A 112,579-nucleotide genomic window follows, 5' to 3' on the forward strand; every position below is an offset into this window, starting at 1 on the left:
GAACCCCGGCCGGGCGACATTGGTAAAGCGGCCGAAATGTTCGATCGTATATTCATAACCCTGCCGCACGATCTTGATACTGGCGAACAGGTAAACGATCACCAGAAAGACCAGCGCGAACACGCCCGAAATCACACCGTCCATCAGCCTGCTGCCTCCCTCTGGTCACGCTGCGCATTGGCTAGCATAACGCCGGCATGAACACAGCCGAAACCGCACCGCGATCCGTTCTTTTCCTGCCCGCCAGCAATGCGCGGGCAATGGCAAAGGCACGCGAGCTGCCAGTGGACATGGTCGTGCTCGACCTTGAGGATGCGGTCAGGCCGGAAGACAAGGATGCGGCGCGCCAGGCGGCGCAGGACTGCCCGGCCTTTCCCGGCAAGTTGTTCGCCATCCGGGTGAATGCCGAGGAAAGCGAGGCGTTCAAGGACGACCTGAAAGCCGTGCGCAAGTCCGCCGCCACCCATGTCGTGGTGCCAAAGGTCGAAAAGCCCGAAACGGTCGTGATCGCCAGCAGCTATGCCAAGCGGCCTGCGCTGGCGATGATCGAAACGGCGGCGGGTGCGATGAATGTCGGCCCGATCGCGTCGGTTTCCGGCTGGGGCTATTCGATCGCGGGGCTGATTGCCGGGACGAACGACCTGGCCGCATCCCTGCGCCTGCCGCCGCAGTCCGGACGGGAATCGATGACGACGGCGCTGCAGCTGATCGTGCTGGCGGCGCGGGGGCGCGACATCTGGGCGATCGACGGGGTGTTCAACCGGTTGGCCGATGCCGATGGGCTGGCGGCGGAATGTGCCGAGGGACGGTCGCTCGGCTTTGACGGCAAATCCCTGATCCATCCGGGGCAGATCGATGCATGCCACGCCGCGTTCGATCCGACCCCGGCTGAACTGGACGAGGCGCGGGCGCTGGTCGCGGCGTTTACCGGTGGCGCGGAGCGGTACAAGGACGAGATGATCGAAGAGATGCACGTCGACCGCGCCAAGGCGCTGCTGGCGCGGGCGGGGTAAGCCGTTGAGGAACTATCTGTTCATTTGCAGTCAGAATAAGCTGCGGAGCCCGACTGCTGAGCAGATTTTTTCAAGCCGTCAAGGAATCGAGGTCAGCTCAGCCGGCACGAACCACGATGCTGAAAATCCGGTGACGCCGGAGTTGCTTGAATGGGCCGACACGATCTTCGTCATGGAGCGCCAGCATCGCAACAAGTTGCAGAAGCGCTTCCGCTCCTCGCTGAACGGTAAACGGATCGTATGTCTCGATATTCCGGATGAGTATGAGTTCATGGATCCGGAACTAATTCGCCTGCTCGAAGCGCGGCTTGCGCGCTATCTTCCTTCCGCTCCCCCCACCCCCTAGCGCGCGTCCCATAGCGCGGTTACATGGGCCGCCAATTCTCGACTCAGGACATTGGCGCACTCCATGGACATTCCGCTCGGCCTCACCTTTGACGATGTTCTGCTGGTTCCGGCGGAATCGGAGGTTTTGCCGAGCGGTGCGGACCCGCGCACCCGGGTGTCCAAGGGATTGGCGCTGAACATCCCGTTCCTGTCGTCGGCGATGGATACGGTGACCGAGGGCGACATGGCGATCGTTATGGCGCAGCTGGGCGGGATCGGCGTCCTTCACCGCAACCTGACGATCGAGGAGCAGGTTGCGGCGGTGCGGGCGGTGAAGCGCTTTGAAAGCGGCATGGTCGTCAATCCGATCACGATCACGCCCGATGCCCCGCTGGCCGAGGCGCAAGCGCTGATGGCACGGCACCGCATTTCGGGGATTCCGGTGGTCGAGGCGTCGGGTCGGCTGGTCGGTATCCTGACGCACCGCGATACCCGCTTTGCCGAAAACACCGCGCAGCCGGTCAGCGAACTGATGACGCGCGACAATCTGGCCACCGTGTCGCCCGGCGTCAGCCAGGAAGAGGCACGACGGCTGTTGCATCAGCGTCGGATCGAAAAGCTCTTGGTGGTGGACGATGCCTATCGCTGCATCGGCCTGATCACCGTCAAGGACATCGAAAAGGCGGTGACCTATCCCGATGCGACCAAGGATGCCGCCGGTCGGCTGTGCGTGGCGGCGGCGACGACAGTGGGCGACAAGGGGTTTGAGCGGACCGAGGCGCTGGTCGATGCGGAATGCGACCTCATCGTCATCGACACCGCCCATGGCCATAACCGCGAGGTCGCCCGGGCGGTCGAGCGGGTAAAGCGGTTGTCCAATTCGGTTCAGGTGATCGCCGGCAACGTCGCCACGGGCGAAGCGACCCGCGCGCTGATCGACGCCGGGGCGGACGGGATCAAGGTCGGGATCGGCCCCGGGTCCATCTGCACCACGCGCGTCGTCGCGGGAGTGGGCGTCCCCCAGTTGACCGCCGTGATGGAATCCGCCCGGGCAGCGCGCGATACGGGCGTCCCGGTGATCGCCGATGGCGGTATCCGGACCAGTGGCGACGTGGCCAAGGCGCTGGCGGCCGGTGCGTCAGCGGTGATGATCGGATCGCTGCTGGCGGGCACCGAAGAGGCGCCTGGCGAGACGTTCCTGTACCAAGGCCGCGCCTATAAGAGCTATCGCGGGATGGGCAGCGTCGGCGCGATGGCGCGGGGCAGTGCCGACCGCTATTTTCAGCAGGACATCAAGGACCAGATGAAGCTGGTTCCCGAGGGGATCGAGGGGCAGGTGCCGTACAAGGGCCCGGCCCGCGACGTCATCCACCAGCTGGTCGGCGGGGTTAAGGCGGCGATGGGCTATACCGGCAGCAGCAGCATATCCGAGCTTCAGTCGCGCGCCCAGTTCATCCGGATCACCAATGCGGGCCTGCGCGAAAGCCATGTGCACGACGTGACCATCACGCGAGAGGCGCCCAATTATCCCACGCGCTGAGCCCTTTGCCCCCCGCAGGCGGGGACATGAACGGTGACTGATTCCCAGAAACTGTGGCTGATCGTCGCCCTGGCCGCGCTGTATATCGTGTTCAGGATCCGGATGTTCCGCATCCGGTGGGCGCGAACCAAGGCAAGACTGGCCGCCGAACAGGCGGAACAGGACGCAGCACGATGACCCCGGCGGCCAGGGTTCAGGCAGCGATCGATCTGCTGGACGACATCATCGCGGCGGCGCGCGATGGCGGGGCATCGGCCGATGTCCTGATCGCCCGCTATTTCGCGACCCGGCGCTATGCCGGGGCAAAGGATCGCCGCGCCGTCCGTGCGCTGGTCTATGCCGCGATCCGCGCGGTCGGGGAGCGACCGGCATCCGGCAGGGCGGCGATGCTGGCCCTGGCCGGCGACGATCCCGAGCTGGCATCTGCATTCGGCGCGGGCGGACACGGCCCGACGGCGATCGTCGATGGCGAGCCGATCGCGGCGCGCGCCCTGATGTCGGACTGGCTGCATCAGGCAATGAACGGATCGGGCGTCGGCGAGGCAGCGCAGGCGGCCCTGCTCGATCGGGCGCCGCTGGACATTCGCGTCAATCCGCTACGCAGTTCCGTCGATGCCGTGCGGTCGGCGCTGCCGGAGGCGGAGCCGATTGCCGGGCTGGCCGATGGCCTGCGCCTGCCCCCGGACACTCGGATCGAGGATCATCCGCTGTATCTAACCGGCGGGTTCGAGGTTCAGGACGCGGGCAGCCAGTGGGTGACGTTGGCCAGCGGCGTCCAGCCGGGCATGTCGGTGATCGACCTGTGCGCAGGCGGCGGCGGCAAGACGCTTGGCCTGGCGGCGATGATGGCGGGCAGGGGGCAAATCCTGGCGACGGATACCGACCGCGCTCGCCTGTCCCGGCTGATGCCGCGGGCGGCCCGCGCCGGCGTCGGCATCGTCGAAACCCGGCTGCTGGATCCGATGAAGGAGGAACAGGCGCTGGCGGACTGGTACGGACGCGCCGATCACGTGGTCATCGACGCGCCCTGTTCCGGCACCGGCACCTGGCGCCGCAATCCCGAGGCTCGCTGGCGCATCACGCCGGACCGGCTGGCACGGCTGACACAGACCCAGGGCCGGTTGCTGACGCTGGCGGCGGGGCTGGTGAAGCCCGGCGGGGCCATCACCTATATCGTCTGTTCGCTGCTGGACGCAGAGGGGCGGGATCAGGCGGAGCGCTTTATGGCCGCAAATCCCCGTTGGACCGTGCGGCCACCGTCCATCCCGCTCGGCACACCGCAAGGCGCGGGATTGCGGCTCGATCCGCACAACCACTCGACGGACGGATTTTTTGTCGTAACATGCCAGGCACCAACCGAGTGAATGCCATGGCCCCGCTGGAGACCCTTATGCGCTTGACCGCCATCACGACCGCCGCCGCGCTCAGCGTGCTGTGCATCGCCACGTCGCTGACCGCGCAGCGGCCCGACGATCAGGTCGATGCCAAATCGGTTGCGCTGCTGGAACAAAGCCGGGCAGCGCAGACGGCCGGCAATCTGGATACTGCGGTCGATCTGGCGGAGACCGCGTTGGTCGTCGATCCCCGCAACCGAGCGGCCTATGTCCTGCTTGGCGATCTGGCCAAGGCGCGGGAAATGCCGGGCAAGGCGCTCGGCTTTTACCGGGAGGCGCTGAAGCTGGAGCCGAACGACCTGTCGGCGCTGCGCGGGCAGGGACAGGCGCTGGTCGCCAAGGGCGCGATCAACCGGGCGCGTGAATCGCTGGCCAAGATCCAGGCGATCTGTGCCAAGCAGTGCGCCGAAGCGACGACGCTGGCCAGCACCATCCAGCAAGGCCCGCCGGCGATCCAGACCGCGGTGAAAAGTGATCCGCCGGTCACCGTCATTCCGGACAAAGCCCCCGAAGCCAATCCCTGACCGCCACCGGGCGGGCGGTTCAACCGAGCCGTCGGGCGATGGCCAGAAACTCGGTCAGGGACAGGGTTTCGGCCCGCCTGGTCGGGTCGACGCCCAGTTCCGTCAGCGCATCAAGCGCGCCGGGCACCGATTTCAAGCTTTGGCGCAACATCTTGCGACGCTGACCGAACGCGGCACTGGTAACCTGTTCCAGCCGGGCCAGGCGAATATCGGCGGGCATGGCGGCGGGGGTCAGGTGAACGACCGCCGACATCACTTTGGGCGGCGGGGTGAATGCCGATCGATGCACCGTCATGGCGATACGGGCTTCCGTCCGCCATTGGGCGAGGATCGCCAGCCGGCCATAGGCATCGCTGCCCTGGCTTGCGACGATCCGGTCGGCCACCTCCCGCTGGAACATCAGCGTCAGGCTGGCCCAAAAGGGTGGCCAGTCCCCCGACAACCAACCGATCAGCAATTGCGTGCCGATATTATAGGGCAGGTTGGCGACGATGTGCGGGCGCTGACCGGGAAACAGGCCTACCGCGTCGATCGCCAGCGCATCGCCCTCGATCACTGTCAGTCGGCCGGGATAGGCTGCACCGAGTTCTGCCAGCGCCGGAATGCACCGCCGGTCCCGTTCGATCGCGGTCACGCGCGCCCCGGCCGCCAGCAGCGCGCGGGTCAGGCCGCCCGGTCCGGGGCCGATTTCCAGCACCGGCTGATCGTCCAGGGGGCCGGGGATGGCGGCGATCCGGGCCAGCAATTGATGATCGAACAGGAAATTCTGGCCCAGCGCCTTGCTGGCGTTCAGGCCGTGGGCGCGTATGACTTCGCGCAGCGGCGGCAGTTCGGTCAACGGCTGTGCCATGGATCAGCCGCAGGCCGACCGCCGCGATGCAGCGTCCGCCGCCATCCGAATCGCGGCAATCATTGCCCCGGGATTGGCCAAGCCCTTTCCTGCGATGCCAAAGGCAGTGCCGTGATCGGGTGAGGCGCGCACGATCGGCAGGCCGAGCGACAGATTGACGCCTTCATCGAAATACAGCGTCTTGAGCGGGATCAACGCCTGATCGTGATAGGCGCATAGCACTGCGTCATAGCTCGCCCGGGCGCGGGCGTGGAACAGCGTATCGGCGGCGAACGGCCCGGTGGCGTCGATCCCCTCTGCCTGCAGCTGCCGGATGGCGGGAATGATCCGGTCGATTTCCTCGCGGCCCAGCGCGCCGTCCTCGCCGGCATGGGGATTGAACCCGGCAAAGGCAAGGCGAGGGCAATCGATGCCGAAATTGCGCGTCAGGCCCCGTGCCGTGACGCGTGCCTTTGCCACGATCAGTTCGGGGGTCAGCATATGCGCGACCTCGGCCAGTGGCAGATGCGTGGTGATCGGCACGACGCGAAGGTCGGGGCCGGCCAGCATCATCACGACATTGTCGGCGGCAACGCCGCAGCGCTCGGCAACGAACTCCGTCTGGCCCGGATGGGTGAAGCCGACCTTGTAGAGCTGCGCCTTGGACACCGGAGCCGTAACCAGGGCGCAGGCCGCGCCCGATCGGGCGATGCCGACGGCGCTTTCCAGCGCCTGCAACGCACAGCGTGCACCGTCGCTGTCCGGTTCGCCGGGACGGATGGTCCCCGCATCGATGATCGAGAGCACGGGCAGCGCTCGATCAAAGACCGCCGCAGCCTGGGACGGATCGGCAATGGGCTGAACCGGACCATTCCATACGGCTGCGATCGATCGCGCATCGCCTACCGCAAAAAAGACCGGCAATGCGGCGCTTACCCGCTGTTCCCAAGCCTTCGCAGTGATTTCAGGGCCGATGCCCGCAGGATCGCCCAGCGAGATGACCAGCGGGGTGCCCACGGGTCGGGGGCGTTCGCCGGTCAACGATATTCGACCACCGCGTCGCGGCGCAAATCGCGCAGCATCCGCTGGGCGCGCAGGTTCACGCGTTCCTGCTTCATCTTGTCCTGCATCTCTTCGACCGAGGGCAGGCCGGCCGTGCGCTGATCCTCGCGGCCGCATACGATCAGCACCCGAACGCCGTCCTCGCGCGTGCCGAAGGGGGGCGTTGCCTCACCCACATTCAGGTTGACCATGATTTCCTGCAGCTGGGGCGGCAGGCTGCGGATCACCACCGCGTCATTGTCGACGATTTCAGCACCCAGCGACTTGGCAACCTCGTTCGCGTTGCCGCACCCCTTCAGCGCCCGGGTCGCCTCGGCGAACTCGGCAACCTTGGCATTACCCTGCGCTTCGGACAGGCCGGTCGGGAAACGCAGCGTCATCTGGCGGAGGCTCAGGCGCGCATCCTTGGGGTCGGCGACCAGCACCTGCCGCTTGTCGACCAGGTACAGGATGGAAAAGCCGCCGGGAATCGGGATCGGTCCGGCAACCTGGCCCGGCTGCATCTGCTGCGCGGCGGCCGCGAGGGCATCGGGCAGAACACTCGGACGGACCCAGCCAAGGTCGCCGCCCTGCGACTTCAAAGAGGAATCGTTGCGGGTGCTTGCAAAGAACTCGAACGGCTGACCGCCGCGCATCGCCGCGATGATCTGTTGCCCCTCGGCGAAGACTTCCTGTTGCCGGTCGGGCGTTGCCGAAAGGTAGATTTCCTTGATGTGCAGCTCTTCCGAGCCCTTAGCATCCTCGATGCGCTTGAGCACGGCCTCCACCTCTTCGGTAGAGACGTTGACGAACGCATCCACCTTGCGGCCGATCAGCCGCTGCCAGGCGAGTTCACCCTCGATCTGGCGATGCAGCGTCTTTTCCGACGATCCGGCATTGCGCAGGAACGTCTTCAGCTGCTCGGGCGTCATGTTGAAGTTGCGGGCGACCCGGGCAAAGCCCTGGGCGATCTCCTGCGGCGTAATCGTGATCTCGTTGGCGACCGCTTCCTGGATCTGCAGCGTTTCGTCGATCAGTCCGCGCAGCACCTGCAGCCGGAGCTGCTGCATCTGTTCGTCCGGAATCTTGATCTCGTTCAATGCCATGACCATCGCCACGCGGTGATCGACATCCGTTCCCGTCAGGATCGCCCGGTTGACGATCGCCGTCGGTTTGCGCACGTTGCGATCCGAAGTGCCGAAAATCTGAAGGTTCGCGGGCAGGTTCAGTTCAGCACCGGGCAATTCGGCGGCCTGCATCCCCTGATCCTGCGCAGAAGCGCCCGCCGCGACCAGTGCCGACGCGGCAAGCAGGCCCATGGTCAATGCGCGAAGTCCCATTTTCATTCCAATAAATCCTGATCGTCCCGAGCAATCGAGCCGGCACGCAGCCGACCCTTGCCCCATGTCCCACGCCATCTGAACCCTGGCTTAGCGGCCCAGGTTCAGCAATTCCAGTGTCAGCAGGAAACTGTTGCCCCGCCGCGCGTCGCCATTGTCCTGATAGTCGCGCCGCCAGGTAAGGCCAAGCCGCAGGCAATCGTCCTCATATGCAAAGCCGAGCCGGTGGCGGATGGGACTGAAACCGTCGGAAATGGACAGCGGATCCTCCCGTGCGTCGGTCAGGTCGACCAGCGCCGAGCCGAACACCGACCAGAAGCGGCTGAACGCGACACGCCCGCCGACCCGCGCTTCTTCGCGGTCCTGCAGATCGGCCAGATCGAACGCGACGTCGCGGTTCAGCCGAAGGTACCCCAGCTGGGCATAGGTGCGCCGCGTGCCAATGGTCGCGTCGATCTCGTTCCGGCGAACGGCGAAATTGTCCTTGTCCAGCCGGTAGCGATGGGTGAACCGCACGAAATCGCGAAAGCGGACATCGGTGCGCCCGACAATGTCGGACACCTTCTCGCTCAAGCCGGTGCCGTCCGGCAGGATGCTGGACCGGCTGGTCAGCCGAAAGCTTTGGCCGACGACTGCGTTGACGGCGATGCCGGGCAGATCCAGCGCATATTCGACCCCGGCGGTAAAGCGGGTGGAATCCTCGAACCGGTCATATCCCGGAAACCGGTTCAGCGCGAACAGGTTGGAATCCTCCAGGTCGACCGCGCGGGCATCTTCGTTCGGCACGTCGAAATTGTCGATCGGCGGGGCGGCAACCACCTGGAACCGGGGCGTGATCCGCTGGGTTCCGCCCAGGAAGCTGCCGATGAACGGCCATTTGACGTCCAGCGCGGTGGCAGCGATGCCGCGCGTCTGAAACCCCTCTTCGCCGCGATAGCTGGGCACCAGCGTCGATAGCGTGTCGCGCGTGTTATAGGCGTCGCCCCGCGCATAGGCGGTTAACGTCACCTCGTGACCCCAGTTGGTCAGACGGCGCAGATCCCACCGCGCGGAGGCGAATGCGCGCTGGGTGTCCTGTCCCTCCTCCCGGGTCAGGGCCAGCGTGTTGACCTGAAATTCGAACATGCCGCCGATCAGCCCGTCGCCGGTCCGCTGGCGGAAATCCAGTTCGGGCAGCGCGATGGGTTGCAGCCGCTGGTTTTCGGTGATGCGCAGCGTCTGGACCGCCCAGCCGCTGATCGAGAAATAGGAATCCCGATCGATCCGCTCGACGCGCACGACGCTGCGCAACCGGTCGTCGCGCGAAATATCGTATCGGCGCAGGAATGTCTGGTCGCTGGCCAGCCGGACGGCCCCGGTGAACTGCCAGTTCGGATCGAGCTGGAACCGGGCATTCCCCTCGATATAGCCGCGGAAATTATTGTCGCCCGGATCCAGCGCCGTCGACGCCAGGTCGTCCTGGACCCGGCTATAGGTTCCGAAGCCGCGCAAACGATAGCTGCCGTTCGCGGTCAGCGCGCGATATTCGCCCTCGATCATCGGCGCGGTGCCGGTGAACAGATGCGGCGTCACGGTCACGTCGCGATTGGGGGCGAGGTTCCAGTAATAAGGGATGGCCACTTCCAGGCCGTTCACCCGGTCCAGCCGGACGAGCGGCGACAGGATGCCCCGGTCGCTGACATCGCCGGCGGGATGCGAAAATTCCGGCAGCGGCAGCGAAGCGATTCCGAAGATCGAGATGCGCGCGCCGGAATAGCGCACCCGTTCGCGCACCGGATCATAGACGACGCGAACCGCGGTGATCTTCCAGCTCGGCTCCTTCGGACAACCGGCGCTGTCGGTCACGGCACAGGGCGAATAGGCCGCGCGGTCGACGATGATGCCGCCGTTTTCCAGCCTTTCGCCGCGCTCGGCCGCCAATCGGCCGCCCTGTTCAAGGACCACCAGGATATTGTCGACCACGCCGTCCTTCAGCGTATCGGTCAGCTCGATCCGGTCGCCATAGGCTGTGTCGCCTTCCGGGCTGATGACAGCGATATTGCCTTCCGCGACCACCTGGCCGCTGGTGCGGTTCCAGGTCACCCGGTCCGCTCGCAACCGGCTGCCGTCGCGGATCAGGCGGACATCCCCGGTGGCCGACACGATTTCCGCCTCGGTGTCGTATTCCAACTGATCCGCCTCGAACTGCACCTGATCGGCCAGGGGCGGCGTCCCCTCTGCCGATGGCGGGGGCGGTTCGACGGGCCGTTCCGACAGGTCCTGTGCCCAGGCAGGCATGGCCAGACAGCTGGTCAGCGCGCAGGACAGCAGGAACAGGGTGCGCTTCACGCAGACATCATCCTTTGGCACCCCTTCCGGGCCGGACACAGCCGCGCCCTATTGCACCCAATCGTGCCCTGCGCAATCAGCGACGCGGCCAACGATAAGCGTTCCGCTTTGCCTCTCGCCGCTTCTGTTCCTAGATAGCGTTCCAGGCAATCATCAAACCAGAACTGGCAGTCCATGGAAATCCGATTTTCGAACGAAGCCCGCACCGAATCCCTGGTCCTTCATGCCGTCGACAAGGCGGCGCTGGACCAACTGGCACTACCCGACCTGTCCGCAGAGGCAACCGCACTGGTCCGCGCCGCCGCCACGGCACAGCGGTTCGAGGGGGAAGCGGGCGCCATTGTGGAAACGGTGATCCCGCATGACGGCGGCGTGGCGCGCATCGGCCTGATCGGCATCGGCAGCGGTGACGAACCGGCGATGGAAAAGGCGGGCGGGGCGGTGACGGCCCGTTATCTGGTCAGCGGGACCGATGCCGTGGCCATCGACATGGCAGCAGTGTCGCCGACGGCGCGTGCCGCGGTTCGATTTGCCCTTGCGGCCCGGCTGCGCGCATGGCGCCACGACGTCTATCGAACGAAACTGTCCGACAAGGCCCGGCCCAGCCTGAAGCGGGTGACGATTCATCATGCGCCAGCCGATGCTGCAAACGGATGGACCGACGCACTGGCACTCGCCGAGGGAGTGGAATTCACCCGGACCCTGGTCGCCGAACCGGCGAACATCCTGTACCCCGAAAGCTTTGTCGACCGGTGCCGCGACCTGGCCGACCTGGGCATCGAACTGACCGTGCTGGACGATGCGCAGATGCGCGCGCTTGGCATGGGATCCCTGCTGGGCGTTTCTCAAGGATCGGTGCGCGAGGCACGCGTGCTGGCCATGCGCTGGGACGGCACCGGCAATGGCGGCAACCCATCGGTCGCGCTGGTGGGCAAGGGCGTGACGTTCGACACCGGCGGGATTTCGCTGAAGCCCGGTCCCGGCATGGAGGACATGAAGTGGGACATGGGCGGTGCGGGCGCCGTTGTCGGTGCGATGCGGGCATTGGCCGGGCGCAAGGCAAAGGCGCACGTCATCGGCGTCGTCGGCCTGGTCGAGAACATGCCGGACGGCAATGCGCAGCGGCCCGGCGACATCGTCACGTCGATGTCCGGCCAGACGATCGAGGTGCTGAATACCGATGCCGAGGGACGATTGGTCCTGTGCGACGTGCTCACCTGGGTGCAGCGCAATTATCGCCCCGGCACCATCGTCGATCTGGCGACGCTGACCGGCGCGATGATCGTCGCGCTGGGCCATGAACATGGCGGGTTGTTCGCCAATGACGACGAACTGGCGGCGCAGCTGACTGCGGCGGGCCTGGCGACCGGGGACAAGCTCTGGCGGTTCCCGCTGTCCGATGCCTATGACAAGCTGATCGACAGCCCGATCGCCGACATGAAGAATATCGGGCCGCGCTTTGCCGGGTCGATTACGGCGGCGCAGTTCCTGAAGCGGTTCATCGATCCGGGCGTCCGTTGGGCGCATCTCGACATTGCGGGCATGGTCTGGTCCGACAAGCCTGGCGCGACGCATGACAAGGGCGCAACCGGATACGGCGTCCGGTTGCTCGACCGGTTCGTGGCGGACCAGTTCGAGCGCTGATGCAGGTCGATTTCTACCATCTGGCCACCACGCCGATCGACCGGGTGCTGCCGCGCTTGGCCGAACGGGTGGTGGCCGATGGGGGTCGCCTGCTGGTGGTCAGCGGCGATGCCGAACAGCGGCGGCGCATCGACGGCCTGCTCTGGACCTATTCCCCGGCCAGTTTCCTGCCCCATGCGCAGGCGGGGCAGGGGGAGGATTCGGCCCAGCCGGTGCTGATCGCGGCAGATGCCTCCACGGCCGGGAACGGCGCTCGCCATGTGCTGATCGCCGACGGCGAATGGCGCGATGCGGCGCTGGCTTACGACAGAGCGTTTCACCTGTTCGACGATGTGCTGATCGATGCCGCGCGCACGGCGTGGAAGGGTCTGGCGGGGCGGGAAGGCATTGAGCGGCGCTTCTGGAAACAGAATGCGGCGGGGAAATGGGAACAGGCGGCCTGAGCCGCGGCGGCTTGCATCTGTACGTCCACGGGACTAGGGGGCGGCGACTTTTCCAATCAACCCCAATGACAGGAGCCGCACGGCCATGGCCGCGACCCGCACCTTTTCGATCATCAAGCCCGATGCCACCCGCCGCAACCTGACCGGTGCGGTCACCCGGATGCTGGAGGAGGCCGGCCTGCGCGTCGTCGCGTCCAAGCGCATCCGCATGACCCGCGCCCAGGCGGAAGGCTTTTACGGCGTGCACAAGGATCGCCCCTTCTTCGCCGATCTGGTCGCCTTCATGACCAGCGGCCCGGTGGTCGTTCAGGTGCTGGAGGGTGAAAACGCCGTGGCCCGCAACCGGGAAATCATGGGCGCGACCAACCCCGAAAACGCCGCGCCGGGCACGATCCGCAAGGAACTGGCCGAATCGATCGAAGCGAACTCGGTCCATGGTTCGGACAGCGATGAGAACGCCGCCATCGAGATCGCCTATTTCTTCAAGCCCGAAGAAATCGTCGGCTGATCCATCGGGCCGGGCCGGTTACGGCCCGGTCCACAGGGTGTCGAGGCGGCGCTGGCCGTCGCCTGACACGCCCTCGCGCCGGACAAGCCCGCGCAGCACCAGCCGGCGCCCGCCAAGCAGGCCGCCCGGCTCGGTCCGCCACAACAGATCGTAGATCGCGCTTTCGCTGCGCTGGCCATCGCTGTCGATGCAATCCGCCGCGATCAGCACGGGCAGCCGCCCATCGCGCCGGTCCGATCCGCCATCGGTCAGCTCCAACAGTCGGTCCGCGATCCACTCAGCCTCGATCCGGTGTTCCAGTACGGTGGTTTGTTCCGCCGTCCCCAGCGCTGCCGGAAACCGGACGGTGGTGGATTGCAAGGAACAGCCCGGCTGGGCCGCGACGGTTATCCCGTTCGCATCGGCAGCCATGGTTGTCAGCATTACTCGTCCGCGTGCCGCTCGTTCGGTCTTGGTCGCCGCGCTGCGTTCGGCCTGTCGCTCTGCCGCCGCATCCTGACGTTCCTGCCAATTGTTCCAGAATGTCAGCCCGGCGATGACGACCCCGGCCACCGCAATGGTTTCGCCAAGCGTGATCCATCGGCGGCGGATCGCCCGCGCCTCTGCCTGCCGGGTCGCCTGTTGCTGCGGGTCGGGGTGGGGGTCTTCGGACGGCTGAGAACCGGGCAGATCGGTCATCAGAACTGATCCGCCAGATCGAGCATTTTGGTCAACCGTTTGGGCGCAGCCATCCGCCAGCTGCGGTTCAGCCAGTCCTCGACCAAAGTCCAGTCGACCTCGCCCTGATCCAGCCGGATACCAACCCAGCCGGACGGACCCAGATAGGCGGGCCGGAAATACAGATCGGAATCGCGTTCGATCAGCATCGCCTGTTCCTCGACCCCGCTCGTCCGCACCAGCAGCGCGGTCATGCCGTCGCCATGATGGTTGACGGTGAAATAGGCGAAGAACTTGCCGCCTTCGACATGAAAGCCCTGCGAACCATGACTGGTTTTCTCGCGCGCTTCGGGCAGGGCGAGGGCGAGGGCACGCACCTGGTCCAGCGGTGTCCTGATGCCGGAGGCGATCCACTCCGCAACGATGCGCGGATACAGCTGATGCTCGGCGATCAGGACCCGGGCGGCCAGCGAATCGGCCGTGTCGCCGGGCAGGATGGCAACGCGCGCCTGACCCAGAACCGGGCCGTCGTCCAACTCGGCCGTCACCAGGTGGACCGAACAGCCGCCATGGCTGTCCCCGGCCGCAATGGCGCGCTCATGCGTGTGCAGCCCCTTATAGAGCGGCAGAAGGGACGGGTGGACGTTCACCATCCGCCCCGCCCAGCGTTCGACGAACTCAGAGGGCAGGATTCGCATGAAGCCGGCCAGTGCGACATGCGTGCAGCCGGCCTCGCGCAGTAATTGGTCGAGCGCTCCGAAAAGCTGCGACTTGTCCTTCGGTGTCGGCTTGGGCAGTCCGATGGCCCTTACGCCTTCCGCTGCCGCAAGCTGCAATCCCGGTGCGTCCGGCGAGTCAGCAAGCACCAGCACGATCTCATAAGGGCAATCCTCGAACCGCGACGCATAGAGCAACGCCGCCATGTTCGATCCACGCCCAGAAATGAGGACGCCGAGTTTTGCTTTAGTTGCACTCATTTCCCCGCTCGCGCTGAGCTTGTCGAAGCGCTGTCCTGTTGAACGCCCGAAAAGTGCAGGGCTTCGACAAGCTCAGCCCGAGCGGTTCGGGATTGCATCCGATCACCCATGATGCGTCGCCTGCCACGCCGCCTTCGCGCTCCAGGTTTCGGCGCTGCCCGAAACGGTGCAGCCCCGTTCGCCCTCGACCACGGTGCCGATGCGGAACACCTCGTCGCCTTGGGCGGCCAGATCGGCGGCGAGCGCGATCGCGTCAGCCTCGGGCACGATCACGGCCATGCCGACCCCGCAGTTGAAGGTGCGGGCCATTTCCTCCGGCTCGATATTGCCCTGTGCCTGCAGGAACGCCATCAGCCGGGGCTGTTCCCAGGCATCGGCATCGATCATCGCATGGCAACCGGCGGGCAGGACGCGGGGGATGTTTTCCAAGAGGCCGCCCCCGGTGATGTGCGCCAGCCCGTTGATCCGCCCTGCCTGCACCAGCGGCAGCAACGCCTTCACATAGATGCGGGTGGGCGCCATCAGCGCATCGATCAGGATCGTGTCGAGATCGAACAGCGCCGGCCGGTTCAGCTTCCAGCCCTTGTCCGCCGCCAGCCTGCGCACCAGCGAGAAACCGTTCGAATGGACGCCCGACGACGCCATGCCCAGCACGACGTCGCCCGGCCGGATGCGGGTTCCGTCCAACAGGCGGTCACGCTCTACCGCGCCGACGCAGAAACCGGCCAGATCATAGTCGCCCGGCGCATACATGCCCGGCATTTCCGCCGTTTCGCCGCCGATCAGCGCGCAGCCCGCCTGGCGGCATCCATCGGCGATGCTGGCGATCACGCGTTCGGCAACGCCGTTCTCCAGCTTGCCGCTGGCATAGTAATCCAGGAAGAACAGCGGCTCTGCACCCTGAACGATCAGGTCGTTGGCGCACATGGCGACCAGATCGACGCCGACCCCGTCATGCGCGTCGTGCTCGATCGCCAGCTTCAGCTTGGTGCCGACCCCGTCATTGGCGGCGACCAGCAGCGGATCGGCATAGCCGCACGCCTTCAGGTCGAAAATGCCGCCGAAACCGCCCAGGTCCGCATCGGCGCCCGGCCGACGGGTCGAACGAGCCAGCGGGCCGATCGCCCGGACAAGTGCATTTCCGGCGGCGATGGAAACGCCGGCATCGGCATAGGTGTAGCGGGCGGATTCGGGTTCGGACGTGCTCATGTTCCTGCCGTTAGCGAGAAGCCGCTTGGTTTTCCACGCCCGCTTCGCCAAAAGAGCGCGCGATGATGCGAAAGCGCCACCTTGCCCTTGCAGTATCCGGCCTTGCCGTCCTGTCCGCGCTGACGGTCGCGGGTCTGGTGCGTGCCCAGCCCGATCCGGCGCAACCGGGGATGAGCGAGGTTTACGGCAGTTTCGAGGTAACGGGAATCGAGGTCGATACCCGGGGGAAGGATGCCGATGCCGCGCGGATGGCGGGGTGGAGAGAGGCGCAGCGCAAGGGCTGGCAAAAGCTGACCCAGCGGATGGGCAAATCGGCCAGCCTGTCCGATTCGGCGCTGGATGCGATGGTGACGGGCATCATCGTCGAACAGGAACAGATCGGCCCGACGCGGTACATCGCCCGATTGGGCGTGATGTTCAGCCGGGCGCGGGCCGGCCCGATCCTGGGCGTGCGAGCACAGATCAGCCGTTCCGCCCCGATGGTGCTGATGCCGCTGCAATGGTCCGGCGGTGTTGCAACCGGCTATGAGATCGAGGGGCCCTGGCTGGAGGCGTGGAACCGCTTTCGCGCGGGCAACAGCAGCATCGATTATGTCCGCCTGTCGGGCACCGGACCCGATCCCGTCCTGCTGAACGCGGGTCAGGCGTCGCGGCGCGGCCGGGGATGGTGGAAAGCGATCCTGGACCAATATGGTGCCAAGGACGTGGTGATCCCGCAGGTGATCCTGCGCCGCGAATGGCCGGGCGGCCCGGTTGCGGCCGAGTTCCGCGCCGGGTTCGGCCCGGACAACCGGCAGATCGAGCGGTTCACGCTGCGAATCGAGAACGCCGACGGCCTGCCCGCCCTGTTGGACGAGGGCGTGCGGCGCATCGATCAGGCCTATCAACAGGCGCTCGCCAGCGGGCTGCTGCGCCCCGATGCGCTGCTGGCCTATGAGCCGCCGGTCGAGCCGGTCGAGGAGACTCCGGCCGATGAGACGGTCGAAGGGCTGGAAGGCGGAGCTGCGCCGACGACGGTCGAAACGCCGGTTGCCAGCGTCACGACGCTCAGCATCCAGTTCGATACGCCCGATGCCACCGACATCGCCAATGGCGAGGCGGCGCTGAACGCCATTCCCGGCGTGCGGTCGGCTGCGACCACCAGCGTTGCCTTGGGCGGCGTGTCGGTGATGCGGGTCAGCTATGACGGCGATGTCGGCGCATTGCGCGCCGCGCTGGAATCGCGCGGGTGGCAGGTGCAGGAGGGGCCGGGCACGCTCCGCATCCGGCGCGCGGGACGAAATCCGGCGGGACAATGACCCAGCTCAGCCTGCCGCTCAGCGGTGCCGGGGACGAACGATCCGCTTTTCTGGTAGGCGAGGCGAATGCCGATGCGGTGGCACAGCTGGATTTCTGGCATGGCTGGCCGGTGCGCGCTGCATTGCTTGCCGGGCCACGCCGTTCCGGCCGGTCGATCTTCGGACGCCTGTTCGTCACCCGCACCGGCGGCCGGGTGATCGACGATGCCGAACAACAGGACGAACGACTGATCTTCCATGCATGGAACGATGCGCAGGCGGGTGCCGTCCCCCTGCTGATCATCGCCCGGGCGCCGCCGCCGGAATGGCCGGTTGCGCTGCCGGACCTGCGGTCGCGGCTGACCGCGACGCCGGTGCTGCGCTTTCATCAGCCGGACGACCCGCTGTTCCGGGCGATCCTGGCGCGGGGGCTGGACCGCGCCGAACTGGTCGCCGGGCCGGAGGTGATTGACTGGCTCGTCCGCCGCGCGGATCGCGGCTATGACGAGGCCGACCGAATCGTCGCGGCCCTTGCGGCGGCGGCTGAACGCACCGGCCAGCGCCGGATCACGGTACCGATGGTGCGAACGGAACTGGGCGAGACTTTCATGGCTGGCAAGGACACCATCGATCGATGACCGCCACTGCACTGGCATCGCATGCGCCACCGGACGGCGCACCGCAGAAAATTCCCGGCAATGGCCGGTATTTCAACCGGGAACTGTCGTGGCTGGCCTTTAACCGCCGCGTGCTGGACGAAGCGTGCAACACCGCGCACCCGCTGCTCGAACGGCTGCGCTTCCTGTCGATTTCCGCGTCCAACCTTGACGAATTCTTCATGGTGCGAGTCGCCGGTCTGAAGGGGCAGCAGCTTCAGAATGTCGAACACAAATCGGCCGACGGCCTGACCCCAAGCCAGCAGCTGGAAGCGATCGTCGAGGAAGCCGGCGAGTTGGTCGATGCCCAGCAGGAAATCTGGCGGGAACTGCGCGGGCTGTTGCGGGATGCCGGGATCGAAGTACTGGATGGCGGCGACATCGCCGGGCAGGAACGCGAATGGCTGGCCGACCATTTCCGGGAACAGATGTTTGCCGTGCTGACGCCGCAGGCACTGGACCCGGCGCATCCGTTTCCGTTCATTCCCAACGCCGGATCGGCGGTGATCTTTGACCTGATCCGGGAATCCGACAAGGTGCCGGTCCGGGAACTGGTGCTGCTGCCATCGACCCTGTCCCGTTTCGTCCGCCTGCCGGGCAAGGTTGCGCGCTATGTCGCGGTGGACACCATCCTGCGCCATTTTCCGGAACTGATCTTCCCCGGCTATCGGGTCAAGGCGGCGGCGGCATTCCGCGTGCTGCGCGACAGCGATATCGAGGTGGAAGAAGAGGCCGAGGATCTGGTCCTATATTTCCGCACGGCCATCAAGCGGCGGCGGCGCGGCCGCGTCATCCGGCTGGAGACGGAAACGGGCATGACGCCGGAGCTGGAGGCGTCGTTGCTGGAGGAACTGGGCGGCAGCGAGGCATTGCTGACCGAACAGGGTGGGTTCCTGGGCCTGGCCGATCTGGCGGCGCTGGTCGATGAAGACCGGCCGGACCTGAAGTTCACGCCGTTTTCGGCCCGGTTTCCCGAACGGATCCGCGAATATGGCGGCGATTGCTTTGCCGCGATCCGGGCCAAGGACATCATCGTCCATCATCCTTATGAAAGTTTCGACGTCGTCCTCGCGTTCCTGAAACAGGCGGCCCAGGACCCGGACGTCGTTGCGATCAAGCAGACGCTGTACCGCGCGGGCAAGCAGTCGGCGGTCATCCAGGCGCTGATCGCGGCGGCCGAGGCGGGCAAGTCGGTGACGGCCGTCGTCGAGTTGAAGGCGCGGTTCGACGAGGAGCAGAACCTGCTCTGGGCCGATGCGCTGGAGCGGGCCGGGGTCCAGGTTGTCTATGGCTTCATCGACTGGAAGACCCACGCCAAGATTTCGATGGTCGTCCGGCGCGAAGAGGGTGGGTTTCGGACCTATTGCCACTTCGGCACGGGCAATTATCACCCGGTCACGGCGCGCATCTACACCGATCTGTCCTATTTCACCGCCGATCCGCGGATCGGCCGCGATGCGGCGCGGCTGTTCAATTACGTCACCGGCTATGTCGAGCCGGGCGACCTGGATGTCATCACCGTGTCGCCAAAGGGACTGCGCGACAGCCTGATTGGGATGATCGATGCCGAGATCGCGCATGTCCGGGAGGGCCGGCCCGGCGCGATCTGGGCCAAGATGAACTCGCTGGTCGACCCGGCGATCATCGAGAAACTCTATGAAGCCAGCATGGCCGGGGTCGATATCGACCTGGTCATCCGGGGCATTTGTTGCCTGCGGCCGGGGGTGCCCGGCCTGTCCGATCATATCCATGTCAAATCGGTGGTCGGCCGCTTCCTCGAACACAGCCGCATCTGGGCGTTCGGCGATGGCAAGGCGCTGCCGCACGACGCCGCCCGGTTGTTCATTTCGTCCGCCGACTGGATGCCGCGCAATTTCGATCGCCGCGTCGAATATATGCTGCCGCTGACCAATCCCACCGTCCATGACCAGGTGCTGGACCAGGTGATGGTGGCCAATCTGATCGATAGCGAACAGAGCTGGGAACTGCATCCCGACGGCACCTACGAACGAATCGAACCGGGCAGCAGGCCGTTCAACCTGCACCGTTATTTCATGACCAATCCGTCGCTGTCCGGCCGGGGAGAAAGCGCAGAGGCGATGCCGCAAAAACTGTCCTTGCGCCGTCGTCGTTCGGCAGCGCATTCCGCGCCCCCGCCCGTCGACGCGGCGGACGCCGGTTGATGCGGGTTCCGCTGCTGCTGAAACCGGCATGGTCGATCCCGGCGGGCGACCCCGTGCGATCGGCGATCATCGACATCGGATCCAATTCGATCCGTCTGGTCGTGCACGAAGGGTCGCCGCGCCTGCCCGCCATCCTGTTCAACGAAAAGGTGCTGGCCGGGCTGGGCAAGGGACTGGCCGCCAGCGGCGCGATCGACACCGATGCGCTGGAAAAGGCGGAGACGGCACTGGCCCGCTTTGCCGCTCTGGCGCGCGAAATGGGGGTTCGCGACCTGCGCACGGTGGCGACCGCTGCGGTGCGCGACGCCAGCAACGGCCATGTCCTGTTGACGGCCGCCAGCCGCGCCGGGCTGAATGTGGAGTTGCTGTCGGGCGAGCAGGAGGCGATGGCCGCCGGCATGGGTGTCCTTTCGGCCATTCCGGATGCGGACGGCATCGTCGGCGATCTGGGCGGGGGCAGCCTAGAACTGATCCGGGTCAGGAACGGGGAGCTGGGCGCGCGCACGTCATTTCCGCTTGGCGTGCTGCGTGTCGCCGCCATTCGGGCGCGGGGCAAGGGGGCGCTGGACCGCCATGTGCGCAAGCTGCTGAAACAGAGCGGGTGGGTGGGCCAAGGCAAGGATCTGCCGCTATACCTGGTCGGCGGATCGTGGCGGGCGCTGGCGCGGCTGAACATGCACCTGACCGATTACCCGTTGCCGGTCATCCACCAATATGGCCTGTCACGCCCGGATATCGACCGGCTGGTGCGCACATTGAGCCATGTCGGGCGACCCGCGTTGAAGGCTGTGCCCAACCTGTCGGGGGGACGCATCCCGACGCTGACCGATGCGGCGATCCTGCTCGCATCCCTGCTTCGCAATCTGGGCAGCGATCAAACGGTGGTGTCGGCATTCGGCCTGCGCGAAGGGATGTTGTTCGGTCGGCTTAGCCCGGCGGAACGCGCGCTCGATCCGCTGATCGTCGCCGCGCGCGAGGAAGGGGCGCGGCTGGGCCGGTTTCCCGAACATGGCGACCTGCTGGACACATGGATCGACCCGCTGTTCGCGGATCAGCCAGCCGAGATGATCCGGCTGCGCCATGCGGCGTGCCTGCTGGCCGATGTGGGCTGGCGCGCGAACCCGGAGTTTCGGGCGGAACGGGGCATGGAAATCGCCCTGCACGGCAATTGGGTGGCGATCGACGGGCACGGCCGCGCCTTGCTGGCGCAGGCGCTGTTCACCAGCCTGGGCGGCGGCACGGCTTCGCCCGATCCGCTGACCAAGCTTGCACCGCCCGCCGACCTGGCGATGGCGGCGCAATGGGGTCTGGCCATGCGGCTGGGCCAGCGGCTGAGCGGCGGCGTGGCAGGCCCGCTGGCGCGGTCTTCGGTGGCCTTGTCCGGGGACAGCCTGGCACTGATCCTGGCCGCCGAGGATCAAGCGCTTTACGGGGAAGCCGTTCAGCGGCGGCACAAGGCGCTGGCACAGGCCATGAACGCACGGCCTGTCCGCATTGCACCGCCAACCGGGTAAGACCGCTCAGCCGCAGCGCAGCTGCGTGACCCGGTTCGCACCGTCCAGTTCGATGTTCAGCCGGTCGGAACGGAAATCCATGGTGACCGCCATGCCGGGGCGGATCCAGCGCACCGTTTTGGCGCCGGTGCGACGCAGCGCCTCTGTCGCCAGATCCGCCGTACCGGGTTGACCGATAAGTCCTTGCGCCTGTTCGGTGGAACATGGCTGTCCCGGGGTTGCGATTTCCGGGGCAGGGGCGGGGGTCGTCGCCATCGGCGCACAGGCCATGGGAAGCAACGCAGCGGCGATCACGATCGGTTTCATGAATGGCGGTTTCATGGCTGGCCCTCTTCAGTCCGGGTCATCTTAAGCCTGCCGCCCTGGACCGTAAAGCCGAGCCGCCCTTCCACCAGGTCGAGCGCATCCCGGCCAAACTGATCGTACCGCCAGCCGGTGAGCACGGCGAGCCCTTCGCGCTGTCCCGCAGCCAGCGCCTCCAGATCGTCGGACCGGGCCAGCAGCTTGGACGCCACGTCGATATCGCGCGCCCGGATTTTCAGCAGCAGCTTCAACAGATCGGCGACCAGCGCGCCTTCCTTGCCCAATCCGGGCTTGCGATCGTCGCGCACCGGCATTTCATCCGCCGGCAGCGGCTCGGCACCCCGCAATGCTTCCATCAACCGACCGCCGATATCGTTTGCGCCCCAGCTGGCCGAAAGACCCCGGACCCTGCCCAGGTCGCGCTGCTCGCGCGGGGGCGTGCCGGCAATATCGGCGATCGTCTCATCCTTGGCGATGCGGCCGCGCGGCAGGTTCTTGTTCTGCGCTTCGATCTCGCGCCAGCGAGCCAGCGCCTTCAGCCTGCCCAACACCTCGGCCTTGCGGCTGGGCACGCGGATGCGTTGCCAGGCCAGATCGGGGTCATTGGTATAGTTGGCCGGATCGGCCAACCGTTCCATCTCCTCGTTCAACCACGCCCCGCGCCCCGTCTTCTTGAGCTTGTTGAGCATTTTGGGGAAAATCCGCGACAGATGCGTCACATCGGCGATGGCGTAATCGATCTGCCGCTTGTCCAGCGGCCGCCGCGACCAGTCGGTAAACCGCGCGCCCTTGTCCACCTGAATGCCCAGCCAGCTGTCGACCAGGTTGGAATAGCCGATCTGCTCGCCCTGGCCGAGCGCCATGGCCGCGATCTGGGTGTCGAAGATCGGGTGCGGCGTCTTGCCGGTCAGGTTATAGACGATTTCGACATCCTGTCCGCCGGCATGGAAGACCTTGAGCACGTCCTCGTTATTCACCAGCAGGTCGAGCAGCGGGCCAAGGTCGATGCCGGGCGCCATGGGATCGACGGCCGCCGCTTCCTTGTCGTCGGCGATCTGGATCAGGCACAGTTCCGGCCAGAAGGTGTTCTCGCGCATGAACTCGGTGTCCACCGTCACAAAATCGGCAGTGGCCAGACGTGCGCAGAGTTGGGCCAGCGTCGCGGAATCTTCGATCAACGGGTGAATATGCATCGCGTGCCCATAGACTTGTGCAGCCGGGTTGACAAAGGGGCGCGTGAGAAGGATTCGCCCATCGGTATTTCCTGCCGCCACCCCCGCGAAAGTGGGCGCCATTCTTTCGCACCGTCCGCAAGCAATCGAGCTTGCCTTGCCGACCGCGCCGGAACCAGGCCCCTGCCGATGCAGGGTGGGGTTTTTGAAGAAGAGACTGAGTGATGCACGCCTATCGCACCCATAATTGCGGCCAGTTGACCGCTGCCGATGTCGACACCGAGGTTCGCCTGTCGGGATGGGTCCATCGCAAGCGCGACCATGGCGGCGTCCTGTTCGTCGACCTGCGCGATCATCACGGCCTGACCCAGATCGTCGCCGATGCCGATTCCCCGGCGCTGCCCGTGCTGGAATCGCTCAGGGTCGAATCGGTCGTCACCATCGACGGCATCGTCAAGCGTCGGTCGGCGACGACGGTGAATGCCAACCTGTCCACGGGCGAGGTCGAGGTTTTCGCCCGCGCCGTGACCATTCAGTCGGCGGCCCAGGAACTGCCGATGCCAGTCGCTGGCGAGGCGGATTATCCGGAAGAAATCCGGCTGCGCAATCGGTTCCTGGACCTGCGCCGCGACAAGATTCACCAGAACATCGTGCTGCGCAGCCAGGTGATCGCTTCGTTGCGCCGCCGGATGATCGATCAGGGCTTTACCGAATTCCAGACGCCGATCCTGACAGCCAGCAGCCCCGAAGGGGCGCGCGACTATCTGGTGCCCAGCCGCGTCCATCCCGGCAAGTTCTATGCCCTGCCGCAGGCGCCGCAGATGTTCAAACAGCTGCTGATGGTTGCTGGCTTTGACCGGTATTTCCAGATCGCGCCCTGTTTCCGCGACGAGGATGCCCGCGCCGACCGTTCGCCGGGTGAGTTCTACCAGCTCGATTTCGAAATGAGCTTCGTCACGCAGGACGATGTGTTTGCAGCGATCGAACCGGTGCTGCACGGCGTGTTCGAGGAATTCGCCAACTGGCAGGGCAAGGGCCGCACGGTCAGCCCGCTGCCGTTCAAGCGCATCCCGTACCGGGAATCGATGCTGAAATACGGCAATGACAAGCCCGACCTGCGCAACCCGATCGTGATTTCCGACGTCAGCGACCATTTTGTCGGATCGGGCTTCGGCATCTTTTCCAGCCTGGTCGCCAGCGGCAATGTGATCCGCGCCATCCCGGCACCGGGCGCGGGCGCCGGCAGCCGCAAATTCTTTGACGACATGAACAACTGGGCCAAGGGCGAGGGATATTCTGGCCTTGGCTATATCAACATTAAGGACGGCGTGCCGGGCGGTCCCATCGCCAAGAACCACGGCGAAGAGGCGACGGCAAAGCTGATCGTGGCGCTTGGCCTGGGCGACAATGACGGCGTGTTCTTTGCCGCCGGCAAGGAAGCGCAGGCGGCGAAGCTGGCCGGCCTGGCCCGCACGCGCATCGCCGACCAGCTGAACCTGATCGACGACAGCCGTTTCGAATTCTGCTGGATCGTCGATTTTCCGATGTTCGAATATGACGAAGACGCCAAGAAGGTCGATTTCAGCCACAACCCGTTCAGCATGCCGCAGGGCGAGCTGGAAGCGCTGGAGACCAGGGATCCGCTCGATATCCTGGCCTATCAGTACGACATCGTCTGCAACGGCGTCGAACTGTCGTCCGGTGCCATCCGGAACCATCGGCCCGAGATCATGTACAAGGCGTTCGAAATCGCAGGATATACGCAGGCGCAGGTGGATGCCGATTTCAGCGGCATGATCAACGCGTTCAAATATGGCGCGCCGCCGCATGGCGGATCGGCGCCGGGCGTCGACCGGATCGTCATGCTGCTGGCCGACGAACCGAACATCCGCGAAGTCATCGCCTTTCCGATGACGCAAAAGGCGGAGGACCTGATGATGGGCGCGCCGAGCTTCGTCACCCCCAAACAGCTGAAGGAACTCAGCATCCGGCTGGCCCCCGGCGTCGGCCTGGATTGATCCGGCCCGTGCGGCGGGCGGCTATGCCCCGCCTGCCGCACGGTACAAGGCGATCCGCTGCCGCTGAACCTGCGCGCGGGCCAATGCCAATGCCTCGCGCGTCCGGTTGGCCGTGCGCTCGGCATCGATCGTGCCTAGGATCGGATCGAGCCCTATCCGATAGCGTTCGCGCGCCAGCGACAGCGCGTCGCCGTCAAGCAACGCCTGGCGCTCCAGCGCAGCGACCTGTGCCTGAGCCGCCGCCAGCTGACCCAGCGCCGCCTCGACTTCGCCAAGTGCCCGGAACACGGCGGCCCGGTATTGGCCGAATGCTTCACGCCCTTCGGCCTGGCGCTGCCCGATCAGGGCACCGACGCGGCCGAAATCGACCAGCGGCCCGGCAAGCCCGGCCCCGACGGAACCGATGATCGCATCTTCAGTGAACAGATCGCCCAATGCGAGGGCAAACAACCCGAGACCGGCAGAGATGCTCAGCCTGGGAAACCGCTCGGCCGCGGCGGCGGCGATGGCCTGATCCGCGGCCGCCAGCCGCCGCTCGGCGGCGCGCACATCGGGGCGGATGCGGATGACGGACGCGGGCAGGGCAAGGGCAGGAGTACCTGCAGGGTCAGACAGTGCCACCATGTCTGCCAGCGCCGACTGCACGGCCCGAGCATCCAGCCCGGTCAGCGTCACCAATCGCCCGATCACTGCCGCGCGTTCTCCGCCCAGGGCGGCGGCACGCGACACCGCATCGGCGGCGAGCGCATCGGCCCGGGCCTGATCCGCCCCGGGGATCAATCCCGCACGGGCACGTTCCCCGGTCAACTGAGCGAAATCGGCGGCACTTCGCTGATCGCCGTCGATGATCGACTGGCGCAGGGAAAGGGCGCGATAGTCGGTAACGGCCTGGGCGATGTCGGTGACCAGGGCCAGGCGCACCGCCGCCGCATCGGCATCCGCCGCGTCCAGCCGGAGTGCGGCCGACCGTTCGCTGGCCCGCAACCGGCCGAACAGATCGGCGTCCCAGCTGGCATCGATTCGGGCGGTATAGGTGGTTCGGTCGCCGCCCAGGGAAATGTCGGCGGGCAGATTGCCGGTCCCGAACTGATTGGCGCTCAATCGCTCCCGCGCCGCATTCGCCGATGCCGCAAGCTCCGGCAGTCGTGCCGCGCTTGCACCGCGCAAGGCGGCCCGCGCTGCATCGATCCGGGCAAGGGCGATGGCCAGATCGGGTGCCTGTACCAGCGCCTGTTCGGACAGATACCGGAACCCCGGATCGCTGACCGGCAACAGGTCCGCAACCGCTGCTGTCGATGCTCCGGGTAAGGGCCCAAGCGCGAACGCATCCGGCAAGGTGACGCTGCTCGCGGGCGGCGCCCGGTCCACCGGGGTACAGGCGGCCAGCACGGCACAAAGCCCAAGCAGCGATGCGGCCCGCCTCATTTCGACTGGCTCCGCGCCGGGACATAGGCATCCACCTGTTGCCCAACGAACATCCGGTGACCATCCGCCGGCAGAGCGTAGATCAGTTGCAGCACCCGCACATCGACCCGCTCGTTCGACGCATTGGTCAGCGATCGTTTGGGAACCACCAAGGGTTCGGCGCGGACAAATGCCACTCGGACACGCGCGGCGGCGTTGCCGCGCGGGGAGATGATCGCGGACTGGCCGAGGGCGAGCCGCTCGATCTCGTTTTCGTCGATATCGATGCGGACATGCAGCGGATCGGTCACGCCCAGCGTCAGCAGCGGCGATGGTCCCGCAGCTGCCGCCGGAGCATATTCCCCCGCCCTTGCCTGCAATTGCAGCACCGTGGCCGCGCGCGGCGCGCGGATGACGTGCCGTTCGAGCGTCGTGCGAACGACGGACAGCGCGGCTTCCGCTTCGCGCAGTTGGCCCCTGGCTACGGCGAGCCGTGCCGCCGCCTCGTCAACCACGCCCTGGCGTTCGTTGACTTCCTGACGCGATACCGCGCGTGGGTCGCTGACCCCGTCATACAAAGCGCGCTGCCGACGGGCGACGGCCAGGCTGGTGTCTGCTGCACCGATTTCCGCGCGCAGCCGGACGATGCGCGCCTCTGCCTCCGCCACCCGCGCACGGGCATCGCGGCTGTCGATGACGAACAGCGGCTGACCGGCAGCGACGCGGTCGCCCGCTGCGACATCGACCCGCTCGACTACCCCGGCGATGGTGGTGCCCACCGCGATCAGTTCGCTCGACGGCTCGATCACCCCGGCACCGGCCACGCTGCCCCTGGTTTGCGATTGCGGTGCGCTGGCGGGGGTGATCGTCGGCTGGGTCATGGTACGATCCGGCTGGGTCCGCCAGACGATGATTGCCGCGATTGCGATCCCGATCAGCGCGATCAGGGGCAGGACCTGGCGGGAAAAACTAGGCTTGGCCATGATGTCCGTGATCCTTTGGCATATCCTTGCCATCATGAGTGATGCGGCCGTCCTCCATCGCCAGGATTCGATCGGCCAGGTCGAAGACGCGGTTGTCGTGGGTAACGATGATGACCGCCCGGTCCTGGGACAGCGCAACGTCGCGCAGCAGATCCATGACCCGCCGGCCCGATCGCGCATCCAACGCCGCCGTCGGTTCGTCGCAGACCACGAGGCGCGGTTGATGGATCAGCGCGCGGGCGATGGCGACGCGCTGCTGCTGTCCGCCCGACAGCTGGCGGGGCAGCTTGTCCGCCTGATCGCCGATGTTCAGCCGGTCGAGCAGCTCGCGGGCCTGATCCTCCGCATCCCGACGTTTCATCCCGGCGGCGATCAATGGCACGGCGGCATTCGACGCCGCGCTGATCGAGGGGATCAGGTTGTACTGCTGAAAGATGAACCCGATCGTCTTCAATCGGAACAGGACCAGTTGCGTGTCAGACAGCGAATACAGGTCCGTGCCGAATACGCTGACCGCGCCCTGGTTGGGATAGAGGATGCCCGCGATGATCGAGATCAGCGTCGTCTTGCCCGACCCGGATTCGCCGATCAGATAGGTCAGCTCGCCCGCCCGGATATCGGCATCGATCCCGTGCAGCACGCGCACGGAACGGTCGCCCACCGGAAAGTCCTTGACGATCCCGCGCACGGCGATGGCCGGTGCATCGTTCACCGGAACACCTCGGCCGGCTCGGTCTTCAGCACCTGGCGCAGCGCCAGCAGCCCGGTGAGCAGGATCATCACCAGCACGACCGCAGCGGCGATCAGCGGGATTTGCCAGGGCGTGTAGAACCCCTTGAACGTGTCGGACCCCGCCGCCCCCTGGACGATGAACAGCGTGGCCATCAGGATGCCCAGGCCATAGCCGATCAGCGCAACCAGGGCCGACTGTGCGGCCACCATTCGGCGGATGGTGTTGTTGGTGACGCCAATCGCCTTCAGCGCGCCGAACTGCTTGATGTTATCGCGGATGAACAGGCTGAAGGTCAGGCCGACAATGGCGACGCCGACCAGGACGCCCAACGCCACCGTGATGCCGAAATTGATTGGAATGCCGGTGTTTTCAATGATATAGTCGATGCCATCCTGAGCGAACTCATCCGATGTGCGGGCCTTCAACCCGGTCGATGCCGCTATTCGCGCTGCCACCTGTTCCGGCGTCTGTCCCGGCTGGGCACGCGCCAGAATGAACGAGGTGCGATTGCGCGTCCCGGGAAGGTAATTCAGGGCGTTGGAATAGCGGGTGTAGAGGATGACGGTAGAGGTAAAGGTCGGGTTCGCCTCGACGATCCCCGACACCACCGCCCGCTGGTCGTTCAATTCCAGACGGGTGCCGATGGCTGCATCGGCAGACGGGAACAGCTTGCGGGATCCGACATCGTCGATCAGCACGCTATCCGGCGTGAACAGCGCCTCCCGCGAACCGCGGATCATGGTGCGCGGCAATCCGATCAGCGTGGCATCGTCCACGCCGATGACGCTGACCGGCTCCAGATCGCCATCGGGGGTGCGGACATTGGCATTGGCGCGAATGATCGGCACCGCCCACGCCACGCCGGATACGCCCCGCACCCGCTGAAGGTCGGTACTGGGAAGGGGCAGGGTGACGTCGGGCGTCCGCCCCGCCGGGTCCATGACCCAGATGTCGGCGGTGGAAACTTCCTGCACCGCAGCCGCACCGCGCAACAGCAGATTGACGAAGATCGTCAGCTGCTGAGAGATCAGCAGCGTCGAAAACGCGACCCCGAACACCAAGCCAATAAACTTGACCCTGTCCCCCGTAAGCATACGTATGGCGATCCAGGTCATGACAACCTCTATGGAAACGAGGGACGCGGGGCTTCGGAACAACGATTCGCTGCTGCAACGGATGTAGAGTCCGATTAATGAACGTCAACGTTTAGTTTTTGTCGGGAACCCTGATTTGAACCTGTTCCGCCTGTCTGCCTGCAAATCGTCCAAGGACCTGCCCAATCGGGGGCAGGTCGGTCGACCGCGCGATCCGGCGAAACACGACGCCATCCTGCTGGCCGCGCGCGAGGCATTTTTCTCTCGCGGTTTCAACGCAGCCACCATCGAAGACATCGCCCAGCGCGCCGGCGTGTCCAAAGTGACGATCTACAAGCAGTTCGGGGACAAGGAATCGCTGTTCGAAGCGACGGTGAAGGCGGAAATGCAGCGGATGGCCGCCAATAGCATGGGCGAGGCCGAAACCGGCGAACAGCTGGTCGACCGGCTCAATGCCTTTGGCCTGAACCTGCTGGAGTTCCTTTTCCATCCCGATCATGTCGCGCTCGACCGGACGCTGGCACCGGAGTTGGAACAGATGCCGGCGCTTGCCCGCAGGTTTTTCGAAGCGGGTCCTGCACAGTGCAGGGCGCGGCTGGCCGACATGCTGACCGATGCGGATCGCCGCGGAATGATCGCCGTCGATGAACCCGTTTACGCGGCTGAAACGTTGATGGCGATGTGGAAGGGCTTTCTGGACGTGGAACTCAGGTTTCAGATGATCGCGCATCAATCGGCAGAGGAATTGCAGGCCCGCGTCGACCGGGGCACCCGGTTGTTCCTGCGTCTGTTCTCGCCGGACGCGCGCACCGGCCCGACCAGCCGAATTGATGGAGATGCCAATGCGTGATTTCGTAGTTCCGTTGATGCTGGCCGCCACGCTGGCCACTGGCTGTTCCGGCGGGGATGCCCCGGCACCAGAGGCTTCGCCGACGGTGAGTGCAGATGGGCTGAATTATATCGAGGAAGTCGAGAAACTGCCTCAGGAACAGCAGCACATCGTCTTCATCCGCGCCATCCGCGACGCGCGCCGCGAATGTCAGGGCGTGGTGGCCGCAGTAAAGGCCGAAGAAGTGGGGCCGGGGGCATGGCGGGTGCGGTGCACCGATGACGGGGGCCACCTGATCCGGATCGCAGCCGACGGCAATGCCCGGGTGACCAGCAGCCGCTGAAGGGCTTTAGCAAGCGGAAACGAAATGGAGCGCCCGGACACCGATGTCCGGGCGCTCGCTTGTTTCAGGCTGATTGCTTCGAGCTTATGCTGCGTGGCCGATGGGGGTCGGCTCGGCGTTGATGGTGCCGTTGATCGCGATCTTGCGCGGCTTCATCGCTTCCGGAACCTCGCGCACCAGATCGATGGTCAGCAACCCGTTGGCCAGTTCCGCATCGCGCACCTGGACGAAATCGGCGAGCTCGAACCGGCGCTCGAAGCTGCGATTGGCAATGCCAAGGTGCAGGAACGCGCGCTCGCGGCCCGCATCCGCTTCGCCCTTGCGCCCGCTGACCAGCAACAGGTTCTGCTGCGCGGTGATGTCGATCTCGTCAGTCGAAAAGCCGGCGACGGCGATCGTGATCCGGTAGTGATTTTCCTCGATCCGTTCCAGGTTGAACGGCGGGTAGTTTTCGGTCTGCGCCTGGCGGGCGCTGTTTTCCAGCATGTCGAACAGCCGGTCGAATCCGATGGCCGAACGGCGAAAGGGGGTGAAATCAATCTGACGCATGGGTTAATCCTCCAATGAGCAATCAAAACGTCCATTTTTCCGGCGTCCGCAGGTGCGCAACGCCATCAGCCGACCCGGAAAGGCACCGGCTGCAACGACGATATGGGAGGATCGAAAAGCGTTTCAAGCGTCTGGAATTGCGGCGGATAATGCGGCGTGCGGGCGCGCTTGAACCCGGTTCGAATTGCCCGCAAACAGGCCGGACAAGCAAACGCCCGGGCCGTTGCCGACCCGGGCGCCTGCGTGACGAATGCTCGTCAGCCCCCTTTGTTCAGTCCGCGTCCGCACACCTGTTCCCCAGATCAGGCGGGACGGCTGGACCTCCCCGAACCACGGCCGGTTTCTGCCTGTGATCGTGGGTCTTCTCTATCGCCCACCGTGCAATTTGTCAGCGGCGTTCAGCCATACGCCAGCAAAATGCGGTAACCCTGTGTTGAATCGGCAACACGGCGATTGCGCCGCGCCGACGCCCTGACTAAGCCGATCTGCCCATATTCGATCGTCCCGTTAAGGAAGCCGCCCGTCCATGATCCTGTCGCGCTACGAGCGAATGATCGCCCGCCGATACTTGATGCCCGGCCGAGGCGAGGCGTTCATCTTTCTGGTGGCGGGGATCAGTCTGGCGGCGGTCATGCTGGGGGTGGCCGCGCTGGTCGTGGTGATGAGCGTGATGAACGGGTTTCGCGCGGAATTGTTCGACAAGATCGTCGGCCTGAACGGCCATGCCGTGGTGCAGGGGTATCGCGGCCAATTGCCCGACTGGCGCGAAATCGTGGCCGAGGCGCGCAGGACGCCAGGCATCACATCGGCAACTCCGTTGATCGAACAGCCGCTGATGGCAAGCTATACCGGCCGGGTCGAAGGGGTGCTGGTGCGCGGAATGCAGGTGGCGGATATCCGCGCCAACCCGACGATCCGCGACAATGTGATTCAGGGCGATCTGGCGGGGCTGATCCCCGACCAGTCGACGGTGGCCATCGGATCGCGGCTCGCCCAGTCGCTTGGCGCGACGGTGGGCAGCGAGATTTCGCTGATCAGCCCCCAGGGACCGACGACGCCGTTTGGCACGGTGCCGCGGATCGTCAGTTACCGCGTGGCCGCGATTTTCGAGGTCGGCGTCTATGATTACGACAAGGCGTTCGTCGTCATGCCGATGCAGGATGCGCAGACGCTGTTGCTGATGGGCGATGCGGTGGGGATGATCGAGGTGGACAGCGTCGATCCGGACCGGATCGGCGAGATCGTCGCGCCGCTGGTCAAGTCGGTCGGTGACCGGGCACAGGTGACGGACTGGCGGATGCTGAACGCGTCCCTGTTCGAAGCACTGTCGATCGACCGCATCGTCAGTTTCACCGTGCTGTCGCTGATCATCCTGGTCGCGGTGTTCAACATCCTGTCGTCGCTGATCATGCTGGTCCGCGCCAAGACCCGGGATATTGCGATCCTGCGAACGATGGGTGCCAGTCGCGCCGGTTTGATCCGCATCTTCATGACGGTGGGGACCACGATCGGCGCACTCGGCATCGCCGCCGGTGTCGCGCTCGGTTTCCTGTTCATCACCTTTCGCGAGCAGGTGGTCGTGTTCATCGGCTTTGTAACGGGACAACAGGTCTGGAACCCCGAAATGCGTTTTCTGACCGAATTGCCGGCCAAGACCGATCCCGCCGAGGTCGTGGGGATCGTCGTCATGGCGATGGTGCTGTCCGTTCTGGCGACGCTCTATCCCGCGTTGAAGGCAGCAAGCACCGATCCGGTTCAGGTGCTGCGCTATGAGTGAGGCGGTTCTGCAAACCCGGTCGCTGCGGCGCAGCTTTGCCCAGGGCGGGGCGGTGATCGATGTGCTTCGCGGCGTCGACCTGGCCGTCATGCCGGGCGAGATCGTGGCGCTGCTGGGGCCGTCGGGTTCCGGTAAGTCGACGCTGTTGCAGGCGGTCGGGTTGCTCGAGGGCGGGTTCGAGGGATCGATCCGCATTGCCGGGCAGGAAGTGGCCACGCTGGACGCGCATGGCCGCACCATCGTTCGCCGCGATCACATGGGCTTCATCTATCAGTTCCATCATCTGCTGCCCGATTTCAGTGCGACGGAAAATGTCGTGCTGCCCCAATTGATCCACGGCGCCAGTGACGCGGACGCGCGCCAACGGGCCGAACAATTGCTGACGGCACTGGGCCTGGCGCAGCGGCTGACCCACCGCCCGAGCCAGTTGTCGGGCGGCGAGCAGCAGCGGGTGGCGGTGGCGCGGGCGCTGGCCAACCGTCCGGCGCTGGTGCTGGCCGACGAACCGACGGGCAATCTGGACGAGGCGACCGCCGACGTGGTGTTCGCCGAGTTCCTGTCGCTGGTGCGGGGCGAGGGGTCGGCGGCACTGGTGGCCACGCACAACGAACGACTGGCGGCCCGGATGGACCGGGTCGTGCGGCTGCAGGATGGCGTATTGCAATGACCGACCTGTTCGCCATTCCCGTCCGCCGCGCCGATGGCAGCGAAACGACCCTTGCCGAACATCGCGGCAAGGTGTTGCTGATCGTCAATGTCGCATCGAAATGCGGGTTCACGCCGCAATATGCAGGGCTGGAGCGGCTGTACCGCGACCTGCAGGATCGCGGGCTGATCGTGCTCGGCTTTCCCTGCAACCAGTTCGGGGCGCAGGAACCGGGCGATGCTGCGGAAATCGCCAGCTTCTGCTCGCTGACCTATGACGTCACCTTTCCCGTGTTCGCCAAGATCGACGTGAACGGCGACGATACCGCGCCGCTGTATCGGCACCTGAAATCCCAGGCGCCGGGCCTGCTGGGCAGCCAGGGCGTCAAATGGAACTTCACCAAGTTCCTGGTCGATCGGGCAGGGCAAGTCGTCGAACGCTATGCGCCCACCACGGCGCCGGATGCGATCCGCGCGGATATCGAACGGCTGCTCGACTAAAGCCGTTCCGCCATCTTTCGTGTGGATAAATCCCGCCTCGCCCTTTCGGTCGGGGTCGGCGCGCGGTAGCAGGGGGAATGGCTCATTCCGGTTTCGTGCCCCTTCGCGTCTTTTCGGCCTTCACCATGCTGGAAGGGGCGATCCAGCCAAAGGCAATCGCCAAGCGGGCACGGGCGCTGGGCTTTCCCGCCATCGCCCTGACGGACCGCAACGGCCTGTATGCCGCCATGACCTTTGGCGATGCGTGCAAGGGAGAGGGGGTGCAGCCCATCGTCGGCACCCTGCTGGCCATCGCCCGCCCGGGGCAGGAGGGCGAGCACCGCCCGGCCATCGACTGGCTGCCGCTGCTGGCGCAGGATCCGGTCGGCTATGACAATCTTTGCGCGCTGGTCAGCCAGGCGCATCTGGGTCGCCCGATCGAACTGGATGCCCATGTCACGCTGGACTACCTGGCGCGGCACAGCGACGGCCTGATCGCCCTGACCGGCGGCGACGGCGCGCTCGCCCGGATGTTCGCAGAGGGGCAGGCGGCGCATGCACTCGCCTATGCCGACCGGCTTCACGCGATCTTCGGCGATCGGCTGTATATCGAATTGTGCCGTCGGAGCGACCCGACCGAAATGGCGGCGGAAGCGGCGCTGATCGACCTGGCCTATAATCGCGGATGGCCGCTGGTTGCCACCAACCCAGCCTGCTACGCCGAAAACGACTTTCACGAAGCGCATGATGCAATGCTTTGCATCGCCCATTCCGACTATCTGGTCAGCGAGGACCGGGTGCGCTCGTCGCGGGAAAGCTGGCTGAAGCCTGCCAGCGACATGGCCGCCCTGTTCGCCGACCTGCCCGAGGCCATTGCAAACACGCTGGTGGTCGCTCAGCGCTGTGCGGCAGCCGCGCCCAAGCGCAAGCCGATCCTGCCCAGCCTGGCCGGGGACCGCGACGGCGAGGCAGCGATGCTGCGCGAACAGGCGCGTGCCGGGCTGGAAAAGCGGCTGGAACGGATCGCGGCACTGGACGGTGTGGCGGTCGGCGACTGGGCCATCCCCTATCGCGAACGGCTCGATTTCGAGCTGAACGTCATCATCCAGATGGGCTTTCCGGGCTATTTCCTGATCGTCGCCGACTTCATCCAATGGGCGAAATCGAACGGCATTCCCGTGGGGCCGGGGCGCGGTTCGGGCGCGGGTTCCGTTGTTGCCTGGGCGCTGACCATCACGGACCTTGATCCGATGAAGCTGGGGCTGCTGTTCGAACGGTTCCTGAACCCGGAACGCGTGTCGATGCCCGACTTCGACATCGATTTCTGCGAAACGCGGCGGGCCGAGGTCATCCGCTATGTCCAGGAACGCTATGGCGCGGACAAGGTGGCGCAGATCATCACTTTTGGGACCATGAAGGCGCGGGCCGTGCTGCGCGATACGGGCCGCGTGCTTCAGATGAGCTATGGCCATATCGATCGGCTGACCAAGCTGGTGCCCAATCATCCGACCGATCCCTGGACGCTGGACCGCGCACTGAACGGCGTGTCGGAACTGCACACGGAATATCAGAACGACAATCAGGTCCGCCGCCTGTTCGATCTGGCCATGCGGCTGGAGGGGCTGCCCCGCCACAGCTCCACCCATGCCGCCGGCGTGGTGATCGGCGATCGGCCGCTGGCGCAGCTTGTCCCGCTCTATCGCGATCCCCGGTCGGACATGCCGGTGACGCAGTTCGACATGAAATATGCCGAGGCGGCGGGCCTCGTGAAGTTCGACTTCCTCGGCCTGAAGACCCTGTCCGTGCTTCAGGAGGCGGTTCGGCTCTTGTCGCTGCGGGGCATCGCGGTCGACCTGGATGCGCTGACCTGGGATGACGAGCCGACCTATGCGTTGCTTCAGCGTGGCGACACCGTGGGCGTGTTCCAGCTGGAATCCGAAGGAATGCGGCGCACGCTGTCCGCCGTCCGTCCATCCAATTTTGGCGACATCATCGCGCTCGTCTCGCTCTATCGCCCCGGCCCGATGGACAATATCCCGAGCTTTGGCCGGCGGAAAAACGGGCAGGAGGCGATCACCTATCCGCATCCCCTGCTGGAGCCGATCCTGGCCGAAACCTACGGCATCTTCGTCTATCAGGAACAGGTGATGCAGGCAGCCCAGGTGCTGGCCGGCTATTCGCTGGGCGGTGCCGATCTGCTCCGCCGGGCGATGGGCAAGAAGATCAAGGCAGAGATGGACGCGCAGCGCGCCACCTTTGTCGAAGGATGCGCAAAGCATAACGGCATCAAGCCGGCCAAGGCCAACGAGCTGTTCGACTTGATCGACAAGTTCGCAGGGTACGGCTTCAACAAATCGCACGCCGCCGCATATGCGCTGCTCGCCTATCAGACTGCCTGGCTGAAGGCGCATTACCCGCATGCGTTCTTTGCCGCGTCGATGAGCTTCGACATTCACCAGACGGACAAGCTGGCGATCTTTGCCGACGATATGAAGCGGCTGGGCATCGTTACGCTTCCCCCCTGCGTCAATGCCAGTCGCGCCGATTTTTCGGTGGAAGCGCACGGCGACGGATTGGCCGTCCGCTATGCGCTGGGCGCACTGAAGGGGGTTGGCGAGCGGGCGATGGCGCAGATCGTCGAGGAGCGCGAAGCAGGGGGGCCATTCGCGTCGCTCGACGATTTCGCCGCCCGGGTCGATCCCCGCGCCCTGAACAAGCGGCAGGTGGAAACGCTGGCCGGGGCGGGGGCGTTCGACGCGCTCGACTCCAATCGCCCGGGGGTAGTCGCTGCGGCGGAAATGATCATGGCGGTCGCCCAGCGCACGCAGGAAGGACGGTCGAGCGGCCAAGGCGGGCTGTTCGGTGCGGCCATGGCGGCGGAGCCGGATATCCAGTTGCCCGAAAGCGCGAAATGGACCGCGACCGAGCGGGTGGCCGCCGAGCGCGAGGCGTTCGGCTTTTACTTTTCCGCCCATCCGGCCGACCGTTATTCGGCGCAGGCCAAGCTGAACGGTGCGCGCCCGATCGCTTCGCTGGGCGACGTAACCATGGACGAGGGCGGCCGGGCGACCGCCGTGGTGGCCGCACTGGTCGAGGATTGCCGCACCCGGACTTCGGCACGGGGCAACCGCTATGTCATGGCCAACCTGTCCGATGCATCGGGCGGTGTCGTCGCATCCTGTTTCGACGATGGTGCCGGCGCGGCACTAGGCGAGATCGCGCGGGAAGGGGGTTGCGCGCTGCTGACCGTGGAGCTGGACCGGAAACCGGGCGAGGAAATGCCCCGCGTCACCGTCCGCTCGGCCCGGCCGATCGACCGGCTGGCGGCGGACATGCGGTTGATGCTGGAGGTAGAGGCGGTCAGCGTATCGGCCGTCGAATCGCTGTGCGACCTGCTGCGTCCGCTGGCAGGCGGCGGCAAATCCGCGGTGCACCTGACCGTTCCTGCCGTCGAAGGCGAAAGGGTGCGGCTATGGCTGGGTTCGACCTTTCGGCTGGACCCCGCCCTTGTCGCCACCCTTGAGTCGATGCAGGATGTGGAAAGAGCGACGATCGAAGTCGCCGCGCCGGGACGGCTCGCCGTCGCGGGATAGCCGACGGAGAGACAGATGCTGGGTTCCATGCAGGATTTCGAGCTGCGCGTCACACGCCTGCTCGACCATGCCGAACGCGAACATGGGTCGCGGGAGATCGTCACCCGCTGGGCGGATGGCAGCGAGACGCGGACCGACTGGGCCGGGATCGCCCATGATGCCCGGCGGCTGGCGCAGGCGCTGGAGCGACTGGGCTGCAAACTGGGGGACCGCATCGCGACCCTGGCGATGAACCATAGCCGCCACCTGGTTTCCTGGTACGGAGCGATCGGGATGGGCGGAATCATCCATACGATCAATCCGCGGCTGTTCCCCGATCAACTGGCCTTTATCGCCAATCATGCCGAGGACGTGGTGCTGTTCTATGACCGCGCCTTTGCGCCGCTGGTCGAAAAGATGAAGCCGGAATGGCGAACCATCCGCCATTATGTCTGTTACGATCCGGCCCCTGGCGAAGCGGGGTTCGAAAGCCTGATCGACGGTGAAACCGGCGACTATGCCTGGGTCGACGGCGATGAACGCGATCCGTGCATGCTCTGTTATACCAGCGGCACGACCGGCGATCCCAAGGGCGTCTTGTACAGTCATCGCAGTTCGACGTTGCACGCGCTGGTCGAATTGCAGCCATCGGTGTTCGATCTTGAGGCGCGATCGGTTGCCATGCCGATCGTTCCGATGTTCCATGCAGTCGGCTGGGGCATGCCTTTTGCCTCCCCTGCGGTCGGACTGAAGCTCGTCTTTTCCACCGTCAACGAACCGGGCCTGCTGTGCGAGCTGATGAACCGGGAACGCGTCACCCATTCGGCCGGCGTGCCGACCGTCTGGTTCGCCATGTTCCAGCATATGGACGCGACCGGCGATCAGCCCGAGCATCTGCGCGTCGTCACCATCGGTGGATCGGCCGCGCCGCGTTCGATGATCGAACGACTGATGCGGATGGGCGTGCGGGTCAATCACGCATGGGGCATGACCGAAACCTCGCCCATCGGCACCATCGGCCAGCGGTCGGTCGACTGGGACGATCTGAGCTTCGATCAGCAGGTCGATCAGGTCTGCCGACAGGGGCGCGTGCCATTTGGCGTCGAAATGCGCATCGTCGACGATCAGAACCGCACCCTACCGCGGGACGGAGAGGCATCGGGCAAGCTGCAAGTGCGCGGCCCCTGGGTCATCAAGCACTATTTCCAGGATGAATCCGGCCCCTGTCTGACGGCCGACGGATGGTTCGACACCGGCGATGTCGCAGCCCTGCATCCCGACGGCACCATGCAGATCACCGACCGGGCAAAGGATGTCATCAAATCCGGCGGCGAATGGATCAGCTCGGTCGAACTGGAAAATGCGGCGGTCGGCTGTCCCGGCGTCGCCGAAGCGGCCGCCATCGGCGTCCATCATCCCCGGTGGGAGGAACGCCCCATCCTGCTGGTGGTCCGCAAACCCGACGCCACCGTAACTGCCGACGCGATCACCGCCTATCTGGCCGAAAGGGTCGCGCGGTGGTGGTTGCCCGACGAGATCCATTTCGTCGATTCCCTGCCGCATACCGCCACCGGCAAGCTGCTGAAGACGGCGATCCGCGAGCGCTTTCGGGGGTATTCGCTGGCGGCGTGACCCCTGCTCAATCCCGGAAAAGGTCGCCCTGTGCACCGGCGGGCGGTCGAAACCGGTCGCACCGCAGCGTCAGGCGATCGCTGGTCAGTCCATGGCGGCGACAGGCAAGCTGAAACCGTGTCCGCAGCAATGCCGCCCACTCGCCCTGGCCGCGCATCCGTGAATGAAATTCGGGATCATTGTCCCGCCCGCCGCGCATCGACTGGACGATCGCCATGACCTTGGCGGCACGATCAGGGAAATGCGTGGCCAGCCAGTCGCGGAACAGCGGGGCAACCTCATGCGGCAATCGGACGGGCATGAAGAATGCAGCCCGCGCGCCGGCCTCGGCTGCGCGTGCCAAGATGGTCTCCATCTCCATGTCGGTGATCGCCGGGATGACTGGGGAGAGCGAGACATAGACCGGAACCCCGGCGGCGGACAGCGAAGCCATCGCCGCCAGCCGTTTCTCGGGATGCGGCGCTCGCGGCTCCAGCGTCCTGGCGATCCGTGGATCGAGCGTGGTGATCGACAGCATCACGGCGGCCAGTCCATCGGCGGCCATTGGTGCCAGTACGTCCAGATCGCGCAGCACGCGGTCGGATTTGGTCGTGATCGTCAACGGGTGGCGACATTCCGCCAGCACCTCCAGACAGGCGCGCATGATCCGCCATTCGCGTTCGATCGGCTGATAGGCATCGGTATTGGTGCCAAAGGCGATCGGCCGACATTCATATCCGGGCCGCATCAATTCGGCGCGCAACAGGGCGGCGGCATCGGGCTTGGCGAACAGGCGGCTTTCGAAATCCAGCCCTGGGGACAGGTCGTGATAGGCATGGGTCGGCCGTGCAAAGCAATAGATGCAGCCATGCTCGCACCCGCGATAGGGATTCACCGACCGGTCGAACGGCACGTCCGGCGACTGGTTGCGGGTCAGGATCGTTCGCGGATGCTCGACGGTGACGGTGGTGCGAAGCGGCGGTGGCGCGCCATCGACCAGCATCTGGTCGTCCAGCCAGTCGCCGTCATCCTGCCGGTCGGAAAGGCCGAATCGCCCGGGAACCCGATTATCGGTCGCGCCCCTGCCGATCCGCTTGTTCATGAACGGAACATAGAGCGAACATCTTGCTTCGACAAGGTGAAATCGTCGTTAATGTCCCGGCGTGAAACTGCTGAAGCTTCTGTTCCAATCGTCTCCGCACCGGTGCTGCGTTAAATTCGGCCGGGAAGGGAGGCGCAGCATGCAGCGTGAATCGCGCTCGATCACCGGCTGGACATCGGGCACGGCATCGTTCGTCGCCATCATTCTGCTCACGCTTTCGCTTCGAATGATCTTCATGCTGGCGGTGCCGGTGACGCCGGATTCCGATTCCGCATGGTATCTGCTGCGGGCGCAGGAAATGGCGTCGGGCATGGGCTATCAGGAACGGGGCCATCCCACCGCCTTCTGGCCCGTCGGCTATCCCGCATTGCTTGCCGGGGCGATCTTGGTGGCGGGACCGGCATTGACCGGCCCGTTGATGCTGAACCTGCTGGCGGCAGCGGCGATCACGGCAATGATCGGGGCAATCGCCTGGGGACTTGGGGCATCGAGGAACCCGGCATTGCTGGCGATGCTGCTCTATGCGGTCTATCCGGCGCATATCGTCTATACCGGTGTGCTGGCCGCCGAGACGACGAGCACAGCAGTGCTGATGGCGGGGGTCGCGGCGCTGATCCTGGGCCGGGGCAGGGCGGGCACGGCCATTCTCGCCGGATTGTTGCTCGGTCTGGCGACGCTGATGCGGCCGCAATCGATGTTCGTGTGCATGGCGCTCATTCCGCTGATGTGGCTTGCGCTGCGGGCCTTTGGGTGGCGGCGGGCGTTTGCGACCATGGCGCTGGCGATGATCGGCATGGCCGTTGTGGTGGCACCCTGGACGATGCGCAATCAGGCCCGGCTGGGCGCGCCGGTGCTGGTATCGACCAATGGCGGCATCGCGTTGCAGGCCGGGGCGAACGACCTGGCGACCGGCGGCTATTTCCAAGTCGAAAAGTCGCCTATCTGGGCACAGACGGGCCTGTCGTTCGATCAGCGGGTCGCGCAGCAGGTGGAAATGGACAAGCGGCTCCGCCGGATGGCGACGGACTGGATCGCCGAAAACCCGGGCCGTTGGGTGCAATTGGGATTTCGCAAAGTGATCCTGCTCTGGGCAAAGGACACTGACGCTTTCTGGGCGCTGCATGCCAGCCACCCGGAGCGGGCCGGCCTCTGGCGACTGGCACAGGCCGCCAATCAGCTGTTCTTCTGGTCGATCCTCGGCCTGGCGGCAGTCGGCTTTGCGCCATCGATGGCTGCACTTTGGCACCGGCGGCTGGACCAGTCGGCGATGGCTGTGGCGCTTGCCGTCCCCGCATTGACGACCGCGCTGGCTTTCGTGTTCACCGGCCAGACCCGCTATCATTTCCCGGCCATGCCGTTCCTGATGATCGGGGCCGGGCTGGGCCTGGCCTGGCTGGTTCAGCGTTCGCGCAGCCGGGGCATCAGTTCGACGAAGTTGCAGGGGCGGTGGCGGCTGTCCAGCTGATCGCGCAGGATTTCGTCCCAGCCGTCCCGCACCGCGCCCGTGGAACCCGGCAGCGCGAACAGATAGGTTCCGCGCGCCACCCCGGCACAGGCTCTCGACTGGATGGTGGACGTGCCGATGCTGCGATAGCTGATCCAGCGGAACAGCTCGCCGAACCCCGGAATGGCCTTTTCCTGCACCCGCTCGATGGCCTCCGGCGTCACGTCGCGGCCGGTCACTCCGGTGCCGCCGGTCGTCACGATCACATCGATGGCAGGATCGTCGATCCATCGATCGAGCTGCTCGACCAGCAGGGCCACATCGTCGCGGACAATATTACGGGCCGCCAGCTCATGGCCCGCAGCGGTCAGCCGATCGACCAGTGTGTCACCCGAACGGTCGTCCGCCGCCGTCCGGGTGTCCGAAACGGTCAGAACGGCGATGCGGACGGGAATGAAGGCCCGCGATTCGTCAATTGGCACCGGCGACGCGACCCCTGGACGGCACGTCGACCCGCACGGCCGTTGCACCGGGCATTCCCGGAAAGCGCGGCCACATTCCCTGGCTCAATGCCGAACGGCTGGCGGACTGGCGCCCTTCATGCTGTTCGTACATCCAGTAATTGCGCATGACCGTCATCACATAGCCGCGCGTTTCCCAATAAGGGATGCTTTCGATGTAGAGCAGGGGATCGCCGTTGCTGCGCGTCGTCACATTCCAGCTTTCGACCGGCGTCGGCCCGGCATTATAGGCCGCAATCACCTTTGGCAGCAGGCCCCCGGTGAACGGCCGGTCGCGCAGCTGCTCCAGATAGGTCTGCCCGACTTCCATGTTCACTGCGGGCCGGGCCAGGTCGGCACGGTCGATCACCACGCCCTTTTGCCGACCCACATCCACCGCAGCGGCGGGCATGACCTGCATCAGGCCGAACGCACCGGCGGGGCTGACGACTTCGGGGTTGAAGCGCGATTCCTGCAGCGTGTGGGCATAGACCAAAGCCTTGTCGACGCGCCACCCACCCATCGGTTGCCACTTCGGCGCGGGGTACCGTGCCTGCGCGACCAGGCTTATGCCCGCCGGGCCGTTATGGCACAACCATAGCTGCGTCTGCGGCAGATCGAGCGCCCCTGCCAAAGAGATCAGCGCCGCATGTTCGCGGGCCGGTCCGATGCGCGCCTGGTGCCGCAACACCGCGTCGGCCAGCTTGCCCTCGCCGATCTGCATCAGTGCGGCGGCGACGCGGACATTGGCCCGTCGCTCCAGATCGCCCAGCGGCAGGGTGGCAAGCACGGCCGATTGACCGCGACTGTCCTCAAGCCCCAGCGCCTGGCGCGCGAGCAGGCCGTAAAACGTCTCTGCATATTGAGCGGCGGATTGCAGCCGGGGCTGCACGCGCTGCGGCTCGCCACAGGCGATGTCGGCGCGGGTCGCCCAGTACAGCCCGGCGGAACGCATCTCGACATCGGGGGCGTTGCGGCCGACCCGTTCGAACGCGCCTTGCGCGGTCCGGCAATCCCCGGCGCGCCAGCTGGCCAGGCCAAGCACCCAGTCGCCCTGCACCTGCCAGGCACCCGTGCCGCGGCTGGCCTCTGCCGCCATGATCGCCGCGTTGGCATCGTCTCCGGCCGCGTAGAAGATCCACGCCACCTTTTGCTGCCATTCGGTCAGGGTTTCCGGGGTCAGTGCCGCGCGGTTCTGGTCCAGAAGCGCTCGGGCGGAATGGCCGTCATCCGCCTTGATGAACGGCTTCATCGCCTCGGCCAGCCGTTCGGACGCGGCATCGCTCAAAGCACGAGCGCGCTGGCGGCTGGGCGGCGCATCATACCAGATCAGTCGTTGCTGTTGCGGCAGACCGGGCAGGCTGGCCGCGCCGCGCAGCTTGGCCAGACGCCCGATCTGTTCCGCCTGCGGCAGTTCCGGTGCTTCGTTCAACAGGGCGATCAGATCCGGCAACTCGACCTTCGGCGAATTGCGGGCGGTATAGAGTTCGGCCCGGACCACGGGATGCAGCACGCCGGGGGTCATGCCGTCGATCAACAGCCGCGCGTCGGCCCATTTCTCGGCCCGGATCGCGGAAAAGATGGCGCGATAGCCCGCCTGCTGTTCGGCGGTCAGGATTGCGGGCGGCGCGGGAGCAGCCGTTTCGCGGGGCGGCACGCGCGATTCATCCTCGGCCGGCCCGGCAGCACCGGCAACGCTACCTGCCATCAGCAGAACTGCGCCAAGGCCGATCGTCAATACGCGTTTCATCCGCCACCCCGAAGCAATATCTGAATGTCTCGCCACGCATCCGCCTTTGCCCGTGGTCTCTGGATCATGAAGCGCGGGGCATGCGTAGCGACGGCGGCCACTGTTCGGCCATCATGGTTAAGTGCGCGTAAACGTCCACGATCGGCGGCTTCACTGGTCCCGAAGATCGCACGGCTCGTCGTCTGACCCAGCAACAGCACCCGGCTGGCACCACTAATCTGCAGGTGGTGCCGGGCCACCCGCCCCAATGCATCCAGCATCGGCGGTGCGATCTGTCCGGTGATCGGCGTACGCACCGCGACCGTAGCCAGATGCACCTCGGCCCGCGTCAATCCCATGGCAGCGAGGATGGCGTCCATCAACCGCGCCGTCCGCTCACCCGTGAAAGGCCCACTTATATCGTCGGGTTCGGGATGATCGCTCAGGATCAGCCAGGGTGCGGCGATCGGACCCGATGGCGGGACGGCTGCGCCCGGCCAGTCGCCGTCGGGCGCATACCGACCGATGCGCCACGCCAGAAAGGCGTCGGACGAGAGCGGCAACGGCGAATCGTCCGCTGGCGGCGGCGCAGGCGCCGGAACGGCGGCGAGCGCCAGCGCTTCGGGCACGGCAAGCCACCCGCCGGGCAGTTCGTCAACCAGCTGGTCGACGCCCGCATCTTCCCACCACTCAAGCGCGCTTGCCGCAGCGTCAGTCCAGCGATGATCGAAATCCAGCCCCATGGCTTCACCAAAGGCCGGGTTGACCCTGCCGTCAATCTGTCTGAACGAGAGAACAGGTTCAGGCGTTACCAGATGACGACCAAAGGGCCGATGGGATGCGAGAGAAGGTGATCAGGAAATGAGCGAACGCGAATCCATGCCCTATGACGTGGTGATCGTGGGCGCGGGACCGGCCGGGCTGGCGGCCGCGATCCGGCTGAAACAGCGTGCGGCAACGGACGGGCGCGAACTTGCCGTCTGCGTGATCGAAAAGGGATCGGAGGTCGGCGCCCATATCCTGTCGGGCGCGGTGTTCGATCCGCGTGCGCTGGACGAACTGATCCCGGAATGGCGCGACATGGACTGCCCGATGGCGGAGGTGCCGGTAACGGAAAACCATCACTGGGTGCTGTCGCGGGGCGCAAAGCGGTCCTTTCCGCATTTCCTGCTTCCGCCCTTCATGCACAATGACGGGTGCTACACCGGATCGCTCGGCAATCTGTGTCGCTGGCTGGCCGGACAGGCCGAAGCGTTGGGCGTCGAGATCTTTCCGGGCTTTGCGGCGGCCGAAATTCTGTTCGACGAACAGGGCGCGGTAAAGGGCGTGGCGACCGGCGACATGGGCGTGGCGCGCGACGGCAGTCACAAGGGCGATTATCAGCCCGGGCTGGAACTTCATGCGCGATATACCCTGTTTGCCGAGGGGGTTCGCGGACACCTGTCGAAACAGCTCATTGCCAACTTCGCGCTGGCCGAGGACAGCGAACCGCAGGTCTACGGCATCGGCGTCAAGGAATTGTGGGACATCGATCCGGCCAAGCATGTGCCGGGCAGGGTGATCCACACCCAGGGCTGGCCGCTCAGCGAGACGGCGGGATCGAATGGTGGCGGGTTCATCTATCACCAGGCGAACGGACAGGTCGCGATCGGCTTCGTCACCTGGCTGAACTATTCCAACCCGCATCTGTCGCCGTTCCACGAAATGCAGCGGTGGAAGACGCATCCTGCGATCGCTGAGCTGCTTGCCGGGGGCAAGCGGGTGTCTTACGGCGCCCGCGCGATCAACGATGGCGGCTGGCAGTCGGTGCCGAAGCTGGTCTTTCCCGGCGGCGCGCTGATCGGCTGTTCCGCCGGTTTCGTGAACGTCCCGCGGATCAAGGGCAGCCATACCGCGATGAAAACCGGCATGATGGCCGCCGACGCCGCGTTCGATGCGGTCGCGGCCGATCGGTCCGCCGACGAGCTAACCGCCTATGCCGACGCCTATCGCGCCAGCTGGGTCGAACGGGAACTGCGCATCGTTCGCAATGTCGTGCCGCTGGTGAAGAAATTCGGGGATACAATCGGCACCGGGCTGGCGGGCATGGCCATGTGGCTGGAGCATCTGGGCATCCGGATGCCGTTCGCGATGGGACATACGCCCGATCATGAAAGCCTGTGGCGAGCCGATCTGGTCCCCGCCATCGCCTATCCCAAGCCGGATGGGGTGCTGACGTTCGACCGGCTGTCGTCCGTTTTCCTGTCGAACACGAACCATGCCGAGGACCAGCCGGTCCATCTGAAGCTGAAGGACCCGTCGGTTCCGATTGCCTACAACCTACCGCTCTATGACGAACCGGCCCAGCGTTACTGCCCGGCGGGGGTTTATGAGGTGGTCGGTGAGGAAACCGGCAATCCGCGGTTCCAGATCAATGCCCAGAATTGCGTTCACTGCAAAACCTGTGACATCAAGGATCCGACCCAGAACATCGTGTGGGTCGCACCTGAAGGTGGCGGAGGACCGAATTATCCCAACATGTAAGCCTGGCTTTCGCAACGGGCCGGCCTCGACCGTCCGGATCACGCTGGCATTCGCGGCTTTGCTGGCCACCGCCGCTCCCGCCTGGGCATCGGATGCGGCCATCATCGCCTATGCCCGGGCGCGGGCGGCAGATGCGCGCGGCGATGTGCCCACGGCCGCCGCGGGCTATGCCCTGGCACTCGCTCAGCAGCCGGACGATCAGGGCATCGCCATCCGCGCCTATCGGGAGGCGATCGCGTCGGGCGACCTGGCACTGATCCGTCAGTCGATCGAAACGCTGCGCAAGGACCGGGCGCTGCCGGCTGATGCAGCGTTGCTGGTGATGGCCGATCACTTGGCGAGCGGTCAGCCAGAGACGGCGCAGGAGGCGCTGGGCGCGCTGAAATCGTCGCCGCTGGATTTCCTGTCGCCCATCCTGCAGGCGTGGATCGCCTATGACCGCGATCCCGCAGCCGCCGAATCGTCGCTGAACCAGGGTCCGGCCGGTGCCATCGGGCGGCGGTACGCCAATGAATCGCTCGCGCTGATGCAGATCGGCAGGGGAGAGGCGGCGCTGGGTGTCCAGACTTTGCTGACCTTGGGCCAGACGGGGCGCAGCGGCATGGATGTCCGGCTGTCGGCCGTGCCGCTGTTGAATGGTAGCGAGGCCGAATTGGCATCGGCACTGCTTACCGGGGACGATCCCGTCCTTAGCGCCTATCGCAGCGGATCGCCGGACCCGCGCAAGCTGGACGCTCGATATGGGGCATCCCGCCTATTCACGCGGCTGGGCGGCGAACTGACGATGGACGGTACCGAGCCGCTGGCGATGGTTCTGGCCCGCGCTGCACTGATCCTCGATCCGGACCATCACCGTGCCCGGTTGATCCTGGCCGACAATCTGGCGCGGGAAGGGGCCATCGACCTGGCGTTGGCGCAATTGGCCGAAATTCCGGCGGGCAACGCGTTTCGTGCGGCAGTGCCCGGCGCGCGGATCGCGCTATTGCGGGCGGCTGGGCGGATGGATGCCGCGCTGATCGACGCGCGCAGCGTGACGTCGGGTGCGGGGGCGACGGCCAATGACTGGCAGGTTCTGGCCGACCTGTTGAGCGAAACCGGCGACCATCTGGGCGCGGCCGACGCCTATGGCCAGGCGACACGGCGCACCGGCGGAGACGACTGGGTGCTGGCGCTGCAACAGGGCGGGGCACTGGAACGCGGCGGCCGCTGGCGCGAGGCGCTGCCGCTGCTTCGCCGTGCCGTGCAGCTGGCGCCCGACGAACCGCTGGCGCTCAATTATCTGGGCTATGCGCAGATCGAACGGGGGGAAAATGTAAAGGCCGCCCGCAAGCTGCTCGAACGCGCCGCAGCGCTCAGTCCGGACAACATGTCGATCCTCGATTCGCTTGGCTGGGCCTATTTCATGACGGGCGATGTCGGGCGGGCGCTCCCGCTGCTCGAGCGCGCTGCGCGGGGCGAACCGGCGGACAGCACGATCCAGGAACATCTGGGCGATGCCTATTGGCGCCTGGGTCGCCGGTACGAGGCCCGTTATGCCTGGCGTGCAGCGACCCTTTACGCCGATGGCGGCGCGGCCGAACGACTGGCGGCAAAGATCGCCATCGGTCCAGTCAACGACTGACCCGTGACGATCGTCGAGCCGGCTCCGGCCAAGATCAACCTGGCCCTGCACGTCCGCGCGCGGCGGCCCGACGGCTATCATGAACTGGAAACGCTGTTTGCCTTTGTCGAGGCGGGGGACACGGTGACCGTGGCCCCGGCGGACCGCGATGGCTTTGCCCTGTCGGGTCAATTCAGCGCGCAGTTGGGTGCGGGCGACGACAACCTCGTCATCCGGGCGCGCGACCGATTTCGCAGCGGGTTCGGGCTGCCGGCCGTCCGGATCCTGCTCGACAAGCAATTGCCCGTCGCGTCCGGCATCGGCGGCGGTTCGGCGGATGCGGCGGCAACGCTGCGTGCGCTGGCCCGGATGCAGGGCATAGCTGTTGACGACCCGACGCTGTTGGCCATCGCCGATGCACTGGGGTCCGACGTGCCGGCCTGCCTGCTCAGCCGAACAGCGATCGGCCGGGGCAGGGGAGAGGCGTTGGTGCCGGTGGTCGGCCACCCCGGCCAGCCCGTCCTGCTGGTCAATCCCGGAATTGCCGTATCCACCGCCCAGGTATTTGCCAGATGGGACGGCGTCGATCGGGGCGCGCTGCCCGACGGTCCCGATATCATGGCGGCGGCCGGGGCAGGGCGGAACGACCTGTATCCGCCCGCGCTCGAAGTCGCTCCGTCCATTGCGGAGCCGATGCGATGGTTGGCGGGACAACCGGGTGCCGGGCTCGTCCGCATGTCGGGATCGGGCGCGACCTGTTTCGCCCTGTTCGACAGCAACGATGCCGCTCGCGCAGCGGCCGAACGGGGGCGTGCGCATTCGCACTGGTGGGTTCGTGCCACGCAACTGCTCCCCTAATGGCGGTTTTACCATGAAGCTGAACCGCGCGCTCATCCTGTCCGGGTTAAGCCAGTGCCAGCGGATCAGACGCCGGGAGCGGGACGTCCGCCGGTGGCCCATGCCTGATGGTTTGCGCCACCCACCCCGCCACCCGGGAGTAGTCCGACCGGGAAACCGCGCATGATCGAGCATCCGGTCGAAAGGATCGCGGGAACGGACGATGTCCTTTTGCTGTGCGATCATGCCAGCAACGCCGTCCCGACCGACATCGATCTGGGCATCGACCCCGCTTTGCTGGATACGCATATCGCGGTCGATCTGGGGGCGGCGGCCTTGACCCGCGCACTGGCCGCGCGGCTGGCGGCACCTGCGGTCCTGGCGACCGTATCGCGGCTGGTGATCGATCTGCACCGCGAACCCGACAGCCCCGGTCTGATCCCGCAGCAGTCCGACGGTCAGGCGATACCCGGCAACGCAGCCGCCGACCGCGCAGCGCGCATCGCCCGATTTCACCGCCCCTATCACCGCGCGGTCGCATCAGCCGTTCGCACCGTAAAGCCCAGGCTGATCGTAGCAGTGCACAGCTTCACGCCGCAATTGTCGACGGGGAGCGATCCGCGCCCCTGGACCGTCGGCGTTCTGTATAACCGCGATACCGCTACCGGCCGGGCAGCGCTGGCGGCCTTGTCCGCCATCGGCCAGTCCCCAGGCGATAACCAGCCCTATTCCGGTCGCGATCTGAACACCACGATCAACCGCCATGCCGAGGGGCAGGGCATTGCCGGCGTGGCGATCGAGGTCCGCAACGACCAGCTGAGCGATCCGGCGGGGATTGACTGCTGGGCGGATAATCTGGCGCAAATGATCGCGCATATGCGTAACGGGGTTGCGCGAACGGGGTATTCCACGACATAGGCTTGCGCGCCATGACCAATCAATTCGACAAAAGCCGCCTGCCCAGCCGCCATGTATCGGTCGGCCCGGAGCGCGCACCGCACCGCAGCTATTATTATGCGATGGGCCTGACCGATGCGGAAATCGCACGGCCGTTCGTCGGCGTCGTGTCCGCCGGCAATGACAGCGCGCCGTGCAATACCGCACTCGACAGCCAGGCCGATGCCGCACGGCGGGGCGTGGACCAGGGGGGCGGGATGCCGCGCCGGTTCAACACGATCACCGTGACCGATGGCATCGCCATGGGACATCAGGGGATGAAATCCAGTCTGGTCAGCCGGGAAGTCATCGCCGATTCGATCGAATTGTCGGTGCGCGGCCACTGCTATGACGCGCTGGTCGGCTTTGCCGGATGCGACAAGTCACTGCCCGGCATGATGATGGCGATGCTGCGCCTGAACGTGCCATCCATCTTCGTCTATGGAGGATCGATCCTGCCCGGCCGGTTCGAGGATCGGGACGTGACCGTGGTCGACGTGTTCGAGGCGGTGGGCCGATATGCCGCCGGCAATTGCCCGCTGCACGAACTGATCGCGCTGGAAAAGGTCGCCTGCCCCGGGCACGGTGCCTGTGGCGGCCAGTTCACCGCCAACACCATGGCATGCGTCGGCGAAGCGATCGGCCTGTCGCTGCCCAACAGCAACATGGTGCCCGCCCCCTATCGCAGCCGCGAGGAAATCGCCGTTGCCGCAGGGGAGCAGGTGATGGCGCTGATCGAACGCAACCTGCGTCCGCGCGACATCTGCACGCGCGCTGCGTTCGTCAACGCCGCACGGGTCGTCGCCGCAACCGGCGGATCGACCAACGCAGCGCTCCACCTGCCAGCAATGGCGAATGAGGCGGGCATCGATTTCGACCTGCACGACGTTGCCGCGGCATTCAAATCAACGCCTTATATTGCCGACCTGAAACCCGGTGGCAAATATGTCGCCAAGGATATGTACGAGGCCGGCGGCGTCTACATGCTGATGAAGACGATGCTGGCGGCTGACCTGCTGGACGGAAACTGCATGACCGTCACCGGCAAGACGCTGGGCGAGAATATCGATCAGGTGACTTGGAACCCGGATCAAAAGGTCATTTACGCGGCCGATGCGCCCATCACACCGACCGGTGGCGTCGTGGGCCTGAAGGGCACACTGGCGCCCGATGGCGCGATCGTGAAGGTGGCCGGGATGAAGCGGCTGCAATTCGAGGGGCCGGCCCGGTGCTTCGATTGCGAAGAAGACGCCTTTGCCGCCGTCGAGGCGCGGGACATTGCCGAGGGCTGCGTCGTCATCATCCGGTATGAAGGACCGAAGGGCGGGCCGGGAATGCGTGAGATGCTGTCGACCACGGCGGCGCTCTACGGCCTTGGCATGGGCGAAAAGGTTGCGCTGATCACCGATGGGCGCTTTTCCGGCGCGACGCGCGGATTCTGCATCGGCCATGTCGGACCGGAAGCAGCGGACGGCGGTCCGATCGCTTTGGTTCAGGACGGCGATACCATCCGCATCGATGCCGAGGCGGGGACGATCGACCTGCTGGTACCGGACAGCGTGCTGGCGGAACGGCGCGCCCAGTGGCAGCCGCGCGTGAACGATTACCAGTCCGGGGCGCTCTACCGCTATTCGCGGACCGTTGGCCCGGCGCATCAAGGTGCGGTGACCCATCCCGGCGCAAAGGCGGAACGCCATGTCTATGCGGACCTTTAGTGCGCTGGCGGTCTTGGCCGCACTGACCGCCTGTCAGGGCGCCGAGACGCCGCCGGACGGCACGGCGATCGCCAATGTCGAGGCGCAGCAAGCCGATGGCGCCGTAGAGGATGGCCGCATTCTGTGCGCCACCCCCGGATCGGACGCGTTCCTGCGGCAATGCACGCTCGACCGGACCGAGGATGATGAAGGGGTCGTACTGACCGCCCGCTTGCCCGATGGCGGTTTTCACCGGTTGCGGATCACGCAGGACGGGCGCGGGGTCGTTGCCGCAGATGGCGCCGAAGCTGCCAAGGTCGCCATCGTCGCGGATGGCGAGATCGAGGTTGCGATCGGCGGCGCACGCTATCGATTGCCGGCAACGATCGGGCCCGTCGCGCGCTGATCCGGCCGATGGGCCGCTTGCTCCCACCGGGTCATCCCGTCGTCACCGCCACCGCGATGCAGCGCGCCGAACAGGCGCTGTTCCATCGCGGGACGGCATCGCATCTTGTCATGGAGTGTGCCGGACGCGCCGTGGCCGACGCGGTGCAGCGATTTGCGCCTACCGGATCGGTCCTGGTGCTTGCCGGGCCAGGCAATAATGGGGGCGATGCGTGGGTAGCGGCGCGGCTGCTGACCGAACGGCAACGCGAGGTGCAGGTGGCGACGCTTGGCGAGCCACAGACCCCGGATGCCATCGCGATGCGCCGCCTGTGGCAAGGGGATACGGTGCCGCTGGCCGATGCGATGCCGCACTCTGTGCTGATCGACGGCCTGTTCGGCATCGGCCTGAGCCGGGCGCTCGGCGATGACGTCCGGCTTGCGCTGCATCGGTTGGCGGCGGCATCGCGCTTCAGTCTGGCAATCGATCTGCCATCGGGGGTTCAGGCCGACACCGGCGCGGATCTGGGAGCGGCGGCGATGACGGCGACACTGACCTTTGAATGGCTGAAACCGGCGCATCTGCTGATGCCCGCCATGGCCAAATGCGGCCATGTGCTGGCCGCCCCACTGGATCTTCGGCTGGCCGATGCCGCAATGCCGTCGGAATGGCGGACGCTGGCCAGGCCGCGCCTGTCACCCCCGGATGCCGATGCGCATAAATATCGCCGGGGCAAGCTGCTGGTGATCGGCGGCGCAATGCCGGGCGCGGCGCGGCTGGCGGCACGGGCGGCGTTGCATGGCGGGATCGGATATGTCGAACTTGCCGGCGCAGCGTCGGGTATGCCCGATGCGGTCGTGCTGAGGGCGGACTGGCAGACGGCACTGACCGATGGCCGCCTGAATGCGATCCTGGTCGGACCCGGCATGGGCGGGCAGGGCGATCGACTGGGAGCGGCCTTGATGGCCGAACGACCGCTCGTGATCGATGGGGATGCCCTGACCCATTTGGGCGGCGGCGCTGCCGCACGGATTTCCAAGCGTAGTGCCCCGACCATCCTTGCGCCGCATGCGGGCGAATTTGCGCGGATGTTCGGTGACGGCGGCGGCAGCAAGATCGACCGGACGATCGCCGCTGCTCAACAGAGCGGCGCGGTCATCGTGCACAAGGGGCCGGACAGCGTGATCGCCGCACCGGACGGACGGGTGATCCTTGGCGCGTCGGCATCCCCCTGGCTGGCCACGGCTGGAACGGGCGATGTACTGGCCGGGCTGATCGCCGCGCGCCTGGCCGCCGGCGCTCCGCCCTTGCAGGCGGCGGCAGAGGCGCTATGGCTCCATGGCCGTGCCGCCGCGCTGGCCGGACCGGCGCTCGCCGCCGACGATCTGATCCCCCAATTGCCGAAAGCGCTTGCCGAATGCCTGATGCCATAGTCGAGCCCATCGTCCGCGTTGCGGCGCGTGGCGACGGCATGACGGCATCCGGCCGGGCCGTGCCGCTGACCGCACCGGGGGACCAGGTGGATGCCGACGGCAACGTCCTTCCCGGCCCGCATCACCAGCAGCCGCCGTGCCGACATTTTCCGGCCTGTGGCGGTTGCCAGCTCCAGCATCTGGACGACGAAAGCTATGCCGGTTTCCTGACCGACCGGATTCGCGACGCCCTGGCCGCACAGGGCCTGTCGACCGAACTGCGCATCCCGCATCTGTCGCCGCCGGGCGCGCGCCGTCGTGCGACGCTGCATGTCGAGCGGCGCGGCAAGACCGTGCTGATCGGATTTGCCGAGGAGCGCAGCCATCGTCTGATCGACCTGCATCAATGCGCAGTCCTCGACCCGCGACTGTTCGGGCTGATCCAGCCGCTGCGCACTCTGTTGAGCCGGATCATGCCCGCCCGCGGCCGCGCCGACGTGCATCTAGCGATGGCCGACCAGGGAGTCGATGTCATGATCCGGGGTGCCGCACCCGAAGGGCTTGCTGCGGCGGAGATCCTGACCAGCTTTGCCCGTGAGCACCAATTGGCCCGGTTGAGCATCGACGAGGGCTTTGGGGCAGAGGCGCGGTGGGAACCCGATCTGGTTACTGTCACGCTGGCCGGGGTCCCGGTGCCGATGCCCGCCGGATCGTTTCTGCAGGCGACACAGGACGGCGAAACTGCGCTGACCGATGCGATGCTGGCGGCAATCGGCGATGCCCGAACGACGGCTGACCTGTTTTCGGGGCTGGGCACCTTTGCCCTGGCGCTATCGCCGGGGCGCCGCGTCTATGCAGCCGAAGCCGCGCGGGACGCGGTTCTGTCCCTGAAATCGGGGGCAGGGCGGGCGAACCTTCCGATCATGGTCGATCACCGCGACCTGTTCCGCAACCCGCTGACCGCCGCCGATTGCAGCCGCTTCGACGGCATCGTTCTTGACCCGCCCCGCGCCGGCGCGCGCGAACAGATCGGCCAGATCGCCGGATCGACCGTCGGCACGATCGCCTATATTTCCTGTAATCCCAGCAGCTTCGCGCGGGATGCCAAAATCCTGTGTCAGGCTGGCTATCGGCTGGAATGGGTTCAACCCGTCGGCCAGTTTCGCTGGTCCACCCATGTGGAACTGGCCGCCTGTTTCCGGCGCTAGGTCGAAACTGATCCATCCACGGGATCGGGATAGACGGCCCGCACGAAAAACAGGCCGTCGGGCGGAGCATTCAGTCCAAGCCTGGCCCGATCGCGCGCCTGAAGCGCGGCCCCGACATCCCCCGGCGTCCATCGGCCCATTCCGACCAGCGCCAGGCATCCGACCATCGATCGGACCTGATGGTGCAGGAAGGATCGGGCGGCCGCACGCACGATCACCGAGTCGTCCAGGCGGATCACGTCCAGCTGGTCCAGCGTTCGCACCGGGCTGTCCGCCTGGCAATGCGCGGAGCGAAACGTGGTGAAATCATGCCTGCCCACCAGCTCGACCGCAGCGGTCGCCATCGCGCGCTCGTCAAGTCGTTGAGGCACCTGCCACGCCAGCCCGCGCATTGCGGTCAGCGGCGCACGACGGTTGACGATCCGATATTCATAGGCGCGGCCGATGCACGAAAATCGCGCATGCCAATCGCCCGCGACCGTTCGGCAATCGAGAATCGCCACGGGATCGGGGCGCAACCGAGCGTTCAGCGCCTCCATCAACCGAAAGGGCGTGATGTCCCGGGCGATGTCGGCATGAGCGCGCATCGCCAGCGCATGGACACCCGCATCGGTGCGCCCGGCGGCATGGACGGCGACGGTTTCGCCGGTAACCGCATGGATCGCCGCTTCGATCGATGCCTGGACGCTTGGACCGTGGGTCTGTCGCTGCCACCCCATGAAGGGGCGGCCATCATATTCGATGACGAAGGCGAACCGGGTCACGCCAGTTGCGTTCCCGGCGCGACGGCAAAACCCCGCAGCAGTTCGTCCACCGACACGACGCCGCGTCCGGCACGCTGCACGCGGGTCGGGCTGATCGATCCCGTCCCGCACCCGATCGTCAACCGGTCATCCATCACCCGTCCTGCCGGAGCGTCCGCATCGACGATACGGCAGCCCAGCAGCTTGATCCGTTCGCCGCCGATGTCGAACCATGCCCCCGGGGCCGGATCGAACGCCCGCACCTGCCGCTCCACCTGCACGGCGCCCGCCGCCCAGTCGATGCGCGCCTCGCTCTTGTCGACCTTCGCGGCATAGGTCACGCCGTCCAGCGCCTGTTCCACCGGCTGATACGCAGCCGGATCGGCCAGGACCTGAACCATCAGCCGCGCGCCCATCTCCGCCAATTCTGCGGTAAGGTCGCCCGCCGACTTGCCCGCGACCGGCGTTCGCCCCTCCAGCCGCACCGGTCCGGTATCCAGCCCCGCCGCCATCTGCATGATCCCGACCCCGGTTTCTGCATCGCCAGCCAGGATGGCGCGCTGGATCGGTGCCGCCCCCCGCCAGCGCGGCAACAGGGACGCATGGACGTTCAGGCAGCCAAGTCGCGGCGCATCCAGCACCGCGCGCGGCAGGATCAGGCCATAGGCGGCAACCACCGCGACGTCCGCCTGCCAATCGGCGAATGCGACCTGATCCTCGGGCGACTTCAGCGTGAGGGGAGTCAGCACGGTCATCCCTAGCGACTCCGCGCGGGCATGCACCGGAGAGGGGGTCAGCGCCTTTCCCCGACGGCCGCCCGGCCGGGGCGGCTGGCTGTAAACCGCCACGATGTCATGCCCGGCAGCGACCAGTGCATCCAGCACCGGAACGGCGAACTGGGGCGTGCCCATGAAGATGATCCGCATGACGTCGTCTGAACCCCTTGGCAGGGCGGGATGCAAGCCCCTAATGACGGGCATGGCATCGCCAGACATCGAAACCCTGACCCAGCTCCTGTCGCGGTTGCCCGGCCTTGGCCCGCGATCAGCGCGGCGGGCCGTGCTGCATCTGATGAAGCGCCGCGAAACCGTGCTGGAGCCGCTGGTACGCGCCCTGTCGGCGGTGTCGGCGCATCTGACGGCATGCAGCCAGTGCGGCAATATCGACACGTCCGATCCATGCGCGATCTGCGCCGATCCGCGCCGCGATGCCCGCGCGATCTGCGTGGTCGAGGAGGTTGCGGACCTGTGGGCGCTGGAGCGATCCCGCCTGTTTCCCGGCAGGTTCCACGTGCTTGGCGGACGACTTTCCGCACTGGACGGCGTCCGGCCGGAGGATCTGACCATCGACCTGCTGCTCCGCCGGATCGAGGGGGGCGGGGTGGACGAAGTGGTGCTGGCGATGAACGCGACGCTGGAGGGGCAGACGACCGCGCACTACATCGCCGAACGGCTGGAGCAGTTTCCGGTTCGCGTGACCCAGCTGGCCCATGGCCTGCCCGTCGGGGGCGAACTCGACTATCTGGACGAAGGGACGCTGGCCCAGGCCCTGCGCGCCCGCCGCCCGGTTGCTTGACCGGCACCGGCACAAAACCTAAATCACGCGCATGGCCATACTTCCGATCATCGAGGTGCCCGATCCCCGCCTGCGCACCATTTCCACTCCGGTGGACAAGGTTGACGACGACCTGCGCGCGCTGATCGCCGACATGTTCGACACCATGTACGATGCGCCGGGTATCGGCCTGGCAGCAATCCAGGTTGGCGTGCCGAAGCGGGTGATCGTGATGGACCTGCAGGAGGAAGAGGGCGAGGACGGCAAGCCGATCCGTCAGCCGCGCGTCTTCGTCAATCCCGAGATCCTCGACCCGTCGGACGATCATTCGATCTATACCGAGGGGTGCCTGTCGGTGCCCGAGCAGTTCGCCGATGTCGAACGCCCCGCACGGTGCCGGGTCAAATGGCTGGACGAACAGGGCCACAGCCATGACGAAGTGTTCGAAGGACTTCTGGCTACCTGTATCCAGCACGAAATGGACCATTTGCAGGGCATCGTCTTCATCGATCACCTGTCCCGTCTGAAGCGCGAAATGATCCTCAAGAAACTGGCCAAGGCGCGCAAGGCCGCCGCCTGATCCGCCGAACGGAGGGTCGAACAGGGCAGGGGGAGGGCCTCTGCCCTTGCGTTGCCGATCCGCTGCCCGCATAAGTTCCCGCTCTGTTCCGGGGGTGGGTTATGGATGCGTTGACGGTCGTTTTGCTGGTCTTGTTCGCGTTGCTGGCGGGCTTGGGGGCCGGGTGGTGGCTGGGCGAACGTCGCGTCGCGGAAGCGCGCGCCGACCGCGATTTGCGCGAAGTGGAATTCAAGCGGGCGATCACGGAACTGGCCGAGGCGTCCAGCGAGGCACGGCAGGTGCCGGAGCTTCGCGACGCCCTGGATGGGATGCGCGACGACCGGGATGTGGCCCGGCTGGAACTGGTCCAGATCCGCTCCGATCTGCGCGCGGCGCAGGGCGTGATCGAGGAATTGAAGGCCGCAAAGGAGCAGCTGCGCTCGCAATTCAGCGAAGTTGCCGCCAAGGCGTTGCAGGATGCCCAGGACCAGTTCCTGAAGCGCGCCGATGCCCGTTTCGCCGAGGCCGGGAACAGCAGCGAGGCAAAGATCCGCGCGCTGCTGCAACCGGTGGAAACATCGCTCAAGCGCTATGAAGAACAGGTCGGCCGGATCGAGGCGGAGCGAAAAACGGATTTCGGCAATCTGGCGGGTGTCATCGAACAGATGCGGCTGGGCCAGGAATCGGTCCGCAGCGAGGCATCGCGGCTGGTCAACGCACTGCGTTCAGCGCCTAAGGCCCGGGGCCGGTGGGGCGAACAGCAGCTACGCAACGTCCTTGAAACCTGTGGCTTGGCCGAACATACCGATTTCGAAATGGAAGTCAGCGTGGATGCAGAGGGTGGCCGTCTGCGTCCCGACGCCATCGTCCGCATCCCCGGCGGCAAGTCGCTGGTGATCGATGCCAAGGTTTCGCTCAACGCCTATCAGGACGCGCATGGCGCGCTGGACGAAGCGGAACGCGCCCTACACATGAACGCCCATGTCGCGTCGATGAAAACCCATATCAACGCGCTCGGCAACAAGGCGTATCAGGCCCAGTTCGAGGACACGCCCGATTATGTGATCATGTTCGTGCCGGGCGAGCAGTTCCTGTCGGCGGCGCTGGATCATGACGAAAAGCTGTGGGATTATGCGTTCGAGCGCCGCGTGCTGATCGCGACGCCGACCAACCTGATCGCCATCGCCCGTACCGTGGCGGCGGTATGGCGTCAGGAAAAACTTGCCAAGGAAGCGCGCCAGGTCGCCGATCTGGGCCGGGAGCTGCATGGCCGGATCGTCACCATGGGCGATCATGTCGCCAGGCTGGGCAAGAACCTGGGCACGGCCGTGAGCGCGTACAACAGCTTTGTCGGCAGCCTGGAATCGCAGGTGATGACGTCGGCCAAGCGGTTCGAGACGCTGAACATCGAAACCGGTGGCAAATCGATCGAGCCGCTGCCCGTCATCGATCAATCACCCCGCGCGCTAAGCAAGCTGAGCGCCGGTCCCGCGTCCGTATCGCAACTGGCGGACGAGCAGGGGGCTGAATAGGGGGCCGCTCAGAACGCGTCGGGATCGGTCTTTACCTTGACCCACAGCGCTTCCTTCGCGTCGAGATCCAGATTTGCGAAGGCGTCGCCAGCCCGTGTCTCCATCGCGCGGAACCGCCGCTCGAACTTTGCATTGGCGGCGCGCAACGCCGCTTCGGGATCGACCCCGCGGTGCCGCGCCCAGTTGACGACGGCGAACAGCAGGTCGCCCAGTTCCTCCGCGACTTCGTCCGGCGTTTCCGCGCCGTCCACCTCGGCGATTTCCTCGATCACCTTGGCTCTCGGGCCATCGGCATCGGGCCAGTCGAACCCCGTGCGCGCCGCCCGCTTCTGAAGCTTTTCGGCACGAAGCAGCGCAGGAAGGCCGATCGCCACGCCGTCCAGCGCGCTTGATGCGCCCTTGGCACCGCGCTCCTCGGCCTTGATCTGTTCCCACAGATGATGACCGCCGGTGCCATCGCCAAAGATATGCGGGTGCCGGCGCTCCATCTTGTCGCTGATCGACGCCACGACGTCGGACAGCGCGAAATGCCCGGCTTCCTCGGCCATACGGCTGTGGAAGACGACCTGAAGCAACAGGTCGCCGAGCTCGTCGTTAAGATCGGCCATGTCGCCGCGCTCGCACGCATCGGCGACTTCATAGGCTTCCTCGATCGTGTACGGCGCGATGGATGCGAAATTCTGCGCCAGATCCCATTCGCAACCGCGTTCGGGATCGCGCAGGCGCGCCATGATCGCCACCAATCGTTCGATCACCGATCGTCCTCCGTCATCGATCCGAGAAGAGGGCTCAAGAAGCCACCCCCTTCCACATATGCACAAGTTCGATAATATACATTATGTAAAATACAAACTGATCCTGTGTGCTGGGCGCGGCTACAATAGCCATATGGGATCACACGCGCGGCTCCAAAACCAGTTCACTTCCCTCTACCCGCCACGTGCCGAGCCGCTCCAGAAAGTTCATGCCGAGCACTTCGGTGTCACCGAAGTTCGGCGCGACCAGCGCGCCAAGGTCTTGCGTCGACATTGATCCGAGCTCGAACCGATCGATCCTGACGCGACGTGCCATCACCGTGCCGTTTGCCGTTTGGACTTCTGCAAACGGTCCCTGCTCGGATAACTCGATCCCTGCGGCGCTTGCGGTATCGACCGACAGGCTGGTCGTCGTTGCTCCGGTATCGACCAGCATGGACCGTTCGACGCCGTTGATCCGGGCCATGACATAATAATGGCCATCCTGGGATCGTGGGACGCGGACGGACCGGCCTTCGACACGCTGATTCGCCATTCCAAGTCTGGCACCCACATCGTTCAAAAACCATGAAATCTCGGACCTAAACGCGACGCCCACGGCAATCAGCGCCCCGATCGCAAGCCAGCCCAGCACCGATTTCAGGATCAATGGTGCCTGCACACGGCGCGTCACCAGCGAGGACAGGACCAACGCCAGCACAGCGACCGTCGAGATCAGGGCCAGCACCTGCCCTTCGGTCATATCGTGATTTCCAGTCCGTCATATGCCGGCACGACGCCGTCGGGCAGTTCCCGCAACAGGCTCGCATAATCCATGCTGTTGTCCAGATGGATCAGCACCGCCTGGCCCGGGCGGCAGCGATCGATCCATGCCAGTGTTTCGGCCAGATGGGCGTGGGTCGGATGCGGTTCGCGGCGAAGCGCGTCGACGATCCACAGGTCGACCCCCCGGAATAGCGTCGCCATGGCGTCGGTCAGCGCGTGGCAATCGGTCGAATAGCCGATGCTCGCGCCGTCCGGTCCGGTAAAGCGAAGGCCCGCGCTGGTGATGTTGCCATGCGGCTGATCCACAACGGCAATATCGATGTCGCCGATCATCAGTCGGTCCGGCATCAGGTCCATCGTCGCGCTGGCGCGGTATCCGGCGAGCCCGTGAAAGATGTAATCGAACCGGTTTTCGATCTGTTCCGCGGCAAAGGGGCGAGCCAGCCCTCGTACCGGGCCACCCAGGGCGTGCATAACCTGACGCAGGTCATCGATACCATGGCAGTGGTCGGCATGGGCATGGGTCCAGATCACGGCATCGACGGTTTCGACGTCGGCGGCCAGCAATTGTTCGCGCAGATCCGGGCCGGTGTCGATCAGGATGCTGGTCGTATCGGTGCTGACGATCGCCGACTGGCGCAGCCGCCGGTTGCGAGGTTCGGCCGGATCGCAGCTCCCCCAGTCATTGCCGATCCGTGGCACACCGGACGATGTGCCGCATCCCAGGATGCGGACCTTCATGCAGCGATCGTCTTTGCGAACAGCGCATGAAAGTTGGCGCGCGTCTGATCGGCCAGCGCTTCCGGATCGACGCCGCGTAGCGTCGCCAGGAAGCGGCAGGTATCGGCGACGAAAGACGGCTCCCCCGGCTTGCCCCGATGCGGCACCGGCGCCAGGAACGGGGCATCCGTTTCGATCAGCAGCCGGTCACCGGGCAGCCATTTCGCCGTGTCCTGCAGATCGCGGGCGTTCTTGAACGTCACGATCCCGGAGATCGAGATGTAGAAGCCGAGGTCGAGCGCGATGCGCGCGAAATCGGCGCTGGCGGTGAAGCAGTGAATGACCCCGGGAAAGCCCCCCTTCCCCAGCTCGTCGCGCAGGATGTCGGCGGTGTCGGTCTCTGCATCGCGGGTATGGACGACGATGGGCAGGCCGGTCTGACGGCATGCCGCCAGATGCGCGCGGAACGACGCGCGCTGCCGGTCCCGGTCGCTATGGTCGTAATAATAATCCAGCCCGGATTCGCCGATGCCGACGACCCGGGGATGCGCCGCCCGGGCAACCAGCTTTTCTGTATCGACATCGGGATGCTGGTCCGCCTCGTGCGGATGGATGCCGACCGTGGCCCACACGTCCGGCTCGCGCTCGGCGACCGCAAGCACGTCGTCCCACTCCCGCTCTCGCGTCGAAATGTTCAGCATCGCCGCCACGCCCGTCGCTCGGGCACGGGCGATCACCTCGTCCTGCTGCTCGGCAAGTCCCTTGTAGTTCAAGTGGCAATGGCTGTCGGCCAGCTTCACGCGGCAGTCTCCGGGGTATCCAGAACGATACGCGGGAAGATGGGGGTCGGCGGCGCGATCTGCGACCCCTCTTCGCCCAGCTGCTCCAGCAGCTTGGCGGCTGATGCGGGGATGACCGGCAGGATGGTTTCGGCCAGCAAGCGGATCGCCTTGACCAAAGTGCCGAGCACGGCATGCATCCGCTCCGGGTCGGTCTTGCGGAGCGCCCATGGCGCCTGTGCGTCGATATACTGGTTGCACGCGAACACGCCGCGCATCCACGCCTCGATGCCCTGGCTCAGGTCCAGCTTCTCGAAACTGCCTGCAAATGCGCCACACGCGGCATTGACCTCGTCAAGCAGCGCATCGTCCACGGGATCGCTGCGTCCCGCTTGAACAACGCCGTCCAGATTCTTGGCGATGAAGCTGATCGTACGCTGCGCCAGATTGCCGAAACTGTTGGACAGGTCCGCATTGGCCCGCGTCGCAATCGCTTCGTCGCTGAACGTCCCGTCCTGGCCGAAGCTGATGTCGCGCAGCAGGAAATAGCGCAGGGCATCGACGCCGACCAGATCGGCCAGCGCGATCGGATCGACGACATTGCCCGTCGATTTCGACATCTTCTCGCCCCGGTTGAGCAGGAAGCCATGACCGAACACCTGTTTCGGCAGCGGCAGCTTTGCCGACATCAGGAAAGCGGGCCAGTAAACGGCGTGAAACCGGACGATGTCCTTACCGATCAGATGCAGGTCGGCGGGCCAGTACCGGTCACCCTGCGGCGCGTCGGGATAGCCTGCCCCGGTCAGGTAATTGGTCAGCGCATCGACCCAGACATACATCACATGCCCCGGGCTGCCCGGCACGGCGACGCCCCAGTCGAAGCTGGTGCGGCTGACCGACAGGTCGACCAGCCCACCTTCGACAAAGCGCAGGATCTCGTTCCGGCGGCTTTCAGGCCGGATGAAATCCGGGTTTGCAGCATAGAAATCGAGCAACGGCTGCTGATATTTGGACAGGCGGAAGAACCAGGTTTCCTCGACCGTCCATTCGACGGGCGTGCCCTGGGGAGAGAGCTTTACGCCCCCTTCCCCATCGGTCAGTTCCTTTTCCTCGTAAAACGCCTCGTCGCGGACCGAATACCAACCCTCATACCGGTCGAGATACAGGTCGCCCGCTTCGGCCATTGCCTGCCAGATCACCTGGCTGGCGCGGTGGTGATCGGGTTCGACGGTGCGGATGAATCGATCATGGCTGATGTCAAGTTTGTCCGCCATCTCGATGAAAAAGGACGACATCTCATCGGCAAAGGCCCGCGTTTCCTTGCCCGCCTTTCGCGCCGTCTGAACCATTTTCAGGCCATGTTCGTCTGTGCCGGTCTGAAACCGTACATCCCGTCCGGACTGGCGGTGGAACCGGGCAATGGCATCGGCCGCGATCATCTCATAGGCATGGCCGATATGCGGCCGGCCATTGGGGTAATGGATTGCGGTGGTGATGTAGAAAGGCTCGCTCATCCCCGCGCTCTAGCGGGGAATGGCGCGGCGTAGAAGGGGTTCAGGCCGCTTTGCTGTGCACAGGGGCCAGCGCCGCGATGATCCCGCAGATCTCGAAGACGGTTGCGCCCACATCGAAGGATTGGGGCAACGCCACGCTGGCTACCCGCCCGACCTGTGCATAGGCATCCAGCGCCTGGCGCAAGGGCGCGCCGGAAAGCGTTCGGGCATGATCCGCGACGACCGACGGCGCGCGCGCCAGAAACGCCTCGTAACGCTCCTGTGCCGCCTTGCCGCCCAATGCCTTGGCCAGGTGCAGCCGGATGCGGTTATCGCCATCGCCGTTGGACAACAGGGCGGCAAAGGCGCGTTCGAGTTCGGCAATGCCCAGATCGGCATAGGCGATGGCACGTCCCGGCGATCCGCCGCCTGCGCGGATCAGTGCCTGTCGATCATCCGATGTCAGCTCCGGCAGGGCCTTGTCGATGGCGAGGCCCAGTTCCGTTTCGTTCAACGGATCGAACCGCAGCAATCGACAGCGCGACCGGATGGTCGGCAACAGCCGCCCGGGCGAATGGCTGACCAGCAGGAACACCGTGCCCAACGGTGGCTCCTCCAGGTTCTTGAGCAGCGCATTGGCGCCTTCGCGCGCCAGGTCGTCGACCGCATCGATCAGGATGACCCGTCGATCCCCGACATTCGGCCGCGTCGCCAGCATGGGGCCGAGCGCGCGGACCTGATCGACCGTGATGCTGCGGGCCAGATCGACACCCGGCTTTTCCGGATCCTTCGGCAATCGCGCCAGGACGCGGAAATCGGGATAGGCCCCGGCGGCGATTTGCCGCGCCACGGGGTGCTCGTCGGCCAGGGGAGCATCGGTCAACGGCTCCCCCCATCCGCTGGCGGCAAGCAACCGTGCCGCCGCCTGATAGGCAAAGCTCGCCTTGCCGACCCCGGCCGGCCCGGCAATCAACCATGCATGATGCAACGATCCGCCGCGCGCCGCGTCGTAAAACGCCCGGCGGGGCGCGGTATTGCCGATCAACGACGTCATGGCCCCGGCGGGGCCGCATCCGGCAACAGGTCGGCAATCGCCGCCATCACGCGGGCGTGCACCATTTCCTTCGTGCCAGATGCAGCCACCGGCCGGACGCGCCCCGGTTCCGCCTCTGCAATCCGGCGAAAGCTCGCATCGACAGAACGGTGAAACGCCGTGTCGCGCGCGCCGAACCGGTCGGCGATGCCGCCATCGCGCGCCCGCGCCCGGTCCATGCCCGCCCGGTCGTCCAGTTGCAGCAGGATGGTTCGATGCGGCAGTAACCCCTCGCTACCGAACTGATGCACCGACAGGATGGCCGCGTCGTCCATCCCCTGAACGCCCTGATAGGCCCGGGTAGAATCGATGAAACGGTCACAGATGACGATCTTGCCCTCGACCAGTGCCGGGCGGATCACGCGTTCGACATGATCGGCCCTGGCAGCGGCGAACAGCAGCGTTTCGGCGCGCGCGTTCCAGCGGCCGACATCGCCCTGCATCAACAGCGCGCGTACCGCCTCGCCCCCTGCGCTGCCCCCCGGTTCGCGGGTCAGCACGACCAGGCGCCCGGACTGTTCGAGCGCATCGGCCAACAGCCGCGCCTGGGTCGATTTGCCGACGCCCTCGCCGCCCTCAAGCGAAATGAAAACGCCGTGCATCATCGATCAGGCGAACAGCGACATCAGCCCGGCCCAGACCCGGCCGAAAAACCCGGCTTCCGCAACGTCCGCCTCTGCCACCAGCGGCATGGTCTGCGTTTGCCCGCCCGGCAGGGTCACGACCAGGTCGGCGACATGGTCGCCCGCCTTGATCGGCGCCTTGATTGGGCCGTCATAGACGACCTTGCCCGCGAAATCGGGCGACGTTCCGGCCGGCACGGTCAACGTCAGGTTGCGCGGGGCCACCAGCCCCACCTGCGCGGCATCGCCCAGCTGAACGTCTGCCATCGTCAGTCGCTTGCCCTTGGCGACCAGCGGGCGGGACTGCCAGCTGCGAAAGCCCCATTCCATGAACCGGACGGATTCATCGATCCGCTGGTTGAAACCGGTCAGTCCGGCCATGACCATGACCAGCCGTCGGCCATCCTGATCGGCGGACCCGGTAAAGCCATAGCCCGCCTCTTCGGTATGGCCGGTCTTGAGCCCGTCCGCGCCGCGGACGCGGCCGAGCAGCGGATCCCGGTTGGCCTGCGTAATCGCACCCCCGGAACCCAGCTGCTTGCCCCAGGTGAAGCTGGGCTTGGAATAGAAGCGCTTGTACAGATCGGGGTGGCGTTCGATCGTCGCCGTCGCCAGCTTCGCCAGATCGCGTGCAGTGGTAAAAGTGCGGCCCTCGTCCGGCCAGCCGTTGGAATTGCCGAACTGGCTGTTGGCCAGGCCCAGTTCCTTTGCCCGCGCGTTCATCAGGGCGACGAACGCTTCCTCCGTCCCGGCGATGCCCTCTGCCAGCACGACACAGGCATCGTTGCCGGACAAGGTGATGATGCCATCCAGCAGATCCGCGACCGTCGGTTGCTCGCCGACGGCCAGGAACATCGTCGACCCTTGCGAATGCCATTTGCGCCAGGTGTCCGGCCGCACCTCGATCTTGCGATCCAGGCTCAGTTCGCCCTTCTTGATCAGGTCGAACGCGACATAGGCGGTCATGATCTTGGCCATCGACGCCGGCGGCATCCGTCGGTCAGCATCCTTGGCATACAGCGTGGCACCGGACGACAGATCCACCAGATAGGCGACGGGTGCCGGCGTATCGAACGGCGGCGTCTGGGCAGGGGCAGGCGCGGTGACGGCAAGGGCGATCAGGGAAGTCAGGATCAAACGCTTCATGGCACTCACAATGGTAACGAGGACGGATAGGGTTTAGCGGTTCTGGACGATGCGCGCATCGGGAAATCCGCGCGACGCGACATCCGCCCGCGCCTTGCCAGCAGCGGCCTGATCGGCAAACGGCCCGATCTGTACGCGGTGGATGGATGTCCCCGGAACGACTCGACCTTTCAACTGTGCGGCCAGCGCATCGGCACGCGCGCGGCTGGAAAACGCCCCTACCTGAACGAACAGCGATCCCGTCGCCGTGGATGCTGCCGCAGGGGTCGGCACGGCAACCGGCGCACTCGACTGTGGCTTGGCCGGGGGCGGCGTGGCGGGCACGAACGGCTTCGGGGTAAAGGTCAGCGGCGCGGATGCCGGTGGCGTCGGCTTGTCTGGATTGGCGGCAGGCTGAACTGCCGGACGCGCCGCAGCCACTCGGGCTGCGGTGGGCAGGCGCTTGCGCAGGCCGACCAGCAATGCAGCGGGCGCATCCAGCCGCTGGGGAGCGATGCCCTGGCGCAGTGCCGCCATATCCTGTCCGGTCGCGTTGACGGGGCGGATCCGCACCCCGACCGACTGATCCGGCGCGATGCCGAGCGCCGATGCGGCACTGGGCGACAGCAGCACGGGATCGCCGGCTTCGCCGCGCGCGATTTCCAGCAGCACCGTCCGACCGCTATCCAGCGCGGTCACTTCGACGACGCTGCCGGCGGCCAAGGTCGGATGAAGCAATGCCGGTACGGTACCCGTATCCCCGGCTCGCGCCATCAGGACCGCGTCATACCGCGCTTCCCCCGCCCCGGCCGACGTCCCCTTCGGCGCGCCCGCCGGGGCATCGTCCATCATCGCGTCGGTGCCGGGTATGTTCTGCGCCAATGCAGTCCCGGCCGTCGTCGCCAGCACCAGCAGTGCCCCCGCCCAGATGCCCATGCCCACCCCCTTCTCAATCATCGATTTCGTCCGCCAGCAGCCCCACGGACAGCGCGTAGAAGTTGGAACAGTTATAGTCGAGGATCACTCGGTAATTGCCGGTCAGCAGATAGGCCGTCCGGCCCGGACCGTCGGGTTCAAGCAGGGTCGCCTGAATCGCATCGTCGGGCCACACCCCCCGCTGCGGCGCGATCCCCAGCGCCCGCCATTCCGCCATGCTGCGCCACTGGCTGTGCCGTTCATGGACGCGCGGGCAGCGGGGCGACACGCTGCGGCTGGTCATCCGCGACCGGTCGAACCCGGGTGGCACTGTGACGGGAATGCCCCAGGGCTGGCCCGCGCGCCATCCGGCGTTGACGAAGTAATTGGCGATCGACGCCAGCGTGTCGGCGTCGCTGCGCCAGATATCCGCCATGCCGTCACCATCGCCGTCGCGCGCCAGCCGCAGATAGACCGACGGCAGGAATTGCGGCCCGCCGAACGCCCCTGCCCAACTGCCGACCAGTCGTTCGCGCGGGACGCCGCGATCGATCATCTTCAGCGCCGCAATGAACTCCCCGGCAAACAAGCTGCGACGCCGCCCCTCATAGGCCAGGCTGGCCAAGGCCCTTGGCAGATCGAACCCGCCCATGACCGCGCCGTAACTGGTTTCGTGCCCCCAGATGGCCACCATCACCGCCTCTGGCACGCCGGTTTCGCGCTCGATGCCGAGCAACCGAGACCGATTGCGCTGATACGCGCTGCGCCCCCGCGCGATCAGCGCCGGGGTGACGTGCCGGTCCCGATAGGGGGCAAAGGGCGGGATCGCATTGCTGGTCACGCCACCCGGCTGACCGCGATCCAGTTCGATCACCCGCGGGTTGTAGGTCAGCCCGGCGATGGCGGCATCGGCCGTGGCGGGACGAACGCCGTCTGCCACCGCCTGGTCCCGCAACTGCCGCAGATAGGCCTGAAACCCAGGCTCATCCTGGGCCATGGCGGGCGTGGCCAGCATGGCAAGGATGGCGGCGGCGAACAGTTTTCGGAACGACATGCCGGCTCTGTGCCACAGCGTTGGCCGGTGTTGAAAGCCCCGCCCGGCAGAATGACCGATTTTGCGGCCGATCGTCGGGACCGGCCGATCGGCTTGCGGCTTTCGGCACCGATGCTATGGGACGGACGGGCGGCGTCAACGCTGGACCCAGCTTCGCAGGGGCCGGCATTCCCGGCCCTTTCGGCGCAGGCTGTGGTCCGGCCCTCGCTTGGGAAGAGTGTCCGAGTGGTTTAAGGAACTGGTCTTGAAAACCAGCGATGGGGCAACCCATCCGTGGGTTCGAATCCCACCTCTTCCGCCACCATGGTCGCAAACGGGGGCGCGAATGGACGCTGGCACGGTGATGGTCGTCATGGCGCTGATGGCGCTGGCGGCCGCGCTCTATACGTCGGTCGGTCATGCTGGCGCGTCGGGCTATCTGGCGATCATGGCGCTGTTTTCGGTGGCCCCGGCGACGATGCGGCCGACCGCGCTCGTCCTGAACATCATCGTGGCCAGCCTGACCACCCTGCGTTTCGCCCGCGCCGATCAGATCAACTGGCGGTTGCTGGCGATGTTCGTCATCGGTGCGGTCCCTGCCGCCTTCGTGGCTGGCGGCATCACGCTGTCCAGCGCCGCCTACCGGCCGCTGGTCGGCATATTGCTGTGGATTGGTGCGGCTCGATTGCTCTGGCCCAGGCAGCTGCCATCCCTTCGCGATCCGCAGCCGCCCCATCCGCTGATCGCGGTCGCCGTCGGGGCTGGAATCGGCGTGCTGTCCGGGCTGACCGGAACGGGCGGCGGCATTTTCCTCAGCCCGGTGATTCTGTTTCTAGGCTGGGAATCGGTGCGTCGCACATCCGGGGTTTCCGCCGGCTTCATCCTAGCGGTGTCGATCGCCGGACTGGCCGGCAACCTGAACAGTGTCGGACGCCTGCCGGTCGAGCTGCCTTATTTCATCGGTGCCGTCATCGCCGGTGCGCTGCTGGGCACGCAATTCGGGATTTCCAAGCTGCCGTCGGCACGGCTGCTGCAAGCGCTTGGCCTCGTATTGATCGTGGCGGGGGCGAAGCTGATCTTTTCGTAGGAGCGCAGATGCCACGCCTCGGACGCGTTGTCCGCAGCTTGTTGGCTGGCGCTCGGTTCAGGCGATCCCGGCCAGTCGCTCGTAATCCGCCTCGTCCAAGGGTTCGCGGAACCGCACGCCCGCCTCGAAATCGCCGGTCCAGCGCACTTCTGCGATACGCGGGCCGATGGTGGGAATGGTCAGCCAGATCAGGCTGCCGCGCTTCAGTTCGCTGAACGTTTCCAGCCGCGCCCCGTCCCGAGAAAGGTCCGTCACCTTGCACAGCGTGCGGTCCAATCCGCCCCGCCCGATCCTGGCATCCAGCGAAACCGGCGCGCGCGGCGTACCCCGTCCGGTGAACAGCATCGCTGGCTCGAACTCGGCGGCAAAAATGGCGTGGCGGGCAAGATCGGTCATGACGACAGCCTAGTCCAGGATGCCTAACGCGGTGTTAATCGTGATCCCCGCCGGCCGGCCGACACACCTTGCGGCAAGGCCCTTTGCACGGCCCATCGGCTGCAACAACCATGCCACGCACAAAATGAACGCATCGGTTCAATAAATGTTGCCAGTGCCCCTTGAAGGTGCTTGTTCGCACTCGCACCTAAGCGGCGGTCGGCCGAGTCGATGCCGCGTGACATGACATGATACAAACAGGGAATTGGCGATATGCAGGGGTTTGACCTCCGCCGCACGGCGGCGTTCATGGGTGTGCTGGTGCTGGCCGGCTGCTCGGCACAGCCTGCACCACAGGCACCCCCGCCCCCGCAGGTAACGGTTTCCACTCCGCTGGTCCGCGAGGTGGTCGACTGGGATGAATATACCGGCCGGTTCGAAGCGGTGCAGGATGTCGAACTGCGCGCCCGGGTTTCGGGAACGATCGATCAGATTCTGTTCACCGATGGCCAGAATGTCCGTCAGGGGCAGCCGCTGTTTGTCATCGATCCGCGCCCGTATCGGGCCGCCCTCGCCCAGGCGCAGGCCCAGGCTCAGCGGGCACAGGCGGCACTGGCCAATGCCCGGTCGGAACTTGCGCGCGCGGACAAGCTGGTCGCGGCCCAGGCGATCAGCCGCGAGGAATATGAAACCAAGCTTGCGGCGGTCCGCACGTCGGAGGCCGATGTCGCCGCAGCGCGCGCCAGTGTGAATACCGCCCAGTTGAATGTCGGCTTCACGACGGTCCGCTCGCCGATCAGCGGTCGGGTATCGAATCGCCGGGTCAGCAAGGGCAATTTCGTGAGCGAGGGACAGACGGTGCTGACCCGCGTCGTCACCGTCGATCCGATCTGGTTCACCTTTGAAGGCGCGGAGAGCTTCTACCTGAAATATCTGCGTCAGGATCGGGAAGGCGAGCGGGGCTCGTCCCGCAACACGCCCAATCCGGTCGAAGTGCAGCTGGCCGATGAAAGCAGCTGGAACTGGCGCGGCCGCATGGATTTCGTGGATAATGCCATCGATCCCAATTCGGGCACGATCCGCGCCCATGCCGTCATCCGCAATCCCGACGGGTTTCTGACGCCGGGCATGTTCGGCCGTGCGCGCCTGCTCGGTTCCGGCACCTACCGGGCCATGCTGGTGCCCGAAGAGGCGGTTGTGACGGACCAGACCCGCAAGCTCGTCTATGTGCTTGGCAAGGACAACAAGATCGAACCGCGCCCGATCGAAACCGGCCCCCCGGTCGAGGGATTGCGGGTCGTCAAGGAAGGACTGAACCAGAATGACAAGGTGGTGACCACGGGCATCACCACGCTGCAACCGGGCATGGTCGTCACTCCGAAACAGGTTCCGTTGAAGCCGCGCGCTGCCAACGCTGCCCCGGTGTCCCAGCCATTGACGACGCCGCCGGCATCGCAAGCCAGCTCGGCGGAGTAAGGCTATGAAGTTTCCGCATTTCTTTATCGACCGCCCGATCTTTGCGGCGGTCCTGTCCATCCTGATCCTGGTATTCGGCCTGGTGTCGCTGCCGGTGTTGCCGGTGACGCAATATCCCGACATTGCGCCGCCCACCGTGGTCGTGTCGGCCAGCTATCCGGGTGCGAGTGCCGAGACGCTGGCCGAAACCGTTGCCGCGCCGCTCGAAGAGGCGATCAACGGCGTCGAGAACATGATCTACCTTCAATCATCGTCCACCGGCGATGGTCAGGTTCAGATCACGGTGACGTTCGCCCAGGGCACGGATGCGGATCAGGCGCAGGTGCTCGTCCAGAACCGCGTGGCATCGGCCGAACCGCGGCTGCCCGAACAGACCCGCCAGATCGGCGTCACGGTGCTCAAGAACGCGCCGGACTTCCTGCTGGTGGCAATGTTCTATTCGCCGGACGGTTCGCTGTCTGAACAATATGTATCCAATTATGTCGGCACCCAGGTCGTCGATCGCATCGCCCGCGTGCCCGGTGTCGGCAACGCGCAGGTGTTCGGCGGGCGCGACTACAATATGCGCATCTGGATCGATCCGGATCAGGCGGCGGCCCGCAACCTGACCGTCGACGAAATCATCGCCGCGATCCGTGCCCAGAACGCACAGGTCGCCGTTGGCGGTGTCGGCCAGCCGCCCTTTACCAAGGATTCGGCAACCGCGTTTCAGCTGGGCATCCAAACCCAGGGTCGATTGACCACGCCGGACGAGTTTGGCGCCATCATCGTCAAGCGCGACGAGGCGGGGGCGATGACCCGGCTGCGCGATGTGGCGCGCGTCGAACTGGGCGCCGAAAACTACACGATCAACGCGTTCCTGAACAACCGGCCGACCGTCGCCATCGCGGTCAGCCAGCTGCCGGGGTCGAACGCGCTGACCACGGCCGATGCGGTCATCAAGGAACTGGATACGGCAAAGGCCAGCTTTCCGCCGGGCATGACCTATTCCATTCCCTATAACCCGACCGAATATATCTCGGCGTCGATCGAGGAAGTGCAAAAGACCCTGATCGAAGCGATCATCCTGGTGTCGCTGGTCGTGCTGTTGTTCCTGCAAAGCTGGCGCGCGGCGATCATCCCGATCATCGCCATCCCGGTGTCGCTGGTCGGCAGCCTCGCCTTCCTCCTGGCCTTTGGCTATTCGATCAACAACCTGTCGCTGTTCGGCATGGTGCTGGCCATCGGCATCGTGGTCGACGACGCCATCGTCGTCGTCGAGAATGTCGAACGACTGATGGAGGAAAAGGGGCTGAGCCCGCTGCAGGCGGCGCATGAAACCATGGACGAGGTGTCGGGCGCACTGATCGCCATCGCTCTCGTGCTGTGCGGGGTGTTCATCCCGACCAGCTTCATCCCCGGCATCTCCGGCACCTTCTATCAGCAGTTCGCGCTGACGATCGCGTCCGCCACGGCGATTTCCGCCTTCGTGTCGCTGACCTTGTCGCCCGCCTTGGCCGCGCTGATCCTGAAGCCGAAACAGCACCACGATACGCCGCCCGCGCCGGGCTGGCGTGGCTGGGGCACCCGGTTCGCCCGCGGCTTCAACCGGGGGTTCGACAAGCTGTCGCAGCGTTATGGCCGCCTGACCGCCCGTGCGGTACGGACGCTCGGCATCGTCGTTGTCGCCTATGTGCTGCTGATCGCGGTGACCGGCTGGCGCTTTGCCGCCACCCCGGCCGGGTTCATCCCGCCGCAGGATCAGGGATATGTCATCGTGGCCGCTCAGCTGCCGCCCGGTTCTTCGCTGGAGCGGACCACCGCGCTCATGAAGCGGGCGCAGGAAATCGCGCTGGCCAATCCGCATGTGCGGGATACCCCCGCATTCGTCGGGTTGGACGGCGCCAGTTTCTCGACGGCTCCGAATACCGCCGCCATGTTCGTCGCCTTCAAGGAACACGGCGTCCGGCCCCATTCGGATGAAATCGCCAACCAGTTGCGCGGTGCATTCGCCGAGTTGAACGAAGGGATGCTGCTCGTCATTCCACCGCCGCCCGTCCAGGGGATCGGCACCGGCGGCGGCTGGAAAATGATGATCGAGGACCGGGAAAATCGCGGCTATCAGGCGCTGGAACAGGCAACCTTTGCCATGATGGGTGCCGCGTCGCAGGCCGATGGTATTGCCGGTGCATTCAGCCTGTTCAACACGCGAACCCCGCGGCTCTATGCCGATGTCGACCGCGAACGGGCCGAACAGCTTGGCGTGCCGGTGCAGAACGTGTTCTCGACCCTCGGCACCTATCTGGGTTCGACCTATGTCAACGACTTCAACTTCCTGGGCCGCACCTTCCGAGTCACTGCACAGGCGGACGCCCCCTACCGTGACGAGGCCGCCGACATCGGTCGGCTGAAAACGCGGTCGGCTTCCGGCCAGATGGTGCCGTTGGATGCAGTGATGACGATCCGCAACGACGCCGGGCCGTACCGGGTCGTCCGCTACAACCTGTATCCCACCGCCGAACTGCAGGGCGATACCCTGCCCGGATATTCCACGGGCCAGAGCCTGGCCACGATGGAGGCGCTGGCCGCTCGCGTGCTGCCGGACGGGTTCAGCTATGAATGGACCGAACTCGCCTATCAGCAGAAACAGGCGGGCAATACGGGCGCGATTGCCTTTGCCCTGGCGGTGTTGTTCGTCTTCCTGTTGCTGGCGGCCAATTACGAAAGCGTCGTGTTGCCCTTTGCCGTCATCCTGATCGTGCCGATGTGCCTGTTGGCCGCGATCATCGGGGTCAACATCATGGGGATGGACAACAACATCTTGACCCAGATCGGCCTGGTCGTGCTGATCGGTTTGGCGGCGAAGAACGCCATCCTGATCGTCGAGTTCGCCAAGCATAACGAAGATGGCGGCATGGGGACGCTGGAGGCGGCGGAACATGCCGCGGCCCAGCGTCTGCGCCCGATCATCATGACGTCGATCGCGTTCATCCTCGGCACGCTGCCGCTGGTGATCGGATCGGGGCCGGGCGCGGAATTGCGTGCTGCGCTTGGCGTGGCGGTGTTCTTCGGCATGATCGGGGTCACCCTGTTCGGGCTGTTGTTCACCCCTGCCTTCTATGTCCTCAGCCGCAAGCTGGGCGATGCCGTCGGACGTCGCCTGCGCCGTCGAAAGGCAGCGCCGCCAGCACCGGCCAGTGAACAGGAGTTGCCGGCATGAAGCGTTCGCTGATCGCCCTGATGCCGCTGGCGCTGGTTGCCGGTTGTGCCGTCGGCCCGGATTACGCCCCGCCCGCCACGCCGGGCGCGACGGCCGGAACCGCCAATGCTCCGTTCGTCGAGGGAACTGCCGCAGCGGGTGTCACGCCGACGCCTTTGCCCGGCCAGTGGTGGCGGCTGTATGACGACCCCAATGTCGACCGTCTGGTGACCGAGGCGCTGGCCCACAACACCGACATCCGCCAGTCGGTCGCCAATCTGTCCCGGGCGCGCGCCGTGCTGATCGAAGCGACCGGCCGCCGGTTGCCCACCACCGACCTGTCGGCGCAGTATAGCCGCCAGCGGACCGGCGGTAACCAGCTGGGCGCCCAGTTCGGCGGTCAGCCCATCCCTTCGTTCGAAACCGACTTCTTCCGCACCGGCCTCGACGCAAGCTATGAACTGGATCTGTTCGGGGGCGTAACCCGCGCGGTAGAGGCAGCGCGCGGCGACGTGGCCGTTGCACAGGCGCAGGTCGATGCCGCCCGGGTCTCCATCGCGGCTGAAACCGCCCGTGCCTATGCCCAGGCATGCAGCAATGCCAGCCAGTTGGCCGTCGCGCGCGAAACGGTGCAGCTGCAACAGCGAACCGTCGATCTGACCCGTCGATTGCTGGATGCAGGGCGCGGGCAGCGGCGGGATCTGGACCGTGCGCAGGCGCTGCTGGCGCAGACCGAGGCGCAGGTTCCCGCGCTAGAGGCGGAGCGCCGCGCTGCGCTCTATGCGCTCGCCACGCTGACTGGCAGGCCGCCGGCCGAAATCGACGCTGCGGCGAATGGCTGCACGGCGCCGCCAGCCGTGACCCAGTTGATTCCGGTGGGCGACGGCGCGGCCCTGCTGGCACGGCGTCCCGATGTCCGCGCCGCCGAGCGTCAGCTTGCGGCCGATACCGCCCGGGTCGGCGTTGCCACGGCAGCGCTGTATCCATCCATTTCGCTGCTAGGATCGGTCAGCCTGGGTTCGCAGCAGCTGAACAACTTTGTCGATGGCGACAGTGTATCCTTTTCGCTTGGGCCGCTGATCTCCTGGAGCTTTCCGAACCAGTCAGCCGCGCGCAGCCGGCTGCGCCAGGCGGAGGCGGGCGTCGAGGGGTCGCTGGCCGCATTCGACGGCGTGGTCCTGACGGCGCTTCGCGAAGTCCAGCAGGCATTGGCCCGATATGCGGGCGAGCTGGACCGGAACCGTGCGCTGCGCCGGGCCGTCGATTCATCCATCAGCTCTGCCCGGCTGTCCCAGCTGCGCTTCGATTATGGTGCCGACAGTTTCCTGCAGCTGATCGACGCCGAACGGGAACGGGCGAATGCCCGTGCCGCGCTGGCCCAGTCCGATGCGGCGCTCGCCGATGCTCAGGTCACGCTGTTCAAGGCCCTTGGCGGCGGGTGGGAGGATGCGCCCCAACCCCAACGCCGCGAGCCGTGACGGCCCCCTTTCCCGCCGCTGCCGCCTGTGGCAGGGCAGCGGCGGGAGAATGATCATGGCGGGCCGGTATTTTGACGAGTGGGCAGTCGGCGATCGTATCGATCATGCATTACGCCGGACGGTGACCGAAACCGACAATCTGCTGTTCACCACGATGACGCATAATGTGCAGCCCCTCCATTTGGATGCGGAGGCGGCGCGGAACAGCGAATTCGGGCGGATTCTCGTGAATGGGACCTTCACGTTTGCGTTGATGGTGGGGATCAGCGTCGCCGACACGACATTGGGTACGCTGGTTGCCAATCTGGGCTATGATGCGGTCAGGATGCCCAATCCCGTCTTCATCGGCGACACCCTGCGTGCGTCCAGCGAAGTCATAGCCCTGCGCCCCAGCCGGTCGCGGCCCGATCAAGGGATCGTGACGTGGCGACATGAAATGATGAATCAGCGCGACCAGATCGTCTGCCAGTGCGAGCGCAGCGCGTTGTTGCACGCCCGCGGCTGAGCAAGCGGCTTCAGAACGCGGCGGTCAGGCGGTCCATCATCGCGCGTGCCGGGCTGGCGGCGGGCCGCAATCCCAACCGTGCCTCCTCGATCCGGGAGACGCGCCGGTGCAGGTCGATGCTGGCCATGACCAGTTCCCCGGCGGCGTGGGGCAGACGCGCCAGCGTGTCCGCTTCGGTCAAGGGCGCGGTGCCCAGCCGGCGTGACGGATCGCGCGAGTCGCGTTCGGCAAGTTCCCCGTTCAACACCGCCCGCTGGGTCAGCAGCCAGGCGATCACGTGCATCAGCCGGGTCGTCACCTTCAGCGATTCGCAAGAAAAGGACACGCGATCCAGGGCATCGAGCGCATGACGGTCGAGATTGCCGCTCAGGTCGAAATATCCGCGCGCGTCATCGGCCAGCACCATGGCCTCGGTATATAATGCCTCGATCAACCGCGCATGGATGGCGGTAGCAGTCCCCAGATCGTTCATTTCCGATCGTTGCCATATCATAGGGGCGCCGCCAACGGTTTCGCTGCCGACCCGATCGGCCATGCCGTCCCAAAGCGGTGCGGCTCAGGCAATGATGTCGGGCACCAGCCAATCCTGAACCTGACTGATTTCGTCCTTCAATCGAAGCTTTCGCTTTTTAAGCCGGGCGATCTGCAACACGTCCGACGATCCGGTTTCGGACAGGGCGGCAATCGCCGCATCCAGATCGCGGTGCTCCATCCGCAGCAATTCCAGGCGTCGGGTCAGCTCCGTCTCGTCCATTTCCCGTTCATCCCCAGCGCCGGCCGCCATCGATCGCAGCAGAGCCACCATATGCCGCTTGAGCCGAAACAGCACGCGACAAACGCCGCTGCCCATGATTTACTCCGCAATCCGACAACGCAAGCAAGGAGGTCTGTTCATGCAGAACGCCCATCATGTCGCGCTGGAGCAAAAGCACGCCACGCTCGATCGCAAGATCGCTCAGGAGGCTCAGCGACCAAGCCCCAATAGCGAATTGTTGTCAGAATTGAAGCGGCGCAAGCTGAAGCTGAAAGAGGAAATCGCCGGTATCTGATCCGGCCCGGCGTCAAGCGGGCGCGGCACCATTAACTGTCGCGCCCAAAGCCCGCCCCCTGCTGACCATAGTGGACATAGGCGGCACCGATACCGAACAAAGGTCGGGCAAAGCGTCCACTGTCCCCGATGCAGCCGGACGACAGACGTTCAGCCGGGAAATCGGCCAGCCAGTCAACCGCGATTTGATGGAATCGGCTTGAACGGACCAGGCTTCTGTGCACCCTTGCCCACCGGCTTTCGGGCAGCCAGCGGATCGATCTGAGTGTCGAAGGCGATGCCGACGCGCCCGTCGGTTGCCCAGGCAATGCGTCCGTCCACCCAACCGATGCCGCGCAGATCGACGGAAACCGGTGCACCGATCGTCACCACGCCCGGATATTCCGCCATCATGCCCCCGGCCGACAGGTTCCGCACACGGACCTGAGCGTCGGATTGCCCCTTCAGCCGAAAAGTCGCGGTCAGCAACAGGCTGTCGCGACCGGCACCGCGCTGTCCGGCCGGCATCGGCATGTCATCGGCATCCTTGTTGAAAGGCAGCTGTTCCATCACCCGACCAGTATCGTTGTCCGGCATCGAACCTACGCCAAAGCCTTATCCAAAGCGTTAACGACTCATTCGTCGCGCGATATTTTCTCGTTCCGCTCGTGCCGTTCCTGCGCCTCGACCGTCATGGTGGCGATCGGCCGTGCCTCCAGCCGCCCGAGCGAGATGGGTTCGCCCGTCACTTCGCAATAGCCATATTCGCCATCGTCGATCCGACGCAGCGCGGCGTCGATCTTGGCAATCAGCTTGCGCTGGCGATCGCGGGTACGCAGTTCGATGGACCAATCCGTCTCGCTGGACGCGCGGTCGGTCAAATCCGCCTCCCGCAACGGTTCGGCCTGAAGCGTCGAAAGCGTTCCCTGGGCTTCGCGGTGGATGGCGTCCTTCCACGCCAGCAGCTTGCGCCGGAAATAGGCCTGCTGCCGCTCGTTCATGAACGGTTCGTCTGCCGTCGGCCGATACCCGTCCTCGATGCCGTCAATCGCTGCAGCCGGTACGCCGTCTGGCTCCGCCGCGCCGTTCAACACAGTCGCCATCCAAACTCTCCACTCCAGCGCTGCCCCGCCCGGCGGCGCCGTTCGATGGCGCGCCTATACGAGGGCGGACAACGCTCGACAAGGCTGCGAATCCGGCATTAACCAAAGTGGCGGCGACAGCGCGGCATCAGTGCAGTCGCAATCCGGCATTCATTCGACCGCTAAAGATTGCAAAACCGGCGATCAACTATCGTTCCAAAATTGGACGTTAACCATATAAGTCACCGGATCGCTGCGATAATTATCCCGGCAGATGCGCAAGTGATGGTTAACGCGCTTGCACTTAATATTTTGTTCTGCACTTCTCACTAGTGGACGGCAAACAGTGTCGTCGCACCGATCCCTTGGGGGTTCGGCGCGCCACAAGGGAAGAGTAACGACTATGTCGGTGAAGATGGCCTTGGCAAAACTTTGCGCTTGTGCGTGCGGCGGCGCATTGGTGGGTGGCGGCGCCGTGCACATGGCGGATCAGGCACAGGCAAAGCGCAGCACCTATTCCGCCGGCAGTGGTCAGGTCGCCAAGAAGCGGGTGGTAAAGCACCGGGTGGCGGGCAGCGCAGCCAAGCGGGTTTATGCCGGCGGTGGATCGGGTGCGACCGCAACGCGACGCATCATCAAGAAGGGCACCGAAACCGCGGCCTGCGTGCCGGCGGTCGTGACCATGACCAGCCAGGGCGCACCGATCCCGCTGGGTAATGAAGTCCCGGTCTTTTCGGGCGGTGGTGGCTTTGCCCAGCCTGTCGTCGTCGGCGGCGGCGGCGGCTTTGCGGGCGGCGGCGGCTTTTTCGCTGGAGGCTTCTTCGGGGGCGGTGGCGGCGGCGGCGGCGGCGTCGTGATCTCTTCCACGTCCAGCTCGAGCGGCGGCTCCACTTCTACCGGCGGTTCGTCAACCTCTACCGGCGGCTCTTCGACCTCCACCGGCGGCTCTTCGACCTCCACCGGCGGATCCTCCACCTCGACAGGCGGGTCATCGACTTCCACGTCGACCGGCGGTTCGTCGACCTCGACCTCGACCGGTGGTTCGTCCACCTCGACGTCGAGCGGCAACGTCTCCTCGACGTCGAGCTCCAGCGGCGACGTGTCGTCCTCGACCAGCTCGAGCGGTGACGTGTCCTCGTCGACCTCGACCTCCAGCTCGACTTCGTCGTCCAGCTCGACCTCTTCGTCCAGCTCGACCAGTTCCTCGACGTCGAGCGGCTGGACCTCCAATGGCGGGCACAAGCCGCCGATTGATCCGGGTGGCCCCGGCGATCCGGGTGATCCGGGCGGCCCGGCCCCGGTTCCCGCACCGCCGATGCTCCTGCTGTTCGGCGGCGCGGCCGGCGCGCTGGTCCTGCGCAAGCGCTGGCAGCGGCGGCGCGAAACCGCCACCGCCTGAGGCGTCATTCGTCGAGCAGGATCTGCTCGATCTCGTCAATCGGATGGCCGGTGAGCGTCTTTGCGACCTCACCGGTCAGCCGCGTTTCGACCTCCTTGTGATAATGCCGACGAAGTTCGCCCAGCGTCGCCGGCGGCGCGACGATGATCAGCGTCTCGTAATCCTGGCGAAGGGCACGCGCCTTGAGCAGGTCCGCCGTTTCCGCGGCAAAGCGATCCTCGGCCAGCTGATGCCAATCCGTTTCCTGATAGGCGCTGCGGCCCGGCCCCACGCTTGAAAAGCTGCGGCCGGGGCGATCGGTCCCCTGGTCGCTATCGGCCGGATTGTCCTGTTCGCGCTTGCGCTCCACCACCAGGTTCGGGTGCACCTCGTCCCCTTCGTTCCTGAGGAACAGCATCTTGCGGCCATCGGCCACGGCGACCAGCGCCTGATGCGGAATGTGCATTGGAGTTCTCCTTTTGCGGTTGAGGTTGCCGGGTCAACGCATCGATCATGGTGCGGGTTGCCTCTGCCGGGCATGCGCGCCATAGCCCGGCCATGCATGACCTTCGCCTGATCCGCACCGATCCCGACGCATTCGATGCCGGGCTGGCCCGCCGTGGGCTGGCCGCACAGGCCGCCGCGATCCTTGCCCTGGACGAGCGCCGCCGCGCGCTGATCACCGAGGTTCAGACCGCACAGTCGCGCCGGAACGAAGCATCGAAGCTGATCGGCGCTGCAATGGCCGGGGGCGAGCGCGAGGCAGCCGATGCGCTGAAGGCCGAGGTCGCGGCGCTCAAGGATCGCCTGCCCGCGCTGGAGGCGGAGGAGCAGGCGGTCGCCGCCGAGCTGAAGGCTGCGCTGGACATCATCCCCAACCTGCCCGGCGACGATGTGCCGGAAGGCACGGACGAGACGGGCAATATCGAGGTTTCGCGCTGGGGTACGCCGCGAACGTTCGACTTCACGCCCCGCGAGCACGCCGACCTCGCCCCCGCGCTTGGCATGGATTTCGAAACCGGTGCCCGGCTGTCCGGCGCGCGCTTCACCTTCCTTCGCGGACACATGGCCCGCCTGCACCGTGCGCTCGGCCAGTTCATGCTGGACGTACAGACGGGCGAACATGGCTATCAGGAATGCAATCCGCCGGTGCTCGTCAAGGACGAGGCGATGTACGGCACCGACAAGCTGCCGAAGTTTGCGGAGGATAGTTTTCACACCACGGATGACCGCTGGCTGATCCCCACCAGCGAAGTCTCCCTCACCGCCAGCGTCATGGGCGAGCTGCTGGACGAAAGCGCCCTGCCCCAGCGCCTGACCGCGCTCACCCTCTGCTTCCGCTCGGAGGCAGGTGCGGCTGGGCGCGATACGCGCGGTTTCATCCGCCAGCACCAGTTCGAGAAGTGCGAACTGGTCAGCATTGTGCGCCCGGAGGACAGCGAGTCCGAGCATCAGCGCATGGTGCGCGCGGCTGAGACGATCCTGGAACGCCTCAACCTGCCCTATCGCAAGCTGCTGCTGTGCACCGGCGACATGGGATTCGGCGCCCGCAAGACCTATGACCTGGAGGTCTGGTTGCCCGGACAGGATGCGTGGCGGGAGATCAGTTCTTGCTCCAACACCGGCGATTTTCAGGCGCGGCGCATGAATACCCGCTACCGGGTGGCGGGCGAGCAGAAGCGGACCGAGTTCGTCCACACCCTCAACGGCTCCGGCCTGGCGGTCGGGCGCACGCTCGTCGCGGTGATCGAGAATTACCAGAATGCGGATGGCAGTGTGACCGTGCCCGACGCGCTGGTGCCCTATATGGGCGGCGTCACCCGGCTGGAACCTGTTGCCTGATGCGCATCCTGCTGACCAACGATGACGGCTATCATGCGCCGGGGCTGAAGGTGCTGGAGGCGATTGCCGCCACCCTGTCCGACGATGTGTGGGTGGTCGCCCCTGCCGACGAGCAATCGGGCGCGGGCCATTCCCTCACCCTCACCCGGCCCCTGCGGGTGCGGAAATTCGACGATCGGCGGTTCGCGGTCAGCGGCACGCCGACCGACGCTGTGATGATGGCGGTGGCCGAGTTGATGAAGGATCATCGCCCCGACCTGATCCTGTCGGGCGTCAATCGCGGTGCCAATCTGGGCGAGGACGTGACCTATTCGGGCACCGTGTCGGCGGCGATGGAGGGCGCGCTGGCCGGCATCCGCTCGATCGCGCTCAGCCAGGTCTATGCGCGCGAGGCGATGGGCGACGCCGTCCCCTTCGACGCCGCCAGCGCCTGGGGCGAACGGGTGGTCCGCCCGCTGATCGACATGGAATGGGCACAGCGCACGCTGATCAACGTCAACTTCCCTGCCCTACCCGCCGATCAGGTGAAGGGCGTGCGCGTCGTGCCGCAAGGGTTTCGCGACTATGGCCGGTTGCAGATCGTGACCAATCGCGATCCGCGCGGCTATCCCTATCACTGGTTCGCGCTCGGCCATGTCGTGCAGACGCCTGGGCACGCAACGGACCTGGAGTCGGTTGCGGATGGCTATGTCGCGGTGACGCCGCTGCATTTGGACCTGACGCATCGGGAATCCATGGCTATGCTGGCCGCGCGCTTCGATTGACGTCATGACGGGGGTGGGATGACTGGCAGGGCACGGACGATCGGAATACTGGCGATAGCGACAAGTATAGGTGCCTGCATCCCCCAGCCGGAAGCTCCGCCGCCGACCGCATCCTATCCCCCTGCACCGGCACCTGCACCCCGTTCGACCCCGGCCCAGGAATATGAACGACAGACGGAGGGCGTGATCGCCCTGCCCGGCGCGCCGCCTGCATGGGAGGCACGGCCGGTGGTGGCCGATGGGCGGGTGGTCCCCGGCGGGTCGTACCGCGTCGTCGCGGGCGACACGCTGCGCGCAATCGCCGCTCGAACCGGCGCCGGTTCCGAAGCCATCGCCCGCGCCAACGGTCTGGCCCCGCCCTATACCATCCGTCCCGGCCAGACGCTGACCATTCCCGGTGGGCGCTATCATCTGGTCAAGGCCGGAGAGACGGGCATCGCCATCGCCCGTGCCTATGGCGTGCCGTGGGGCGATGTGCTTGCCGCGAACGTGCTGGAGCCGCCCTACATCCTGCGGGTCAATCAGCGCATCCTGATCCCCGAGCCGGGCAGCGTCGCGGTTGCCGCCACCCCGGCGGAAACGACGACGCGGCGGTCCGGCAGCTTCGAACTGGATATCGATGCGATCGTCACCGGCGGCGAACCGGCGATCGGCGAGCTTGACCGGCCGGCCATGGCGACGCCATCGCCCGCCCGCGTGCTGCCATCGTCCACAGCCGTCACCGACGTCGCCAAATTCGGCGGTCGCTTCGACTGGCCGGTCGAACAGGGCAGCATCGTCAAGCGATTTGGCCCCGGCGCATCGGGCGAGCGTCTGGACGGCGTCAAGATCGGGGTACCGGTCGGTACGCCCATCCGCGCCTCTGCCGACGGCGTTGTCGCCTATACCGGCACATCGGTCGCGACGCTGGGCGGGATCATCATGGTCAAGCACGGATCGGAATGGACCAGCGTGTACGGCCATGCCAGCCGGCTGGCGGTACAGCGGGGCCAGTCGGTCAAGCGCGGCCAGGTGATCGGCTATACCGGCAGCACCGGCCAGGCCGATCGTCCGCAGCTTCATTTCGAACTGCGCAAGGGCCGCGATCCGGTCGATCCCGCCAAGCAGTTGCCGAAGCGCTGATGAAGCCGGTTCAGTCCACTGTTTATCGGGCGCAGACGATGCGAAGGGCATCGCAAATGCCCGTATGGCTGTCGATCGGCTGGCGTGTGGCCGGCGTGGTGGGCCTGGTCGGGCTGGCTATCGCGGTTCACTGGTTCGACCGGGCCGGGCTGCGCGACAATTATGACGGCGAAATCAGTTTTCTGGACGTCGTCTATTTCACCATGATCTCGATCACGACGACGGGCTATGGCGACATCGCCCCCGTGACGCCGCAGGCCCGGTTGTTCGACGCGCTGATCGTGACGCCGATCCGCATCTTCATCGTGCTGCTGTTCATCGGCACCACCTATAATTTCGTATTCCGACGGACATGGGAGAAATGGCGTATGGCGCGGCTTCAGCGGACGCTGACGGGTCACATCATCGTCGCCGGATTCGGCAAGACCGGATCGGAGGCGGTATGCGAACTGATGGCGCGCGGCCGCGATGCCGGCGGCATCGTGGTTGTCGATGGAGATCCCGCGTCGCTGGCGGAGGCAGAGGCGCTGGGGTGTATCGTCCTGCCGGGCGATGCCACCCGAGACCAGACGCTGATGGATGCACGCCTGACCGATGCCTGTTCGCTGATCGTGGCGGCGGGCAGGGACGACACGTCGATCCTGATTACGCTGACGGCGCGCCACCTTGCACCGGACCTGCCGATCAGCATCATCGTGAAGGCAGAGGACAATGAATTGCCGGCCCGTGCCGCCGGGGCAACCACCGTCATCAACCCGGTCAGCTTTGCCGGGTTGCTGCTGGCCGGATCGTGCCAGGGCGGCCATGTCGCGGATTACATGCTCGACCTTGCCTCGGTCAACGGACGGGTCGCCCTGGCCGAACGAAGCGCGAGGCCGGAAGAGGTCGGGCAGCCACTGCGCAACATCGCGACGGGCCTTGGCGTCCGCTTGTACCGCAACGGCCAGCCGCATGGTTTCTATGATGCCGCTGCCGACCGGATCGAGGCTGGGGACATCATTGTCGAAATTGTCCGTCCGGGTCAGCCATCACGCTAGGATATCGCTGCTTATGCCCGCCCTGCCCACCCGGCTGACCGTCGTTCTGATGCTGGTCGCGTCGAACGTGTTCATGACCTTCGCCTGGTACGGCCATCTGAAGTTCAAACAGGCGCCGTTGCTGCTGGTGATCCTGGTCAGCTGGCTGATCGCGCTGCCCGAATATTTCCTGGCGGTCCCGGCCAACCGGATGGGTTCCGCCGTTTATTCGACAGCCCAGCTGAAGGGCATACAGGAGGTGCTGACGCTCGGCATCTTTGCCGTGTTCTCGATCCTGTTTCTCGGCGAACGACTGACGATCAATCACGGGATCGGCTTTGCCCTGATCGCGGCCGGTGCATTCTTTCTGTTTCGCGGTGGCAATGCCGGCTGACGCTCAGCCCGTTTCGGCCTCGATCAGCCGGGCCCGCAAATCACGAACCAGCCCCCCCGCCTTTTCCAGCTGGCTGCGGGCAGCCGCCACCATTTGCGCAAAGGACGACAATTCCGGCTGCTGGCCGACCACCATGTCCATCGCCGCCAGGTAATTGGTGGCCGCAACCAGCGGTTGCGCCATGTCATGCGCGAACTGCCGGGTGAGCAGGGTCGGCGGCATCACCGCCAGCGCCTGCGCCACCCCATCCTGCACCACGCCGCAAACCAGACCGTCGACCCAGTCGCCGGAGATGGCCAGAACGCGCACCCCACCTTGATCATCCGTCTGATGAACGGTCAGGGACAACGCATCGGGGCGCTGACGAACGGCAGCAGCCATCATCGCGGCCAGCGCGGGCTGATCCGATGCCGCCCAGTTGTGCGACCACCGATCGAAACTTTCCAGTCGATCCCGCGCGATGCCCAGGCGATCGGGCGCGCCTTCATCCCATCGCAATTGGTCGGTCGTTGCTTCCCAGGTGAAATAGGCGATGGGTGTCGTCATTCAAACTGCCTTTAGGAGACATGCGCCTTTCAGCCATTCTCGAAATGGGTGTGACGAAAGCCTTCCCCCCGAATGCCGTCGCCACACCCATCACTGCGCCACCCCACCCCAACGCGAGCTAGTTTTCCCCGTATGCGGGACAGGCGCAAGATCAGTATAAACCACAAGGGTTAGCGCGGTTCGACGCCCACCACCCCTGCGTGAAAGGCCAGCCGCAGAACGGCGGACAGGGACTTGGCCTCCAGCTTGTCCATCAGGTTGGCCCGGTGAACCTCGACCGTCCGGACGCTCAGGCCCAGACGATCGGCAATCACCTTGTTCGGTGCGCCGTCGATCAGCAGGTCGAGCACAGAACGCTCGCGCGGCGACAGTCGGCCGATCAGCTTCAGCGCATCGCTGCGCAGCTGCTCGCGCTCGCGTGCCTCGTCCAGCGCTTTGAAGCCCAGGTCGATGGCATCGAACAGCTGCTGGGGCTGATACGGCTTCTCGACGAACTCGACCGCGCCAAGCTTCATTGAATCAACTGCGGATCGAACATCGCCCGATCCCGTCACCATCACCACCGGGAACCGCGCACTGAGCGGTCGAAGAGTCCGAAGAACGTCCATGCCGGAGGTGCCCGGCATCCGGATGTCCAGCAGGACGACGCCATCCTCGCGCGATTCGACGCCGTCCAGAAAGGCATCGCCAGAGGCATAGCCCGTGGCCATCCAGTTCGGGCGCGACCCAAGCAACGCCCGAAGCGAATTGCGGACATCCTCTTCGTCATCGACAATATAGACGAAACGAACCATGCCTCATGTTGTGCAGGGTCAACGCGCAAGCTGCAAGCCGATAGTGGCAAATAATCCATTATTGCCCGACAAATAGCGCCGCCCGCTTTTGCAGAAACGCCATGCCGCCTTCCATCGCATCCTTACTGTTTCGGGCCTGGCGCTGGTCTGCCGCCTCCCGGTCGAGCGCCGCGGCATAATCGGCGGTGGCCGATGCCTGCACGCCGCGACGGATCATGCCCATTGCCAGGGTCGGCCCGGCAGCCAACCGCTGCGCCAGCTGCAAGGCCGCATCGTCCAGCGCGTCATCGGCAACGACGCGGTGGATCATCCCCCATTGCATCGCCTGCTCCGCCCCGATCCGTTCGCCCAGCATCATCATTTCCATGGCCCGGGTGCGTCCCACCAGCCGCGGCAACATCCAGCTGGCACCGCCATCGGGCACCAGGCCGATGTTCACGAATGCCTGCAGAAAATAGGCGGTTTCGCTCGCCACACAGAAATCGGCGGCGAGGGCCAGGCTGCACCCGATCCCGGCTGCCGGCCCGCGAACCGCACTGACCACCGGAACCGGCAGGTCGGCGATTGCGCACATCGTCGGGTGATAATGATCGAGCAGTGCCCGTTCGGTCGCGGCCCCGGGATCGTCCCCGCCCAGTGCTGCCCCTGCGACATCGGCACCCGAACAAAAGCCGCGCCCCGCCGCCCGGATCAGCACCGCACGCGCATCCCCGCGCGCGGCAAGCGCCTCCCGCAACAGATCGAACAACATGGGCGGCGCCGCATTCAGCCGATCGGGTCGGTTCAGCGTTAACGCCAGCACGTCCTCGTGCCGATCGACCATCAGCATTTGGTCCGACATTCATCCTCCATTGGCGTTGCCGCAACGCCGTGCCATACTCATTGTTCGAAACATGACGAATGGAGGGGAAGATGGCAACGGCAGCGAACCGCATTTCCGTCGATAATCCAGGCGAATGGTCTGCCAGACAGCAACTGGCCGGATGCTACCGCGTATTCGACATGCTCGGCTGGTCCGAACTCATCTACAATCACATCACCTTGAAGGTTCCGGGGGAAGCAGGCGCGTTCCTGATCAACCCGTTCGGCCTGCATTTCGGCGAGATTTGCGCATCGAACCTCGTAAAGGTCGACATCGACGGCAATACGCTGGACGGCAGTCCGCATCCGGTCAATCGGGCCGGATTCGTTCAGCATGCCCTGTTCCACCGTCATCTGCCCGATGCCCATTGCGTGATCCATACGCATACGACCGCGACGATGGCGGTCTGTTCGTCGGCGGGCGGGCTGCTGCCGACCAATTTCTACGGCTGTTCGCTCGCTGGCCAAGTCGCCTACCATGATTTCGAAGGCGTGACCGTACGCCCGGAGGAAGGGGAGCGGCTGCTGGCCAATCTGGGCGACAAACGGGTGATGATGCTGCGCAACCACGGGCCGCTGGTGATCGGCCGAACCTTGCCTGAGGCGTTCCTGACCTATTGGTCGTTGCAGCGGGCATGCGAAATCCAGCTGGCAACGGCTCAGCTTGGCGATCCGATCACGGTCGGCGGCCCCGTCGTTGCCGTGCACCAGCGCGACCTGTCGCAGGTTCAGGCACCGGGCGGGCCGGGCGCAGCCGATTTTGCCGCCATGCTCCGCCGGGTCGACCGCATCGACCGCAGCTGGCGCGACTGACCGCCCTCGACAAACCGGCGACCGGCTTTAGGGTCCGGGGGCGATGACCCGTTTCACCGTCAACAACCAGCCCGTGGAATATCGCCTGGATCCGGCGACTCCCCTGTTATGGGCACTGCGCGACGCATCCAATCTGACCGGCACCAAATATGGCTGCGGCACCGGGCAGTGCGGATCGTGCACGGTCGATATCGACGGCGATGCCAGGCGGTCCTGCCAGGTGCCGATCGGGTCGATCGAAGGCGCGTTCGTGACGACGATCGAGGGACTGTCCCGCGATCGCAGCCACCCCGTGCAACAGGCGCTGCTGGCGTCGAACAGCTTGATGTGCGGATATTGTGCGCCCGGCATCGTGATGACAGCCGCCGCCATGCTCCGCACGCGTCCCGACCCATCGGACGAGGAAATCGTCGAATCGCTGGGCAATCTTTGTCCCTGTGGCAGCTATTCGCGGTGGCTTGCCACCATCCAGCAAGCCGCCCGGATCGCGCGGGGCGACGAAACCGTCGACCCCCTTGCCATCGGTATGACGTCGGATGATTCCTGACGTGATGCTTTCAGCGCAATTCAGCCACGGCTCATCGACCATGGCTTAATTAGTCCGACATGGCCGGACCTTCCGGCCGCAGGAGGATTTGCAGATGCGTCATACCCTGTTGATCGGGCTGATCGCCGCCACCGCGCTCTGGCCGGTTCAGGCCAGTGCCCAGGCCGTTGCACAGTTGCGGCGAGCCACCCAGTCTTCGGTCCAGGGCGTTCCGTTGCCCGCCAGCGTCGCCCCGCCGTCGGACGTTGTGGCCCAGCAGCGCGAGCGGCCCCAGCGCGGTAACTGGGGCAATGGCGATCGCGGGAACCGCGGCGGCGGCCAGATGCGCCAGGCGCGCCCTGATGGCCAGTTTCGTCAGCCTCGACAGCCTCGGGCCGAAGCACGACAGGATTTCCGCCAGGATCGACGTGGCGACCGCCAGGAATTCCGGCAGGAGCGGCGGGGCGACCAGCGCGATTTCCGTCAGGAACGGCGCGGTGACCAGCGGGACTTTCGTCAGGAACGCCGCGATGATCGGCGCGACTTCCGGAGTGGCGAGGTAAGCCGTCCCGATTTCCGCCAGGACCGCCGCGATGATCGCCGGCATTTCCGCACCGACCGGCGCGACGACCGTCAGGATTTCCGGCGCGACCGCACGGACGACCGCCGCGACTTCCGTCAGGAACGGCGCGATGATCGCCAGGATTTCCGGCGCGACCGGCGCGACTGGGACAATGGCCGCAACGGCGTTCGCGGACGGGACTGGAACGACAACCGTCGGGGCGGCTGGGATCGTCGCTATGGCGACTGGCGCGACAATCAGCGCTATCGCCAGGGCTGGGACGACCGGCGCAGCTGGAACCGCGGGTGGAGCCGGGACAACCGATATAACTGGCGCTTCTACCGCGAACGCAACCGTCAGCTCTATCGCCTGCCCCGCTATTATGCGCCGGCCGGCTGGGGCTATGGCTATCGCCGCTTTTCGATCGGCGTGACGCTGGGTTCGTTCCTGTTCGCGCCGAATTACTGGATCAATGACCCCTTTGCCTATCGCCTGCCGCCCGCTTATGGTGGCTATCGCTGGGTGCGCTATTATGACGATGCGCTGCTCGTCGATCTGCGCAGCGGCCAGGTGGTCGATGTGGTGTACGACATCTTCTGGTAAGCCGGACGGCACCGGATCGATGGTTTCGAGCGCGGGAGGCCGGGGGAAACCCCGGCCTCTTGCATTTGTGTCCCCAATGGCCGCAAGAGCCTAGGCCGTGAAGACAACGACACGACGCCCGCCAGAGCCCAGTGCAGTGCGTGCCGAAATCGGCGTGCACGTCCGCGCGCGGCTGGACGCCAATCCACGGATGAAGCGCGCCAATATCGCCAACGCCGACATCTACACCGGCCAGGATTACATGACGCCCGACACCTGTCGGATGCTGATCGACCGGATCGATGCGGGCAGTCGGAAATCCACTTTGCTCAGCGACAGCGCCGATCCCTATTTCCGCACCAGCGACAGTTGCGACCTTGATCGTTGGTCGCCGGACATCCGCCCGGTGGACGAAGCCATTGCCGACTTGTTGGGCATCCACCCCAATTACGGCGAAACGATTCAGGGCCAGCGCTATGCGCCGGGCCAGCAATTCCGCGCCCATCACGACTTTTTTCATTCCACCGAAAGCTATTGGGCGGACATGCAGCAATCGGGCGGCCAGCGGACCTGGACTGCGATGATCTTTCTGAACGATGTCGAGGAAGGCGGCGCCACCTGGTTTCCGCTGGCCGGCGTCAAGTTCCGTCCCCGGCGCGGCCTGATGCTGGCATGGGACAATATGCGCCCCGACGGCAGTCCGAATTACGACACGCTGCACGAAGGAATGGCCGTGACCCGCGGCACCAAATACATCATCACGAAATGGTTCAGGGAGCGCCCCTGGATCCGCTGACGCTGCTGCCAACGGCCGCTGCATAAAGGCGGCTGGTGTTCAGGCGGTGACGGTTTCCTGCACCAGGGCATCGGTGAAACGCCGCCGCCACCACAGAACGTCCTCCGCCTCGACATTGTCCATCATGCTGCGCCAGCGCGCCTTGCGTTCATCCAGCGGCATCTTGAGCGCACGCAGCAGCGCATCGGACATTTCATCGGCGCTGAACGGATTGACGAGCACCGCGCCTTCGCTCAGCTGCGCCGACGCACCGGCAAAGCGCGACAGGATGAGGACGCCGGGGTCCGCCGGGTCCTGAGCGGCAACATATTCCTTGGCCACAAGGTTCATGCCGTCGCGCAGCGGCGTCACCAGCCCGATCCGCGCGGCGCGGTAGATGCCCGCCAGCACGTCGCGGGGATATCCCTGATTCACATAGCGGATCGGTACCCAGTCGACATCGGCATAGGCGCCGTTGATGTTGCCGGACAGGCCTTCCAGCGAGGTACGGATCTTTTGATAGCTTTCCACTTCGCCCCGCGATGGCGGAGCGATCTGCAACAGGAAAACTTCCTTCCGCTCTTCCGGGTGGTCGGCCAGGAACCGCTGATAGCCGAGGAAGCGCTCTTCCAGTCCCTTTGAGTAATCCAGCCGGTCCACGCCGACGATCATGTCGCGGCCCACGGCACTGTCCCGCATCCGGCGATAGGCAAGCCGGGCGTTGATCGATTGCGAAGCGGCGACGAATTCGCGCGTGTCGATGCCGATGGGACAACTCATTACCCGCACCTGCCGGTCGCCAAGGGTCAGCACGTCGCCCTGCTGTGTGGCACCCAGGTCGCGCACCGCAAAATCGACGAAACTGTCCAGCCATTCGTCGGTGTGAAAGCCGATCAGGTCATAGGCGAACAGCGTGCGGCCCAAATCCGCCGCTTCCGGCATGGTGTTCAGCAACCGCCGGGGTGGCCATGGGATGTGGAGGAAAAACCCGATCCGATTGGTGCAGCCACGCTCGCGTAGCGCCTGGCCCAGCGGGAACAGGTGATAATCCTGAACCCAGACCAGATCGTCCGGCTCGATCAGCGGGCGAACCGTTTCTGCAAATCGTTCATTGACCCGCTGATAGCCGCCGGCAAAGCCCCGCTCATATTCCGCCAGATCGATCCGGTAATGGAACAGCGGCCACAGGGTGCGGTTCGCATATCCGTTGTAATATTCCTGGACGTCCTGTTCCTCCAGGTCGATCGTGGCGCTGGTTACGCCCTTGAAGCGCTGGAAATTGATGTGGCCGGTAAAGTCCTCGGTCCGTTCCCCCGACCATCCGAACCAGATGCCGCCCATTTCTCGCAGTGCCGCCGACAAGGCGACGGCCAGTCCGCCCTGAGCGCCACTCTGGCCGTCGCGCGGCGCAGATACGCGGTTAGAAATCACGACAAGCCGACTCATCGGATCGCACTCCATGGTTTGCTTAACAGAACGGCGCAGTTGATCATGCCGACCAGCGAATAGGTCTGGGGATAGTTGCCCCACAATTCGCCGGTGGCCGGATCGATATCCTCCGACAACAGGCCCGCGGCGGTCCGACGGCTCAGCATCTCGTCGAACAGCGCTCGGGCATCCGCATCCCTGCCGGTGAAATGCAGCGCCTCGATCAGCCAGAAGGTACAGACGTTGAACGCCGTTTCCGGCAGGCCGAAATCGTCCTCCGTATCGTATCGCAGCATATGGCTGCCCCGGCGCAGGCCCTGTTCAACCGCCGTCAGCGTGCCTTGAAACCTGGGATCGTCCGGGGTCAGGAACCTCAGGTCGAGCAGCTGGATCAGGCTGGCGTCAAGATCGTCGCCGCTGAAGGTTGCCGAAATACGGTTGGTGTCGGGGCGCCAGGCCGCGCTTTCGATCCGGTCGCGCATGATCGTTGCGCGGTCGCTCCAATACCGTTCGCGATCTTCCAACCCCAGCCGTTCCGCCGCCTTGGCCAGCCGATCGCACGCCGCCCAGCACATGGCCGCCGAATAGGTGTGAACCGATTGGCGGGTGCGCAATTCCCAGAGGCCCGCATCGGGCTGATCATAAACGGCAAAGGCCCGCTCCCCGACCCGTTCCAGCGCGATGAAATCCTCTTCGCCAGCCATGCGGAACAACCGCTCGTCGAAAAAGGCCTGCACATTGGACAGGACGATCTGGCCATAGGCGTCATGCTGCACCTGTTCATAGGCCTGGTTGCCGATCCGCACCGGCCCCATCCCGCGATAGCCGGCCAGGTGCGGCGCCTCCCCTTCCTCGAGCGTCTTTTCGCCGAGCAGGCCATAAAGCGGCTGGATGGCACCGCCCTTGGCATCGTCGACGATGTTCCGCAGGTAGCAGAGATATCCTTCGAGCACATCCAGCGCGCCGACACGGTTGAGTGCCTGAACCGTGTAATAGGCATCGCGGATCCAGCAGTACCGATAATCCCAGTTCCGCTGCGACCCGGCATGTTCGGGGATCGAGGTGGTCAGCGCGGCCACGATCGCGCCGGTTTCCTCATATTGGCACAGCTTCAGCGTGATCGCGCTGCGAATGACGACGTCCTGCCATTCCAGCGGCGTCGCCAGTCCGCGCGACCATTCCTGCCAGTGATGGATTGTGTAGCTGAGCATTTCGCCGATCGTGGTGGCGATATCTCCTGAAAAGCTTTCATCCGGGCCAAGGAAGAAATGCATCGGCCGTTCCAGCCGGAACCAGCGTTCAGCCTGAACCTGTCCGACCGGCGCGTTGGTGGACAATCGCATCGTCTGCCCGGACAACAGGTAGCGCACATGGTTCGACCCACTGGTCCGATCGATGGCGGCATCGCCCCAGTCGCTGGTGGGACGCAACCGAACTCGGATGCGGGGCGTGCCGGACAGCGGGCGGACGACCCGCGCAAAGGCGACCGGCCGATAGGTCCGGCCGAGCCGTTCGAAGCGAGGACAGAAATCGATCACCTCGACACTGTTACCTGCCGCATCGCTCAAGACGCTGCGCAGGGCGGCGGTGTTGCGGACATAGGCTTGATCGACCGTCACGCAGTCCTCGAGATCGATGGCCCACAAACCGACCGCTTCGTCGTTTGCAGGATCGCGGCCATCGACCAGCGAACTGAACAACGGGTCGCCGTCGAACCGGGGAGCACATCCCCAGACGATCCGCGCATGTCGATCGATCAGGGCCGCGACCTGACAATTGCCGATGGGCCATAAATCCAGATTGGGCATCGTCATTTAAGCGCTTCCGCCAGCGTGGCCAGCCAGTCATGGACCGCACAGACATCATCCAGACGATGCCGTGCCCCCGTGCACCGCCGCTCGCCAACCAGCACGCCAGCCCCGCCCAGATCCTGGGCTGCCGTGAACGCAGCTTCATCGGTCAGGTCATCGCCGAAATACATCGGGGTCGCGTTGGCAAAGGAAGGGTCGAGCATGAAACGGCGCAGTGCCGACCCCTTGTCTCCGCCCTCTGGCCGCAATTCGAACACCAGCTTGCCCCGTTGGATTTTGAGGCGATGGATCGAAGCGAGCGCCTCTGTCAGTTGCTGGATTTCGTCTGACAGTTCCGGCGCACCGCGATAGTGCAGCCCGACACCAAGCGGCTTTTGCTCGACCAGAATGCCCGGCCGGTTTTCGGCAAATGCTTCGATTTCGCACAATGCCTCATCCAGCGATTCCGGGCGCGAAACCGACTGGACGATGCCATCACCCCCGCGCCATTCCAGCCCGTGGCTGCCGCTGGCGGGCAGGTGCGGCAGGCCCAGCAATTCGTCGATCATCGACAGAGAACGCCCGCTGATGATTGCCAGCCGCCCATCAAGCCGCTTGTGCAGTGCATCCAACAAGCGGGGCAGTTCACGATCCACGACAACGGAAACCGGCGAATCCGCGATTTCCAGCAGCGTTCCATCGAGATCGAGGAACAGTGCCAATGGTCCAGAGGGAATACCCGGCGTGGTCAAAGATTGGCCAATCTGGCCCTTTTCCGCGACTATTTCATTCATGCAACGATCGCCTCCCCAAACAGAACGTCTCAGGCTCGGTTGCGTTGCACCAAAAATGTCAGGCGGCCGTCCGTTGCGGTACGGGGTTCGAAAACGTCATTTCCTGATCGACCGACCCGAATTTGAGCGCGATCAGGTCGAGCAGGTAATTCTGGCGCAGGCGCCACGGCCGACGCGTCCCTTGTTTCGGGAAGGATTGCAGGGCGCGCTGGACATAGCCCGACGTGAAATCCAGGAACGGTGCCTCGCCGGTGGCGCGGGCGGAGATGCGCGGCGTAGCCTGCCGCATCCCGCGCGATCCCATGGTGTTGAGCAACCGGCAGACATAAGCCGCCGTTAAATCCGCCTTCAATGTCCAGCTGGCGTTCGTATATCCGAAACAGATTGCCAGATTGGGGACATCGGACAGCATCATCCCCTTGTAGTTTAGCGTTTCGGGCAGTTTGACCGGCATGCCGTCCACGCTGACTGCAATCCCGCCCATCAGTTTGAGCTCCAGCCCGGTGGCCGTCACGAGGATATCGGCGGGGAGATAATGGCCATCGGCCAGGCGGACGCCCCGCTCATCCAGCCGATCGATGGTGCCGGTGACGATGTCGGCCCGACCATCGGCAAGGGCGGTGAACAGATCGGCGTCGGGCACCAGGCAAACGCGCTGGTCCCAGGGTTTGTATCGGGGCGTGAAATGTCGATCGACATCAAAACCGGGCGGCAATGCATCGCGCACCATACCGATCAGCCGATCGGCGAACTGGCGCGGCCGGGCGCGGGCGATCTTGTAGAACAGCTGCTGCATCAGGACATTGCGCCAGCGCGTGATGCCATAGGCCAGCTTGAGCGGCAGATGATTGCGTAGCCAGTTTGCCAGCGCATCCTCGGACGGGCGCGAGACCATATAGGTTGGGGATCGCTGCAGCATCGTCACATGGGCGGCGCGCTTGGCCAGTTCCGGCACCAGGGTCACTGCCGTCGCACCGCTGCCGATGACGACGATCCGCTTGCCCGCATAGTCCAGAGCCTCCGGCCAGAATTGCGGGTGGATCAGCTGTCCCGCAAACTCCGACTGGCCGGGAAACCGGGGTGCATGGCCATGGGCGTAATCATAATAGCCGGACCCCAGGAACAGGAAATTGCATTCGATCACCGACTGCGCCCCGCCCCGCTCCACCGTCACCCGCCACAGCGCGTCGGGCGTCGACCAGTCGGCGGCGACGACGCGGGTGCCGATGCGGATATGATCGCCCAGCCCTTCGTCCCGGACGGTGTCGTGCAGATAGCGCAGGATCGCCGGGCCATCGGCAATCGCCTTGCTGTCCGTCCAGGGGCGAAAGGAATAGCCGAGCGTGAACATGTCGCTGTCCGATCGGATGCCGGGGTAGCGGAACAGATCCCAGGTGCCGCCGATCCGGTCCCGCCCCTCCAGGATCACGAAGCTGCGGTCGGGGCAGCGATGCTTCAGGTGAACGCCAGCACCGATGCCCGAAATTCCCGCGCCGACCACGATGACATCGAACCGCTCGGCCATTCAGCCTCCTCCATTCCCGGAAGGCCAAGGCTAACGCATGACTTAATGACAATCCAGTCAGTAAGCGCCGGCCTTGACCCGCAGGCGCCAGGCATGAAGCAACGGCTCGGTATAGCCATTGGGCTGGGCCAGCCCGTCGAACACCAATGCGCGTGCGGCGCGAAAGGCGGCGCTGTCCGGCGTCAGCGGGCGATAGAGTGGATCGGCGGCGTTTTGCGCATCGACCTTTGCCGCCATGCGGGTCAGCGCGGCATCCACCTGTGCCGCCGTGGCGACGCCGTGATGGAGCCAGTTGGCCATATGCTGCGCCGAGATGCGCAGGGTCGCCCGGTCCTCCATCAGGCCGATGTCGTTGATGTCCGGCACCTTGGAACAGCCGATGCCCTGATCGATCCAGCGCACGACATAACCCAATATGCCCTGTGCGTTGTTGTCGAGTTCGCGCGCGACCTCTTCCGCACTCCAGTTGCGCCCGGCGGCGACCGGGATGGTCAGCAACTCGTGCAAGCTCTGGTCCCGTTCATGCTGAACTTGTCGAAGCATAGTATTTCCTTCATCCCCGGTCGCCGAAGAAGGGCAGTCCTTCGACAAGCTCAGGACGAGCGGGTCGTGGGCGAGAAGGTCGCGCTGCCGGACGAACACATCAACCGCGTGATAGTGCATCGCATGCAGCGTCGCGGCGGTCGGCGACGGCACCCAGGCGGTATTGGCGCCGCTCATCGGATGGGCGATCTTCTGCTCGATCATATCCGCCATGCGGTCGGGTGCTGCCCACATCCCCTTGCCGATCTGCGCTTTGCCCGACAGGCCACAGGCCAGGCCGATGCGGACATTGCGGTCCTCATAGGCCCTGATCCACGCACTGCTCTTCATCTCGCCCTTGGGGATCATCGCCCCGGCGTGCATCGCCGTGTGCATCTCGTCGCCGGTCCGGTCGAGGAAGCCGGTGTTGATGAACACGATCCGGTCGCGCACCGCATGGATGCAGGCGGCAAGATTGGCGCTGGTCCGCCGCTCCTCGTCCATCACGCCAACCTTGATCGTATGGCGTTGCAGCCCAAGCAAATCCTCCACCGCATCGAACAGTTTGTTGGTAAAGGCGCATTCGGCGGGGCCGTGCATCTTCGGCTTGACGATATAAATGCTGCCAGCGCGGCTGTTGCGATGGGCGCCCAGCCCACGCAGATCGAACAAGGCGATGGTGCTGGTGACGATGGCGTCAAGGATGCCCTCCGGCGCCTCGGCGCCATCGGGCAGGCGGATGGCGGGCGTCGTCATCAAGTGACCGACATTGCGGACGAACAAGAGCGCGCGGCCCGGCAGGGTGTAGGGGCGGCCATCCGGTGCGATCACGACGCGGTCGGCGTCAAGGCGACGGGTAAGGCTGCGCCCGCCCTTGTCGAACGTCTCGGTAAGGTTTCCGCGCATCAGCCCCAGCCAGTTGGCATAGCCCAGCCGCTTGTCCCCAGCATCGACGGCGGCAACCGAGTCCTCCAGGTCGATGATCGCGGTCAGCGCGGATTCCAGGATCACGTCGGCAATCCCGCCGGGGTCGTTCGCCCCGATCGGGTGGGCGCGGTCGATGACCACTTCGACATGCAGGCCATTGTGGCGAAACACCAGATTGTCGCCGGACGAACCGACAAACTGGCCCGGATCGGCAAGCGGCAATGTGCCGCCCGTCCAGTCCGCCCAGCGGATGCCGTTCAGCGGCACCGCCTGATCCAGGAATGCCTTGGCCCGCCCAATCACCTGCGCACCGCGTTCCGCATCATAGCCGCCCGGCCTTGCCGCGCCCGGCAGCGCGTCCGTACCGTAAAGCGCATCATACAGACTGCCCCAGCGAGCATTGGCGGCGTTCAGCACAAAGCGGGCGTTGAGCGCGGGGACGACCAGTTGCGGCCCGGCCATGGTCGCGATCTCCGCGTCAACGTTGCTCGTGCCGATGGCGAAGGGCGCGGGCTCGTCCACCAGATAGCCGATCTCGCGCAGGAACGCCTGATAGGCCGGCATATCGGCGATCGGCCCCGGGTTTGTCCGGTGCCAGTCGTCCAGCGCCGCCTGGATCCGGTCGCGCTCCGCCAGCATGGCCCGGTTTTCCGGGGTGAACCGGGCAAAGATCGCGGCAACCCCGGACCACCAAAGATCGGCGTCCAGATGGAGCGGGGCCAGCACCTCTCCTTCCAGAAATCCTGCCAGTCCGGCATCGATCGACAGGCCCGCACGCACGACAGCATCGGTCATTGGTTTCCCCCTTTGTCCGGGCCGTGATCGGCTTTGGCAGGATTCAGCTTCGGCCCCTGCCGATCCGCTCTGCTGCCTGCTCTAACCGGACCAGATATCCGGTCAATCGTTCGCGCTCGGCTTCCGAAAAGCCGCTCAACATCTCGGCTTCCATCGCCAATGCCTTGGGAGCGATATCATCGTATAACGCCCGCCCGGCAGTGCTGAGTTCGAGCAGGTGCGACCGCTGATCAGCTAGGTTGGGCGACCGGATCACCAGTCCCCGCTCGACCAGCGCCAGGGTTGCGCGGCTGACCGTCATCTTGTCCATCCGCGTCCGGCCGCCCAGCGCCTGCTGCGTTGCCGCCCCATCCTCCGCCAGAACGGCGATCAGCCGCCATTCCGGAATCTTCAGCCCGAACATTGCCTGATAAGCGGTTGCGATAGCGTCAGACACGCGGTTCGATGCGATCGAAAGGCGATAGGGCAGAAACTGGTCTAGGCTCAGCCTTGGCATCGGGTCGCGGTTCCGCTATTTAGTAACCAATGTTACCAAATGTTCCGGAGAGCGCAATGTCCGATGTACCGAATCCGATGGGTCTTGATGGCTTTGAGTTCGTCGAGTTTACCGGCCCGGATCCGCAGGCGCTGGCCGGCCTGTTCACCGCGATGGGATTCACCCATGTCGGCACGCACCGTTCAAAGGATGTGCGGCATTACGCCCAAGGGGACATCAACTTCATCCTGAACATGGAACCGTCGGGCCAGGTGGCGTCGTTCCGTGATGAACACGGCCCCAGCGCCAACGCGATGGCATTCCGCGTCAAGGATGCCGCAGCCGCGCTGAAGCTGGCCGTCGAACGCGGCGCAGCGCCGGTCGAGGGCAAGGTCGGCCCGGCGGAGCTGAACATCCCGGCGATCGAGGGCATTGGCGGCGCCAACCTGTATCTGGTCGACCGGCGCGGCGCGGCGACCATCTATGACATCGATTTCGAACCGACCGGCGCGGGCGCGGACGACAATGCCGTCGGCCTGCACACGCTGGATCACCTGACCCATAATCTTCAGCGCGGGCGCATGGATTATTGGGCGGATTATTACGAGCGCATCTTCAATTTCCGCCAGATCCGCTATTTCGACATCGAGGGTCAGGCGACCGGCCTGTTTTCGAAGGCGATGACCGCGCCGGACAACAAGATCCGCATTCCCCTGAACGAAAGCCAGGACGAACACAGCCAGATCGAGGAGTTCATCAAGGATTATCGCGGCGAGGGCATCCAGCATATCGCGCTGGCGACCGACGATATCTTCGCCACGGTCGATGCGCTCCGGGCCAACGGCATCCGGTTTCAGGATACGCCGGAGACCTATTTCGACCTGATCGACAAGCGGCTGCCCGGCCATGCCCATGATATCGAGGAAATGCGCAAGCGCCGCATCCTGATCGACGGTGCGCCGGAAACGGGCGGCGGCCTGCTATTGCAGATCTTTACCGAGAATATGGTCGGTCCGATCTTTTTCGAGATCATCCAGCGCAAGGGCAATGACGGCTTTGGCGAAGGCAATTTCAAGGCGCTGTTCGAGAGCATCGAGCTCGACCAGATCCGGCGGGGCGTGGTGCCGGCACGGGTTTGAGTGCTACCCGCCCTCTCCCCTTCAGGAGAGAGGATAGCGCAGCTTGCCGCGCTCGCGGCTAGCGAAGCTTGGAGAGGGGGCGCCCGGCCACCTCCCCTCTCCAACTCCGGCTAGGCAGCACGCTGCCAAGCCTTCTTATCCTCTCCCCTGAAGGGGAGAGGGATGATGGAGCGACGATGACCACCTATCAGACCGGCTTCGGGAATCATTTCGCCACGGAGGCCGTGCCCGGCGCGCTACCCATCGGTCGCAATTCGCCGCAGCGCCCTGCATTCGGCCTTTATGCCGAGCAGCTTTCCGGCACCGCCTTTACCGCGCCACGGCACGAAAATCGCCGGTCCTGGCTCTATCGCCTGCGGCCGAGCGCGGCTCACCCGCCCTTTGCGCCCTATGGCGGCGCGGAACTGTTCCGTGCTGACACGGGCGGTGAGCCGCTTGCGCCAAATCGCCTGCGCTGGTCGCCGCTCGCAATTGCCGAGGGCGCGGACTGGCTCGACAGCCTGACGACGATGCTCGTCGCCGGCTCTCCGGACGCGCAGCACGGGGCGGCCATGCATGTCTGGCGGGCAACGCACAGCATGGAGGCGCGCGCCTTCGTCAATGCCGACGCTGAAATGGTGCTGGTGCCCCAGCAGGGCGGCATCGCGGTGCTGACCGAACTGGGCCGCATCGACGCCGCGCCGGGGCAAATCGTCCTGATCCCGCGCGGCATCCGGTTTCGGGTCGTCCTGACGGAAGGCCCTTCGCGAGGTTATGTCTGCGAGAATTTCGGCGCACCCTTTCGCCTGCCCGATCTGGGCCCGATCGGCGCCAACGGCCTTGCCAATCCCCGCGATTTCGAAACGCCGGTTGCCTGGTTCGAAGATGTCGAAGGGCCGTTCCAGTTGGTCCAGAAATCGGGAGGCGCGCTCTGGTCCACCGATCTCGGCCGCTCGCCGCTCGATGTGGTCGCCTGGCACGGCAATTACACGCCCTGCCGATATGATCTAGCCCGCTTCAACACGATGAACACGGTCAGTTTCGATCATCCCGACCCGTCGATCTTCACGGTGCTGACATCGCCCAGCGACGTGCCGGGCACCGCCAATGCCGATTTCGTCATCTTTCCGCCCCGGTGGATGGTGGCGGAGGACACGTTCCGCCCCCCCTGGTTCCACCGCAATTTCATGTCGGAGGCGATGGGGCTGATCATGGGCACCTATGATGCCAAGGAGGGCGACGGCTTCGGCCCCGGCGCGATCAGCCTGCATAACCAGATGGCCGGGCATGGACCCGATGTGGCGAGCTGGCGCAGGGCGAGCGAAGCCGATCTGAAGCCGGACAAGATCGAGGGAACGATGGCGTTCATGCTGGAAAGCCGCTGGGTTTATCGCCCGACCCGCTTTGCCCTTGCCCATGCGCAGCCCGATTACGATGCCGCATGGGATGGCTTTCCAAAGGCGGTGTTGCCCGGAACCCTTTGACTGCCCAGCGGTTTGTACGCGTGGCACTGGAGGGGCCTGCATCAATGTTCAATTGGCAACATGCCGCCCAACGCGCACTGGAGCAGCGTCTGTTCGAATATGTCGAACAGCGAAGCTTTCCGTGCGTCGGTGCAAAGGCAGCCCTTGCCCGCGGCACGCTGGAGGTGCTGGCGTGCAGCAGCATCGACAGCGCATGGGACGACGTTCGGATCCACGACCGCCTGCTTCAGTTCGCGCAGGAATATCGGCAGGACAAGGGGTTGTACCGGAGTTTTGCCGTCATTTTTGAAGGGCCGGATTCGCTGGAGGAAGATGCATTCGAACGTGCCCTGTGGCAGCGGGTGCAATCGCTGTCCGACAAGGATGTGTGGCGCGGCCAGGATTATGATCCGCGGGTTAGCCCGGACCCCGGTAATCCGCACTTCTCGCTCAGCTTCGGCGGAGAAGCGTTCTTTATCGTCGGGCTGCACCCCAATGCCAGCCGTCCGGCCCGCCGGTTCGATCGGCCAACGATGGTGTTCAACCTGCACGATCAGTTCGAACGACTGCGCGCGGACGGCAAGTATGAAGGGATGCGGGAAAAGATCATGTCGCGCGACGAAGCGATCGCCGGCTCGCGCAATCCGATGCTCGCCCGTCACGGCGAATTGAGCGAAGCGCGGCAATATTCCGGCCGAATGGTCGACGACGAATGGGAAGCGCCCTTTGAATATCACGGCTGAAGCCGCTACTGCGACGACGATCATCCCCGAACGGTCGGGCACTGCGTTCCGGCTGGACAAGGGACAGGTGTTGGACGTGATCGACCCGCGCGGCCGGCAGGTTGCCGACCTGCTGGCGTTCAATGCCGATGATCCGGGCGAGGTCATCTCATCGGGCCGGACGCTGGATTATGCCGAGACCATCCGCCTGACCACGGGTCACGCGCTTTATTCCAATCGGTCGAATGTCATGTTGCGGATCGTCCACGACGATGTGGGCATGCATGATTTCCTGCTGACGCCCTGTTCGGTGCATACCTTCCGGCATTTTTACCCGGACCTGCCGGAACATCGCGGCTGTTTCGGCAATCTGGCAGCGGCGCTTGCCCCCTATGGGATTGTCGAGGATGCAATCCCGGTCGCATTCAACTGTTTCATGAACGTTACGGTGGACGGTCCGTCGGGACGGCTGGCCGTTCTGCCCCCGCTCAGCAAGGCGGGCGATTGCATCCGGTTCGTGGCTGAAATGGACCTGATCATCGGTCTGACCGCATGTTCGGCCCCGGCTTCGAATGGCGGCAGCTTCAAGCCGATCCACTATCGCATATCGAAACCTTGAGTTGCAACTTCTGCAATGATAGCGATATCATTTTGCACTTGCGAACAATAATGCCGCAGTGCATATAAAGTGAGCCTTTCAGGCATCCTCTCCTAAAAACTATTCCGGGCCGCCCCATGTGAGGCGGCCCTTTTTTTGTCCCTTTGCCCTAGCCAAGCTGGCGGCGGATCGTCGAGCGGATGGCCTTGCCATAGGGGGGTTTCAGTCCCGCCAGGCCCGCCACATCGAAGCGCGACTGCTTTAGGATCGCGCGGGCGTGACTGAAGGTGCGAAATCCGTCCAGCCCATGATAGGCGCCCATGCCGGACGGGCCGATGCCGCCAAAGGGCAAATCCTCCATCGATACGTGCAGGATGACGTCGTCCAGCGTGACCCCGCCCGAAATCGTACGGTCGAGAACATGGCGCCGTTCGGCCACGTCCGGCCCGAAATAATAAAGGCCAAGCGGCCGGTCGCGCCGGTTCACTTCGGCCAGTGCCTGATCGATCCCCGAATAGCGTCGCACCGGCAGGATCGGCCCGAATATCTCTTCCTGCATCACCGTCATCTCGTCAGTGACGTCGCGGACGATATGCAACGGCATCTTGCGGCTGTTGCTGGCCGCAAAATCCTCATTCGCCGGGTTGACCGTTTCGATGGTCGCCCCCTTTTGCCGGGCATCGTCCAGCCAGTCGGTCAGCCGCTGGTGGTGGCGGTCGTTGATGATCGCGGTGTAATCCGGATTGTCGGTCAGTCGGGGATACATGGCGCTGGCCGCCGCCTTCAGCCCATCGACCGCTGCCTGTTCATCGTCCTCGCGCACCAGCAGGTAATCCGGGGCCAAGCAGATCTGCCCGGCGTTCAGCATCTTGCCCATCGCCACACGCTCGGTCGCGCGCGCCAGATCGACACCCTTGCCGAAAATGACGGGGGATTTTCCGCCCAGTTCAAGCGTCACCGGCGTCAGATTGTCGGCGGCTGCATGCAGGATGTGGCGGCCGATGCCGGTCGCGCCGGTAAAGATCAAATGGTCGAAGGGAAGCCCGGCAAACGCCTTGCCCACCTCCGGCCCGCCAGACACGAACACCAGTTCGTCCGGCGCAAAATTGCGCGCGCAGAGCTGTTCGAAAAGGGCGGCGGTGGCCGGTGTAAACTCGCTGGATTTCACCATTGCCCGGTTGCCCGCCGCCAGGATGCCGGCGAGCGGCGCCATGCACAGCTGGACGGGGAAGTTCCACGGCGCGATAACGCCGACCACGCCCTTTGGCTGATATTCAACCCAGGCGCGCGCACCCAGCAGCCCCAGGGGAAACTGAACCTTGCGCCGATCCGGGCGCGCCCAGCGATCCAGCGATTTCAGCGCGTGCGACAGGGGCGAGACCGCAGCGACAATGTCGGTCAGCATGGACTGATCCCGGCTGCGATGACCGAAATCGTCCGACAACGCGTCGCAAAACGCATCGGCATTGTCGCGCAGCATGGCGATGGCCCGCCTCAGCCGATCCTTGCGCACCGCCATTGATACCGGCAATTCGGCGTTGAACGCCGCGCGCTGCACCTCCAGCATCGCCTGTAATTCGATCATGCCCGCTCTCCCGGTCGCTTATGTTTCCCTATCGAATAGCGTCGATCATCCACACCGGAAACGCCGAAAGCCCCAACAGCGCGCCAAAGGGCAAACGGCTGGCCGAATGGACCGGCCTCCCGGCGATCAGCAGGATCAGCACCAGCACCAGCCCGATGATGCACGCGCCGAGCAGCACCAATGGCAGTGCCTCCCACCCCAGCCACAGCCCGATCGCCCCGAACAATTTGGGGTCGCCCCCACCCAGCCCCATGCGGTTGCGGGCGCGCTGGTAGATCTGTGCTACGCTCCACAGGACAACAAATCCGGCAACGCCACCGATCAGGCGGTCCGCCATTCCGGGTTCCAGCCCGATGCCGCCGGCCGCGAGCCCCAGCAGCGCCAATCCGCCCGTACCCCAGTTCGGCAGCCAGAACGCAGCGACATCCAGACAGCCAAGCAGCAACAAGCCCCAGCCAAACACGGCACCCGCCGCACCTTCGACGCCCGGCGCCTCCATGCCCGCAATCAGCCCAATCAGCATCGCTGCGACTTCGATCGCTGGATGCAGCCAGCTGATGCGGTCGCCGCAGTGCCGGCAACGCCCCTTCAGCCACAAAAACCCGACCAGCGGGATCAGTTCGACCGGCCCCAGCGTCCTTGCACAATGATCGCAGCGGGAACGCCCATCGACCGGGCTGTGCCCGGCAGGCCAGCGGATCGCAGCCGTGGCGATGAAACTGCCGAACACCAGGCCCAGCAAGCCAAGGCCGAACGGCCATATCCAGTCGGGATCAGCCATCCCCGGGCGGCTTCTTGCGGATCAGATAGCGATAGGTACCGAACAGGTTGATACCGAACAGCACGGCATTCTGGGTGCCGAGCGCCGGATCGCCCGACAGGATCGACGCGGTGATCCATGCGATGGACGATCCGACGAACAGCACGAATCCCCAACCCGTCACCCGCCGGCCGGAATCGAGCGACACCATCAGCGCCGCGACGATGCCGCTGATCGTCGCCACCCACTTGATCGCCTCGATAAACGGGCTGTCCATACCGAGCTCCCTGTCCTTTGATGCCTTTGCATATCCGGCGATCCGCGCCTAGATCAGGTGCCCAACGCCGGAGCGCCGATATGTCTTCCGATCCGATCGTCATTCTTTCTGCCGCGCGCACCCCGATGGGCAGCTTTCAGGGCGTGCTGAGCGGCGCCAGCGCCACCAGGCTGGGCGCAGTCGCGGTCGGCGCAGCGGTCGAGCGGGCGGGGCTGAAGGGCGAAGCGGTCGAGCGCATCTATATGGGCTGCGTCCTTCCCGCAGGGCTTGGCCAGGCACCCGCGCGCCAGGCGGCACTTGGCGCGGGCCTGCCGCTGCACGTCGAGGCGACGACCGTGAACAAGATGTGCGGATCGGGAATGCAGGCCGCGATCATGGCCGCCGACACGCTGGCGGCAGGGTCCGCCGACCTGATCGTGGCGGGCGGCATGGAAAGCATGACCAACTCCCCTTATCTGTCGATGGCCCATCGCAGCGGCGCGCGCATCGGCCATGACGGGTTGAAGGATCACATGTTCCTGGACGGACTGGAGGACGCCTATGAGCCGGGACGGTTGATGGGCAGCTTTGCCGAGGAAGCGGCCCGTGATTACCAGTTCAGCCGCGAGGACCAGGACGCATTCGCTATCGCCTCGCTTGAACGGGCACGGGCGGCTCAGGCCAGCGGAGCGTTCCGCCGGGAAATCGTTCCGGTGGAGATCGAGGGCCGAAAGGGAGCCGTGACGGTCGACGCCGACGAACAGCCGGGCAAGGGCGATCCGACGAAGATTCCGACATTGCGACCGGCCTTTTCCCGCGATGGTACGATTACGGCGGCCAATGCATCGTCCATTTCCGACGGGGCGGCCGCGCTGGTCATGACCCGTGCCAGCATCGCGGACCGGCTGGGACTGGACCCGGTGGCCCGCATCGTGTCCCATGCCGCCCACGCCCATGCACCCGCCCGGTTCACCACCGCGCCGGTCGATGCCATGCAAAAGGCGCTCGACCGGGCTGGCTGGACGATCGGCGATGTCGACCTGTTCGAGGTGAACGAAGCCTTTGCCGTCGTTGCCATGATCGCCATGCGCGACCTGTCGATCGGGCATGACGTGCTCAACGTCCACGGCGGGGCCTGCGCGCTGGGTCATCCGATCGGGGCATCCGGCGCACGCATCCTGGCAACGCTGATCGCCGCCCTGCAGACGCACGGGCAGCGCCGGGGCCTGGCGTCCTTATGTATCGGCGGTGGAGAGGCAACGGCCATGGCAGTCGAATTGCTTGACTGACCGCCCGCCCCACCGTTCGATCCGTTCATGATCAGTCCGCCGCTGCTCAGCACAGTGGTGCTGGTCGTCGCCCTGGCATTGTTTGCCAGCGAACGGGTGCGCCACGATCTGGTGGCCCTGATCGCCCTGTTTGCCGCGATCATCCTGGGGCTGGTCCGACCGGAGGACGCATTTTCGGGATTTGCCGATCCGGCAGTGGTGACGGTGGCTGCGGTGCTGGTGATCGGCCGGGCGATCGAATTGTCCGGAGTCGCGTCGGCCATTGCCGGACGCCTGATCCCGCCCCAGGCCGGATTCACCCTGCGGTTGTCCATCTTGCTGGTCGTCGGGGCCGCGCTGTCGGCGTTCATGAACAATATCGCCGCTCTCGTCATCACCATGCCGCTGGCTGCCGATATCGCCCGCCGGTCAGGCAAGGCCCCGGGGGCGACGCTGATGCCACTGGCGTTCGCAACCATCCTGGGCGGCATGACGACCCTGATCGGCACCCCGGCAAACCTGATCCTGTCTTCCGTGCGCAAGGATCAATTAGGTGAAGGATTCGGATTTTTTACCATGACCGCGGTCGGAACCGCGGTGACGGTTGCTGGGCTTGGCTATCTGGCGGTGATCGGCTGGAAACTCCTGCCCACCCGGGGATCGATGGATCGGGAAACCCGGGCCCCGTGGCGTGTGTTCGAACTCGGCATTCCGGCCGGATGGGACATCACCAACGGCAGCGGGCTGCTGGCTGCACTGCGAACCGTACCCGCCCGGCTGGTCGCGGCTTTTCGATCCGGATCGCGCTTTGCCGTCCGTGCCGACACGGCGATCCGGCCCGGCGATCGACTGCTGCTGCTCAGCCGGGTCAGCCAGCGCGAAACCGCCGAGAAAACCGGACTGGTCGGCGCTGCGTTCGAAGAGGAAACCGCCGAGCGGGTGACGGCGCGGGTCGTGGTCGCTCACGGATCATCCCTGATCGGTGCGCGATACGCCGATGTCGGATCGCGTTCCGCGCACGAACTGGAAGTCGTCGGCGTCGGACCGCGCGTGGCCCGCGAACGGCGCCCATTGGCCGAACAGGTCATCCGTCGGGGCGACCAACTGTATCTGCGGGGCGATCAGTCGCAGCTGGCGGCCTTCATCGCCCGCGCTCGGCTGCTCGAGATCGACCGGCTCGATCTGCCCCGGATCGCGCCGGCTCAGGCATTCACGATCCTTGGCGTATTCGCCGGTGCCATCGTGTTGCTGGTCGCTGGCCTGGTGCCAGCGGCCATCGCCTTCACCGGTGCCGCCTTGCTCCTGGGATTGCTGCGGATGATCCCGGCCGACGAAAGCTACCGGGCGATCGATTGGCCGGTGATCGTGCTGCTGGCCGCGATGATCCCGGTCGGCCGCAGTTTCGAGGACAGCGGCGCGGCTGCGATCGCTGCCGCCTGGCTGGGTCAGGTCTTGATGGACCTGCCCTTGTTCGGCGTGCTATGCGCGCTGTCCGGCCTGACGCTGGTCCTGACCATCTTCCTGAACAATGTGGCGACTGCCGTCGTGATGGGACCGCTGGCCATCGGGTCCGCACGGCTGCTCGACATCGACCCCGATGCGGCATTGCTGGCGGTGCTGATCGGCACTTCGGCCGACTTCCTGACGCCGATCGGTCACCAGAACAACCTGATGGTGATGGGACCGGGCGGTTACCGGTTCACCGATTTTGCACGGATGGGCGCGCCATTGGTCGTGGTCGTGGTGCTGGTTTCCTCGGCAGTGCTCGCCGCTACCTACGGCTGACCGGCCGTCAAAAAGCCTCGTTGGGCTCCACGCCCCAGAGCCGTGCCTGCTCCACATATCCGCCGCGACCCATGACATCCAGATAGCACCAGCCGCGGGCGCACCGATTCACCCGGCCGACGACGCCCTTTTCGACACGCCACGAAACACGACCTGAGGTTCGGGGTGCATCGCGCAGCTCGGCCTGGTCGGCGGTAACCATCGCGGTTCGCTTGGCGCTCAGCAACGATGCGAATATCCAGCCTTGGGTGCCGCCGGGATCCTCGACCTTTCGCCAATCCTTGTACACCGCGACCACCCGCACGGGCAGATCGCGGCGGACATACAGCCAGTTGGTCGGATAGTTCGTGCCCGGACCAGTCCGCATCCGCGCCTCTCTGGCCGCAATGGATGCGTAATAGGGCACTTCGCGCCGCTGGGCCTGTGCCAGATCGGCCGGCAGGACGGACGCGACCGCCGCCAACAGCGCCAAACCGTGCCATCGACGCAAGCCCTCCCCCACGCGCTTTGCGTTACGGCCCGATGCTCCCCCCAGCGGCATCGTCAGTCCCCAGTCAGGATGCGATCGACCAGCTGCCGCACCGTCGGGACGAAGCCGTTGGAATAGAACGGATCCCGCTTGAACTTGTAGGCCGCATGGCCGGCAAACATCAGATTGCGGTCGGTATCGCCGCCGTGCGCGATATCCTGCAACGTCTTCTGGATGCAGAAGCTGCGCGGATCGGCCAGCCGGCCCGTAGAATTGGTGTCGGTATCCGCCCAGCTGGAAAAACTGCACTGGGACAGACACCCCATGCAATCCGCCTGATCCTTGCGGATTTCCTGCCGCTCGGCAGGCGTCACGAACACCAGCGTGTTGTCGGGCGTCTTCAGCGCATCCGTGAAGCCCAACCCGAACCATTCGCGTGCGCGCAACAGGTCGCCACGGGTCACCCAGAAATTCTTGCCCTTGACCCCCACGTCAAGCTGGAACGTGTGGTCCCCGGCTGCCTGGGTGGAAAAAGGGATCTGCCGTTCGGACCGCGCCTCAAGGCTCCGCAGGAACGGGTTGCGCACGGCGGACGAATAGAAGCCAGTCGGCGAAAACCGGTGGAGCAGCACGTCGCCCTCCTCGATTTCCATCAGCTTGCGCTTCCATTCGTCGGGGATCGGGCTTTCGCGCGTCAGCAACGGCCGGGTGCCGAACTGGAACGCGATCTGGCCCAGTTCGAGATTGTCGATCCAGTCGTTCCAATCGCGCAGGTGCCAGACGCCACCGGCCATGACGATCGGCACACTGTCTGAAATGCCGCCCTCGCGCATCGTTTCGCGGAGTGCCTTGACGCGGGGATAGGGATCCTGCGGTGCGCGCGGATCTTCGGCATTGGACAGGCCGTTATGGCCGCCGGCCAGCCACGGATCCTCATACACCACGGCGGACAGCAATTCTGCGGCCTTGGAATAGGCGCGCTTCCACAGGGCGCGGAACGCCCGACCCGAAGAAACGATTGGCAGGTAGGAGACATTGTAATGGGCTGCGATCTCCGACAGCTTGTACGGCATTCCCGCACCGCAGGTAACGCCGGCCACCATGCCCCGCGTCCGTTCCAGCACGCCGTGCAGCACGCGCTGCGCACCGCCCATTTCCCACAGGACGTTGATGTTGATCGCGCCCTTGCCGCCAGCCAGTTCCCAGGCGCGCTGCACCTGTTGAACCGCGCCCTCGATGGCGTATTCGATCAGTTCCTCGTGCCGTTCACGTCGGGACAGCGCGCGATAGATTTGCGGAATGATCTTGCCGTCGGCGTCATAACTGTCGGCATTCACGGCCGACACGGTACCGATGCCACCGGCCGCCGCCCATGCACCGGCGCTGGCATGATTGGTCGCCGCGACGCCTTTTCCCCCCTCGATCAGCGGCCAGACTTCCTGACCGTTATAGATGATCGGCTTCAAACCCTTGAACACTCTGCCTCCGCATGCACCACAAACCGGCCCCCGGCTTCGACCTAGCGGCAAATCGGCCGGAGTGCGAGCCTTTCCTTCCCCCGATCCGGTCCGGCCTGCGCCTTAGCCCAGCACGCCCGGACGGCCCATCGCCTGCCCGTATAGTTCGGCGTAGCGGGCGATCATCCGGGCTTCGTCGAAACTGGCCAACGCCTGTTGCTGGTTGGCCAGGCCGATCCGGCGGCGCGCATCCGCATCCACCGCCATCGCCTGAATACGGTCGCGCAGATGCACCGGATTGTGATCGATGCTGATCAGCGGCGCATTGTCCGGCGAAACCATCCGCGCAACGTCCCCCACCGGCGTCGACACCACCGGCAGGCCGGCCGCCATCGCCTCCATCACCGCAATCGGCTGTTGCTCGCTTTTCGACGACAGGGCGAAAATGTCGAACAGGCCCATGTACCGCCACGGTTCCGGCAGGAAACCGGGCAGATGGACCATGTCGTCCATCCCGTTCAATTCCGCCGCTTCCTGAATGGCCGCGCGTTCCGGTCCTTCGCCGACGATGACCAGGCGGACGCGTGCATGGACCACCCCTGCGACTGCCCGGACCAGCATCGGCAGGTCCTTGACCGGCCGCATTCCCGCCAGCGTGCCGATCACCACCTCGTCCGCGCGCTTGACGAACCCGGGAATGGCCTTCGCCGCACAGGGCGCGGCATAACGCTGCACCGGAATGCCGTTGGCGATGCGGTGCACCCGTGTCGGCGGCTGCTTCCAGATATCCAGCGCGATGCGTTCGAGGATGTGGCTTGGCACCACCAGCGCCTCAGCGGCACCCAGCGCGAAACGGCGATAGACGTTGCGCATGGGGTTCAGCCCCTGCGCCTCATCCTCGTTGAAGCCGTCTTCATGATGCACGACCGGCGGTGTCGCTTTTGGGAACACCCGCCGGGCCATGACGCCGTCGATCGCGCCCCAGTTATAGGTGAGCACCAGATCGAAGCGGCGCATGTAGCGCGCGATCGCATCATAGCGGGCGACCGACGGACGGCCGGTCAGCGGCGGAGGATTCTGCGCGATTTCATAGCGGACCGATTTCGGGATCGCGGCGCGGGCACCCAGCGCTTCCGGCACGCCCGACACGATCGTGTGCCGCGCCCGATCGCCGAACGCCGCCATCAGCCGGATGGCCCGGGCCTCCTTGCCGCCCAGGTCGAAGCTGGAATGCAGATGCAGGATATGGATCGGCTGGGCCATGTTCGCCCGCTATGCGCCGGGATCGATCCGCGTCAACAGCGCGTCGACGGCATCCCGTGATTCCGGCTCCTCCAGCGTGGGGGTATGGCCGACATCGGGCACGACAACCGATGTCGCATTCGGCAGCCGCTCGGTCATCCGCTGCTGAACCTGCTGGCTCAGGATGTCGGACAACGCCCCCCGCACGACCAGCACCGGCACGTCGCCCAGCGCATCATAGGCGCCCCACATGTCCGGGCCGGCCTCGTTCCCCGGAACCCGAAACGGCTCGGCGATCTTCATGTCGTAATCCAGCACGATCCGACCCTGGCTGTTCAGGCGGAACAGCCGTTTCGCCATGCGGAGCCAGTCGGGAACGTCATATCGGGGATATACATCCCGATTGGCATCGGCCAGGGCACGCGCCGCGTGCATCCAGGTGGGATGGCCGACCGCCCTGCCCACATATCCCCGGATCCTGGCCAGTCCGACGGGGTCCAGTTCGGGCCCGACATCGTTCAGCAACGCGCCGGCGATCCGCCCGCGCTCCGCCGTCGCCAGCAGCATCGACAGGATACCGCCAAGCGATGTCCCGAACAGGATCAACCGATCGAGTTGCAGCGCACCGATCAGCGCATCCAGATCCTGCAGATAGGTCAGGGGAACATAGGTCATCGGATCGCGGGCATAGGCGCTTTCGCCTCGGCCGCGCAGGTCGACGGCAATCAACCGCCATTCGCCAGCCAGCCGTTCGGCCACGCCCTCGAAATCCCTGGCATTGCGCGTCAGGCCGGGAATGCACAGGATCGTCGGGCGATCGGACCGTCCCGGATAGTCGCGGTAATGCAGCCGCAGCCCGTCCTTGGACCACCAATAGCCATCGCTAAAGGCAGGCGCTCGGCCCGTGGGGCGGGCAGCCGGGTTGTTTCGATCCGCCATCATCCCCCATATCCACACATGATCAACGCCCCGCAAGCCGACATCGTCCGTCCCACGCCATCCGGTTATCGCCCTGATCCGCAATTCCTGTCCCTGGGGGACGGATTTGCCGATCCGGTATCCCCCGCCGCGTTCCCACAAGCCATTGTGCGGTTCCGCAATCAGCGCTGGGCCGATGCGGTCGGCTTGGGCGAGCTGAGCGATGCCGAATGGGCAGATCATTTCGCGCGGTTCAACCCGCTGGACGGCAACCTGAGCCCTCCGCTGGCGCTGCGCTATCACGGACACCAGTTCCGCACCTACAACCCGGAAATCGGCGATGGGCGCGGGTTCCTGTTCGCCCAGTTGCGCGACGGTGCGGGGCGGCTGCTCGATCTCGGGACCAAGGGATCGGGGCGGACGCCCTATTCCCGGTTCGGGGATGGTCGCCTGACCCTGAAAGGCGGAGTGCGCGAAATCCTGGCCACCGAAATGCTGGAGGCGCAGGGGGTCGATACGTCGA

109 protein-coding genes and 1 tRNA gene (2 of these 110 cut by a window edge) are annotated in these 112,579 nt (G+C 65.3%); 56 read left to right on the forward strand and 54 right to left on the reverse strand.

Going from position 1 to position 112,579, the window contains the following annotated elements:
- Positions 1–144, reverse strand: the beginning of a protein-coding gene (locus ACPVPU_RS09995) for an SPFH domain-containing protein (protein ID WP_448657795.1). The gene continues 846 nt to the left of window position 1, outside the view; only the first 144 of its 990 coding nucleotides appear in the window; it begins with the start codon at positions 142–144; its stop codon lies off the left edge, out of view.
- Between the two features lie 53 nt (positions 145–197).
- Between ACPVPU_RS09995 and ACPVPU_RS10000 the strand changes: the two genes are divergently transcribed.
- The 6 genes from ACPVPU_RS10000 (at position 198) to ACPVPU_RS10025 (ending at position 4,798) form a co-directional block, all read left to right on the forward strand.
- Positions 198–1,013 carry an HpcH/HpaI aldolase/citrate lyase family protein gene (locus ACPVPU_RS10000; protein WP_448657796.1) on the forward strand — a complete coding sequence of 272 codons (816 nt, stop codon included), beginning with the start codon at positions 198–200 and terminating at the stop codon, positions 1,011–1,013.
- A gap of 4 nt (positions 1,014–1,017) precedes the next feature.
- On the forward strand, positions 1,018–1,359 hold the full coding sequence (locus ACPVPU_RS10005; RefSeq protein WP_448657797.1) for a low molecular weight protein tyrosine phosphatase family protein: 342 nt from the start codon (positions 1,018–1,020) through the stop codon (positions 1,357–1,359).
- A gap of 63 nt (positions 1,360–1,422) precedes the next feature.
- Positions 1,423–2,880, forward strand: coding sequence for an IMP dehydrogenase (guaB, locus tag ACPVPU_RS10010; protein ID WP_448657798.1), 1,458 nt, complete (start codon positions 1,423–1,425; stop codon positions 2,878–2,880).
- Positions 2,881–2,913: 33 nt separating this feature from the next.
- On the forward strand, positions 2,914–3,057 hold the full coding sequence (locus ACPVPU_RS10015; RefSeq protein WP_448657799.1) for a hypothetical protein: 144 nt from the start codon (positions 2,914–2,916) through the stop codon (positions 3,055–3,057).
- On the forward strand, positions 3,054–4,244 hold the full coding sequence (locus ACPVPU_RS10020) for an RsmB/NOP family class I SAM-dependent RNA methyltransferase (RefSeq protein ID WP_448657800.1): 1,191 nt from the start codon (positions 3,054–3,056) through the stop codon (positions 4,242–4,244). The genes ACPVPU_RS10015 and ACPVPU_RS10020 overlap by 4 nt, the downstream gene beginning before the upstream one ends.
- A gap of 26 nt (positions 4,245–4,270) precedes the next feature.
- Positions 4,271–4,798, forward strand: a complete 528-nt coding sequence (locus ACPVPU_RS10025; RefSeq protein WP_448657801.1) for a tetratricopeptide repeat protein — start codon at positions 4,271–4,273, stop codon at positions 4,796–4,798.
- 19 nt (positions 4,799–4,817) lie between these two features.
- Here ACPVPU_RS10025 and rsmA read toward each other — a convergent pair whose 3' ends face one another.
- The 4 genes from rsmA to ACPVPU_RS10045 form a co-directional block, all read right to left on the reverse strand.
- Positions 4,818–5,648, reverse strand: a complete 831-nt coding sequence (gene rsmA / locus ACPVPU_RS10030) for a 16S rRNA (adenine(1518)-N(6)/adenine(1519)-N(6))-dimethyltransferase RsmA (protein WP_448657802.1) — start codon at positions 5,646–5,648, stop codon at positions 4,818–4,820.
- 3 nt (positions 5,649–5,651) lie between these two features.
- The gene (pdxA, locus tag ACPVPU_RS10035) at positions 5,652–6,644 is read right to left on the reverse strand and encodes a 4-hydroxythreonine-4-phosphate dehydrogenase PdxA (RefSeq protein ID WP_448657803.1); all 993 of its coding nucleotides are present in this window, start codon (positions 6,642–6,644) and stop codon (positions 5,652–5,654) included.
- 20 nt (positions 6,645–6,664) lie between these two features.
- Entirely contained in the window at positions 6,665–8,014 is a 1,350-nt protein-coding gene (locus ACPVPU_RS10040) for a peptidylprolyl isomerase (protein ID WP_448657804.1), read from the reverse strand.
- A gap of 84 nt (positions 8,015–8,098) precedes the next feature.
- The gene (locus ACPVPU_RS10045; RefSeq protein ID WP_448660486.1) at positions 8,099–10,285 is read right to left on the reverse strand and encodes an LPS-assembly protein LptD; all 2,187 of its coding nucleotides are present in this window, start codon (positions 10,283–10,285) and stop codon (positions 8,099–8,101) included.
- A 225-nt stretch (positions 10,286–10,510) separates the two neighbouring features.
- Here ACPVPU_RS10045 and ACPVPU_RS10050 point away from each other — a divergent pair, with 225 nt between their 5' ends.
- The 3 genes from ACPVPU_RS10050 to ndk all read left to right on the forward strand — a co-directional run bounded on the left by ACPVPU_RS10050 (position 10,511) and on the right by ndk (position 12,931).
- Positions 10,511–11,980 (forward strand): leucyl aminopeptidase, encoded by a 1,470-nt coding sequence (locus tag ACPVPU_RS10050; RefSeq protein WP_448657805.1) that lies wholly within the window; start codon positions 10,511–10,513, stop codon positions 11,978–11,980.
- The gene (locus ACPVPU_RS10055; RefSeq protein ID WP_448657806.1) at positions 11,980–12,423 is read left to right on the forward strand and encodes a DNA polymerase III subunit chi; all 444 of its coding nucleotides are present in this window, start codon (positions 11,980–11,982) and stop codon (positions 12,421–12,423) included. Before ACPVPU_RS10050 ends, ACPVPU_RS10055 begins: the two co-directional genes overlap by 1 nt.
- Before the next feature lie 85 nt (positions 12,424–12,508).
- Positions 12,509–12,931: a nucleoside-diphosphate kinase gene (gene ndk / locus ACPVPU_RS10060; protein WP_448657807.1), complete on the forward strand. Its 423-nt coding sequence runs from the start codon at positions 12,509–12,511 to the stop codon at positions 12,929–12,931.
- Positions 12,932–12,949: 18 nt separating this feature from the next.
- Here the strand turns inward: ndk and ACPVPU_RS10065 are convergent, their stop codons facing one another.
- From ACPVPU_RS10065 to purM, 3 genes are all read right to left on the reverse strand, one after another.
- Positions 12,950–13,609 carry a hypothetical protein gene (locus tag ACPVPU_RS10065; protein ID WP_448657808.1) on the reverse strand — a complete coding sequence of 220 codons (660 nt, stop codon included), beginning with the start codon at positions 13,607–13,609 and terminating at the stop codon, positions 12,950–12,952.
- Positions 13,609–14,565 carry a phosphoribosylglycinamide formyltransferase gene (gene purN, locus ACPVPU_RS10070; RefSeq protein ID WP_448657809.1) on the reverse strand — a complete coding sequence of 319 codons (957 nt, stop codon included), beginning with the start codon at positions 14,563–14,565 and terminating at the stop codon, positions 13,609–13,611. Before purN ends, ACPVPU_RS10065 begins: the two co-directional genes overlap by 1 nt.
- A 102-nt stretch (positions 14,566–14,667) precedes the next feature.
- Entirely contained in the window at positions 14,668–15,774 is a 1,107-nt protein-coding gene (gene purM / locus ACPVPU_RS10075; protein WP_448657810.1) for a phosphoribosylformylglycinamidine cyclo-ligase, read from the reverse strand.
- Between the two features lie 62 nt (positions 15,775–15,836).
- Here purM and ACPVPU_RS10080 point away from each other — a divergent pair, with 62 nt between their 5' ends.
- From ACPVPU_RS10080 to ACPVPU_RS10095, 4 genes are read left to right on the forward strand one after another with little or no spacing between them, the layout of a single operon-like run.
- Positions 15,837–17,072: a heavy-metal-associated domain-containing protein gene (locus ACPVPU_RS10080; protein ID WP_448657811.1), complete on the forward strand. Its 1,236-nt coding sequence runs from the start codon at positions 15,837–15,839 to the stop codon at positions 17,070–17,072.
- Complete coding sequence (locus ACPVPU_RS10085) at positions 17,069–17,689, forward strand: chromosomal replication initiator DnaA (RefSeq protein WP_448657812.1); 621 nt, start codon at positions 17,069–17,071, stop codon at positions 17,687–17,689. Before ACPVPU_RS10080 ends, ACPVPU_RS10085 begins: the two co-directional genes overlap by 4 nt.
- Positions 17,686–19,890 (forward strand): RNA degradosome polyphosphate kinase, encoded by a 2,205-nt coding sequence (locus tag ACPVPU_RS10090; protein ID WP_448657813.1) that lies wholly within the window; start codon positions 17,686–17,688, stop codon positions 19,888–19,890. The genes ACPVPU_RS10085 and ACPVPU_RS10090 overlap by 4 nt, the downstream gene beginning before the upstream one ends.
- Positions 19,890–21,404, forward strand: coding sequence for a Ppx/GppA phosphatase family protein (locus ACPVPU_RS10095; protein WP_448657814.1), 1,515 nt, complete (start codon positions 19,890–19,892; stop codon positions 21,402–21,404). The genes ACPVPU_RS10090 and ACPVPU_RS10095 overlap by 1 nt, the downstream gene beginning before the upstream one ends.
- Before the next feature lie 6 nt (positions 21,405–21,410).
- On the opposite strand, the gene ACPVPU_RS10100 is transcribed toward ACPVPU_RS10095, so the two are convergent.
- Complete coding sequence (locus tag ACPVPU_RS10100; protein ID WP_448657815.1) at positions 21,411–21,725, reverse strand: I78 family peptidase inhibitor; 315 nt, start codon at positions 21,723–21,725, stop codon at positions 21,411–21,413.
- Entirely contained in the window at positions 21,722–22,900 is a 1,179-nt protein-coding gene (rnd, locus tag ACPVPU_RS10105) for a ribonuclease D (RefSeq protein WP_448657816.1), read from the reverse strand. Before rnd ends, ACPVPU_RS10100 begins: the two co-directional genes overlap by 4 nt.
- A 203-nt stretch (positions 22,901–23,103) precedes the next feature.
- Between rnd and aspS the strand changes: the two genes are divergently transcribed.
- The gene (gene aspS / locus ACPVPU_RS10110) at positions 23,104–24,897 is read left to right on the forward strand and encodes an aspartate--tRNA ligase (protein WP_448657817.1); all 1,794 of its coding nucleotides are present in this window, start codon (positions 23,104–23,106) and stop codon (positions 24,895–24,897) included.
- A gap of 21 nt (positions 24,898–24,918) precedes the next feature.
- On the opposite strand, the gene ACPVPU_RS10115 is transcribed toward aspS, so the two are convergent.
- From ACPVPU_RS10115 to ACPVPU_RS10130, 4 genes are read right to left on the reverse strand one after another with little or no spacing between them, the layout of a single operon-like run.
- Positions 24,919–26,322, reverse strand: coding sequence for an efflux transporter outer membrane subunit (locus tag ACPVPU_RS10115; protein ID WP_448657818.1), 1,404 nt, complete (start codon positions 26,320–26,322; stop codon positions 24,919–24,921).
- Positions 26,319–27,284 (reverse strand): efflux RND transporter periplasmic adaptor subunit, encoded by a 966-nt coding sequence (locus ACPVPU_RS10120; protein ID WP_448657819.1) that lies wholly within the window; start codon positions 27,282–27,284, stop codon positions 26,319–26,321. Before ACPVPU_RS10120 ends, ACPVPU_RS10115 begins: the two co-directional genes overlap by 4 nt.
- Positions 27,271–27,996: an ABC transporter ATP-binding protein gene (locus tag ACPVPU_RS10125; protein WP_448657820.1), complete on the reverse strand. Its 726-nt coding sequence runs from the start codon at positions 27,994–27,996 to the stop codon at positions 27,271–27,273. Before ACPVPU_RS10125 ends, ACPVPU_RS10120 begins: the two co-directional genes overlap by 14 nt.
- A complete protein-coding gene (locus ACPVPU_RS10130) occupies positions 27,993–29,075 on the reverse strand; it encodes an ABC transporter permease (protein WP_448657821.1) in 1,083 nt (360 codons plus the stop codon). The genes ACPVPU_RS10125 and ACPVPU_RS10130 overlap by 4 nt, the downstream gene beginning before the upstream one ends.
- Before the next feature lie 172 nt (positions 29,076–29,247).
- On the opposite strand from ACPVPU_RS10130, the gene ACPVPU_RS10135 reads away from it, so the two are divergent.
- A complete protein-coding gene (locus ACPVPU_RS10135; protein WP_448657822.1) occupies positions 29,248–29,961 on the forward strand; it encodes a TetR/AcrR family transcriptional regulator in 714 nt (237 codons plus the stop codon).
- On the forward strand, positions 29,954–30,283 hold the full coding sequence (locus ACPVPU_RS10140) for a hypothetical protein (RefSeq protein ID WP_448657823.1): 330 nt from the start codon (positions 29,954–29,956) through the stop codon (positions 30,281–30,283). Before ACPVPU_RS10135 ends, ACPVPU_RS10140 begins: the two co-directional genes overlap by 8 nt.
- 84 nt (positions 30,284–30,367) lie before the next feature.
- On the opposite strand, the gene ACPVPU_RS10145 is transcribed toward ACPVPU_RS10140, so the two are convergent.
- Positions 30,368–30,832 (reverse strand): Hsp20 family protein, encoded by a 465-nt coding sequence (locus tag ACPVPU_RS10145; RefSeq protein WP_448657824.1) that lies wholly within the window; start codon positions 30,830–30,832, stop codon positions 30,368–30,370.
- Between the two features lie 526 nt (positions 30,833–31,358).
- On the opposite strand from ACPVPU_RS10145, the gene ACPVPU_RS10150 reads away from it, so the two are divergent.
- The 5 genes from ACPVPU_RS10150 (at position 31,359) to ACPVPU_RS10170 (ending at position 38,938) form a co-directional block, all read left to right on the forward strand.
- A complete protein-coding gene (locus ACPVPU_RS10150) occupies positions 31,359–32,609 on the forward strand; it encodes a lipoprotein-releasing ABC transporter permease subunit (RefSeq protein WP_448657825.1) in 1,251 nt (416 codons plus the stop codon).
- A complete protein-coding gene (locus ACPVPU_RS10155; protein ID WP_448657826.1) occupies positions 32,602–33,276 on the forward strand; it encodes an ABC transporter ATP-binding protein in 675 nt (224 codons plus the stop codon). Before ACPVPU_RS10150 ends, ACPVPU_RS10155 begins: the two co-directional genes overlap by 8 nt.
- Positions 33,273–33,755 (forward strand): glutathione peroxidase, encoded by a 483-nt coding sequence (locus tag ACPVPU_RS10160; protein ID WP_448657827.1) that lies wholly within the window; start codon positions 33,273–33,275, stop codon positions 33,753–33,755. Before ACPVPU_RS10155 ends, ACPVPU_RS10160 begins: the two co-directional genes overlap by 4 nt.
- Positions 33,756–33,832: 77 nt before the next feature.
- Positions 33,833–37,327 (forward strand): DNA polymerase III subunit alpha, encoded by a 3,495-nt coding sequence (dnaE, locus tag ACPVPU_RS10165; RefSeq protein WP_448657828.1) that lies wholly within the window; start codon positions 33,833–33,835, stop codon positions 37,325–37,327.
- Positions 37,328–37,342: 15 nt separating this feature from the next.
- The gene (locus ACPVPU_RS10170) at positions 37,343–38,938 is read left to right on the forward strand and encodes a long-chain fatty acid--CoA ligase (RefSeq protein WP_448657829.1); all 1,596 of its coding nucleotides are present in this window, start codon (positions 37,343–37,345) and stop codon (positions 38,936–38,938) included.
- Between the two features lie 7 nt (positions 38,939–38,945).
- On the opposite strand, the gene ACPVPU_RS10175 is transcribed toward ACPVPU_RS10170, so the two are convergent.
- A complete protein-coding gene (locus tag ACPVPU_RS10175; RefSeq protein WP_448657830.1) occupies positions 38,946–40,019 on the reverse strand; it encodes a PA0069 family radical SAM protein in 1,074 nt (357 codons plus the stop codon).
- Between the two features lie 139 nt (positions 40,020–40,158).
- On the opposite strand from ACPVPU_RS10175, the gene ACPVPU_RS10180 reads away from it, so the two are divergent.
- A complete protein-coding gene (locus ACPVPU_RS10180; protein ID WP_448657831.1) occupies positions 40,159–41,484 on the forward strand; it encodes a hypothetical protein in 1,326 nt (441 codons plus the stop codon).
- Here ACPVPU_RS10180 and moaB read toward each other — a convergent pair.
- Genes moaB through ACPVPU_RS10195 form a run of 3 tightly spaced genes read right to left on the reverse strand, consistent with a single transcriptional unit; the run spans position 41,418 to position 44,435 of the window.
- Entirely contained in the window at positions 41,418–41,945 is a 528-nt protein-coding gene (gene moaB, locus ACPVPU_RS10185; protein ID WP_448657832.1) for a molybdenum cofactor biosynthesis protein B, read from the reverse strand. The genes ACPVPU_RS10180 and moaB overlap by 67 nt on opposite strands.
- The gene (locus ACPVPU_RS10190) at positions 41,935–43,713 is read right to left on the reverse strand and encodes a lytic transglycosylase domain-containing protein (protein WP_448657833.1); all 1,779 of its coding nucleotides are present in this window, start codon (positions 43,711–43,713) and stop codon (positions 41,935–41,937) included. The genes moaB and ACPVPU_RS10190 overlap by 11 nt, the downstream gene beginning before the upstream one ends.
- Entirely contained in the window at positions 43,710–44,435 is a 726-nt protein-coding gene (locus ACPVPU_RS10195; protein ID WP_448657834.1) for a uracil-DNA glycosylase, read from the reverse strand. Before ACPVPU_RS10195 ends, ACPVPU_RS10190 begins: the two co-directional genes overlap by 4 nt.
- A 118-nt stretch (positions 44,436–44,553) precedes the next feature.
- On the opposite strand from ACPVPU_RS10195, the gene ACPVPU_RS10200 reads away from it, so the two are divergent.
- The 8 genes from ACPVPU_RS10200 (at position 44,554) to ACPVPU_RS10235 (ending at position 54,287) form a co-directional block, all read left to right on the forward strand.
- Complete coding sequence (locus ACPVPU_RS10200; protein WP_448657835.1) at positions 44,554–46,215, forward strand: electron transfer flavoprotein-ubiquinone oxidoreductase; 1,662 nt, start codon at positions 44,554–44,556, stop codon at positions 46,213–46,215.
- A gap of 58 nt (positions 46,216–46,273) precedes the next feature.
- Positions 46,274–47,836, forward strand: a complete 1,563-nt coding sequence (locus tag ACPVPU_RS10205) for a tetratricopeptide repeat protein (RefSeq protein WP_448657836.1) — start codon at positions 46,274–46,276, stop codon at positions 47,834–47,836.
- A 3-nt stretch (positions 47,837–47,839) separates the two neighbouring features.
- Entirely contained in the window at positions 47,840–48,673 is an 834-nt protein-coding gene (locus tag ACPVPU_RS10210) for a 4-(cytidine 5'-diphospho)-2-C-methyl-D-erythritol kinase (protein WP_448657837.1), read from the forward strand.
- Between the two features lie 162 nt (positions 48,674–48,835).
- Entirely contained in the window at positions 48,836–49,570 is a 735-nt protein-coding gene (locus ACPVPU_RS10215; protein WP_448657838.1) for an N-formylglutamate amidohydrolase, read from the forward strand.
- A gap of 11 nt (positions 49,571–49,581) precedes the next feature.
- On the forward strand, positions 49,582–51,303 hold the full coding sequence (ilvD, locus tag ACPVPU_RS10220) for a dihydroxy-acid dehydratase (RefSeq protein WP_448657839.1): 1,722 nt from the start codon (positions 49,582–49,584) through the stop codon (positions 51,301–51,303).
- Positions 51,284–51,688: a hypothetical protein gene (locus ACPVPU_RS10225; protein ID WP_448657840.1), complete on the forward strand. Its 405-nt coding sequence runs from the start codon at positions 51,284–51,286 to the stop codon at positions 51,686–51,688. The genes ilvD and ACPVPU_RS10225 overlap by 20 nt, the downstream gene beginning before the upstream one ends.
- An 8-nt stretch (positions 51,689–51,696) precedes the next feature.
- Positions 51,697–53,100: an NAD(P)H-hydrate dehydratase gene (locus ACPVPU_RS10230; RefSeq protein WP_448657841.1), complete on the forward strand. Its 1,404-nt coding sequence runs from the start codon at positions 51,697–51,699 to the stop codon at positions 53,098–53,100.
- Complete coding sequence (locus ACPVPU_RS10235; RefSeq protein ID WP_448657842.1) at positions 53,085–54,287, forward strand: class I SAM-dependent RNA methyltransferase; 1,203 nt, start codon at positions 53,085–53,087, stop codon at positions 54,285–54,287. The genes ACPVPU_RS10230 and ACPVPU_RS10235 overlap by 16 nt, the downstream gene beginning before the upstream one ends.
- Here ACPVPU_RS10235 and truA read toward each other — a convergent pair.
- Both truA and fmt read right to left on the reverse strand, forming a co-directional pair.
- Positions 54,284–55,051 carry a tRNA pseudouridine(38-40) synthase TruA gene (gene truA / locus ACPVPU_RS10240; RefSeq protein WP_448657843.1) on the reverse strand — a complete coding sequence of 256 codons (768 nt, stop codon included), beginning with the start codon at positions 55,049–55,051 and terminating at the stop codon, positions 54,284–54,286. The two genes, ACPVPU_RS10235 and truA, sit on opposite strands and share 4 nt — an antisense overlap.
- Positions 55,048–55,956 carry a methionyl-tRNA formyltransferase gene (gene fmt / locus ACPVPU_RS10245; protein ID WP_448657844.1) on the reverse strand — a complete coding sequence of 303 codons (909 nt, stop codon included), beginning with the start codon at positions 55,954–55,956 and terminating at the stop codon, positions 55,048–55,050. Before fmt ends, truA begins: the two co-directional genes overlap by 4 nt.
- Before the next feature lie 52 nt (positions 55,957–56,008).
- Between fmt and recR the strand changes: the two genes are divergently transcribed.
- The 3 genes from recR to rmuC all read left to right on the forward strand — a co-directional run bounded on the left by recR (position 56,009) and on the right by rmuC (position 58,675).
- Positions 56,009–56,605, forward strand: coding sequence for a recombination mediator RecR (gene recR, locus ACPVPU_RS10250; RefSeq protein ID WP_448657845.1), 597 nt, complete (start codon positions 56,009–56,011; stop codon positions 56,603–56,605).
- Positions 56,606–56,636: 31 nt separating this feature from the next.
- On the forward strand, positions 56,637–57,164 hold the full coding sequence (gene def, locus ACPVPU_RS10255; protein WP_448657846.1) for a peptide deformylase: 528 nt from the start codon (positions 56,637–56,639) through the stop codon (positions 57,162–57,164).
- 101 nt (positions 57,165–57,265) lie between these two features.
- Positions 57,266–58,675, forward strand: coding sequence for a DNA recombination protein RmuC (gene rmuC, locus ACPVPU_RS10260; RefSeq protein ID WP_448657847.1), 1,410 nt, complete (start codon positions 57,266–57,268; stop codon positions 58,673–58,675).
- 8 nt (positions 58,676–58,683) lie between these two features.
- Here the strand turns inward: rmuC and mazG are convergent, their stop codons facing one another.
- From mazG to ACPVPU_RS10310, 10 genes are all read right to left on the reverse strand, one after another.
- On the reverse strand, positions 58,684–59,430 hold the full coding sequence (gene mazG, locus ACPVPU_RS10265; RefSeq protein ID WP_448657848.1) for a nucleoside triphosphate pyrophosphohydrolase: 747 nt from the start codon (positions 59,428–59,430) through the stop codon (positions 58,684–58,686).
- Positions 59,431–59,569: 139 nt separating this feature from the next.
- A complete protein-coding gene (locus tag ACPVPU_RS10270; protein ID WP_448657849.1) occupies positions 59,570–60,172 on the reverse strand; it encodes a retropepsin-like aspartic protease family protein in 603 nt (200 codons plus the stop codon).
- Positions 60,169–60,936 (reverse strand): MBL fold metallo-hydrolase, encoded by a 768-nt coding sequence (locus ACPVPU_RS10275; RefSeq protein WP_448657850.1) that lies wholly within the window; start codon positions 60,934–60,936, stop codon positions 60,169–60,171. The genes ACPVPU_RS10270 and ACPVPU_RS10275 overlap by 4 nt, the downstream gene beginning before the upstream one ends.
- A complete protein-coding gene (locus ACPVPU_RS10280; RefSeq protein ID WP_448657851.1) occupies positions 60,933–61,715 on the reverse strand; it encodes a TatD family hydrolase in 783 nt (260 codons plus the stop codon). Before ACPVPU_RS10280 ends, ACPVPU_RS10275 begins: the two co-directional genes overlap by 4 nt.
- On the reverse strand, positions 61,712–63,208 hold the full coding sequence (metG, locus tag ACPVPU_RS10285; protein WP_448657852.1) for a methionine--tRNA ligase: 1,497 nt from the start codon (positions 63,206–63,208) through the stop codon (positions 61,712–61,714). The genes ACPVPU_RS10280 and metG overlap by 4 nt, the downstream gene beginning before the upstream one ends.
- Positions 63,209–63,248: 40 nt before the next feature.
- Positions 63,249–64,241: a DNA polymerase III subunit delta' gene (locus tag ACPVPU_RS10290; RefSeq protein ID WP_448657853.1), complete on the reverse strand. Its 993-nt coding sequence runs from the start codon at positions 64,239–64,241 to the stop codon at positions 63,249–63,251.
- Positions 64,238–64,885, reverse strand: coding sequence for a dTMP kinase (gene tmk / locus ACPVPU_RS10295; RefSeq protein ID WP_448657854.1), 648 nt, complete (start codon positions 64,883–64,885; stop codon positions 64,238–64,240). The genes ACPVPU_RS10290 and tmk overlap by 4 nt, the downstream gene beginning before the upstream one ends.
- A 3-nt stretch (positions 64,886–64,888) precedes the next feature.
- Positions 64,889–66,049, reverse strand: a complete 1,161-nt coding sequence (locus ACPVPU_RS10300; protein ID WP_448657855.1) for a D-alanyl-D-alanine carboxypeptidase family protein — start codon at positions 66,047–66,049, stop codon at positions 64,889–64,891.
- 33 nt (positions 66,050–66,082) lie between these two features.
- Complete coding sequence (locus ACPVPU_RS10305; protein WP_448657856.1) at positions 66,083–66,964, reverse strand: SPOR domain-containing protein; 882 nt, start codon at positions 66,962–66,964, stop codon at positions 66,083–66,085.
- 13 nt (positions 66,965–66,977) lie between these two features.
- A complete protein-coding gene (locus ACPVPU_RS10310) occupies positions 66,978–67,997 on the reverse strand; it encodes a lytic murein transglycosylase (protein WP_448657857.1) in 1,020 nt (339 codons plus the stop codon).
- A gap of 211 nt (positions 67,998–68,208) precedes the next feature.
- Between ACPVPU_RS10310 and ACPVPU_RS10315 the strand changes: the two genes are divergently transcribed.
- Positions 68,209–68,298 (forward strand) — tRNA-Ser (locus ACPVPU_RS10315).
- 24 nt (positions 68,299–68,322) lie between these two features.
- Complete coding sequence (locus ACPVPU_RS10320) at positions 68,323–69,063, forward strand: sulfite exporter TauE/SafE family protein (protein WP_448657858.1); 741 nt, start codon at positions 68,323–68,325, stop codon at positions 69,061–69,063.
- Between the two features lie 57 nt (positions 69,064–69,120).
- Here ACPVPU_RS10320 and ACPVPU_RS10325 read toward each other — a convergent pair whose 3' ends face one another.
- The gene (locus ACPVPU_RS10325) at positions 69,121–69,459 is read right to left on the reverse strand and encodes a PilZ domain-containing protein (protein ID WP_448657859.1); all 339 of its coding nucleotides are present in this window, start codon (positions 69,457–69,459) and stop codon (positions 69,121–69,123) included.
- A 252-nt stretch (positions 69,460–69,711) separates the two neighbouring features.
- Here ACPVPU_RS10325 and ACPVPU_RS10330 point away from each other — a divergent pair, with 252 nt between their 5' ends.
- The 4 genes from ACPVPU_RS10330 to ACPVPU_RS10345 are packed head-to-tail and all read left to right on the forward strand — an operon-like array spanning position 69,712 to position 76,075.
- The gene (locus tag ACPVPU_RS10330) at positions 69,712–70,914 is read left to right on the forward strand and encodes an efflux RND transporter periplasmic adaptor subunit (protein ID WP_448657860.1); all 1,203 of its coding nucleotides are present in this window, start codon (positions 69,712–69,714) and stop codon (positions 70,912–70,914) included.
- Positions 70,915–70,918: 4 nt separating this feature from the next.
- A complete protein-coding gene (locus ACPVPU_RS10335) occupies positions 70,919–74,113 on the forward strand; it encodes an efflux RND transporter permease subunit (RefSeq protein WP_448657861.1) in 3,195 nt (1,064 codons plus the stop codon).
- Entirely contained in the window at positions 74,110–75,570 is a 1,461-nt protein-coding gene (locus ACPVPU_RS10340) for an efflux transporter outer membrane subunit (RefSeq protein ID WP_448657862.1), read from the forward strand. Before ACPVPU_RS10335 ends, ACPVPU_RS10340 begins: the two co-directional genes overlap by 4 nt.
- 55 nt (positions 75,571–75,625) lie before the next feature.
- Entirely contained in the window at positions 75,626–76,075 is a 450-nt protein-coding gene (locus ACPVPU_RS10345; protein ID WP_448657863.1) for a MaoC family dehydratase, read from the forward strand.
- Between the two features lie 10 nt (positions 76,076–76,085).
- Here ACPVPU_RS10345 and ACPVPU_RS10350 read toward each other — a convergent pair whose 3' ends face one another.
- Together ACPVPU_RS10350 and ACPVPU_RS10355 are read right to left on the reverse strand one after the other, a co-directional pair.
- Entirely contained in the window at positions 76,086–76,547 is a 462-nt protein-coding gene (locus tag ACPVPU_RS10350; protein ID WP_448657864.1) for a DUF1465 family protein, read from the reverse strand.
- An 84-nt stretch (positions 76,548–76,631) separates the two neighbouring features.
- Positions 76,632–76,829, reverse strand: a complete 198-nt coding sequence (locus tag ACPVPU_RS10355; RefSeq protein WP_448660487.1) for a YdcH family protein — start codon at positions 76,827–76,829, stop codon at positions 76,632–76,634.
- 139 nt (positions 76,830–76,968) lie between these two features.
- On the opposite strand from ACPVPU_RS10355, the gene ACPVPU_RS10360 reads away from it, so the two are divergent.
- Positions 76,969–77,124, forward strand: a complete 156-nt coding sequence (locus ACPVPU_RS10360; RefSeq protein WP_448657865.1) for a YdcH family protein — start codon at positions 76,969–76,971, stop codon at positions 77,122–77,124.
- A gap of 173 nt (positions 77,125–77,297) precedes the next feature.
- On the opposite strand, the gene ACPVPU_RS10365 is transcribed toward ACPVPU_RS10360, so the two are convergent.
- The 4 genes from ACPVPU_RS10365 to ACPVPU_RS10380 form a co-directional block, all read right to left on the reverse strand.
- Complete coding sequence (locus ACPVPU_RS10365; RefSeq protein WP_448657866.1) at positions 77,298–77,672, reverse strand: PilZ domain-containing protein; 375 nt, start codon at positions 77,670–77,672, stop codon at positions 77,298–77,300.
- A gap of 65 nt (positions 77,673–77,737) precedes the next feature.
- Entirely contained in the window at positions 77,738–78,205 is a 468-nt protein-coding gene (gene dksA / locus ACPVPU_RS10370) for an RNA polymerase-binding protein DksA (protein WP_448657867.1), read from the reverse strand.
- Between the two features lie 570 nt (positions 78,206–78,775).
- Entirely contained in the window at positions 78,776–79,414 is a 639-nt protein-coding gene (locus tag ACPVPU_RS10375) for a hypothetical protein (protein ID WP_448657868.1), read from the reverse strand.
- Positions 79,415–79,587: 173 nt separating this feature from the next.
- On the reverse strand, positions 79,588–80,028 hold the full coding sequence (locus ACPVPU_RS10380) for a host attachment family protein (protein ID WP_448657869.1): 441 nt from the start codon (positions 80,026–80,028) through the stop codon (positions 79,588–79,590).
- Positions 80,029–80,120: 92 nt separating this feature from the next.
- On the opposite strand from ACPVPU_RS10380, the gene serS reads away from it, so the two are divergent.
- The 5 genes from serS to ACPVPU_RS10405 are packed head-to-tail and all read left to right on the forward strand — an operon-like array spanning position 80,121 to position 84,700.
- Positions 80,121–81,404, forward strand: a complete 1,284-nt coding sequence (gene serS / locus ACPVPU_RS10385) for a serine--tRNA ligase (RefSeq protein WP_448657870.1) — start codon at positions 80,121–80,123, stop codon at positions 81,402–81,404.
- On the forward strand, positions 81,404–82,168 hold the full coding sequence (gene surE / locus ACPVPU_RS10390; protein ID WP_448657871.1) for a 5'/3'-nucleotidase SurE: 765 nt from the start codon (positions 81,404–81,406) through the stop codon (positions 82,166–82,168). The genes serS and surE overlap by 1 nt, the downstream gene beginning before the upstream one ends.
- 18 nt (positions 82,169–82,186) lie before the next feature.
- Complete coding sequence (locus ACPVPU_RS10395) at positions 82,187–83,290, forward strand: peptidoglycan DD-metalloendopeptidase family protein (protein WP_448657872.1); 1,104 nt, start codon at positions 82,187–82,189, stop codon at positions 83,288–83,290.
- 56 nt (positions 83,291–83,346) lie between these two features.
- A complete protein-coding gene (locus ACPVPU_RS10400; protein WP_448657873.1) occupies positions 83,347–84,327 on the forward strand; it encodes a potassium channel family protein in 981 nt (326 codons plus the stop codon).
- A gap of 13 nt (positions 84,328–84,340) precedes the next feature.
- Positions 84,341–84,700 carry a DMT family protein gene (locus ACPVPU_RS10405; protein WP_448657874.1) on the forward strand — a complete coding sequence of 120 codons (360 nt, stop codon included), beginning with the start codon at positions 84,341–84,343 and terminating at the stop codon, positions 84,698–84,700.
- Positions 84,701–84,703: 3 nt separating this feature from the next.
- Here the strand turns inward: ACPVPU_RS10405 and ACPVPU_RS10410 are convergent, their stop codons facing one another.
- The 3 genes from ACPVPU_RS10410 to ACPVPU_RS10420 form a co-directional block, all read right to left on the reverse strand.
- Positions 84,704–85,246, reverse strand: coding sequence for a hypothetical protein (locus ACPVPU_RS10410; RefSeq protein ID WP_448657875.1), 543 nt, complete (start codon positions 85,244–85,246; stop codon positions 84,704–84,706).
- Positions 85,247–85,416: 170 nt separating this feature from the next.
- Complete coding sequence (locus ACPVPU_RS10415; RefSeq protein ID WP_448657876.1) at positions 85,417–86,040, reverse strand: response regulator transcription factor; 624 nt, start codon at positions 86,038–86,040, stop codon at positions 85,417–85,419.
- A 58-nt stretch (positions 86,041–86,098) separates the two neighbouring features.
- Positions 86,099–86,881, reverse strand: a complete 783-nt coding sequence (locus ACPVPU_RS10420; protein ID WP_448657877.1) for an enoyl-CoA hydratase-related protein — start codon at positions 86,879–86,881, stop codon at positions 86,099–86,101.
- A 71-nt stretch (positions 86,882–86,952) separates the two neighbouring features.
- On the opposite strand from ACPVPU_RS10420, the gene ACPVPU_RS10425 reads away from it, so the two are divergent.
- The 4 genes from ACPVPU_RS10425 (at position 86,953) to ACPVPU_RS10440 (ending at position 90,180) form a co-directional block, all read left to right on the forward strand.
- On the forward strand, positions 86,953–87,714 hold the full coding sequence (locus ACPVPU_RS10425) for a class II aldolase/adducin family protein (protein ID WP_448657878.1): 762 nt from the start codon (positions 86,953–86,955) through the stop codon (positions 87,712–87,714).
- 43 nt (positions 87,715–87,757) lie between these two features.
- Entirely contained in the window at positions 87,758–88,261 is a 504-nt protein-coding gene (locus ACPVPU_RS10430; RefSeq protein ID WP_448657879.1) for a (2Fe-2S)-binding protein, read from the forward strand.
- A gap of 94 nt (positions 88,262–88,355) precedes the next feature.
- Entirely contained in the window at positions 88,356–89,405 is a 1,050-nt protein-coding gene (locus ACPVPU_RS10435) for an RcnB family protein (RefSeq protein ID WP_448657880.1), read from the forward strand.
- A gap of 136 nt (positions 89,406–89,541) precedes the next feature.
- A complete protein-coding gene (locus ACPVPU_RS10440) occupies positions 89,542–90,180 on the forward strand; it encodes a prolyl hydroxylase family protein (protein ID WP_448657881.1) in 639 nt (212 codons plus the stop codon).
- Between the two features lie 39 nt (positions 90,181–90,219).
- On the opposite strand, the gene ACPVPU_RS10445 is transcribed toward ACPVPU_RS10440, so the two are convergent.
- From ACPVPU_RS10445 to ACPVPU_RS10470, 6 genes are read right to left on the reverse strand one after another with little or no spacing between them, the layout of a single operon-like run.
- A complete protein-coding gene (locus ACPVPU_RS10445; protein ID WP_448657882.1) occupies positions 90,220–91,605 on the reverse strand; it encodes an alpha,alpha-trehalose-phosphate synthase (UDP-forming) in 1,386 nt (461 codons plus the stop codon).
- Positions 91,602–93,395 (reverse strand): glycoside hydrolase family 15 protein, encoded by a 1,794-nt coding sequence (locus ACPVPU_RS10450; RefSeq protein WP_448660488.1) that lies wholly within the window; start codon positions 93,393–93,395, stop codon positions 91,602–91,604. Before ACPVPU_RS10450 ends, ACPVPU_RS10445 begins: the two co-directional genes overlap by 4 nt.
- Positions 93,396–93,397: 2 nt before the next feature.
- Positions 93,398–94,171 carry a trehalose-phosphatase gene (gene otsB, locus ACPVPU_RS10455; RefSeq protein WP_448657883.1) on the reverse strand — a complete coding sequence of 258 codons (774 nt, stop codon included), beginning with the start codon at positions 94,169–94,171 and terminating at the stop codon, positions 93,398–93,400.
- Between the two features lie 58 nt (positions 94,172–94,229).
- Positions 94,230–95,696, reverse strand: a complete 1,467-nt coding sequence (locus tag ACPVPU_RS10460) for a flavin-containing monooxygenase (RefSeq protein WP_448657884.1) — start codon at positions 95,694–95,696, stop codon at positions 94,230–94,232.
- 57 nt (positions 95,697–95,753) lie between these two features.
- Positions 95,754–97,940, reverse strand: a complete 2,187-nt coding sequence (locus tag ACPVPU_RS10465; protein ID WP_448657885.1) for a malate synthase G — start codon at positions 97,938–97,940, stop codon at positions 95,754–95,756.
- 43 nt (positions 97,941–97,983) lie between these two features.
- A complete protein-coding gene (locus ACPVPU_RS10470) occupies positions 97,984–98,436 on the reverse strand; it encodes a MarR family winged helix-turn-helix transcriptional regulator (RefSeq protein ID WP_448657886.1) in 453 nt (150 codons plus the stop codon).
- A 56-nt stretch (positions 98,437–98,492) separates the two neighbouring features.
- Between ACPVPU_RS10470 and hppD the strand changes: the two genes are divergently transcribed.
- The 4 genes from hppD to ACPVPU_RS10490 all read left to right on the forward strand — a co-directional run bounded on the left by hppD (position 98,493) and on the right by ACPVPU_RS10490 (position 102,337).
- Positions 98,493–99,554, forward strand: a complete 1,062-nt coding sequence (hppD, locus tag ACPVPU_RS10475) for a 4-hydroxyphenylpyruvate dioxygenase (RefSeq protein ID WP_448657887.1) — start codon at positions 98,493–98,495, stop codon at positions 99,552–99,554.
- 176 nt (positions 99,555–99,730) lie between these two features.
- Positions 99,731–101,017, forward strand: coding sequence for a homogentisate 1,2-dioxygenase (gene hmgA, locus ACPVPU_RS10480; protein WP_448657888.1), 1,287 nt, complete (start codon positions 99,731–99,733; stop codon positions 101,015–101,017).
- Positions 101,018–101,061: 44 nt separating this feature from the next.
- Complete coding sequence (gntA, locus tag ACPVPU_RS10485) at positions 101,062–101,739, forward strand: guanitoxin biosynthesis heme-dependent pre-guanitoxin N-hydroxylase GntA (protein ID WP_448657889.1); 678 nt, start codon at positions 101,062–101,064, stop codon at positions 101,737–101,739.
- Positions 101,723–102,337, forward strand: coding sequence for a DUF1989 domain-containing protein (locus ACPVPU_RS10490; protein WP_448657890.1), 615 nt, complete (start codon positions 101,723–101,725; stop codon positions 102,335–102,337). The genes gntA and ACPVPU_RS10490 overlap by 17 nt, the downstream gene beginning before the upstream one ends.
- 148 nt (positions 102,338–102,485) lie before the next feature.
- On the opposite strand, the gene ACPVPU_RS10495 is transcribed toward ACPVPU_RS10490, so the two are convergent.
- The 3 genes from ACPVPU_RS10495 to ACPVPU_RS10505 are packed head-to-tail and all read right to left on the reverse strand — an operon-like array spanning position 102,486 to position 104,938.
- Complete coding sequence (locus ACPVPU_RS10495; protein ID WP_448657891.1) at positions 102,486–103,901, reverse strand: coniferyl aldehyde dehydrogenase; 1,416 nt, start codon at positions 103,899–103,901, stop codon at positions 102,486–102,488.
- A 28-nt stretch (positions 103,902–103,929) separates the two neighbouring features.
- Positions 103,930–104,682, reverse strand: coding sequence for a prepilin peptidase (locus tag ACPVPU_RS10500; protein WP_448657892.1), 753 nt, complete (start codon positions 104,680–104,682; stop codon positions 103,930–103,932).
- Entirely contained in the window at positions 104,675–104,938 is a 264-nt protein-coding gene (locus ACPVPU_RS10505) for a hypothetical protein (RefSeq protein ID WP_448657893.1), read from the reverse strand. The genes ACPVPU_RS10500 and ACPVPU_RS10505 overlap by 8 nt, the downstream gene beginning before the upstream one ends.
- 80 nt (positions 104,939–105,018) lie before the next feature.
- On the opposite strand from ACPVPU_RS10505, the gene ACPVPU_RS10510 reads away from it, so the two are divergent.
- Together ACPVPU_RS10510 and ACPVPU_RS10515 are read left to right on the forward strand one after the other, a co-directional pair.
- On the forward strand, positions 105,019–106,206 hold the full coding sequence (locus ACPVPU_RS10510; RefSeq protein WP_448657894.1) for an acetyl-CoA C-acyltransferase: 1,188 nt from the start codon (positions 105,019–105,021) through the stop codon (positions 106,204–106,206).
- 27 nt (positions 106,207–106,233) lie between these two features.
- Positions 106,234–107,970, forward strand: coding sequence for an SLC13 family permease (locus ACPVPU_RS10515; RefSeq protein ID WP_448657895.1), 1,737 nt, complete (start codon positions 106,234–106,236; stop codon positions 107,968–107,970).
- Positions 107,971–107,977: 7 nt separating this feature from the next.
- Here the strand turns inward: ACPVPU_RS10515 and ACPVPU_RS10520 are convergent, their stop codons facing one another.
- The 4 genes from ACPVPU_RS10520 to ACPVPU_RS10535 form a co-directional block, all read right to left on the reverse strand.
- Complete coding sequence (locus ACPVPU_RS10520; RefSeq protein ID WP_448657896.1) at positions 107,978–108,460, reverse strand: SH3 domain-containing protein; 483 nt, start codon at positions 108,458–108,460, stop codon at positions 107,978–107,980.
- A gap of 53 nt (positions 108,461–108,513) precedes the next feature.
- Positions 108,514–109,917, reverse strand: coding sequence for an NAD(P)H-dependent flavin oxidoreductase (locus ACPVPU_RS10525; RefSeq protein ID WP_448657897.1), 1,404 nt, complete (start codon positions 109,915–109,917; stop codon positions 108,514–108,516).
- Positions 109,918–110,019: 102 nt separating this feature from the next.
- Positions 110,020–111,159, reverse strand: coding sequence for a glycosyltransferase family 4 protein (locus ACPVPU_RS10530; protein WP_448657898.1), 1,140 nt, complete (start codon positions 111,157–111,159; stop codon positions 110,020–110,022).
- Positions 111,160–111,168: 9 nt separating this feature from the next.
- Positions 111,169–112,080, reverse strand: a complete 912-nt coding sequence (locus ACPVPU_RS10535; RefSeq protein ID WP_448657899.1) for an alpha/beta fold hydrolase — start codon at positions 112,078–112,080, stop codon at positions 111,169–111,171.
- 15 nt (positions 112,081–112,095) lie between these two features.
- On the opposite strand from ACPVPU_RS10535, the gene ACPVPU_RS10540 reads away from it, so the two are divergent.
- Positions 112,096–112,579 carry the 5' portion of a protein adenylyltransferase SelO family protein gene (locus tag ACPVPU_RS10540; protein WP_448657900.1) on the forward strand. It continues 911 nt past the right edge of the window, so the window shows 484 of its 1,395 coding nt (coding positions 1–484); its start codon is at positions 112,096–112,098; the stop codon falls past the right edge of the window.

The organism is Sphingomonas paludis (genome assembly GCF_053502515.1).

Bases quoted from the DNA above. Each gene is read 5' to 3' on its own strand.
- surE (WP_448657871.1), top strand. From the start codon at position 81,404: ATGCGCATCCTGCTGACCAACGATGACGGCTATCATGCGCCGGGGCTG.
- ACPVPU_RS10380 (WP_448657869.1), bottom strand. From the start codon at position 80,028: ATGCACATTCCGCATCAGGCGCTGGTCGCCGTGGCCGATGGCCGCAAG.
- ACPVPU_RS10495 (WP_448657891.1), bottom strand. From the start codon at position 103,901: ATGATCGAATTACAGGCGATGCTGGAGGTGCAGCGCGCGGCGTTCAAC.
- ACPVPU_RS10340 (WP_448657862.1), top strand. From the start codon at position 74,110: ATGAAGCGTTCGCTGATCGCCCTGATGCCGCTGGCGCTGGTTGCCGGT.
- ACPVPU_RS10415 (WP_448657876.1), bottom strand. From the start codon at position 86,040: ATGGTTCGTTTCGTCTATATTGTCGATGACGAAGAGGATGTCCGCAAT.
- ACPVPU_RS10175 (WP_448657830.1), bottom strand. From the start codon at position 40,019: ATGAACAAGCGGATCGGCAGGGGCGCGACCGATAATCGGGTTCCCGGG.
- ACPVPU_RS10335 (WP_448657861.1), top strand. From the start codon at position 70,919: ATGAAGTTTCCGCATTTCTTTATCGACCGCCCGATCTTTGCGGCGGTC.
- ACPVPU_RS10450 (WP_448660488.1), bottom strand. From the start codon at position 93,395: ATGCCCAATCTGGATTTATGGCCCATCGGCAATTGTCAGGTCGCGGCC.
- ACPVPU_RS10360 (WP_448657865.1), top strand. From the start codon at position 76,969: ATGCAGAACGCCCATCATGTCGCGCTGGAGCAAAAGCACGCCACGCTC.
- ACPVPU_RS10445 (WP_448657882.1), bottom strand. From the start codon at position 91,605: ATGAGTCGGCTTGTCGTGATTTCTAACCGCGTATCTGCGCCGCGCGAC.
- ACPVPU_RS10325 (WP_448657859.1), bottom strand. From the start codon at position 69,459: ATGACCGATCTTGCCCGCCACGCCATTTTTGCCGCCGAGTTCGAGCCA.
- purN (WP_448657809.1), bottom strand. From the start codon at position 14,565: ATGAGTGCAACTAAAGCAAAACTCGGCGTCCTCATTTCTGGGCGTGGA.
- def (WP_448657846.1), top strand. From the start codon at position 56,637: ATGGCCATACTTCCGATCATCGAGGTGCCCGATCCCCGCCTGCGCACC.
- gntA (WP_448657889.1), top strand. From the start codon at position 101,062: ATGTTCAATTGGCAACATGCCGCCCAACGCGCACTGGAGCAGCGTCTG.
- ACPVPU_RS10290 (WP_448657853.1), bottom strand. From the start codon at position 64,241: ATGACGTCGTTGATCGGCAATACCGCGCCCCGCCGGGCGTTTTACGAC.
- ACPVPU_RS10425 (WP_448657878.1), top strand. From the start codon at position 86,953: ATGGCAACGGCAGCGAACCGCATTTCCGTCGATAATCCAGGCGAATGG.
- ACPVPU_RS10215 (WP_448657838.1), top strand. From the start codon at position 48,836: ATGATCGAGCATCCGGTCGAAAGGATCGCGGGAACGGACGATGTCCTT.
- ACPVPU_RS10510 (WP_448657894.1), top strand. From the start codon at position 105,019: ATGTCTTCCGATCCGATCGTCATTCTTTCTGCCGCGCGCACCCCGATG.
- ACPVPU_RS10155 (WP_448657826.1), top strand. From the start codon at position 32,602: ATGAGTGAGGCGGTTCTGCAAACCCGGTCGCTGCGGCGCAGCTTTGCC.
- ACPVPU_RS10120 (WP_448657819.1), bottom strand. From the start codon at position 27,284: ATGGCCAAGCCTAGTTTTTCCCGCCAGGTCCTGCCCCTGATCGCGCTG.
- ACPVPU_RS10235 (WP_448657842.1), top strand. From the start codon at position 53,085: ATGCCTGATGCCATAGTCGAGCCCATCGTCCGCGTTGCGGCGCGTGGC.
- dksA (WP_448657867.1), bottom strand. From the start codon at position 78,205: ATGGCGACTGTGTTGAACGGCGCGGCGGAGCCAGACGGCGTACCGGCT.
- ACPVPU_RS10150 (WP_448657825.1), top strand. From the start codon at position 31,359: ATGATCCTGTCGCGCTACGAGCGAATGATCGCCCGCCGATACTTGATG.
- ACPVPU_RS10020 (WP_448657800.1), top strand. From the start codon at position 3,054: ATGACCCCGGCGGCCAGGGTTCAGGCAGCGATCGATCTGCTGGACGAC.
- ACPVPU_RS10040 (WP_448657804.1), bottom strand. From the start codon at position 8,014: ATGAAAATGGGACTTCGCGCATTGACCATGGGCCTGCTTGCCGCGTCG.
- ACPVPU_RS10330 (WP_448657860.1), top strand. From the start codon at position 69,712: ATGCAGGGGTTTGACCTCCGCCGCACGGCGGCGTTCATGGGTGTGCTG.
- hppD (WP_448657887.1), top strand. From the start codon at position 98,493: ATGTCCGATGTACCGAATCCGATGGGTCTTGATGGCTTTGAGTTCGTC.
- ACPVPU_RS10065 (WP_448657808.1), bottom strand. From the start codon at position 13,609: ATGACCGATCTGCCCGGTTCTCAGCCGTCCGAAGACCCCCACCCCGAC.
- ACPVPU_RS10435 (WP_448657880.1), top strand. From the start codon at position 88,356: ATGCGTCATACCCTGTTGATCGGGCTGATCGCCGCCACCGCGCTCTGG.
- rsmA (WP_448657802.1), bottom strand. From the start codon at position 5,648: ATGGCACAGCCGTTGACCGAACTGCCGCCGCTGCGCGAAGTCATACGC.
- ACPVPU_RS10090 (WP_448657813.1), top strand. From the start codon at position 17,686: ATGACCGCCACTGCACTGGCATCGCATGCGCCACCGGACGGCGCACCG.
- ilvD (WP_448657839.1), top strand. From the start codon at position 49,582: ATGACCAATCAATTCGACAAAAGCCGCCTGCCCAGCCGCCATGTATCG.
- ACPVPU_RS10055 (WP_448657806.1), top strand. From the start codon at position 11,980: ATGCAGGTCGATTTCTACCATCTGGCCACCACGCCGATCGACCGGGTG.
- ACPVPU_RS10410 (WP_448657875.1), bottom strand. From the start codon at position 85,246: ATGACGACACCCATCGCCTATTTCACCTGGGAAGCAACGACCGACCAA.
- rmuC (WP_448657847.1), top strand. From the start codon at position 57,266: ATGGATGCGTTGACGGTCGTTTTGCTGGTCTTGTTCGCGTTGCTGGCG.
- ACPVPU_RS10405 (WP_448657874.1), top strand. From the start codon at position 84,341: ATGCCCGCCCTGCCCACCCGGCTGACCGTCGTTCTGATGCTGGTCGCG.
- ACPVPU_RS10025 (WP_448657801.1), top strand. From the start codon at position 4,271: ATGCGCTTGACCGCCATCACGACCGCCGCCGCGCTCAGCGTGCTGTGC.
- metG (WP_448657852.1), bottom strand. From the start codon at position 63,208: ATGAGCGAGCCTTTCTACATCACCACCGCAATCCATTACCCCAATGGC.
- ACPVPU_RS10470 (WP_448657886.1), bottom strand. From the start codon at position 98,436: ATGCCAAGGCTGAGCCTAGACCAGTTTCTGCCCTATCGCCTTTCGATC.
- ACPVPU_RS10460 (WP_448657884.1), bottom strand. From the start codon at position 95,696: ATGGCCGAGCGGTTCGATGTCATCGTGGTCGGCGCGGGAATTTCGGGC.
- ACPVPU_RS10190 (WP_448657833.1), bottom strand. From the start codon at position 43,713: ATGAAACGCGTATTGACGATCGGCCTTGGCGCAGTTCTGCTGATGGCA.
- ACPVPU_RS10320 (WP_448657858.1), top strand. From the start codon at position 68,323: ATGGACGCTGGCACGGTGATGGTCGTCATGGCGCTGATGGCGCTGGCG.
- ACPVPU_RS10140 (WP_448657823.1), top strand. From the start codon at position 29,954: ATGCGTGATTTCGTAGTTCCGTTGATGCTGGCCGCCACGCTGGCCACT.
- ACPVPU_RS10515 (WP_448657895.1), top strand. From the start codon at position 106,234: ATGATCAGTCCGCCGCTGCTCAGCACAGTGGTGCTGGTCGTCGCCCTG.
- ACPVPU_RS10115 (WP_448657818.1), bottom strand. From the start codon at position 26,322: ATGAGGCGGGCCGCATCGCTGCTTGGGCTTTGTGCCGTGCTGGCCGCC.
- purM (WP_448657810.1), bottom strand. From the start codon at position 15,774: ATGAGCACGTCCGAACCCGAATCCGCCCGCTACACCTATGCCGATGCC.
- ACPVPU_RS10535 (WP_448657899.1), bottom strand. From the start codon at position 112,080: ATGATGGCGGATCGAAACAACCCGGCTGCCCGCCCCACGGGCCGAGCG.
- ACPVPU_RS10045 (WP_448660486.1), bottom strand. From the start codon at position 10,285: ATGCCTGCCTGGGCACAGGACCTGTCGGAACGGCCCGTCGAACCGCCC.
- ACPVPU_RS10500 (WP_448657892.1), bottom strand. From the start codon at position 104,682: ATGGCTGATCCCGACTGGATATGGCCGTTCGGCCTTGGCTTGCTGGGC.
- ACPVPU_RS10050 (WP_448657805.1), top strand. From the start codon at position 10,511: ATGGAAATCCGATTTTCGAACGAAGCCCGCACCGAATCCCTGGTCCTT.
- rnd (WP_448657816.1), bottom strand. From the start codon at position 22,900: ATGCATATTCACCCGTTGATCGAAGATTCCGCGACGCTGGCCCAACTC.
- ACPVPU_RS10400 (WP_448657873.1), top strand. From the start codon at position 83,347: ATGCCCGTATGGCTGTCGATCGGCTGGCGTGTGGCCGGCGTGGTGGGC.
- ACPVPU_RS10270 (WP_448657849.1), bottom strand. From the start codon at position 60,172: ATGACCGAAGGGCAGGTGCTGGCCCTGATCTCGACGGTCGCTGTGCTG.
- ACPVPU_RS10365 (WP_448657866.1), bottom strand. From the start codon at position 77,672: ATGGAACAGCTGCCTTTCAACAAGGATGCCGATGACATGCCGATGCCG.
- ACPVPU_RS10420 (WP_448657877.1), bottom strand. From the start codon at position 86,881: ATGTCGGACCAAATGCTGATGGTCGATCGGCACGAGGACGTGCTGGCG.
- ACPVPU_RS10180 (WP_448657831.1), top strand. From the start codon at position 40,159: ATGCAGCGTGAATCGCGCTCGATCACCGGCTGGACATCGGGCACGGCA.
- ndk (WP_448657807.1), top strand. From the start codon at position 12,509: ATGGCCGCGACCCGCACCTTTTCGATCATCAAGCCCGATGCCACCCGC.
- ACPVPU_RS10160 (WP_448657827.1), top strand. From the start codon at position 33,273: ATGACCGACCTGTTCGCCATTCCCGTCCGCCGCGCCGATGGCAGCGAA.
- fmt (WP_448657844.1), bottom strand. From the start codon at position 55,956: ATGCGGATCATCTTCATGGGCACGCCCCAGTTCGCCGTTCCGGTGCTG.
- ACPVPU_RS10080 (WP_448657811.1), top strand. From the start codon at position 15,837: ATGATGCGAAAGCGCCACCTTGCCCTTGCAGTATCCGGCCTTGCCGTC.
- ACPVPU_RS10345 (WP_448657863.1), top strand. From the start codon at position 75,626: ATGGCGGGCCGGTATTTTGACGAGTGGGCAGTCGGCGATCGTATCGAT.
- ACPVPU_RS10000 (WP_448657796.1), top strand. From the start codon at position 198: ATGAACACAGCCGAAACCGCACCGCGATCCGTTCTTTTCCTGCCCGCC.
- ACPVPU_RS10505 (WP_448657893.1), bottom strand. From the start codon at position 104,938: ATGGACAGCCCGTTTATCGAGGCGATCAAGTGGGTGGCGACGATCAGC.
- aspS (WP_448657817.1), top strand. From the start codon at position 23,104: ATGCACGCCTATCGCACCCATAATTGCGGCCAGTTGACCGCTGCCGAT.
- ACPVPU_RS10465 (WP_448657885.1), bottom strand. From the start codon at position 97,940: ATGACCGATGCTGTCGTGCGTGCGGGCCTGTCGATCGATGCCGGACTG.
- ACPVPU_RS10305 (WP_448657856.1), bottom strand. From the start codon at position 66,964: ATGGGCATCTGGGCGGGGGCACTGCTGGTGCTGGCGACGACGGCCGGG.
- ACPVPU_RS10085 (WP_448657812.1), top strand. From the start codon at position 17,069: ATGACCCAGCTCAGCCTGCCGCTCAGCGGTGCCGGGGACGAACGATCC.
- tmk (WP_448657854.1), bottom strand. From the start codon at position 64,885: ATGATGCACGGCGTTTTCATTTCGCTTGAGGGCGGCGAGGGCGTCGGC.
- ACPVPU_RS10100 (WP_448657815.1), bottom strand. From the start codon at position 21,725: ATGAAACCGCCATTCATGAAACCGATCGTGATCGCCGCTGCGTTGCTT.
- ACPVPU_RS10430 (WP_448657879.1), top strand. From the start codon at position 87,758: ATGACCCGTTTCACCGTCAACAACCAGCCCGTGGAATATCGCCTGGAT.
- ACPVPU_RS10225 (WP_448657840.1), top strand. From the start codon at position 51,284: ATGTCTATGCGGACCTTTAGTGCGCTGGCGGTCTTGGCCGCACTGACC.
- guaB (WP_448657798.1), top strand. From the start codon at position 1,423: ATGGACATTCCGCTCGGCCTCACCTTTGACGATGTTCTGCTGGTTCCG.
- dnaE (WP_448657828.1), top strand. From the start codon at position 33,833: ATGGCTCATTCCGGTTTCGTGCCCCTTCGCGTCTTTTCGGCCTTCACC.
- ACPVPU_RS10170 (WP_448657829.1), top strand. From the start codon at position 37,343: ATGCTGGGTTCCATGCAGGATTTCGAGCTGCGCGTCACACGCCTGCTC.
- serS (WP_448657870.1), top strand. From the start codon at position 80,121: ATGCATGACCTTCGCCTGATCCGCACCGATCCCGACGCATTCGATGCC.
- hmgA (WP_448657888.1), top strand. From the start codon at position 99,731: ATGACCACCTATCAGACCGGCTTCGGGAATCATTTCGCCACGGAGGCC.
- ACPVPU_RS10275 (WP_448657850.1), bottom strand. From the start codon at position 60,936: ATGAAGGTCCGCATCCTGGGATGCGGCACATCGTCCGGTGTGCCACGG.
- otsB (WP_448657883.1), bottom strand. From the start codon at position 94,171: ATGAATGAAATAGTCGCGGAAAAGGGCCAGATTGGCCAATCTTTGACC.
- ACPVPU_RS10530 (WP_448657898.1), bottom strand. From the start codon at position 111,159: ATGGCCCAGCCGATCCATATCCTGCATCTGCATTCCAGCTTCGACCTG.
- ACPVPU_RS10355 (WP_448660487.1), bottom strand. From the start codon at position 76,829: ATGGACGAGACGGAGCTGACCCGACGCCTGGAATTGCTGCGGATGGAG.
- ACPVPU_RS10195 (WP_448657834.1), bottom strand. From the start codon at position 44,435: ATGGGGCTGGATTTCGATCATCGCTGGACTGACGCTGCGGCAAGCGCG.
- ACPVPU_RS10310 (WP_448657857.1), bottom strand. From the start codon at position 67,997: ATGTCGTTCCGAAAACTGTTCGCCGCCGCCATCCTTGCCATGCTGGCC.
- ACPVPU_RS10145 (WP_448657824.1), bottom strand. From the start codon at position 30,832: ATGCGTCAGATTGATTTCACCCCCTTTCGCCGTTCGGCCATCGGATTC.
- ACPVPU_RS10200 (WP_448657835.1), top strand. From the start codon at position 44,554: ATGAGCGAACGCGAATCCATGCCCTATGACGTGGTGATCGTGGGCGCG.
- ACPVPU_RS10300 (WP_448657855.1), bottom strand. From the start codon at position 66,049: ATGAAGCGTTTGATCCTGACTTCCCTGATCGCCCTTGCCGTCACCGCG.
- ACPVPU_RS10350 (WP_448657864.1), bottom strand. From the start codon at position 76,547: ATGAACGATCTGGGGACTGCTACCGCCATCCATGCGCGGTTGATCGAG.
- ACPVPU_RS10395 (WP_448657872.1), top strand. From the start codon at position 82,187: ATGACTGGCAGGGCACGGACGATCGGAATACTGGCGATAGCGACAAGT.
- ACPVPU_RS10095 (WP_448657814.1), top strand. From the start codon at position 19,890: ATGCGGGTTCCGCTGCTGCTGAAACCGGCATGGTCGATCCCGGCGGGC.
- ACPVPU_RS10230 (WP_448657841.1), top strand. From the start codon at position 51,697: ATGGGCCGCTTGCTCCCACCGGGTCATCCCGTCGTCACCGCCACCGCG.
- recR (WP_448657845.1), top strand. From the start codon at position 56,009: ATGGCATCGCCAGACATCGAAACCCTGACCCAGCTCCTGTCGCGGTTG.